The organism is Lachnospira multipara ATCC 19207, assembly GCF_000424105.1.
GTDB classification, from domain to species: Bacteria; Bacillota; Clostridia; order Lachnospirales; family Lachnospiraceae; genus Lachnospira; species Lachnospira multipara.
The window spans coordinates 1-82,690 of record NZ_AUJG01000015.1 but is presented as its reverse complement, the minus strand read 5'-3'; the positions used below and the strand labels follow the sequence as shown (position 1 = coordinate 82,690).

71 protein-coding genes, 3 tRNA genes and 3 pseudogenes are annotated in these 82,690 nt (G+C 36.6%); 66 read left to right on the top strand and 11 right to left on the bottom strand.

Features of this window, described 5'->3' with window-relative positions; all coding sequences use genetic code 11:
• From G600_RS15510 to G600_RS0110940, 7 genes and pseudogenes are all read left to right on the top strand, one after another.
• On the top strand, positions 1-212 hold a 212-nt coding region (locus tag G600_RS15510), incomplete at its 5' end, for a transposase (protein ID WP_081669478.1).
• A 617-nt stretch (positions 213-829) separates the two neighbouring features.
• Positions 830-1,251, top strand: a pseudogene (locus G600_RS16170) (group II intron maturase-specific domain-containing protein); the annotation flags it as partial.
• Positions 1,252-1,502: 251 nt separating this feature from the next.
• Positions 1,503-3,863, top strand: coding sequence for a type I phosphomannose isomerase catalytic subunit (locus G600_RS15215; protein ID WP_027431958.1), 2,361 nt, complete (start codon positions 1,503-1,505; stop codon positions 3,861-3,863).
• Between the two features lie 95 nt (positions 3,864-3,958).
• Positions 3,959-4,339 (top strand): desulfoferrodoxin, encoded by a 381-nt coding sequence (locus G600_RS0110955; RefSeq protein WP_027431957.1) that lies wholly within the window; start codon positions 3,959-3,961, stop codon positions 4,337-4,339.
• Positions 4,340-4,717: 378 nt separating this feature from the next.
• Positions 4,718-6,109 (top strand): ATP-binding protein, encoded by a 1,392-nt coding sequence (locus tag G600_RS0110950; protein WP_027431956.1) that lies wholly within the window; start codon positions 4,718-4,720, stop codon positions 6,107-6,109.
• A gap of 288 nt (positions 6,110-6,397) precedes the next feature.
• On the top strand, positions 6,398-7,543 hold the full coding sequence (locus tag G600_RS0110945; protein WP_027431955.1) for a PDDEXK nuclease domain-containing protein: 1,146 nt from the start codon (positions 6,398-6,400) through the stop codon (positions 7,541-7,543).
• 27 nt (positions 7,544-7,570) lie between these two features.
• Complete coding sequence (locus G600_RS0110940) at positions 7,571-8,569, top strand: type II toxin-antitoxin system antitoxin SocA domain-containing protein (protein ID WP_027431954.1); 999 nt, start codon at positions 7,571-7,573, stop codon at positions 8,567-8,569.
• 124 nt (positions 8,570-8,693) lie between these two features.
• On the opposite strand, the gene rbr is transcribed toward G600_RS0110940, so the two are convergent.
• Both rbr and G600_RS0110930 read right to left on the bottom strand, forming a co-directional pair.
• A complete protein-coding gene (gene rbr / locus G600_RS0110935; protein ID WP_027431953.1) occupies positions 8,694-9,230 on the bottom strand; it encodes a rubrerythrin in 537 nt (178 codons plus the stop codon).
• A 27-nt stretch (positions 9,231-9,257) separates the two neighbouring features.
• Entirely contained in the window at positions 9,258-9,620 is a 363-nt protein-coding gene (locus tag G600_RS0110930) for a Fur family transcriptional regulator (RefSeq protein WP_027431952.1), read from the bottom strand.
• A gap of 286 nt (positions 9,621-9,906) precedes the next feature.
• Between G600_RS0110930 and glf the strand changes: the two genes are divergently transcribed.
• From glf to G600_RS0110915, 3 genes are all read left to right on the top strand, one after another.
• Positions 9,907-11,064, top strand: a complete 1,158-nt coding sequence (gene glf / locus G600_RS0110925; RefSeq protein WP_207637198.1) for a UDP-galactopyranose mutase — start codon at positions 9,907-9,909, stop codon at positions 11,062-11,064.
• 24 nt (positions 11,065-11,088) lie between these two features.
• Positions 11,089-12,051, top strand: a complete 963-nt coding sequence (locus tag G600_RS0110920; RefSeq protein WP_027431950.1) for a glycosyltransferase family 2 protein — start codon at positions 11,089-11,091, stop codon at positions 12,049-12,051.
• A 629-nt stretch (positions 12,052-12,680) separates the two neighbouring features.
• On the top strand, positions 12,681-13,766 hold the full coding sequence (locus G600_RS0110915; protein ID WP_027431949.1) for a mannose-1-phosphate guanylyltransferase: 1,086 nt from the start codon (positions 12,681-12,683) through the stop codon (positions 13,764-13,766).
• Between the two features lie 60 nt (positions 13,767-13,826).
• Here G600_RS0110915 and G600_RS0110910 read toward each other — a convergent pair whose 3' ends face one another.
• Both G600_RS0110910 and G600_RS15500 read right to left on the bottom strand, forming a co-directional pair.
• The gene (locus G600_RS0110910; RefSeq protein WP_027431948.1) at positions 13,827-14,216 is read right to left on the bottom strand and encodes a hypothetical protein; all 390 of its coding nucleotides are present in this window, start codon (positions 14,214-14,216) and stop codon (positions 13,827-13,829) included.
• Between the two features lie 238 nt (positions 14,217-14,454).
• Entirely contained in the window at positions 14,455-15,099 is a 645-nt protein-coding gene (locus tag G600_RS15500) for a ubiquitin-like protein (protein WP_242826381.1), read from the bottom strand.
• Positions 15,100-15,334: 235 nt separating this feature from the next.
• Here G600_RS15500 and G600_RS0110900 point away from each other — a divergent pair, with 235 nt between their 5' ends.
• The 19 genes and pseudogenes from G600_RS0110900 to G600_RS0110815 all read left to right on the top strand — a co-directional run bounded on the left by G600_RS0110900 (position 15,335) and on the right by G600_RS0110815 (position 39,370).
• Positions 15,335-17,026: an MBOAT family O-acyltransferase gene (locus G600_RS0110900; protein WP_027431947.1), complete on the top strand. Its 1,692-nt coding sequence runs from the start codon at positions 15,335-15,337 to the stop codon at positions 17,024-17,026.
• Positions 17,027-17,038: 12 nt separating this feature from the next.
• Positions 17,039-18,445 (top strand): SGNH/GDSL hydrolase family protein, encoded by a 1,407-nt coding sequence (locus tag G600_RS0110895; RefSeq protein ID WP_027431946.1) that lies wholly within the window; start codon positions 17,039-17,041, stop codon positions 18,443-18,445.
• Positions 18,446-18,501: 56 nt separating this feature from the next.
• A complete protein-coding gene (locus tag G600_RS0110890) occupies positions 18,502-20,061 on the top strand; it encodes an amino acid adenylation domain-containing protein (protein WP_027431945.1) in 1,560 nt (519 codons plus the stop codon).
• Positions 20,062-20,170: 109 nt separating this feature from the next.
• The gene (locus tag G600_RS0110885) at positions 20,171-21,391 is read left to right on the top strand and encodes a diaminopimelate decarboxylase family protein (RefSeq protein WP_027431944.1); all 1,221 of its coding nucleotides are present in this window, start codon (positions 20,171-20,173) and stop codon (positions 21,389-21,391) included.
• Between the two features lie 114 nt (positions 21,392-21,505).
• Positions 21,506-21,733, top strand: coding sequence for an acyl carrier protein (locus G600_RS0110880; protein ID WP_027431943.1), 228 nt, complete (start codon positions 21,506-21,508; stop codon positions 21,731-21,733).
• 226 nt (positions 21,734-21,959) lie between these two features.
• Positions 21,960-22,041 (top strand) — tRNA-Tyr (locus G600_RS0110875).
• Between the two features lie 238 nt (positions 22,042-22,279).
• A tRNA-Leu gene (locus G600_RS0110870) sits at positions 22,280-22,366 on the top strand.
• 124 nt (positions 22,367-22,490) lie between these two features.
• The gene (locus G600_RS0110865; RefSeq protein WP_027431942.1) at positions 22,491-23,558 is read left to right on the top strand and encodes a DUF3048 domain-containing protein; all 1,068 of its coding nucleotides are present in this window, start codon (positions 22,491-22,493) and stop codon (positions 23,556-23,558) included.
• Between the two features lie 90 nt (positions 23,559-23,648).
• Positions 23,649-24,398: a glycosyltransferase family 2 protein gene (locus G600_RS0110860; RefSeq protein ID WP_027431941.1), complete on the top strand. Its 750-nt coding sequence runs from the start codon at positions 23,649-23,651 to the stop codon at positions 24,396-24,398.
• Positions 24,399-24,407: 9 nt separating this feature from the next.
• Entirely contained in the window at positions 24,408-26,027 is a 1,620-nt protein-coding gene (locus tag G600_RS0110855; protein ID WP_027431940.1) for a hypothetical protein, read from the top strand.
• Positions 26,028-26,213: 186 nt separating this feature from the next.
• A complete protein-coding gene (locus G600_RS0110850) occupies positions 26,214-27,560 on the top strand; it encodes a sodium:proton antiporter (protein ID WP_034246323.1) in 1,347 nt (448 codons plus the stop codon).
• Positions 27,561-27,570: 10 nt separating this feature from the next.
• Entirely contained in the window at positions 27,571-28,620 is a 1,050-nt protein-coding gene (locus tag G600_RS0110845) for a cytidylate kinase-like family protein (protein WP_034246320.1), read from the top strand.
• 115 nt (positions 28,621-28,735) lie between these two features.
• A complete protein-coding gene (locus G600_RS0110840) occupies positions 28,736-30,646 on the top strand; it encodes an EAL domain-containing protein (protein ID WP_027431937.1) in 1,911 nt (636 codons plus the stop codon).
• A gap of 338 nt (positions 30,647-30,984) precedes the next feature.
• Positions 30,985-32,856: pseudogene (locus G600_RS16255) on the top strand (ABC transporter ATP-binding protein/permease); the annotation flags it as partial.
• Positions 32,857-33,156: 300 nt separating this feature from the next.
• On the top strand, positions 33,157-34,899 hold the full coding sequence (locus tag G600_RS16250) for an amino acid ABC transporter ATP-binding/permease protein (protein WP_081669475.1): 1,743 nt from the start codon (positions 33,157-33,159) through the stop codon (positions 34,897-34,899).
• Between the two features lie 36 nt (positions 34,900-34,935).
• Positions 34,936-35,118 (top strand): DUF6472 family protein, encoded by a 183-nt coding sequence (locus G600_RS0110830; RefSeq protein WP_027431936.1) that lies wholly within the window; start codon positions 34,936-34,938, stop codon positions 35,116-35,118.
• A 210-nt stretch (positions 35,119-35,328) separates the two neighbouring features.
• The gene (locus G600_RS0110825; RefSeq protein WP_027431935.1) at positions 35,329-36,282 is read left to right on the top strand and encodes an NYN domain-containing protein; all 954 of its coding nucleotides are present in this window, start codon (positions 35,329-35,331) and stop codon (positions 36,280-36,282) included.
• Between the two features lie 10 nt (positions 36,283-36,292).
• The gene (locus tag G600_RS0110820) at positions 36,293-36,772 is read left to right on the top strand and encodes an S-ribosylhomocysteine lyase (RefSeq protein WP_027431934.1); all 480 of its coding nucleotides are present in this window, start codon (positions 36,293-36,295) and stop codon (positions 36,770-36,772) included.
• A gap of 486 nt (positions 36,773-37,258) precedes the next feature.
• Positions 37,259-39,370 (top strand): glutamine synthetase III family protein, encoded by a 2,112-nt coding sequence (locus tag G600_RS0110815; RefSeq protein WP_027431933.1) that lies wholly within the window; start codon positions 37,259-37,261, stop codon positions 39,368-39,370.
• Between the two features lie 341 nt (positions 39,371-39,711).
• Here G600_RS0110815 and G600_RS14475 read toward each other — a convergent pair whose 3' ends face one another.
• A complete protein-coding gene (locus G600_RS14475; RefSeq protein WP_081669474.1) occupies positions 39,712-40,662 on the bottom strand; it encodes a class B sortase in 951 nt (316 codons plus the stop codon).
• A 150-nt stretch (positions 40,663-40,812) separates the two neighbouring features.
• Positions 40,813-41,679 (bottom strand): class II fructose-1,6-bisphosphate aldolase, encoded by an 867-nt coding sequence (fba, locus tag G600_RS0110805; protein WP_027431932.1) that lies wholly within the window; start codon positions 41,677-41,679, stop codon positions 40,813-40,815.
• Between the two features lie 470 nt (positions 41,680-42,149).
• On the opposite strand from fba, the gene G600_RS0110800 reads away from it, so the two are divergent.
• The 3 genes from G600_RS0110800 to G600_RS15210 all read left to right on the top strand — a co-directional run bounded on the left by G600_RS0110800 (position 42,150) and on the right by G600_RS15210 (position 44,756).
• Positions 42,150-42,449, top strand: coding sequence for a hypothetical protein (locus G600_RS0110800; protein WP_027431931.1), 300 nt, complete (start codon positions 42,150-42,152; stop codon positions 42,447-42,449).
• 439 nt (positions 42,450-42,888) lie between these two features.
• Positions 42,889-43,965 carry a zinc ribbon domain-containing protein gene (locus tag G600_RS0110795; RefSeq protein ID WP_027431930.1) on the top strand — a complete coding sequence of 359 codons (1,077 nt, stop codon included), beginning with the start codon at positions 42,889-42,891 and terminating at the stop codon, positions 43,963-43,965.
• Complete coding sequence (locus tag G600_RS15210; protein WP_027431929.1) at positions 43,959-44,756, top strand: TPM domain-containing protein; 798 nt, start codon at positions 43,959-43,961, stop codon at positions 44,754-44,756. The genes G600_RS0110795 and G600_RS15210 overlap by 7 nt, the downstream gene beginning before the upstream one ends.
• Positions 44,757-44,894: 138 nt before the next feature.
• Here the strand turns inward: G600_RS15210 and G600_RS0110785 are convergent, their stop codons facing one another.
• Positions 44,895-45,416, bottom strand: a complete 522-nt coding sequence (locus tag G600_RS0110785; protein ID WP_027431928.1) for a peptidylprolyl isomerase — start codon at positions 45,414-45,416, stop codon at positions 44,895-44,897.
• A 96-nt stretch (positions 45,417-45,512) separates the two neighbouring features.
• Here G600_RS0110785 and G600_RS15205 point away from each other — a divergent pair, with 96 nt between their 5' ends.
• Positions 45,513-46,457 carry a GNAT family N-acetyltransferase gene (locus tag G600_RS15205; protein ID WP_051195489.1) on the top strand — a complete coding sequence of 315 codons (945 nt, stop codon included), beginning with the start codon at positions 45,513-45,515 and terminating at the stop codon, positions 46,455-46,457.
• 133 nt (positions 46,458-46,590) lie between these two features.
• Here the strand turns inward: G600_RS15205 and G600_RS0110775 are convergent, their stop codons facing one another.
• A complete protein-coding gene (locus G600_RS0110775; RefSeq protein ID WP_027431927.1) occupies positions 46,591-47,283 on the bottom strand; it encodes a hypothetical protein in 693 nt (230 codons plus the stop codon).
• A 222-nt stretch (positions 47,284-47,505) separates the two neighbouring features.
• Between G600_RS0110775 and G600_RS0110770 the strand changes: the two genes are divergently transcribed.
• The 8 genes from G600_RS0110770 (at position 47,506) to G600_RS0110735 (ending at position 54,709) form a co-directional block, all read left to right on the top strand.
• Complete coding sequence (locus G600_RS0110770) at positions 47,506-48,171, top strand: YesL family protein (protein WP_027431926.1); 666 nt, start codon at positions 47,506-47,508, stop codon at positions 48,169-48,171.
• Between the two features lie 65 nt (positions 48,172-48,236).
• The gene (locus tag G600_RS0110765; protein WP_027431925.1) at positions 48,237-49,712 is read left to right on the top strand and encodes an MBOAT family O-acyltransferase; all 1,476 of its coding nucleotides are present in this window, start codon (positions 48,237-48,239) and stop codon (positions 49,710-49,712) included.
• A 97-nt stretch (positions 49,713-49,809) separates the two neighbouring features.
• Complete coding sequence (locus G600_RS0110760; RefSeq protein WP_027431924.1) at positions 49,810-51,282, top strand: DHHW family protein; 1,473 nt, start codon at positions 49,810-49,812, stop codon at positions 51,280-51,282.
• Positions 51,283-51,539: 257 nt separating this feature from the next.
• Positions 51,540-52,079 carry a hypothetical protein gene (locus G600_RS0110755; protein ID WP_027431923.1) on the top strand — a complete coding sequence of 180 codons (540 nt, stop codon included), beginning with the start codon at positions 51,540-51,542 and terminating at the stop codon, positions 52,077-52,079.
• A gap of 105 nt (positions 52,080-52,184) precedes the next feature.
• Positions 52,185-52,257, top strand: a tRNA-Gln gene (locus tag G600_RS0110750).
• A 147-nt stretch (positions 52,258-52,404) separates the two neighbouring features.
• On the top strand, positions 52,405-53,232 hold the full coding sequence (locus G600_RS0110745) for a CvfB family protein (RefSeq protein ID WP_034246317.1): 828 nt from the start codon (positions 52,405-52,407) through the stop codon (positions 53,230-53,232).
• Between the two features lie 152 nt (positions 53,233-53,384).
• Complete coding sequence (locus G600_RS0110740) at positions 53,385-53,762, top strand: RidA family protein (protein WP_027431921.1); 378 nt, start codon at positions 53,385-53,387, stop codon at positions 53,760-53,762.
• Positions 53,753-54,709 carry a CPBP family glutamic-type intramembrane protease gene (locus tag G600_RS0110735; RefSeq protein WP_027431920.1) on the top strand — a complete coding sequence of 319 codons (957 nt, stop codon included), beginning with the start codon at positions 53,753-53,755 and terminating at the stop codon, positions 54,707-54,709. Before G600_RS0110740 ends, G600_RS0110735 begins: the two co-directional genes overlap by 10 nt.
• 348 nt (positions 54,710-55,057) lie before the next feature.
• Here G600_RS0110735 and G600_RS15490 read toward each other — a convergent pair whose 3' ends face one another.
• Positions 55,058-55,234 carry a YjfB family protein gene (locus tag G600_RS15490; protein ID WP_074520443.1) on the bottom strand — a complete coding sequence of 59 codons (177 nt, stop codon included), beginning with the start codon at positions 55,232-55,234 and terminating at the stop codon, positions 55,058-55,060.
• A gap of 406 nt (positions 55,235-55,640) precedes the next feature.
• Between G600_RS15490 and G600_RS0110725 the strand changes: the two genes are divergently transcribed.
• The 9 genes from G600_RS0110725 (at position 55,641) to G600_RS0110685 (ending at position 68,481) form a co-directional block, all read left to right on the top strand.
• The gene (locus G600_RS0110725) at positions 55,641-56,756 is read left to right on the top strand and encodes an ABC transporter ATP-binding protein (protein ID WP_027431919.1); all 1,116 of its coding nucleotides are present in this window, start codon (positions 55,641-55,643) and stop codon (positions 56,754-56,756) included.
• 377 nt (positions 56,757-57,133) lie between these two features.
• Positions 57,134-58,225 carry a PucR family transcriptional regulator gene (locus G600_RS0110720; RefSeq protein WP_027431918.1) on the top strand — a complete coding sequence of 364 codons (1,092 nt, stop codon included), beginning with the start codon at positions 57,134-57,136 and terminating at the stop codon, positions 58,223-58,225.
• A 32-nt stretch (positions 58,226-58,257) separates the two neighbouring features.
• Positions 58,258-58,944: a cell division ATP-binding protein FtsE gene (ftsE, locus tag G600_RS0110715; RefSeq protein ID WP_027431917.1), complete on the top strand. Its 687-nt coding sequence runs from the start codon at positions 58,258-58,260 to the stop codon at positions 58,942-58,944.
• Positions 58,934-59,839: a permease-like cell division protein FtsX gene (ftsX, locus tag G600_RS0110710; RefSeq protein WP_027431916.1), complete on the top strand. Its 906-nt coding sequence runs from the start codon at positions 58,934-58,936 to the stop codon at positions 59,837-59,839. Before ftsE ends, ftsX begins: the two co-directional genes overlap by 11 nt.
• Before the next feature lie 242 nt (positions 59,840-60,081).
• Positions 60,082-61,314, top strand: coding sequence for a murein hydrolase activator EnvC family protein (locus tag G600_RS0110705; RefSeq protein ID WP_051195488.1), 1,233 nt, complete (start codon positions 60,082-60,084; stop codon positions 61,312-61,314).
• 20 nt (positions 61,315-61,334) lie between these two features.
• Entirely contained in the window at positions 61,335-62,621 is a 1,287-nt protein-coding gene (locus G600_RS0110700; protein WP_027431914.1) for a S41 family peptidase, read from the top strand.
• Positions 62,622-62,869: 248 nt separating this feature from the next.
• Entirely contained in the window at positions 62,870-64,861 is a 1,992-nt protein-coding gene (gene uvrB, locus G600_RS0110695; protein WP_027431913.1) for an excinuclease ABC subunit UvrB, read from the top strand.
• A gap of 15 nt (positions 64,862-64,876) precedes the next feature.
• On the top strand, positions 64,877-67,735 hold the full coding sequence (uvrA, locus tag G600_RS0110690; protein WP_051195487.1) for an excinuclease ABC subunit UvrA: 2,859 nt from the start codon (positions 64,877-64,879) through the stop codon (positions 67,733-67,735).
• 83 nt (positions 67,736-67,818) lie between these two features.
• The gene (locus tag G600_RS0110685) at positions 67,819-68,481 is read left to right on the top strand and encodes an HAD family hydrolase (protein WP_027431911.1); all 663 of its coding nucleotides are present in this window, start codon (positions 67,819-67,821) and stop codon (positions 68,479-68,481) included.
• A gap of 287 nt (positions 68,482-68,768) precedes the next feature.
• Here G600_RS0110685 and G600_RS14460 read toward each other — a convergent pair whose 3' ends face one another.
• Positions 68,769-69,512: a GTP pyrophosphokinase gene (locus G600_RS14460; RefSeq protein ID WP_330361998.1), complete on the bottom strand. Its 744-nt coding sequence runs from the start codon at positions 69,510-69,512 to the stop codon at positions 68,769-68,771.
• Between the two features lie 273 nt (positions 69,513-69,785).
• On the opposite strand from G600_RS14460, the gene guaA reads away from it, so the two are divergent.
• The 11 genes from guaA (at position 69,786) to G600_RS15725 (ending at position 77,786) form a co-directional block, all read left to right on the top strand.
• Entirely contained in the window at positions 69,786-71,327 is a 1,542-nt protein-coding gene (gene guaA / locus G600_RS0110675; RefSeq protein ID WP_027431910.1) for a glutamine-hydrolyzing GMP synthase, read from the top strand.
• 344 nt (positions 71,328-71,671) lie between these two features.
• Complete coding sequence (locus tag G600_RS0110670; RefSeq protein WP_242826380.1) at positions 71,672-71,839, top strand: DNA-binding protein; 168 nt, start codon at positions 71,672-71,674, stop codon at positions 71,837-71,839.
• Complete coding sequence (locus G600_RS0110665) at positions 71,826-72,923, top strand: site-specific integrase (RefSeq protein ID WP_027421676.1); 1,098 nt, start codon at positions 71,826-71,828, stop codon at positions 72,921-72,923. Before G600_RS0110670 ends, G600_RS0110665 begins: the two co-directional genes overlap by 14 nt.
• Positions 72,904-73,299, top strand: a complete 396-nt coding sequence (locus tag G600_RS0110660) for a plasmid mobilization protein (protein WP_027431909.1) — start codon at positions 72,904-72,906, stop codon at positions 73,297-73,299. Before G600_RS0110665 ends, G600_RS0110660 begins: the two co-directional genes overlap by 20 nt.
• A complete protein-coding gene (locus G600_RS0110655; protein WP_027421674.1) occupies positions 73,292-74,077 on the top strand; it encodes a ParA family protein in 786 nt (261 codons plus the stop codon). Before G600_RS0110660 ends, G600_RS0110655 begins: the two co-directional genes overlap by 8 nt.
• Positions 74,067-74,972, top strand: a complete 906-nt coding sequence (locus G600_RS0110650) for a ParB/RepB/Spo0J family partition protein (protein WP_027431908.1) — start codon at positions 74,067-74,069, stop codon at positions 74,970-74,972. The genes G600_RS0110655 and G600_RS0110650 overlap by 11 nt, the downstream gene beginning before the upstream one ends.
• Positions 74,972-75,982, top strand: coding sequence for a DUF6017 domain-containing protein (locus G600_RS0110645; RefSeq protein ID WP_027431907.1), 1,011 nt, complete (start codon positions 74,972-74,974; stop codon positions 75,980-75,982). The genes G600_RS0110650 and G600_RS0110645 overlap by 1 nt, the downstream gene beginning before the upstream one ends.
• A 14-nt stretch (positions 75,983-75,996) precedes the next feature.
• Positions 75,997-76,416: a hypothetical protein gene (locus G600_RS0110640; protein ID WP_027431906.1), complete on the top strand. Its 420-nt coding sequence runs from the start codon at positions 75,997-75,999 to the stop codon at positions 76,414-76,416.
• Between the two features lie 155 nt (positions 76,417-76,571).
• The gene (locus G600_RS0110635; protein WP_027431905.1) at positions 76,572-76,775 is read left to right on the top strand and encodes a transposase; all 204 of its coding nucleotides are present in this window, start codon (positions 76,572-76,574) and stop codon (positions 76,773-76,775) included.
• 24 nt (positions 76,776-76,799) lie between these two features.
• The gene (locus tag G600_RS0110630; RefSeq protein ID WP_027431904.1) at positions 76,800-77,630 is read left to right on the top strand and encodes a GIY-YIG nuclease family protein; all 831 of its coding nucleotides are present in this window, start codon (positions 76,800-76,802) and stop codon (positions 77,628-77,630) included.
• A gap of 12 nt (positions 77,631-77,642) precedes the next feature.
• Positions 77,643-77,786 (top strand): hypothetical protein, encoded by a 144-nt coding sequence (locus G600_RS15725; protein ID WP_155885967.1) that lies wholly within the window; start codon positions 77,643-77,645, stop codon positions 77,784-77,786.
• A 182-nt stretch (positions 77,787-77,968) separates the two neighbouring features.
• Here the strand turns inward: G600_RS15725 and G600_RS0110620 are convergent, their stop codons facing one another.
• Complete coding sequence (locus G600_RS0110620) at positions 77,969-79,699, bottom strand: IS1634 family transposase (protein ID WP_027431903.1); 1,731 nt, start codon at positions 79,697-79,699, stop codon at positions 77,969-77,971.
• 350 nt (positions 79,700-80,049) lie between these two features.
• Here G600_RS0110620 and G600_RS0110610 point away from each other — a divergent pair, with 350 nt between their 5' ends.
• The 5 genes and pseudogenes from G600_RS0110610 to G600_RS0110580 all read left to right on the top strand — a co-directional run.
• Entirely contained in the window at positions 80,050-80,754 is a 705-nt protein-coding gene (locus G600_RS0110610) for an EAL domain-containing protein (RefSeq protein WP_027431902.1), read from the top strand.
• 103 nt (positions 80,755-80,857) lie between these two features.
• On the top strand, positions 80,858-81,073 hold the full coding sequence (locus G600_RS0110605; protein WP_027431901.1) for a hypothetical protein: 216 nt from the start codon (positions 80,858-80,860) through the stop codon (positions 81,071-81,073).
• 403 nt (positions 81,074-81,476) lie between these two features.
• Complete coding sequence (locus tag G600_RS0110600; RefSeq protein ID WP_027431900.1) at positions 81,477-81,683, top strand: helix-turn-helix transcriptional regulator; 207 nt, start codon at positions 81,477-81,479, stop codon at positions 81,681-81,683.
• Positions 81,680-81,994 carry a hypothetical protein gene (locus G600_RS0110595; RefSeq protein ID WP_027431899.1) on the top strand — a complete coding sequence of 105 codons (315 nt, stop codon included), beginning with the start codon at positions 81,680-81,682 and terminating at the stop codon, positions 81,992-81,994. Before G600_RS0110600 ends, G600_RS0110595 begins: the two co-directional genes overlap by 4 nt.
• A 457-nt stretch (positions 81,995-82,451) precedes the next feature.
• Positions 82,452-82,690 (top strand): annotated as a pseudogene (locus G600_RS0110580) (hypothetical protein); the annotation flags it as partial.

The following is an 82,690-nucleotide window of genomic DNA, read 5'->3' as shown; positions in this document are numbered from 1 at the left end:
ATAATCTTGAAAGCATCCAGGGAGCACTCCTTAGAATGAACAGATCCATTCAAGCGGAAGGTACTTTCGGAATCATAAAAAATGATCGTTGGTATAAAAGAATAGTTCGAAAAGGAATAAAATCCGTAAAACTTGAGGTTCTTTTGGTTTCAATAGGTCATAACTTATATAAATATCACAATAAAAAGCTGCGTCTCCAAGAAGCTGCCTAATCAAAAAAGTTTGTAGTTTTTGGGGAAAGGGGCATTATACACTTTTTTTGCCAGAAACAGCATATCTCACAAAAAAATGATATAAAAATGGAGCTGGAAAAAATGATTATCTCATTTTTTCACAGCCCCTTTATTAAGTTTGCGTGCCATGGTCGCGCTCTAATGAGTAAAAATCCCGAACACGCCCAGATAGTGGGAAGTGTATAGCTGAACAGCAAGGCGTCCATCGTGAGGTGGAATCTGAAAGAAGTTGTAAGCAAATCTCTGGTCCGACGGACAGAAATCACATATAAGGCTAGGCTATGAGAGATAAGTTGGCTAAAAGCAACGAAGTCCAATAACTATCACATGTGTAGTAGCAGAGTAAATGTGGTGGATAAATGGAGAAAAAGAGCGTTCACCTTAAGCGTGGAGGTCTCACAGAGGTTTCATTAGCCTAGTAACAACGAACTGTGAGAAGTCAGCCGAACCCATAGTAGTGACGAAGTTTCTGTAATGGAAATGGAGAGAAGGGGTGAACAATCAATAAGTTTGAGTATGTCTCGTGTTGCAGAAATGACAACATCTGCCGTAACCAGTCGGGAAAAGGGTGGTCAAATCAAGCGAGGCGGAAAGTTAAGGCAAAACTACATGCAAAATCAGTAGCAAAGTTTAAGAAAAGAAAGACCTTACTTGCCGTAGTTGAGGCATTAGCAACAGCTACAAAGTTGAGAAACTCAATTAGCTTATTCGAGGTTGGATAAACTACTTCAGGATAGGAAGTATGAAAATATTTTGTAAAGAACTTGATGTAAACATCAGATTCAGACTTCGTATGTGTATTTGGAAGCATTGGAAAACTCCGCAGAATGGAGCTAAGAATTTGATGAAGCTAGACGTACCAAGACGGGCAGCGTATAAAATCGCATACCGTGGAGAACGATATGCAGAACTCGCCCACAAAGGATGGGTACAAAAGGCTATAAGTACAAAGAGGCTAACTTCATTTGGATTGGTCTCAATGTTAGATTACTACACCAAAAGGTGTGTTACTTGTTAAGTTGATTGAACCGCCGTGTACCGAACGGTACGAACGGTGGTGTGAGAAATTCCTCCTACTCGATCCGCCTAGTTCATAAATATGTGTCCAGGATTCTGGGTACAGATCATATTTTAATATGAGATAGAGTGTTTTTTGATTTATTTATCAACTTAACAATTAAACAACAAGATGAAATCTATCTCACATTGTGCTATAATCTATCCATTACAGACTAGATTTGTTATCCAATATGGAGGAATTAATAAGTTATGAAATGTATTATATTAGCTGGTGGTAGTGGAGATGCTTTATGGCCATTATCACGCAGACAATTTCCTAAACAGTTTATGAATGTTAAGGAAGGAAGATCAATATTACAGGAGACAGTAGTTCGTAACATGCCTTTCTGTGATGAGTTTTTAATCATTACTAACGAAAGTTACAAGTATATTGTTAACGGTCAGTTAAAGGCATTCCAAAGTCTAAAGTATCGTGTATTACTAGAAGGTGAGGCACATGGTACAGCAGCAGCTATCATGCTTGGTACTTTGTTCTGCAACCAGACAGAAACTGTTTTAGTAGTTAATTCAGATAACCTAATTGATGGTGATAATTATAAAGACACAATTATTGCAGCCAAGGAGATGTCTAAGAATGGAGATATTATAACAGTAGGTTCAAAGCCACTTTATAGAACATCAACACTTGGTTATATCAAAAGAAAGGGAAATGTAGTCACAGAGTATATTTCTAAGGTAAATTTTGATAATTTACAAAGTAAGGACTTTAGTTACGAAGAAGGTTTTCTTTGGAATACAGGCATTTTAGTATTTAGTGCAGGTGCAATGATTAATCTAGTTAGTAAAGTTAATCCTGAGCTTTTTAAAAAGTGTAAACAAGCTAAGAGAAAAGTGCCAGCAATAAGAAGAACAATTAAGTTTAATGAGAATGTTATGAAAGACATTCCAACAGGCAGTATAGAAACTCTTGTTTTTGAACAGTCAGATAGTATAAGAGTTATAGAAGCAACATTTGATTGGAAGGATGTAGGTTCAGCTAATGATTTACAAGACATTGCAGAAATGCATAATCAAGAATTTGTTATTAAGAAGGACTGTAATAATGTTACAGTTATTAATGAAGCTGAGAGAAAACTTGTGGTTGCCAATGACCTTAAAGACATAGTTGTAGTTAATACAGAAGATGCATTATTAGTTTCATCTAAGAGATCAGCTGATAGTATAAAGGATATCATTAAAGATAATAAGGCAACATATGAGATGTATTTTGACCACAACAGAATCTCATACAAGGAATGGGGTACACATGAACTTTTAAGCTACAATGAAGGTTATAAGGTTCGTAAGGTTACAGTTTATCCAGGTTATCAGATGAACTTACATAAGCATGAACTTAGAACAGAGCACTGGTCAGTAGTTAAAGGTGTAGCAACTATTACAGTTGGGGATGAGACTAAGGATTATAATAGATTTGAAAGTGTTGACGTACCAATCGGCGTAATGCATAAAGTAGCTAATAAGACTGATAAAGACTTGGTAATTATTGAAATCGGAATTGGTGAAAACCTTTTGGATGATGATTTCGTTAAGATTTACCAGACATGTGAAGAAAATAATAATATCGTCGCAGCTGCAGAGCCAATCGTTAAGCTTGATCCAGCCTTTAAGGATAATCTTTGGGGTGGAACTAAGCTTCGTGATGTATACGGCAAGAAATGTGATTATGATATTATTGCAGAAAGCTGGGAGTTATCAGCCCATCCAGATGGACTTAGTAGAATTGCTACTGGTAAATATAAGGGAAGACTATTTAATGATTATTTAAGCATTATTGGTAAGGAATCTCTTGGATGGAAGTGTCAGGCACAGGATAGATTCCCAATTCTTATTAAGTTTATTGACGCCAAGAAGGATTTATCAATTCAGATTCATCCAGATGATGAGTATGCTCTTGAGAATGAGAATGAATATGGTAAAAATGAAATGTGGTATGTAATAGACGCAGAACCAGGTGCGTTCCTTTATTGTGGACTTAAGAGAGATGCTACTAAGGAAGAAATCGAAGAAAGAATTAAGAATAATACAATTACAGAAATTCTTAATCGTATAGATGTTAAACCTGGTGATGTAGTAATGGTTAAGGCAGGAACAATTCATGCTATTGGTGCAGGCATCTTAATTGCAGAGATCCAGCAGAATTCAAACTGTACATACAGAATGTATGACTATGATAGAAGAGATAAGTTTGGTAATTTAAGAGAATTACATGTGGAAAAATCTCTTGATGTAGTTGTACCAGAAAAGTACGTTAAGGATAATAAGAATGAAATTATTCTTGCACGTAATGAGCACTATACAGAGGAACGTCTCGTTCAGTGTAAGTACTTTGAAGTAACAAAGTATGAGGTAAATGACGAGGTTAGAATACCTGTAGATGAATCATCTTTCATGTCAGCATTATTTATTGAGGGAACTGGAAGCATTGCTGTAAAAGATGAGAATGGTGAAACATCTATGAAGTATAAACCAGCAGATAGTTTCTTTGTAAGTGCAGGAAAGAAAGAGATTATTATCAGAGGAAAAGGCACTTGCCTTATTACTCATGTATAAAAGAAGAATTACGATAAATATACTCCTTGTATACCTCCACAATATAAGTTATAATATAAATATCTAATTTTGAGTAATTAAATAAGGAGGTTTTTATGGCAGAATTAATGATTTATCGCTGCAATATTTGCGGCAATATTATCATGAAACTTCATGATGGGGGCGGTCCATTAGTTTGTTGCGGTCAGGACATGACTTTACTTAAGGCTAACACAACAGATGCAGCTACAGAAAAGCATGTACCAGTAGTTGAGTGCAACGGTGATGAAGTTATTGTAAAGATTGGTGAAGTAGAGCATCCAATGCTTGAGGAGCACTTCATTCAGTTTGTCTGTCTTCAGACAGAAGATGGCGTACTTGTAGAGTATCTCAAGCCAGGTCAGCCACCATGCGTTAAGTTTAACCTTGGCGGTAAGAAGGCAGTAGCAGCTTATGAGTACTGCAATCTTCATGGTCTTTGGAAGAAAGATTTATAAGATTTGTAACATTTTCAAAAGAATATGCTACTAATAAACAACCCCACTGGGTCGTGTCAAAAACAGTGATTATGCGCTGTTAATTGATGCGGGCTGGTGGGGTTGTTTGTTGATTGAACGCAGTGTAAGCAATCCCCCGCTTCAAAAGCGTAAGCTTTAGGCGGGGGTATAAAGCTTACTAGTGTCAGAAGGGGTTAAAGCCCCTTCTGACAGGTGGCACAAAGTGCCACTGCGTTCATGAGGAAGTAGCGAAGCGGATTCCGAATGTCCGCTTTACAGGGTTTGTACTATAAGATAAGGTGTTAATAGAATAATTTACATTTTATATAATTTGGATTATAATAATCTAAATTATATAAATTGTGATGGAGGTTTGCTATGGAATTATTTGTTGGAAGAGAAGAAGAATTAGAAACATTAGAAAATGAGTATAATAGCGGCTCACCAGCTTTTGTAGTTGTTTATGGAAGAAGACGAGTTGGTAAAACAACTTTGATTAATCATTTTTGCGAGAATAAGAAATCTATATATTATTTGGCAACAGAAGAAAGTGAATTTGAAAATAGAAATGCATTTAAGGATTTAGTTTCATTTGTACTTGAAGATGAACTTTTAGCTAGTGCTAATCTTGATACTTGGATGCCTATTTTTAAAAGAATAGCAGAGGAATCAAAGAAAGAGAGAATAGTATTAGTAATTGACGAATTTCAATATCTAGGTAAGTCTAATAAGGCATTTCCTTCTATTATGCAAAAGGCTTGGGATGAGATATTATCTAAGGCTAATGTAATGCTTATATTATGCGGTTCTTTGATTAATATGATGACATCACAGGTGCTAAATTATGATTCTCCACTTTATGGAAGAAGAACTGCGCAGATTAAATTAAAGCAAATTGATTTTTCATACTATCATTTATTTGATGAAACTTTAAATTTAGATCAGCAGATTATGCAATATGCGGTAACGGGTGGTGTTCCAAAATACATAGAGTTATTTAGTAAAGACAAGGATATTTATAAAGCGATAAAAAAGAATGTACTTTCTCTTAATTCATTTTTATACGCTGAACCTGAGTTTTTATTACAAAAGGAAGTATCTGAAGTAGGAAGTTATTTTTCAATATTAAAAACTATTGCTGCCGGTAATTATAAATTATCTAAAATAGCTACTAATCTTGAAGTTGCTCAATCAAAGTTAACCTCATATTTAAAGGTCTTAGTGGACCTAGATATAATCGAGAGAGAAGTTCCTATAACTGAGGAGAATCCAAGTAAGAGCAAGATGGGATTGTATAAGATTAAGGATAATTTTATAGCTTTCTGGTTTAAGTTTATATATCCTAATAGGGCATTATTGGAATCTGGAAAAGGACAATATGTAGAGGATAAGATAAAGAAGAATTTTATAGATAATCATGTCTCATATGTATATGAAGACATATGTAGAGAAGATGCATGGAATTTATTGGCAAATGGAATATCTTTTAATAGATTAGGAAGATGGTGGGGAGCTAAAGATGTTGAAATTGATATTCTAGCATATGATTCTAACGGCGAAGATATCGTGTTTGGGGAGTGTAAATACTCTAAAAATGAAAAGGGAATGGAAGTATTGATGTCTCTAAAAGAGAAAGCCAAAAGTGTTAAATGGAAGACACAATCAAGAAATGAGTATTACTGCATTTATTCTAAATCAGGTTTTACTGATGAACTAATAGATTTTGCATCAAAGAATAGCAACGTTATTCTAAAGCAGTTATCTTTATAGCATATGATTTTAATTAAAAAAGCGTTACCCATGTTTGCTGCTCATACTCTTGGATAAGCAAACCTGCGATAACGCTTTCATTTTCATATTTAATCTGTATCCCTTATAACTTAATGATAGAATATTGACAAAATCCTATCATTAATATATCCTATATTATATAGTTGCAATAACAGATAAAGCTTTCATAGGATAGCTATTACCTGAAGAATAATATGAATCAAATAAAACGATTGATTGCTGATGTAAATTATCGTTTACATCAATAAAAGTTAAAGGAGACAAGTTATGAATGAACTAATTGAATACAATATGTCAGATGATTTACAAAAGGATTTATATGGCATTATTGAAAATGCACAGCAAACTGCAATTGTATCTGTCAATAGTGTACTTGTGATTCGTAATTGGCTCATTGGAATGCGTATATCAAGAGAAAAAATGAGTGGAACAAGATCTGAACGTTATGGAGAAGGTATTATATCTGAATTGGCTGATGAGTTAACTCAAAAGTATGGCAAAGGTTTTGATAAACGTTCTCTTTATAGATATGTACAGTTCTATCAGAGTTATCCCGAGATTGTGGGGATAATGACCTCACAATCAGATGATTTAGAGAATTCCGAGATTGTGGGGACAACGACCCCACAATCTGGTGAACATGCAATGATAGTGAAAGGCAGAAGAATACTTACATGGTCTCATTACGAACGCTTGCTCCAAGTTTCAGATACTACTGCAAGAGCATGGTATGAAAAAGAGGCCATAGAACAGTCTTGGTCTGTTAAAACTTTACGAAGAAATATTAGCACACAGTACTACGATCGAATGCTTTTATCAACTGACAAAGACTCAGTTAAACTAGAAATGCAAGAAAAGACAAATCCATATCAGAACAAATATGAGTTTTTAAGAAATCCTATTATTGCTGATTTTCTCGGAATGGAAGAAAACAGAGAGTATCTTGAATCTGAGCTAGAAAAGAATATTATTGCAAATCTTGAAAAGTTCATGATGGAATTGGGAAAAGGATTTGCCTTTGTTGAACGGCAACAGAGAATTCATACAGAGAAAGAAGACTATTACATAGACCTTGTCTTTTATAATTTCATCTTGAAATGCTTTGTGCTAATAGATTTGAAAATTGGGAAAATAACACATCAAGATGTTGGGCAGATGGACATGTATGTTCGGATGTATGATGAGTTAAGAAAACAACCGGAAGATAATCCAACATTGGGAATAGTTCTGTGTTCTGAGACAGATGAGGATATTGCACGATATTCTGTCCTACAGGGAAATGAGCAACTTTTTGCTAGTAAATATCGACTTTGTTTGCCTACTGAAGAACAGTTACGTGCGGAAATAGATGCACAAAAGGAAATATTTTATATGCAGCATCCTGAATTGGATAAGAAGGAAAAAAAGTTGTAATAAAAGCAAATTCAGGAGGAAAACAAAATGTTAAAGGAGAGACTGTACGATTTTTGTACGCATTGCAGGGATGACAGAGCATACACATTGCGAAAAAAGATTGTGAAAAAAGAAATAAGAGATAAAATATATGAGTTTGAAATAACAGTAGCTGAATGCGATGAATGTGGAGAAGAAATGGATATTCCTGGGCTTTTAGATTTAAACATGAAAGCAATTGATGAGCAGTATAGACGAGCTGAGGGATTAGTTAGCATAGAAGATATTAATAAAATAATGGCGATTTATAATATTGGAAAGGCTCCATTGTCAATTGCGTTAGGATTTGGGGAAATTACAATTACTCGGTATCTTGCAGGCCAGATTCCATCAAAAGAATATTCAGATGTGATTAAAAAAGCTTTATCTAGCCCTAATTATATGATTAAGTTATTAAATGATAATGCTGAAAAGATAGGAAAAACCGCCTATAAAAAAGCAATTAAAGCAGCAGAAGAGATTGCGGGAATGTTTTGTATGTCTGATAAAATGATATTAACTATTTCTTATATATTTGAACAGATGCAGGAAGTCACACCTCTGGCGCTACAGAAGATCTTGTATTTTATTCAAGGTATATACATGGTAAAGTATGACAAGCCGCTATATAAAGAAGATTGTATGGCTTGGGTTCATGGACCTGTATATGAAGAAGTATATGATTTGTTTAAAGATTTCAAATTCAATCCAATAGAAGATAATAGGTTTGCAATAATAAAAGAGCGTTTTGAAGAATTAGATGAAAAGGAAAAGAAAGTAATTGATTTAGTTATAAATACATTTGGTAAATACAGTGGAAGAGTTCTAGAGAATATTACACATAAAGAGAAACCATGGAAAGATGCTAGAAATGATTATGAACCATTACAACCATCTAGAGAAATAATCAGTAAGGAAGCAATAAAGAAATACTTTAGTAGTGTAGCTAATTCTTATGGTATTGATACAGAAGATAATCTAAATAATTATATTCAAAGCTATTTCTAAATAATATCAATCTCTTACATAGTGAAATAAAAAAGCGTTACCGCCAAGTAATTCACCCCGTGAAAAACCTGCGATAACGCTTTCATTTTAATATCTAATCTTTATCCCTTAAGATTATCTCTAATTAGAAGTTTTCTTCATGCACTTCAAAGAAGCTCTTTGGATGTGCACATACTGGACATGCTTCAGGTGCCTTAGTACCAACTACGATATGTCCACAGTTACGGCATTCCCAAACCTTAACTTCGCTCTTCTCGAAAACCTTAGCAGTTTCAACATTCTGTAAGAGCTTTCTATAACGCTCCTCATGCATCTTCTCGATTGCTGCAACCATTCTAAACTTAGCAGCTAGGGCTGTAAAGCCTTCTTCTTCTGCAGTCTTAGCAAAACCTTCATACATATCTGTCCATTCGTAGTTCTCGCCTTCAGCAGCAGCCTTTAAGTTAGCTGGAGTATCGCCAAGTTCGCCAAGTTCCTTGAACCAAAGCTTAGCATGTTCCTTCTCATTGTCAGCTGTCTTTAAGAAAAGTGCAGCGATCTGCTCATAGCCTTCCTTCTTAGCTACTGAAGCAAAATATGTATATTTATTACGTGCCTGTGATTCACCGGCAAAAGCGGCCTGTAAGTTCTTCTCTGTCTGTGTTCCTGCGTACTTGTTCATAATTAAAATCCTCCTTAAAATAAAAAATTAATGATTCTTCTTGCAATCATCGCATATATAAGAAATCTTAAGATCATAAGATAAAATCTTAATACCGGATTGCTCTTCGAGAGATTTGGTTAAATCCTCAAATGTGAAATCGGAAATCTTACCACACTTGGCACATATTAAATGATCATGACGGATTGTCTTATCGTATCTATCAGAGCCTCCATCCATTGCAATCTTTCTAACATCGCCATTCTTAACTAAGGTGCCTAGATTATTATAAATTGTTGCAAGGACGACTTTAGAATTCTTAGCCTTGAGCTTTAAATAGACTTCTTCCGCGGTTAAGTGATCGCTTGATGCATTTACAATGTCTAAAATTTCCTTAGCGTATTTCGTCATGGTAATTCTCCTTTCTTCTAGTATGGCTTAAGAAAATGTATCTCATTTCCTTAACTTAGAATTAGAATAATTCTAAAATTATTTTTTGTCAAGAGAATTTGCCAAACAAAAACTAATAAAATATATAATCCACATCTAGAATACATATGTTTATTATAATATATGCCTTGTAAATATACAAGTTCTATTGTCTTGTGGGAGATTTGGCTCTATAATTGTAGCTACGGGAAACTAGAAAAATACTAGAAATTTAACTAGAAAAAACTAGAAAGGTAACTAAGAGATTATGTATGATTATATTGTTGTAGGCTCAGGTCTATATGGTGCAACATTTGCAAGAGAATTAACTAATGCAGGAAAGAAAGTTCTTGTTATTGATAAGAGGGGTAACATCGCAGGTAATGTCTATACTAGAAAGGAAGAGGGCATTAATGTACATGTTTATGGAGCACACATTTTCCATACTAATAACAAGAAAGTCTGGGATTATCTTAATAAGTTTACAACTTTTAACAGATTCACTAATTCACCAGTGGCAAATTATAAGGGAGAGTTATACTCATTACCATTTAACATGTGCACATTTAATAAGATGTGGGGTGTAGTTACACCAGCAGAAGCTAAGGCAAAGATCGAAGAGCAAAGAGCTGAGGGTGAAAAGGCAAGAACAAATCCAGATGGTTCAATTAATCCACCATCAAACCTAGAAGAGCAGGCAATAAGCCTTGTAGGTAAGGATATTTATGAGAAGTTAATTAAGGGATACACTAAAAAGCAGTGGGGACGTGAATGTAAGGATTTACCTGCATTTATCATTAAGAGATTACCTGTTAGATTAACATTTGATAATAACTACTTTAATGCCCTTTATCAAGGAATTCCAATGGGTGGTTATACTCAGATGGTAGCTAATATGCTTGAGGGCATTGACGTTAGACTTAACCTTGATTATCTTGATGAAGCAACAAAAAAGAGCCTTCTTGCTGAATTGAAGGAAGACGGCAAGGTAGTTTACACAGGCCCTATTGATGCTTACTTTAACTATAAGCTTGGTACTCTTGAGTATCGTTCAGTTCGTTTTGAAAATGAAACACTTGATATTCCAAATTTCCAGGGAAACGCAGCTGTTAACTATACAGATAGTGAAACACCTTGGACAAGAATTATTGAACATAAGTGGTTTGAATTTGGTAAAGATGAGAACGGGGATGACATTCCTAAGACAATTATCTCTAAGGAATACAGTTCAGAATGGAAGCCAGGAGACGAACCATACTACCCAGTTAATGATGCTAAGAATAGCAAACTTTACGAAAGCTACAAAGAATTAGCAGATAAAGAATCCAATGTAATCTTTGGCGGACGTCTTGGAGAATACAAGTATTACGACATGGATGCTGTTGTAGCATCAGCCCTTGATAGAGTAGAGAAAGAACTAGCATAGAAGTCACAAAGGGTGGGTAGAAATATGGATAAAATCGCAGTTCTAATTCCTTGTTACAATGAGGAGAAAACGATAGAAAAAGTAGTGAATGACTTTCGCGCAGTCATCGAGAAATATGGGGATGATGGTGACTGCCGCGTATATGTCTATGACAATAACTCAACGGATAAGACCGCTTTTCTTGCAAGGGCAGCAGGAGCTGTTGTTAGGCACGAATACAAGCAGGGTAAAGGAAATGTAGTGCGCCGCATGTTTCGTGAAATTGACGCAAGATGTTATGTCATCGCAGATGGTGATGACACCTATCCGGCAGAATCAGCCAAGGCAATGATTGATGCCGTCCTTGAAAGACAAGCGGACATGGTAGTTGGCGATAGACTTTCTTCTACTTATTTTGGTGAAAATAAAAGACCTTTCCACAACTTTGGAAACGTTCTTGTAAGAAAGAGTATAAATTTTCTCTTTAAAAGTGATATCAAGGATATCATGACAGGTTATAGAGCCTTTAGTTATCAATTTGTAAAGAGCTTCCCGGTTCTTTCTAATGGCTTTGAAATCGAAACAGAGATGAGCATTCACGCTATAGATAAAAATATGAATATAGTAAACACAGTAGTGGATTACAAGGATCGACCAGAGGGCAGTGTGTCAAAGCTTAATACTTATTCAGACGGCTTTAAAGTTTTGTGTACTATATGGAAGTTGTTTAGACATATTAGACCTTTGCGATTCTTTGGAACACTAGCGATAATATTAGGATTAATATCCATAGGCTTTTTCGTGCCAATACTTGTGGAGTTTATTGAGACGGGCTTAGTTCGTCGTTTCCCTACACTTATTATTTGTGGCTTTACAATGATAGCTGCAATTCAATCATTTTTTGCAGGCTTAATATTGGAGAATATAAAGGATAATAATAGGGAATATTTTGAGTTGGAATTAATAAGATTACATGAGCTCTATTCAAGGAATTCTAAGGAAGAGTAAGGTAAGAATTTATTAATAAGAGATTGCATTAAGGGTGATTATCATATATAATTGGAGTCAATTGGGGTATACATTTGCGGATGTATACTTAGGGGAGTCGGAGAAATCTGGCTCCCTTTTTTGTGTGCTTATTTTTTGTTATAAAATGACGAAGTTATTAATATTAAACTGTCAGTTTAAATGTTAGTATGAGTGTCGGTTTAAAAAAATTTTAAAATCATAATCCCACCACTCATTTTAAAGGTTCACCCTATACCCAACTATCTTTCCCCCCTAGGTTTAAAACTCCAACCCAATAGTCCCTTAGACCTAAAAATATTAATAAAAACAGAGAATAGGAGTATTAAAATAATAAATATTCTCTAAATAAACTTATAATTTAAAGGAAAAATGTTGACATTTTCTTAACATAAGTGTTAAAATCAAGCCATAAATTTGAAGGTTTGCTGGCAGTGAAGCGGGGACTTGGGCTGCGCCGAACTTTCAAGTTTACTTATTGCGGAGATTATAATGATTTATAAACTGGAGGCATCAATTCTGATGAATTGATGCCTCTAGTAACTTTATGATATTTTCGCAGTTAGAATATCTATAAGGAAAAGTGTTAGACACTTAATGGAGGATTAAACATGAAAACTACAGCGTTAATTATGGCAGGTGGTAAGGGTGAAAGATTCTGGCCAAGAAGCCGAGTTAATTTACCTAAGCAGTTCTTATCACTTACAGGTGATGGAAAGACAATGATTCAGCTTACAGTTGAAAGAATTAGCCCATTAGTTAAGCTAGAAGATGTTTATATTGCTACTAACAAGAACTATAAGGAATTAGTAAAGAAACAGTTACCAGGTCTCCCAGAGGAGAACATTCTCTGTGAACCTATCGGACGTAATACAGCACCATGTATCGGTCTTGGCGCAGTTCACGTACTTGATAAGGCTCAGAAGAACGGTGAAGACGATGCAGTAATGATCGTTTTACCATCAGATCACTTAATTAAGAATAACGAAGTTTTCGCAGATACATTTAAGGAAGCAGTAGAAATTGCAACTAAGGGCGAGAACTTAGTAACAGTAGGTATTACACCTAACTATCCTGAGACAGGATATGGATATATTCAGTACGATGAAAGCACTACAGACGGCAACGGCCGCAAGGTTGCTAGATTCGTTGAGAAGCCAGATCTTGAAACAGCTAAGTCATACCTTGCTGAAGGTAACTACCTTTGGAATTCAGGTATGTTTGTTTGGAAGGTTTCAACAATCATGGATTGCTTTAAGAGCTTCATGAATAGCACATACGAAGGTCTTTTAAAGATTAAGGATGCTATTGGAACAGAAAAGGAAGATGAAGTATTAAACGCAGAATTCCCTAACCTTGAATCACAGTCAGTTGACTATGGTATCATGGAAAAAGCAAGCTCTATCTTTACATTACCAGGTAACTTTGGCTGGGATGATGTTGGATCATGGCTTGCAGTTGGCCGTATTAAGGACAACGACGAGAAGGGTAACGTAGTTACAGGTAACGTAGTTACAGTTAATACTGAGAACACAGTAATTGAAGGTAAAGACAAGCTTATCGCAACTGTAGGCCTTAGAGACATGGTTGTAGTTGACACAGACGATGCTATTCTTATTTCTACTAAGGAAAATGCAGGCGAAATCAAGCAGGTTCTCGCAAAACTTAGAGAATCTGGAAAGACACAGTATTTATAAGATTTAACTAAGAAATATAAATAAGCCACCAAACTCATATCAAGTTTGGTGGCTTTTGCACTATCTAGGAATTCTAGTTTTAAACTGGGAAGTTATATGGGCTGATTTTGAAATTATAATCCCTACAACCCCTAAAACAATTAGTATCATAGCAATGTTTAGTCCAAGTAAAGAATTATCGGCTGTTGCTGGACTGGCGTTATTAGGAGAAGTTGTTTCTTTATCTTCACTAGCATTAATAGTTGTTGGTTCATTATTTACTGTAGTTTTGTCCAAGTTCTTATAGACAATGGCATATGTTGAGAATCTATCAGTTTTAAAAGTGAGTGTAGAAGTTTCTTTATCATACTTACAATCTAGAAGAGTAGATACGCCATTATGCACTCTCAAAATAGCTAAAGAATTCATATCCCATTTATCGTTAGCATCTAATTTAAAACTGATTTCCACATCCCCATCAGTTTCGCTAATCTTGTCTTCTTCAGAATCTCCAACCTTTTTGAATAGGTTGATATCAAGGAAAGTAGCTACATCATATTCAGGAAATGAATTTTGAATTTCGTTTTTATCAGCAATAATTGTTTCATTTACATTTTCGTCGTTTATTTCATTAACCTCAAGCCAGATATTAACGCCCTTAAGTGCCTCTGAATCAGTTATTGATAGAATCTTTTTAAGGTCATTATTGTTAACAACACTTAACAGCTGTGTATTCGCCAGGTTCAGTAGGAAAGCTATCTAAAAGAACATCACCTTTGTAGTATTCAATCGAGCTATTCAATCCTGTCATAAAATCATCTACTGTTGTATCTTTTATCTTTAGGGAAGCTAGAAAATCTTCATCAATACCTGTTTGCACTAAACTTGCACCAGTTATGTCGCTACCATAAACGCGATTTGTAGGTGCAACAATAGTTAAAGTTGCTGTATCTACAGGATCACTGCATCCACTGGCGGTACAAGTCGCTGTTATAGTGGCTCCATTACTTTCGAATTCATAATTATGAGTATGCTTGAATGTTAAATTAAAATATAAAGTTGATTCTTTTCCAATATTATAATCTGCTAAAGTTCTATTATCTTCTAGGGCTTTATCTGCAAATGTTAATTTCTGCTTATCTGGAGGAAGCCCTTCTTTATCTTGAATCTTAGCTTTAACATTTTCTATTGTATCAGACGGTTCCACATCAAGAGTTATTCTATTGCCTTTTGGGTCTTCAACATAAATATTCATAGCAAAAACATTTGTTAAAGTAAATTGTGTAAATAAAAAAATAGATAGAATTAAAACAAACGAGTGTTTTAAAGCTTTATTTTTCCTGAATCGTTTCATAGATTTATCCCCTCCTATATATTATATAAATAATTATATCACAATAAAGATACATAGACTATTACATTAATTCTCAAGTGGCTTTTTTCTTAGCAGGTTTTAGTGAAAAGATAGTGAACAATTTCTTATTGTTGTTGAAGATTAAAATTTAGAGTGCTATTATCAAATAGTCCTCTAAAAAATTACTTTTAGAGTTGGCATGGGATAAAGAATTAATACACTTTAGGAGTTAAGAATGGAATTATATTCATTAGAATTTGCAATATTCATGGCAGTTTTGCTAGCAGTGTATTACGGAGTAGAGAAGATATTTTATCAATCCAAATATAACGAAGGATATCAATGGATTGTGTTAACTGTTGCCAATATGATTTTTTACGGCTTATGTGGTTTAACTAATCTGATATACATTTTCACAACATCTGTAACTACCTTTGCCGCAGGCCTTTATATGAGCAAAAGGACAGAAAGAAACGCCCTAGATAAGAAAGCACTTAAGAATGACGAAACGAAGTCTAAAGACGAGATTAAAGAAGCTAAGGCAAAACTTAAAGCTAAGTACATGTTTGATAAGCGAGTAGCACTTGTAATTGTTCTACTTATTAACGTTGGAATTCTAGCTTATTTAAAGTACTGGTCAACAATTTACGAATTTTTCAATGGCCTAGGTGCCAAATCAGTGGTAGAGACTATTGAAGAGTCTGTAACTGAAACAGGTAACACAATTTTTTCGGCCTCAAGTGTGGTGATTCCTCTTGGAATTTCCTTCTACACTTTCCAATCTATTAGCTATTTGATCGACATGTATAACGGAAAGTATAAGGCAGAGAATAATTTTTTTAAGTACCTTAATTTCGTATCTTTCTTTCCACAATTACTTCAGGGACCGATTAATAGATATGATCAATTGGGCAATCAGCTAAAAGAAAGACATAAATTTGATTTAGATAACATACACAGAGGTATGCTTCGTATGGCATATGGCTTTTTTAAAAAATATGCCATTGCCGATATGGTATCTCCTATTATCATAGCTGCCTTTAGAAATATAGATTCTAAGACACCTGGTTGTATAATTGTATTTACAATCCTACTTTATTCTATCGAGCAGTACTGCGATTTCTCCGGTGGTATCGATATGGTAATGGGTGCCTCTAAGATGCTTGGAATAGATATGATGGAGAACTTCCGTCAGCCATACTTTAGTAAGTCTTTAGGCGAGTTCTGGAGAAGATGGCATATTTCTCTTGGTGCTTGGATGAGAGATTACATTTTCTATCCAGTAGCCCTAACAAAGCCTATGCAGTCCTTATCAAAGGCTTGTAAAAAGATTAATAATAAAGCACTTGCAACCCACTTAAGTAGGACGCTTCCTGCCTGCCTAGCCAATTTATTGGTATTCTTTATTGTTGGTTTGTGGCATGGTGCTAACGCCCACTTCCTTATATGGGGTATTTATAACGGTCTTGTAATTGCTCTTAGTGACCTTTTTAGCCCTGTATTTGATAAAATGGTAACAATTCTACATATTAATAGAGAGAATAAGTACTACAAGGCTTTTGCCATTGTAAGAACCTTTATAGTTGTAAATATTGGTTGGTATTTTGACGTATTAGTAAATCCTAAGTATAGCTTTTTGTGTCTAAGAAATACATTTATATATTTCAAGCCAGGAAGATTTCTTCGAAGACTTAAGGATTGCGCAGTTTACCAGCAAAATCTATGCCTTAACCTAGCCTTTATTGGCTGCATCGTGGTGCTTATTATCAGCATCCTAAAGGAGCGCGGCATCGACCCAACTGAAAAGCTTATGAAGTCCCCAATTCCTTTTAGAGTTGTACTTTATTCAACACTAATAATTATGATGTTAGTATCCTTTGGACTTAGCAGTGCATCAAGCGGAAGCTTTATGTACGCGAACTATTAATAAGGAGGCCTTATGGAGAATAATGAAAATGTATCGCCACAGGCAAGTCAAAAGCCTAAGCGAAAGAAACGTAAATGGATAGGTGTAATCATTGCTGTAGTTTGTGTAGTTCTTATTAATGAACTGCTTAAATTCTGCCTTGAGCCTTACGGTTCTGCCAGTCAGGTTATGTGGGATGATTACCATAAAGAAGACAGTATAGATCAGATTTTTGTAGGTAGTTCTCTTTGCTATGTAGGTATTAGTCCTTACGTGGTTGATGATATTATGGGTACTAATTCCTATAACATGGGTACACCTTCCCAGTATTTAGCTCAGACTAAGCTAGCAATTAAAACCGCCATTGAAGATCACGGGGTAAAGCGTGTGGTTATGGCTCTTGGCTATTTCTCTCTTACAGGAGAGCGAAGCACTATAGCTGAAGTTTCATTTTTAAGAGCCAAGACAAAGGGCGAGTCCCTTCTAGATAAGCTAACTACCTACGCTAATTATGCCTTTGACGAGGATATTATTGGAACACCAGCTTCCCTAAACTACTTCTTTCCATGGATTTACAATTCTGTGAATTTAAGTGAGGTAGGCTCTAATGTGCAGGCCAAAATAGAAGGAAAGCAAGCCACTGAGCAGGAAATGGTTAATAACGTCTATCGTCATTATGTAGGTAAGGGCTACGGTTATTTATCGGGCTATTTAAATTTTGATGATACAGGAGATGACACTACATATTCCTACTATTCAGAGACTTTTAGTGAGGACTCTCTAAATGAATTAAGAGAAATTGCCTGTCTTTGTGAGGAGAATGATGTAGAGCTTATAGTGCTTGCAACTCCACATCCTGCCTATGATGTATTAAGCTATGGCACTAATGGAGATGAATATTTTGAGAAAATGTTACTACTTCAGGAGCTTTTTGCAGAGTACGGAGCAGAATATTATGACTTTAATTTGGCTAAGGACGAGCTATTTACAACTAGTGATAGCTACTTCTTTGACCATGAGCATATGAATAAGGAAGGCTCGGAGGCCTTCTCTACTTCCCTTGCAAATTTCCTTCTTATGAAGGAGGCGGGAGAGGATGTTTCAAGCCTCTTCTACACGCCAGAGGAGTATTTAGATTCCATAGATTACATATCTACGATTTGGTTTAATACATGTACTAAGAATAATGGAATTAGTGTAACGCCAATAGCCTACACAGGCACTAATGTAGAGGTGGAGTATCAGTACACCGTATATGATGAGAATACAGGAGAATACACTGTGGTTCAGGAATATTCAAGCGCCACAAGTTGTCTTATTCCTTTTGATGCAGATGGCAACGACAACGGCAGCATGAAGATAGTAGTTAACGCAAGACAGGTAGGCTCTGATAGTGCCTATGAGAAACGCTGCATACAAACAATTTGTTACGATAAATAATTTGCAAAAACATTTTTAAGAAACATAGATTTAGTTTAAGAGAAGAGGAAAGTTTAATGAATAATGTATTAGAATGGTTAGAAAAATCCGCAACAAACTATCCGGATAAGATAGCATTTGCAGATGTAGAAAACACTATAACTTACAAAGATTTAGACCTAGAAAGTGATATTATTGCAAGCATCTTAATTAGAGACGAAGATGTTAAAGAAAGACAGGCGATTGCCTTTTACCTTGAAAAATGTGTAGATGCAACGGTAGGTATGTTTGCTACTTTAAAGTCTCGTGCCTTTTATTCTTTTATTGATTTAAGAAGCCCTAAGACTAGACAGACTAAGGTAATTGAAACCTTAATGCCTAAGATTATCTTTACTGATGATGAGAACTATGCCGAGGCTATTAGCATGTTTTCAAGCTATCCTAATACTAAGATCATTAGCCTTGAAACTCTCCTTTCTGATGTACGTAAGGAATTAGAAACTAAGAGTTATGAGGATTTAATTGATAGAGAAAAACTTGTAAAAATAAGACATACAGCTCTTTCAAATGATCCAGTTTATGTAAACTTTACTAGCGGAAGTACAGGCACACCAAAGGGTGTGGTAGTAGGACACGCTTCTATTATTGACTTTATTGAAGTCTTTACTAAGACTTTTGATTTGAATAAAAACGACATTTGGGCAAACCAGGCTCCTTTTGATTTTGACGTATCCGTTAAAGATATATTTGCATCAATATCTGTAGGTGGAACGGTTAACATCATCCCTAGAAGTTATTTTTCAAATCCAACAGCACTTATGGATTACCTAGTTGAGAGAAAGCCAACAGTTTTAGTATGGGCAGTTAGTGCCATGTGCTTTGTATCTATTATGAATGGTTTTGGCTATAAGGTGCCAACTAGCGTTAAGAAGGTTATCTTCTCAGGCGAGGTTATGCCAATTAAGCAGCTAAATGTGTGGAAGAAGTATCTTCCAGAGGCTACTTATGTCAACGTCTATGGCCCAACAGAGATTACATGTAACTGCACATATCATGTGGTAGATAGAGACTATGACCTAAAGGAGGTTATTCCTGCAGGTAGAGCCTTTGAGAATGAGCATGTATTCTTGCTTAATGATAACGACGAGGAAATTACAACTGCCGGAGAAGTGGGAGAAATCTGCGTTGCAGGTGCTTGCTTAGCTCTTGGTTACTATAAGGATAAGGATAAGACATCTAAGGCCTTCATGCCTAACCCAGCTAACCACGAATTCCTTGAGATGATGTATAGAACCGGAGACCTAGGTCGTTACGATGAAGAGGGTCTTCTATACTACGTATCTCGTAAAGATTTCCAGGTTAAGCACATGGGTCAAAGAATTGAGCTTGGAGAAATCGAGGTAGCTGCTAGCTCAAAGGATAAGGTAGAAAGAACATGCTGCCTTTACGATAATAATAAGAAGAAAATCCTTCTCTTTGTCATGGGTGATGCTGACAAGAAGGAGCTCCTTGAAGAGCTTAGAGAAGATTTACCATCTTATATGATACCTAATAAGGTAATTATGATTGATGAAATGCCAATGACAAAGAATGGCAAGATAGATAGAAATGCATTAAAGCAGGTGGCAGGCTTGTAATTGCCACCCGGCGTCGGCGCGCCAATAGTGCCTTGAGGCAACACCTGCGCGCCAGCAGCTTATCGCGGCCAGCGTCTGCGCCAGCTAAATCAAAAGAAAGAGGGACATCATGAACTTAGAAGAACTAAAAGCAGTTGCCGATGAATATGGCAGCCCAACATACGTTTTTGACATAAAAGCATTAAAGGAAAGAATTGAAAAAATCAGACATATTATTGGAGAACAAGTAGGTCTTGTTTATTCAATCAAGGCAAATCCCTTCCTTACAACAGAGCTTGTGGACCTTGTGGATGGTCTTGAGGTCTGCTCTCCGGGAGAGTTAGAACTTTGCGCAAAGTATAAGGTTGATCCAAGTAAGATCATTTACTCAGGTGTCTGTAAGACAGAAAAGGATGTAATCCGCGCCCTTGAATACGGGGTAGGAGTAGATAAAGAGCAAAGAAGCATTGCCACTTTCACAGCGGAATCCCTTCGTCAGGTGGAATATATCCAGAAACACGCAGACCACAAGGTAAATTTAATTCCTAGACTTAACGGCGGCAACCAGTTTGGTATGAGCAAGGAAGACCTTTTCTATCTAATTGATAACCGTGACAAGTTTGACAAAATTGAAATAAAAGGACTTCATTTCTTTACAGGTACCCAGAAAAAGCATGCTAGAAAGCAGTTAAAGGAGCTTGATAAATTAGCAGAAATCCTTGAAATTATAGAAAAAGACCATGGCTTTAAGATGGAAAGGGTTGAGTATGGCCCAGGGGCTAGAGTGCCAATTTTTGCAGAAGATGACAGCACTAACAGCTACGAATCCCTTGAGGAGATTAGCGAAGGCCTAAAGGCTTTGGCAGCTAAGGGTTATGAACTAACTATTGAGATGGGACGTTTTATTGCCACTGAATGCGGTTATTATCTAACTTCTATCGTGGATATGAAGACTAACAAGGACATTAACTATGCCTTTATTGACGGCGGCCTTAATCACGTAAATTACTACGGCCAGATGATGGGTATGAAAGTTCCTGTGGTGGCTAATCTAAACACTAAGGAATTTATAAGCTCTTTAGAGGATGTTCAAGAAAATGCCACAAAAAAGGCTTATTGTTTATATGGTAGCTTATGTACCACAAACGATATTATTGTAAGTCAGCTTCCCCTTGAATTAAATATGGGAGATGTACTTGCATTCTCTAACATGGGAGCGTACTCTATTACAGAAGGTATTTATCTATTCCTTAGTAGAACCCTTCCTCGAGTAGTATTGTGGGATGGAAACGCTAAGTTAGTAAGAGATTATCTAGAAAGCTACGAAATCAATTCTATGAACGCAGTGTAAGCAATCCCCCGCTTCAAAAGCGTAAGCTTAAAGTGGGGGTATAAAGCTTACTAGGTAAATTTTTTACAAAATTAATTATTAGAAAGGATAGACTTTTAAAGTCGAAGGAAAACTATGGAAGAACTTATTGAAATTTTACAGGACGTTAAGGAAGATGTAGATTTTGAAAATTGCACAACACTTATTGATGATCACATTTTAGATTCATTTGATATTTTACAGATCATCTCAGCTCTTACAGATGAGTATGATATTTCAATTCCAGCTAGCGAAATTATCCCAGATAACTTTAATAGCGCTGCAGGTCTTTTAGCAATGGTTGAAAGATTGCAGGAAGATTAATCTTAAAATGTGTATGGTTTTGCAATGCAATTCCATACACATTTTTGTATATAAACCACAAACTGTATTGTCAAGTCTGTGTCAACTTTGTGAAAAAAGTGAAAGATTTATGAAAGCCTTTGAAAATGTATTGCATACTATATTTTGTTATGGTAAACTTGCAAACGTTTGAGGCAGTAAAGCTTATTGCCTTGAATTAACTTAATAATTGCTTATTTGAGTACATGGGTGGATTCCCGAGTGGCCAAAGGGGACAGACTGTAAATCTGCTGGCACTGCCTTCGAAGGTTCGAATCCTTCTCCGCCCATTTGCATGTATTCTGCAGGTAGTAAAGCATTCTTAGTTGTCTTGTTGATCGTAAGATCTTTTTCCCAAGAGCGAGACATTGATGCATCGCTAGGATAACTTAGGCTACGCCAGTTTAACATGTATAAAAATATCGCAAGATTTCCTAATTTTAGGTTGACGAAGCTTCAATCTCGTGATAATATAACTAAGGTCTTGAGGGTACTCAAGAACAAGTTGATTGCTCAGTGAGCAGTTATGCCGGTGTGGCGGAACTGGCAGACGCACAGGACTTAAAATCCTGCGGGACTTATACTCCCATACGGGTTCGATTCCCGTTGCCGGCATTACATTTTTGTAATAATAAGACAAAAGGACTACAAATTAGTTTGTAGTCCTTTTTTTTCTCCCACTTTACAGAAAATATTATTAATAGTAAAATTAAAATATGAATAGAGGGGGAGGGCTTTTATGAAAGTTAAGAGATTGTTATCTTTACTCCTAGTATGTCTTTTTTCTTCAATGATGATTTTAAATCTTGGAGCTTGCGGTAAGAAAAAAGCACAAGAAGCGGAAACAGAGACAGAGACAGAGACAGAGGAGACAACACAGGAGCAGACAGAAGCGCCTGAAGTAGTGGATGTAGTAGACGTTAATTCAAAGACAAGACCATTTGCCATTTCTATTAACAACGTCTATCCTGCAACTACAGTACAGCGTGGCCTAAACAAGGCCTTTTTAATTTACGAGATTCCAGTAGAAGGTGGTCAGACAAGACTTCTTGCCTTCTTTAAGGATGTAGAGGAAGACTTACAGGTAGGAACTGTAAGAAGTGCGAGACACAACATGTTAGATTACTGTTTTGAGTCAGATGCCATATTTGTTCATTTTGGTGGAAGTGACTGGGCTATTTCTCAGATTTCTTCAACAGGCATTGACGACATTAATGGTATGTATGATTCTCCTTTCTGGAGAGAGAATCCAAAGAACCTGGCAACAGAGCATACAGCTTATACATCAACTCTTAAGCTACTTGAGTATGCAAGAGACACTAAGGGATTTAATATGGAAGCAGATTCTGCTGAGGACACTTTAGTATTTAACTACAATGTTTCAGATGTGGAGCTAAGTGGAGTGGAAGGCGCCCTTCCAGCAACTAACGTCAAGGTAACTATTGGCGGCGCCCAGACGACTACATTTTCATATGACCAAACAACTAAGGAATACACAAGAGCTAATAATGGCACAACAGCCTCTGACTATGGCACAGGCGAGAACTTCACAGCAAAGAACATCATCGTTCAGAACATAAGCTATGGCTACATGTCAGATAACTACTGCTTAGACATTTACACAACTGGCTCAGGAACTGGCTATTATATTACAAATGGTAGCGCAATTCCAATCAACTGGTCTAAGGCTGATAGGTATGCTCAGACTGTTTATACTAATGCTGCAACAGGTGAAGAAATTGAGCTTTCCGATGGTAGAACTTATGTTGAGCTTCATCCAACTAGCGAAGGCCTGACTATTGAATAGTTTCAAAAACTGTAGCAAGATAAATTAAGAATTGATATAATGAGTACTGTACGATATGCAGTACTCATTTTTTTAAGAAGGACATTTAATATGGTAGATTTAGGCGCGAAGTTATCAGTTGTAATGCCGGCCTATAATGAGGAAAAACTAATCTATGAGAGCTTGATGAAGACTATTAGTATTGTGTCATCTTTTGTAGAGGATTTTGAAATTGTAGTGGTAAATGATGGTAGCAAAGATAATACATTAAAGGAGATAAAGAGGGCAGCAAAGGAAGACTCTCGCATTAGACCTGTCTCTTACGGTAAGAATAGAGGCAAGGGTAATGCAATCATGGCGGGGGTTATGCAGTCCGATGGAGAATATATCGCATTTCTTGATGCGGATTTGGAGCTAAATCCAATGCAGCTTGAGGGCTACTTAGAGAAGATGCTAAGAGACAACAAGGACGTAGTCATTGGCTGTAAATTTCATAAAGATTCTAAACTAAAATATCCTTTCAAGCGAAAGGTCATAAGCATGGGTTACTACCTTATGCTGCTTGTGCTTTTCCACCTAAATGTGAAGGATACACAGACAGGAATCAAGGTCTTTAAGGCTTCAGCAATCAAGCCCGTAGGCCATTTAATTAGAACCGCAGGTTTTGCTTATGATATCGAGCTTTTAGTGGCGGTTCACAGAAGAGGGGCAAAGATTGCACAGATGCCAGTAGAGGTTGTGTTTGTTAGAGAGAAGAACGCCAACCGAATCGGTTTAAAGGACGCTTGGCATGTATTTTTAGATACTTGGAAGATTTTTTACAGGGTTTATTTTTTACATTATTATGATGAGAAAAGGTAGGGGACGCCTATGTATATAGTTACTAGTATTTTGTTTTGGGGAATTCTATTAGGACTTTTTGCAATCTTTAACAAGAGGTCGTTTTTATTCAAAGAAAATGTTAGCCTTAATTCCACTTTTAAAAAGGGAATTGAGCTTTCCATAATGCTAGTAACTATATTAGTTCTCCAGCTCCCAATGGGGCTTAGCAACAGCTGGAATGGGGTTAATAATAATCACCACGACCAGTATGAGCTTTTGGCTGATAGCTTCCTTGAGGGCCACTTATATCTAGATTACGACGTGGACCCAAAGCTAGAAGCCCTATCTAATCCTTACGACTATCAGGTGCGTAAGCTAAACGACATATCCGTTCACTGGGATAGCGCTTATTTTGAGGGCCACTACTATGTCTACTTTGGAGTAGTGCCAGTGATTCTTCTATTCCTACCTTTTAAGTTAATTACAGGTATGAGCCTGCCAACAATCATAGTAACTAGGATTTTTGTAATCTTTATCGTTCTAGGAATCTTCTTCCTTTTGAAAATGTTACAAAGGCTTTTCTTTAAAAAGCTTCCCGCAAGCCTAGTTTCTCTATTATCTGTTACTGTATCAGTCCTTAGCGTCTGGTATATTCTTGATGCGCCAGAGCTTTACTGCACAGCTATTTCTTGTGGTTTGGCTTTTCAGATTTGGAGTTTTTATTTCTTTATTCATGGCGTTTTTTTACAAAAAAAGAATTGGAAAGTTATAAAGGATGCAATCCTTGGCTCTCTTTGTGGCGCCTTAGTTTGGGGCTCAAGACCAACAATAGGACTAGCAAGCCTTGCGGTGATTCCTTTTATAATTATATATGTGAAGAAGTTTAGGGCAGGAGATTATGAAGTCGGCGGCCGAGTGGAGGTTTGCGGCGAAGCTGCCTGCGAGAATGGCGACTTAGTTTCACCCGCAGCAAGCAAGGCAGCAGGCCGCGGCCCGGTTACAATCTTACGTAACCTCTGCATTGCAGCCCTACCATACCTCCTTGTAGCCCTAGCTCTTATGCTTTACAACTACCTACGTTTCCATAATCCTTTTGAATTTGGACAGTCTTATCAAATGACAGTGACAGACCAATCGGCCTACGGTAACATTTTCAAACGCTTCAATCTAATTGATGTGCTAAACGGACTTGTTTATAACTTCATTAGTTTTAAGACTATAAAGGAGAGCTTTCCTTTTGTAGGCTTTTCGGGGGTATTGTTTGAATTTCCGATACTAATTGCAGTTTTTGCTGCATTTTCAAAAAGAGCTTCATATAAATTAAAGAAGGAGGGGCTTTACGGCTTTAGCCTTTGGCTCTTTGCCTTGCCTATTGTGATTACAGTGCTTTCTGTGTGCTGGACCCCTTACCTGCTTGAAAGATACAAGCTAGATTTCCTATTACTTATGGGAATCAATGCCTTTATCTGCCTTGCAAGTCTTGAGGCCACGGCTAGTAAGAAACATAAGAATGATATAAGGCAATTTATAGCGTATCTTTGCATTATTACAATACTTGGGGCTATAGCGCTTTTTATCACTCCTTACGATGCAAATTTCACTAAGAATAGTCCAGAAATATTGGAAAAGATTTGCAAATGTATATTTTTTGGAAAGAAATATTTGTAAATTGATACTTACACGAAAAAGTTTTACAATATATAATAATCAACTGTGGGTTAATGTGAAAAATATATATGGGGAAATTATTATCAGTAAACTTGTTGACTTTATCTTTATATAAGAGGATAATACAACAATTGTAAGCTAGAGAAAGTAGATTACGCTTAGTAATCGATCTTTAGGAGGATTTTTATGGTTAATTCAATCGTATTGTGCTTACCATTCGTAGGGTTATTGCTATGTATAGCACTTTTTCCTATCTTTAATGCAGAATGGTGGGAAAAGTACAAGGCCATCGCTGTCGCATTCTGGATTATTGTATTTGCAATTCTTTTTACAATCAGTAACAGTATTGTGGGGACAGCTGAGTCTGTATTGGAGAGTTTCTTCGGAGACTATCTTACTTTTATCGTCCTTTTATTTGGACTTTATTGTGTAGCAGGTAATATTTCTTTTGACGGTGACCTAGCCGGTTCGCCAGGAGTTAATGTTATATTACTTATAATTGGAACATTTCTTTCAAGTATCATCGGTACCACAGGTTCATCAATGCTTATGGTTAGACCTATAATCAAGATGAATTCTTGGAGACGTCATAAGGGACACATCATGATTTTCTTCATTTTCATGATCAGTAACCTTGGAGGCGCCCTAACACCTATGGGTGATCCACCACTTTTAATGGGCTTTATGCGTGGTGTACCATTCTTTTGGAGCTTGAATCTATTCCCAGTTTTCATATTTAATTTAGCAGTTCTTTCTGTTATCTTCTATTTTATTGATAGAAAGAGATATAAGAGAGATTTAGCAAGAGGTCGTAGACCTGACCTTTCAAAGGCCGGAACAGAGATTAAGTTCTCAGGACTTCACAATTTAATTTTCTTAGTAATGATCGTTGTAGCGGTTATCTTAAGTGGTGTTTTACCTACACTTCCTGCATTCCAGGATGCAGAGGGAGCTGTACTTGGTATTCACATTTTAGGCGAAGTTACATTTACATTCCCAGCTATGATTGAGTGTGTAATTATCTTAGTTGCTGCCTTCCTTTCATTTAAGACTACTAATAAGGAAATCAGAGAGAGAAACCATTTCACATGGGGCGCTATCGAAGAAGTAGCAATTCTTTTCATTGGTATCTTTATTACTATGGCACCAGCTCTTACATTACTTAAGTCAGTAGGTCCAGACCTTGGCCTTACAAAGCCTATGCAAATGTTCTGGACAACCGGTGCACTTTCAAGTTTCCTTGATAACACACCAACTTACCTTGTATTCTTAACTGCCGCAGGTACACTTGGTTACACATCAGGTATTGCAACAACAGTTGGTATAATTCCAGCTCATATGTTACTTGCAATCTCATGTGGTGCCGTATTTATGGGAGCTAACACATACATCGGTAATGCACCTAACTTTATGATCAAATCAATATCAGACGAAAATGGTATCAGAATGCCAAGCTTCTTTGGTTATATGAAATGGTCTATTGGTATTCTAGTGCCAGTGTTCATTCTTGATACTTTAGTCTTCTTCTTATAGGAGGTGGAATATGAGTGATAATATGACACAGAAAGAAATTACTAAGTCTGATCTTGCAAAGTTAGCTGAGCAGATTTATGACTTAGATAAAAAAGTTTACGAAGCAACAGGTTCTAAACTTGGTCGCTTATTTAGTGATGATAGAACAACATCAGTTGAAGAGATTATGGAGACTATGACAGAGGGTAATAAATCTCATGCCCTAAGAAGTATGGTAGCCTTAATTGGTAACATGGCTCGTACAATCAAGCAGAGAGACCACCAGGCTTGGAAAGAGATTATGAAGGAATACGATAGCATTTTAAAAGAAATCTCAACTATGTCTCCAGGCTTTGGTCAGGTAGAAATTCTTGATTATGAAGCAGCTAAATTATGTGACGTAAGTAATGCGGTTGATGCAGGTGTTAAGCATCATCGTATCATTTGCATAAACAGAACTTATGGTAGCGCAGGTACTGAAATCGGTTTTGCGCTTGCTGATAAGTTAAAATGTAACTTCTACGATGCAGAAATCTTCCAGGAAGTTATTAGTAACCTTGAGGAAGGAAGAAACGTTAACGAAATTCAGAATTCCAAGGATAAGGGTTACAAGTATGATAGAAAGAAGCATAGTGTCTTCTATGAGAAGAACTCAGATCAGTTAAGATATCTTTTAAAGAATCTCAACAGATATCATGGTCTTCCATTAAAGGATGCAGTTTTCTTTAAAATCAGTGAAATTCTTTGCGATATTTCAAAGAGTGAGGACTTCGTTGTTATGGGTAGATGCGCGGATGCCATTCTTACTAATAACCACATCCCTCACGTTAGTATCTACATTACAGCGCCAGAAGATGAGCGTATTAAGAGAATGATGGAAATTAACGGAACTGACTATAAGACTGCTAGAAAGCACTTAAGAAAGGTCGATAAGTTTAGAAACAGATATTACAAGTATTATACAAGTAAGGACTGGGACGAAGCTAATAATTATGATTTCTGCTTAAATAGTTCTAGATACGGAATTGCAGGATCTGTGGATTTAATTGCAGATATGCTTACAAGAACAGAAAACTGTTAAAAATTTGATAAAGAATTATAGAATCTATACAATTAATTTGTTATAATATTAGTGATAAGGTGATGCTTTTTATTAGCATCACCTTTTGATTTATGGGCGTTCTTAGAGGTAGTATATGTATAATTTTGATTTTGATATATGTGCAATTATTATAAGTTTAATTGTAATGGGCTGCATGTTTGTCATTAAAGACAGAGATAGAGATGAGAATAAGATGTTTTTCTGGATCGTTATTAACGGTCTTATTTGTGCGGCTTTAGATATCATTTTCTCGGTTGCAGTAAATAATAAGGGTTGCATACCACTCCCTCTTTTATATACCTGCAACAATTTATATTTGCTAATTCATAATTTCGTGCCATATCAGTATTACATTTACGCCAATATGATTTCTGGCGCTTTTTATAAGACTAATAAGAAGAAGTACAATCTACTTCTCATTCCTTATTTTGTAAATTTTGTACTTCTTATAACTAACAGATTCCACAATCTAGTATTCTCTTTTGATAGTAATTACGGCTATCACAGAGAAATACTTATGATTTGCATATACGGTGTGACATTATTTTATTTAATATTCTTTTTGGTACACATGATTATCTACTTTAAGTCTATTAGGCTTAAGATGGTGATTATGTTGTCTCTCTTTATCTGGAGTGGAATAGTTTCCGTTATTGTGCAGTATTTTTACCCACATCTTTTAATCGAGTTATTCGTGCAGGCAGTGGTTTATATGTCTGTTATGATTAGTCTTGATGATGAGGCAAGCCACAAGGTATCAGAGTATGACGTATATAGCCGCAACACCTTTAAGCGAGATGTGAAGCTTTTAATTGATAGTGACAACAAGTTTAGCGTTATAATGCTTAAGCTTACTAATATAGAAGGTTACATGTCTGTTCTTGGTATTGATCAGATTAACGAGAGTTTATTTAATATCGCTACTTGGCTAAAGACTGTGGATAGGCAGGCTAGGGTTTATTCTTTAAATGTAGGCGTATTCGCAATTGTCCTTACAGGTCAGGAGAATAACAAAGCCGAATATGTTTCCTACGTATTAAACACTAGATTTAGAGAGGCTTGGAAGGTTAATGACATTGATATAGAATATAATGCTATAGTCTATGAGGTTCATGTGCCAGATAACCTAAACCGCGTGGAGGAGCTTTTACTTCTTGGCTATTCTGAGACTGGCAATGGTTCAAGAGTAACCTTTGTCTCAGGAAAGGGACTTGAGGAGTTAAAGCGTAGATTAAAGATTGAGCAGGCCGTTAGACGAGCTTTGATTTCTAATAATTTCAAGGTTTACTATCAGCCAATTTGGGATAGAGCGCACAACAAGATTAAGTCGGCAGAGGCCTTACTTAGACTTTACGACCCAGAGATTGGGGCTATTAATCCTGAGGAGTTTATTAGAACTGCTGAGAAGAATGGAGCCATCATTGGCATCGGCGAATTTGTCTTTGAGGATGTGTGCCGCTTCTTAAGCGAAAGAGACCTAAAGAGTCTTGGAATTGACTATATCGAGGTTAATTTATCTCCTGTGCAGTGTATGCAGCGAGACTTAACCGATAAGTTCATTGATATTATGAGAAAATATAACATCGACGTGAACATGCTAAACCTTGAAATTACAGAGACAGCAGCCGTCGAGAATACAGAGGTTATGAAACGGACAATTAGCAAGCTTCGTGAAATTGGCTTTGCAACTTCTATTGATGATTTTGGTACTGGCTTTGCTAGTATGAGTAGCGTCTTTAATATTGATTTTAAGCTATTAAAGATTGATAGAGAGATTCTTTGGAGAGCAGAGGAGAACGAAGAGGCCATGATTATGCTTAAGAATACCATTGAGATGGGTAAGCGTATGGGCAGAAAGATTGTTCAAGAGGGCGTAGAAACAAAGGCACAGAAGGAGCTTATGGAGTCCCTAGAGTGCGATTATTGTCAGGGCTTTTACTTCTCAAGACCTATTCCTGAGGATGAGTTCGTGGAATATGTGAAGAAGTATAATGGAATAAACTAGTGTGTTGTGGCCCTATGATACATTTTTAACTCAGTCGGAGTACAAGCTCCGACTGAGTTAAACGTTCCGCGAGGATGCGCACGGATTCGGACAGGAATTTGTCTGCTGAAGCAGACCCGAATCCGGCGCGCAAGACTCGCGAGCGAGACTTGAAAATTAAAAAACTTAAAGGAATACCACCTTAATATGGAGAAAATAATAATTGTTAATATCCTATTAAAGGTGGTATTATAATGTGGATATTTATGAAAGGTTGATTATTGTTATGGGATTATATTGAACGAAGCATCGTTAAGAAATTTAGAAAAATTACTTATATAGAAAGACAGGAAAATAAAATGATTAAGACAAGATTAGTAAAGCTACTCTCTAACTCTAAAAAGTATATTTATCTTAATATTATAGTTCAGTGGGTTTCACTAGTAGCACAGATACTAGCTATATTTTTAATAACTAGTTTTATAGCAGATGTTTTTGATAATAACGGATTTTTATTTTTTACTAATGATAGTGTAACTCAAGCATTGTTTGTTAATACCAATAAAATAACTTACAAGTTAACAGCCCTAGGAATTGTTCTTTTTACACTATGTTTACTTATAGCTATAAGAATGATTGCTGCTAAGTTACTAAAAAGAATAAACTTTCTTGCAAGTGTCAATGTAAAAAAGCTTTTAAGAGATAGAATATATGACAAGCTTTTAAGACTTGGACCATCTTATAAAGAGCAGATATCAACAGCAGAGCTTGTGCAACTAGAAACAGAGGGAGTTGAGCAATTAGAGACTTATTTTGCTAAGTATTTACCACAGCTTTTTTATAGCTTAATTGCTCCAATAACTCTTTTTTTAGTGCTTTGTCATATAAGTCTAAAGGCAAGTTTGCTTTTATTAATATTTGTTCCTTTAATACCGATCTCAATTGTAATTGTTCAAAAAATTGCCAAGAGATTACTTAGTAAATATTGGGATGCCTATGCTAAACTAGGAGATTCCTTCCTTGATAATCTCAACGCTCTAACAAGTTTAAAACTATATATGTTAGATGAGATTAAGCAAAAGGAAATGGATGAAGAGGCTAGTAATTTTAGAAAAATTACAATGAAAGTTCTTACAATGCAGCTAAATTCTACATCAGTCATGGACATTGTTGCATATGGTGGGGCAGCAGTTGGAATGGTAGTAACAATTAAGGAATACTTTAATGGCAATATTGGATTAGCAGGTGCACTCTCAATTATTCTTCTTGCATCTGAATTCTTTATTCCTTTAAGATTACTTGGTTCGTATTTCCATATAGCTATGAATGGCATGGCAGCATCAGATAAGATCTTTAATTTACTTGATATGCCAGAGCCAAAGCAAGGCAATAAAGAATTAGCTAAATCAGATAAGGCAAGCCTTTCATTTATGAAACATGCTAAGGCAGAATCAATTTTTGTTAATATAGAGAATCTTAAATTCTCTTATGATAATAATCGACAGATTTTAGATGGTTTAGATTTAACTCTTCCTGCAGGTTCTTTTATTTCTTTAGTTGGAGAATCTGGTTCAGGAAAGAGTACAGTGGCAAGTTTAATTACAGCTAAACATAAAAACTTTACAGGTAGTATTAAAATTAACGGTTTGAATATTTCAGACATCAAGCCTGAGAGTTTAGCTTCTAATATTACATTAGTAGGAACTAATAGCTACATTTTTACAGGTACAATTAGAGACAATCTTCTTATGGCTAAGTCAGATGCTAGTGATGAAGAGCTTTTAGATGCCCTTGAGAAGGTTAATCTTAAAAATCTAGTTATGCTTCGAGATGGACTTGATACTAAGATTAATGAAAGAGCAACTAATTTATCAGGGGGACAGGCACAAAGACTATGTGTAGCAAGAGCCTTTTTAGCTGATACTCCTATGTATATCTTCGATGAGGCAACATCTAATATTGATGCTGAAAGTGAAGAAATCATAATGAGAGTTATTAAGGAAATTGCTAAGACTAAGACAGTGCTTTTAATTTCTCATAGATTAAAAAATGTTGTAGATTCTGATTGCATCTATATGCTTGATAAAGGTAGAATTGTGGAGGCTGGTAAACATCAGGAATTAATTCTTAATGTAGATGATAATAAGACTAAGGATGAGAATTATGGTGCCTATGCTAGACTTTTTGATGCCCAGGCTAAATTAGAGAATTTTAAGAAAAAATCAGACTCTGAAATTAAAGTGATTGACGCTAGAGCTGGAGTTTGTCTATATGATGATTTAAATAAAGACAGAGCTAAAGAAATAGCTAATGCTAAAAAATTAGAAGAAGAAAGAAGACAAAAAGAGGAAATTGAATTAGCGCTAAAAGAAAAGCAGTTAAGGGCAGAAGCGCTAAATAGAGTTCATAATAAGCTCTATGAAACTAAGAGCTATGTTAAAAAAGATTACTTTGATAATATTGAATATCACAGAAATCTAAGCTATAGAAAGAATTCTCTAGAAGACGAACTAGATAATCCTAATCATAATATGATTAATAGCGAAATTAAAAAGCCTAAGGAAATTAGTAACTTAGCACTAATTTCTAAATTAGCTAGTCTTACAAAACCACTTATGGGAATTATGGGACTTGCAATCCTTCTAGGAAGCGTAGGTTATTTAGCAGCTATTTCCCTTTCTATAATTGCTAGTGGTTTAATTGTTGAAAATTGGGGTAGCTCTTATGCAGTAACTGGCCTATATGGAAGCATAACTTGTGGCCTTACAAGTAAGGAGAGAAATGTAGTTTGTATAATTCTTATTATTATAGCTGTATTAAGAGGTTTCCTTCACTATGCAGAGCAGTATTGTAATCACTATATTGCCTTTAAATTATTGGCAATTATTAGACATAAAGTTTTTGAAAATTTAAGACGTCTTGCACCAGCTAAGTTAGATAATAAAGAGAGAGGTAATCTTATTTCTATTATTACATCAGATATTGAGCTATTAGAAGTCTTTTATGCTCACACAATTAGCCCTGTTGCAATTGCCTTTATTGTAAGTTTAATATCTGTGATATTCCTTGCTCATTATTCTATGATTCTTGGAGTTATTGCAGCTGTTGCTTATATAATTGTAGCTGTAATTATTCCTTTAGTTAATGGTAAATTATCTTCAAATGCTGGAGAAAAGGTAAGAGATATATTTGGCCAATTAAATAGTCTAAATCTTGACTCTATTAGGGGAATTGATGAGACAATTCAGTATGGAGATGGTTTAAATAGACGTTTAAAACTAGCTAAGGAATCTAAGAGATTATCTTTTTATCAGGAAGATTTAGCTAATTATGCAGCTAGTTCAAGTATGATGACAGAGATGGTAATTCTTGTGGCTTCCTATTTAGTGTTTGTAGTGGCTCTAAATTTAGCTGGCAGCCGTGATATTACATTTGCCAACGCCATAGTAGCTACAGTAACTATGATGTCATCATTTGGTCCATGTGTTGCTCTTTCATCACTATCAAATAATTTAAACCAGACTTTTGCTAGTGCTAAAAGAGTTATTTCTATTATTGAGGAAGAGCCGGAAACTAAGGATGTTTTAGATGGAAAAGACCTTGAAATATTAGATGAAGATTCTAATAAAAAGTTTAAGAATAAAAATGAGATTCTTGTAAGTCAGCTTTCATTCGCGTATAATGATAAAGAAATACTACGTGATTACAATGCAGTTTTTGAGGCTGGCAAGATTACTGGAATACATGGAGAAAGTGGCTGCGGTAAATCAACATTACTAAAGCTAATTATGCGATATTTTAAGCCTAATAAAGGTGAAATAACTATTGCAGGAACTAATTTAGACCAGATTAATACAGCTTCTCTTAGAACTAATATAGCATTCGTAAGTCAGGAAACTGAACTTATTAATGATACAATTGCAGCTAATATAGCATTTGGAAAATATAATGCTAGTAGAGAAGAAATCATTGAAGCCGCTAAAAGGGCATCTATTCATGAATTTATTCAGGGTTTAGATAATTCATATGATACAGTTATAGGTGAATTAGGAGAGAGATTGTCATCTGGCGAAAAGCAAAGAATAGGTCTTGCAAGAGCATTCCTATCAGATGCACCTATAATATTATTAGATGAACCAACATCTAATCTTGATTCCTTAAATGAGGGAATTATCTTAGAATCACTTTCTAAGATGGCTAAGGGAAAGACTATTATTATAGTTTCCCATAGAGAGTCCACTATGAATGCAGTGGATACTAAAATTATTATGTAATTATTTACTAGAGATATTAGTAAAAAGGAGGATAATATGGCTTCACAGTATAGTTGTGATTATTGCAATAATCTCGTCTTTGACGATGAATTAGAAGAATATGTCTGTGATGTTAATATGGACGAAGATGACTATGCTAGATTATTAAATTCAAAGTATAAACAATGCCCATATTATCAAAGCAATGATGAATACAAGGTGGTTCGCCACCAGATGTAGCAAGCCCTTTATGGGTTGCTACTTAGCGTCAAGCTGATTGCCGAAGGCAATTCTAATGCTTGATGTTCCTGTAAATGTAGTACTTGCTTTAGCAAGTGCTACCTAGCGTCAGCCTCATCTTGCGAAGCAAGATTTTTATGGCTGATGTTCCATCAAATGTAGCAAGCCCTTTAGGGGTTGCTACTTAAGTTTAAATGTAGAGGTAAGGATATGGACGATAAAAGATTTGCAGTTTTAATTGATTCAGACAATATTTCGTCTAAATATATTGGTAGCATTTTAGATGAAATGACAAAATATGGAGTTATAACTTATAAGAGAATTTACGGTGATTGGACTAGTACACAAGCTGGCAAGTGGAAGAAGGAGCTTATGGAAAATTCAATCACTCCAATTCAGCAGTTTAGAAATACAGTGGGTAAGAACGCTACGGATTCCACACTGATTATCGACGCTATGGACATTTTATATACCCACAGCGTGGATGGTTTCTGCATTGTAAGTAGCGACGGCGATTTCACTAGACTTGCTAGCCGACTTCGCGAGTCCGGCATGGAGGTCATTGGAATGGGGGAGAATAAGACTCCACGTTCTTTTAGAGCTGCTTGCTCCGTATTTACAGATCTAGAATTGTTGCTAGATCAAAACGACGATGACGTTACTGAGATTGATAAGAAGAAGGCCAAGAAGCCAGAGATAGTGCTTACCCAGAACAAGGTTGAGAACGCTATTATTGAGATTATTACTGAAAATGATAACAAGGGCCGCCAGACAGGTCTCGGTGAGATTGGTAGTCGTCTTCAGAAGAAGCATTCAGATTTCGATGTAAGAAATTATGGATATAGTTCGCTTTCTAAGTTCCTCGAGGAAATAGAAGCATTTGATGTTAAAAATGTTAATAACACAGTAGTAGTAAGCCTTCGCGAGGATGACTCAGCCCTTAAGCAGGTCATCGATTTTGCAGTTGATAGCGTAGGACAGACAGGAAAGACAGGCATGGAGCTTGGCGCTCTAGGCCAGAGAATACATAGCAAATTCCCTAACTTTAAGGTTAAAGAGTATGGTTACTCAACCCTTTCAAAGTTTATAAACGGAATTAAGGTGCTAAAGATTGCAAGCGTAGACGGAAGAAAACTGGTATTTATTACTGGACAGAAAGGATAATTTTTTAAAAATGGAAAAGATAGCAAGTTTTAAGGTTAACCACTTAGATTTACTTACAGGAGTTTATGTTTCAAGAAAGGATCATGTAGGAGCAGAGACAATTACTACATTTGACTTAAGATTTACAAGACCAAATGTAGAGCCACCTATGGATAATCCTGGTTTACATACAATCGAACATCTTTGGGCAACTTTCTTTAGAAACCACGAAGAATGGGGACCTAAGACAATCTACTTCGGACCAATGGGTTGTAGAACAGGTTTCTATGTAATTTTTGCAGGCGACTTAAAGTCTGAGGACATTATTCCTGTTTTAAGAGAAGCAGCAGATTTCGCATTGGCTTTCAATGATGAGATTCCAGGAGCTACTCCAAGAGATTGCGGAAACTATTTAGATAACAACTTAAACCTAGCTAAAATCTACATCAGAAAGTTTAAGTCTGAGGTTTTAGATAGACCAACTCTCGATAGATTAAGCTATCCACAGTAGTTTGCTTAACATTATTAAGTTAGGCCTAATAAGATAAGCTATGGGTCATTGACTGACTATATTTTCTTAAGTACATTTTCAAAAACTGATTAAGAATCAAAAGGTTTTTAAGAGAATGTATTAATATTCTAAGCTTTTTAGAAAATAACTTGCAATGATTTCTGATTTAGGTTATTTTATTACATGTAGTCAACAAGTACTACAAGAAGGAATTTAAGATTCTAATATATTGAATATAAGAACAATGGCGTTCACTTTTCGAAAAGTTTTTTAAATTTTCGTTTAGTGGCGCCTTTTTATTTTCTGATATGAGGTTAAGAAAATAAAGTACACAATATGTAGGAAATAATGCAAAAAAACCTATAGCATTCTTCCTAAAAATTGTAAAATTTCATAGTTGATTAATTTTCTAAAGTTTTGTAGACTATGTAAGGACAAAGGTTCTTATTTTTAATTAAGAATATTAGCAAGAAAGGTGAAGAAGTTATGAGTGAGAGATTCAATGTAGCCGATATCTTTGGCGAGAACGTATTTAACGACACAGTTATGAAGGAGCGTTTACCTAAGAACGTATATAAGAATTTACGTTTAACAATGGATGGTAAGCAAGAATTAAGTAAGGAAGATGCCGATGTAGTTGCTAACGCAATGAAGGATTGGGCTATCGAGAAGGGTGCAACACACTATACTCATTGGTTCCAGCCACTTACAGGTGCTACAGCTGAAAAGCATGATTCATTTATTTCTGCACCAAAGTCTAATGGTAAGGTTTTAATGGAATTCTCTGGTAAGGAATTAATCAAGGGTGAGCCGGATGCTTCATCATTCCCATCAGGTGGCTTAAGAGCTACATTTGAAGCAAGAGGTTATACAGCTTGGGATTGTACATCACCAGCTTTCGTTAGAGAAGATGCTGCAGGTGCAACATTAATTATCCCTACAGCTTTCTGTTCTTACACAGGAGAAGCTCTTGATCAGAAAACTCCACTTCTTCGTTCAATGGATGCCATTAATAAAGAGGCATTACGTTTAGTTAGATTATTTGGAAATACAGAAGCTACTAAGGTTACACCATCAGTTGGTGCTGAGCAGGAGTATTTCATTGTAGATAGAGAAAAGTATTTACAGAGAAAGGATTTAGTATTCTCTGGAAGAACTTTATTTGGTGGTATGCCACCTAAGGGTCAGGAATTAGATGACCATTACTTCGGTGCTATTCGTGAAAGAATTGCAGCATACATGAAGGATGTTAACAAGGAATTATGGAAGCTTGGCGTTTCAGCCAAGACTCAGCATAACGAAGTTGCACCAGCACAGCACGAGCTTGCTCCAATCTATGCAGAGTGTAACATTGCAACAGATAACAACCAGTTAACAATGGAAGTTATGAAGAAGGTTGCATATAGACATGGTTTAGTTTGCCTCTTACATGAGAAGCCATTTGCAGGCGTTAATGGTTCAGGTAAGCATAATAACTGGTCTATGACTACAGATAATGGCGTTAACTTACTTGATCCAGGTAAGACACCACATGAGAACATTCAGTTCTTATTAGTATTAGGCTGTATCATGAAGGCTGTTGATACACATGCAGATCTTTTAAGAGAGTCTGCATCTAACGTTGGTAACGACCACAGATTAGGCGCTAACGAAGCACCTCCAGCAATTATCTCTATGTTCCTTGGCGAGCAGTTAGAAGATGTTGTTATGCAGCTTATTGATAAGGGTGATGCTACAAGCTCAATCCAGAAGGGTAAGTTAAAGACTGGTGTTAAGTCTTTACCAGACCTTGCTAAGGATGCAACAGATAGAAACAGAACATCACCATTTGCCTTCACAGGTAACAAGTTCGAATTTAGAATGGTTGGCTCAGCAGATTCAATTGCTCCAGCTAACGTAGTATTAAATACAATCGTAGCAGAAAGCTTCAAGGAAGTTTGCGACGAATTAGAGAAGGCTGAAAACCTTGATATGGCTATTCATGACAAGATTAAGGAACTCTTCACAAAGTATCATAGAATCGTATTTAACGGTAACGGATACTCAGATGAATGGGTAGCAGAAGCTGAGAAGCGTGGTCTTCCAAACATCAGAAATATGGTAGATGCTGTTTCAGCTCTTACAACAGATAAGGCTGTTAAGTTATTCGAGGAATTCGGTGTATTTACTAAGACAGAGCTTGAATCAAGATCTGAAATTAAGTACGAAGCTTACTCAAAGGCAATCAACATCGAAGCTAAGACAATGCTTGATATGGCTGCTAAGCAGATTGTACCAGCTGTTGTATCTTACTCAACAGAAGTTGCTAACTCAGCTCTTGCAGTAGCAGAAGTTGGTTGCGATAACTCAGTTCAGAAGGAATTATTAGCAGATATTACAACAGAGCTTAAGGCTGTTAAGGAAGCTCAGGCTAAGTTATCAGAAGCTGTTTGCAAGGCTGCTAAGGTTACAGGTGCTAAGGAACAGGCTGTATTCTACAGAGATGTTGTTAAGACAGCAATGGATGAACTTAGAAAGCCAGCTGATAAGCTTGAAATGCTTGTTGATGAAGAATACTGGCCATTCCCTCAGTATGAGGATTTAATCTTTGAAGTTTAATCATTGATTATGAATATAATAGTAATTAATAAATTACATTTGAACGCAGTGTAAGCAATCCCCCGCTTCAAAAGCGTAAGCTTTAAGCGGGGGTATAAAGCTTACTAGTGTCAGAAGGGGTTAAAGCCCCTTCTGACAGGTGGCACAAAGTGCCACTGCGTTCATGAGGAAGTAGCGAAGCGGATTCCGAATGTCCGCTTTACTATGGTATAGCTAGTTAGATTTAACCATTATAAAGAATAAGACCTGCAAGATAACTTGCAGGTCTTATTCTTTATGTATATTATATAATGATTTATAAATTAGCTTATTTATATAGCATTAAGAGATACATTTTCATATTAATTATCAATCGTAGCAGATCCTGTTAAAGTAGCGTGTACGATAAATCTCTGCTTACCGTCGTTAGTACATGTAGAAAGTGTAATAACCTGTTGAGAATTGCTAATATCAACTTCTGTGTCATAAATGGACTGTGACTGCATACTACCTGCCCAGCTTCTCATACCTTCAAGAGTAGAGAAGTTATAAGTGTAAGTATCGCTTATTGGCTCGCTTACGTAACATGAGAAGATTGTATATTCTCTTAATTCATTACCTGTGTAAATGTAAATCTTATCGTTATTTCCTGATTTATAGTAGCTTTCGCTGTTGTAATATTTTAATAAACCAAACATGCTACCATTCTTCATGTTATGACCATAAATAATAACATGACTTGCATCTATTCCACCTTCGATTCGGCTATCCTCGAAAAGACATCCGCTTGAATTGTAAGTTCCATCGATTAGGTGATGTAGATAATAATCATTATCTGTGTATTGCACCATTGGTAATCTTATGTCTATTGAAGGGATGTAGATATAACCAATAGCGTAGGAATTTATTGCCTTTAGAGCTTCTTCATCGTAAACAAATGGAATGTCTACGGAACTTTGCTGACCATTTTCATCAGTAATCACAATAGTTTGCTCTTCGCTTTGAATTACATCATCCTCTACCTTCTTGTAGGTATCTGTACCCTTTTTATACTCTAGTAAAATGCTAATCAAGTTATAGGCTGCAAATACAAACACACAAGCTGCAACTACTAGAATTACTCTGTTAATAATTCTATTGCGCTTCTTCTTAGCTTCTTTCTTTTCAAATTCCAATTCTGCCGCTTCTTCTTCCTCGCTCTTAACCTTAGTATAGGAAGTAGAAGTATCTTCCTCGTCTACATAAATGTCGTCATCCTTGAAGTTGTCGTCATCCTTGTAGGGGTCCTTGTCGTTTAAATTGTTGTCTCCCATAAATATCTCCTCCAGGAATATAGTTGTAAAGATAATTGTAAAGTATTACTATCCCTACATTTTTGTAAAAAACTCGGACCAACTCTTGTTGGACCGAGTTAATTATATCATAGATAACTAATCAATTGTACAAAATTAATTCTCAATAAATTAGCAAGCCTTACCGTCTGAACCGAAAAGCTTAATCTTCTCAGCAACGATATCTCTAATTGCCTGAGCACCAGGAGCAAGAAGCTTTCTTGGGTCATAACCCTTACCTTCTAAGTCCTTACCTGCTTCAACATACTTTCTTGTAGCATCTGCAAATACTAACTGGCACTCTGTGTTAACGTTGATCTTAGCAACTCCAAGTGAGATAGCCTTCTTAATCATGTCTTCAGGGATACCTGTACCACCGTGAAGAACTAATGGCATATCACCGATTTCAGCCTTGATTGACTCTAATACGTCAAATCTAAGACCTGGCCATCCTTCTGGATACTTACCATGGATATTACCAATACCAGCTGCTAACATATCTACACCAAGGTCTGCGATAGCCTTGCATTCCTTAGGATCAGCGCACTCACCCTGAGAAACAACACCATCTTCTTCACCACCGATACCACCAACTTCAGCTTCGATTGAGATACCCTTTTCGTGGCAAACCTTAACTAATTCCTTAGTCTTTTCTACATTCTCTTCGATTGGATAGTGTGAACCATCAAACATGATTGAAGAGAAACCAGCTTCGATACACTTATATGAACCTTCATATGTACCATGATCAAGGTGAAGAGCAACAGGAACTGTAATTCCTAAAGATTCATCCATAGCCTTTACCATAGCTGCAACAGTCTTAAATCCAGTCATATACTTACCAGCACCTTCAGAAACACCTAAGATAACTGGAGCCTTTAATTCTTCAGCTGTAAGAAGAATTGACTTTGTCCATTCAAGATTGTTAATGTTAAACTGACCAACTGCATAGTGACCAGCTACTGCTTTGTCTAGCATTTCTTTTGCTGAAACTAACATAATATATTACCTCCATAATTTTAGTTAACTGTTAGGCAATCACCCCAAGAAAATAGATTATATATTAAATTATTGGCACCGCCATAAACTAAGCTAATTATAAACTAAAAAATTAGAAATGAAAAGTAAAATGTGGTAATTTACCTAAGTTTTTAATTGTCAATTTTTTAACAAGATAATGTTAGCATAGTGAAAGACTTTTGTAAATATTTTCGCTGCCATTTTGTGTTTATTTTATGTATTAATTTGCTCGAATTTAATTATTATTTAGAAATTAGTTTATCTTTAGTTAATTGAAATACAACTATTGATTTGCTAGAATAAAGATGTGCTAAGGAGATAGCTTCTAAAAAGAACTTAGCTAACGCGTTAGGAATATAAACAGATACGTTAAGATACTAGAAGGATAACAGGTTAGTTGAGATGTATACGTGTTTCTTAACAGCTTGATATTAGAAAGAGGAGTATATATGGAGATACTAGGATATTTGAAAAATGTTCTGTTAGATGTAGATTTTTATAATAGTCAAGAATATGCAGGAGATTCATTCCTTCCTTTTATAGGATTTATGTGTTTCTTAATAGGATTTGTAGGAATTTTCCTTGGAGCAACTAAGGTAATAGCTGCTAAGAGAGATTTTCACATTTTCTTTGATAAGAGAAACGAGGTAGAGATTTCAAAACTAAAGAATAAGAAGAATATTAATATAGGAATAGCTCTTATTGTGGTAGGAGCGATATTAACAATAGCGTCTTTTTTCCTATTGTAAAGTGTGTGTAAAAAATAGAAAGGTTGCCAAGGGCAACCTTTCTATTTTTTTAGGAATCTTTCTGTTTTGAAAGTCGTCATATATATTTTAATTCAATCCGGCGCAAAAAACATCGTCTGTCGTGGGACAGACGATGAAAAGAGGGAGGAGAGCTGCATTCTCATGCAACTCGATTTATGAAAAAACAAAAAGTGTTTTTCATGTCGTTTGTATTGTATAAATCTTCTACTCTTGTAGTATACGGAAGAAAAATTAATAAGCTATGAGTTCGCTGTAAAGATTTATTTAATTCAATATGAATAAACTATGAACTGTGCTAAATATGATAAACAGTGGCTTTTAACGTGCAGTTAGCAATATTGACGTTTCCTTTAAAGTTAAGTAGAATTCTTTTTATAGGAAAAATATTACATTTTCCTAAAGAAATGGGAGAAAATTTATGGCAGTAACAACATATAAATGCCCCAACTGCGGGGCGGCCATGTCCTTTGATTCAAAGACACAAAAGCTAGCTTGTCATAGCTGTGGCGCGAATCTATCAGTGACAGACTATGATAACTATATAAAAGAGTTAGATAAGGAATTTGGAAAGGCAGATGAGGCTGATTTCAAAGAGGAAGAAAGAGATGAAACAGCTTCAGAATCTAACATGAAAATTTTCCACTGTCAGAGCTGCGGCGCCGAACTTGTTACAGATAAGTACACATCAGCTACTTTCTGTTCTTATTGCGGCAATCCAACTCTAGTGGAGGAAAGACTAGAAGGGGAGTTTAGCCCAGAGTACGTCATTCCTTTTAAGATAGACAGGGAAAGAGCAGTTTCTATCTATAAGGATTGGCTAAAGAAGGGACCCCTTACACCAAAGACTCTATCTAAAAAGAGCATGATTGAGAAAATCAGCGGTGTTTACGTTCCTTTCTGGCTTTACGACTTTGATGCCAATGCTCAGGTAAATGCCGCAGCTACTCGCGTTCGTACAATTAGACGTGGGGATACGGAATACATTTACACAGATCATTTCCAGGTTTACCGCGACGTAACTGCAGAGTTTGACAAGTTGCCAGCGGATGCTTCAAAGAAGATGCCGGATGAGCAGATGGATATGCTTGAACCCTACAATTATGCTGACCTTGTGGACTTTAAGGGCGGCTACCTTCAGGGCTATTTATCTGAAAGATATAACTACAATAGCGATGAGCTAAAGGATAGAGCCAAGGTGCGTGCAAGTAAGTATATTTCTGACATTGCAAGGGATACAATTCAGGGCTACACAACTGTTAACGTACTTGGAAAAAGAGAAAATATTAGAAATCTAGGTCACGACTACGTCCTCCTTCCAGTATGGATGTTAAATTACAGCTTCAACGGCAAGGACTACAGCTTCTTCCTAAACGGACAGACAGGTAAAATCGTAGCCGACAGACCAATCAGCACAAAGAGAACCGTATTTTTTAGCCTTCTTATATTTATACTGGCCTTTGTAATTATTAACATAGGAGGCTTATTATTATGGTAAAAAAGATTAAGGTAAGTTTAATTCTACTAGCGTTGTTAGTTTCTATATTTAGTTGCATTTTTACTTCTGAAAATGTATACGCAGACACTACAAAAGATTATGTCATAGATGATGCCAATCTCCTTTCAGATAGTGAGGAGGCTAAGCTTGAGAAATTGTGTGCCAAGGCTTCTAAAGAAGCTCAGTGTGACATTGTGATTATTACCATGAGTAAGGGCTATGATGGAAGCAACATGGATAGCTACATCCGTGATATCTTAGAGAGTGACTATGGTTATAATGAAGATTCTACAACAGTGGATGCTTGTGCCTACGCTGTAGATATGAGTTCAAGAGCAGATAGAATTATAACTTCAGGCATTGCAAAAACTAGTTTTAGTCAGTCAGATTTAGATGAAATCAGAGAGATTTCTGAGGAGTATTTATCAGACAGTGACTACTACACTGCATTTTCAAAATACGTAAATAACATAAAGAGGGCAATTATTAACGGAGAATATAGCCCAACTTTACTAGAGAAAATCCTTGATGGAATTCTTATAAAGCTCTTTGTATCAGTGGTAATTACTGCTATTGCCATCTTTGTTATGGTGGGCAATAATAAGGCAAAGGCCACAACTAATGAGATGACTTATGCAAAGAACCACAATTTTAAGGTGAATGATAGAAGAGATCTTTTTATAAATACAACGGTGGTAAAAAGAAAAATCGAGACAAACCACGGTGGTGGCGGCCACGGCGGCGGAGGTCACGGTGGCGGAAATTCTGGAAGTTCCGGCGGCCACTTCTAAGGGCTACAGATGACTTTAAATTGAAAAAAGGAGACATGCTATAAATTAGGATAAAATCCTTTCTATAGCATGTCTCTTTTAGCATGTCTTTTTTGTTATAAAAATTATTTCTCTATTGAGAAAACATTTTCAAAATAGTTAAAGAGTCTCTGGCTCTGGATAGTCAACACCGAAAGTCTCAACTGTAACAGTCTTCATAACCTGTGGTGTAAGTGGTCTATCGTTCCAGTCAACGTCTGTTGTAGCGATTGCCTCTAATACGTCCTCACCTTCTGTTAACTTACCAAAGGCAGCATATTCGCCATCAAGATGTGGTGAATTCTTGTGCATGATAAAGAACTGTGAACCTGCTGAATCAGGGATCATTGTTCTAGCCATTGAAAGTACGCCAGGTGTGTGCTTTAAGTCGTTCTTAAAGCCATTGTTTGAAAATTCACCCTTGATGCTGTATCCTGGGCCACCCATGCCTGTACCATCTGGGTCGCCACCCTGAATCATGAAACCAGCGATAACTCTGTGGAAGATAACGCCGTCATAAAAGCCCTTCTTAACAAGGCTAATAAAGTTATTTACTGTATTAGGTGCAATTTCTGGATAAAGCTCAGCCTTCATAACAGAGCCATTCTCCATAGTGATTGTAACTATTGGATTCTGTGCCATCGAATATTCCTCCATGTATTTATTATTTGTTTAATAAATGATAAAATATATGTATAAACATATTAATTCTAAATAACAAGATAGGAAAAGTCAATTATGATTGAAAACTTAGAAAACATCTATATTTATATAGAAGATAATTTTAATATTCAATTTGAACCAGACTTTAGGGAAATGTCTAACTGGGCGAATAACGTTAACATTTGCATAAACGCTGACAAAGAATTGACTTGTTACAAGATTAGCGGGGCTAAGCTTCTTTGTGAAAATGTGACTAATCACAAACTCGCGGGGATAATTGGCAAAATTATGGACAGAGATGTGGAAAAGTCTTGTTTTATTAGCGATTATGACTTAGAGGATATTATTAGAAAGCATGATTTAGACCTTGAATTAGAAGACTTTAAGCAGGGGAATGTTTTGAAAAAAACGGACATCGGCCTTGGAATGTCTTATTACGGAACTGCTAGATATGTGCTTTTTGATGTTAACGATTTGAATGAGGAATATATCCAAAGCGTATTTTTTAGAAGCATTGGAAAGCCTCTTGAAATCTTTACTACAGATAGATTGATTGTTAGGGAGATGTGCCTAGAGGACATGCCAGAATACTATAAGCTCTACGAGTCTTTAAACGAATGCGACTTCGTAGAGGAGCTCTATCCTTACGAGGAGGAGTGCGAGTTTGTAAAGAATTACATCCAGAATATGTACACCTTCTTTGGCTACGGACTTTGGCTGGTTTTCCTAAAGGAAACTGGGGAGCTAATTGGCCGCGTGGGTATTGAGAATCGTGAAATAGATAACACCACAAAGCAGGAGATTGGCTACCTTATTGGTAAGGACTATCAGGAGCAGGGCTATGCTTATGAGGCCTGCGAGGCAACTATTGAGTACGCTAGAACTATGCTTAATCTCGATGAGCTCTTTGCCTGCATCCACAGAGACAACTTTAAATCCATTGCCTTGGTGGAAAAGCTAGGCTTTAGGATTTATGCCAGAGACATTGGAGATATGAACCTTTATAGACTAGAAATTTAGACAGATTAGAAATGTAGATTAATTAGAAAGTTAGATAGATTAGAAATTTAGATTTAAAAAGCCCCAGACATGAAGTCTAGGGCTTTGCTTATGCTTTAAAGTCTTATTTAATTTTGTAAAAAATTTACCGTTTTTACATATCAAATACAAATCTAATAAAATCTGCTGCGTTCTCATAGTTAGGCGATGTGTTTACAATGCCGTAACATGGGTGCTCTACTGATAGGTCAGTAGCTGTTATTTCAGGTGCTTCGCTAATGTCCACGGCTACGGGAACATTTTCACCATTAGCATCAGTATAGTAGATGATGTAGTCTGAAAGGTAGTCAAGTTCTTCATCTGTAAGGACTTCCCTTAGATCTAGGAAAAATGTGTCGGCATCGGTGCAGAAGTAGAGAATATTCTCGTAATTCGCCATGAAGCCGTCCATGTCGCCGGTGTTAGCTAGTATATAAATCTTGTTGATACTTACTGTAACTGCGCCGTCTAGGTCGTCGCCCTGCATGTTGTAGGAATAGTCGATGTCAATCTGAGTCTTCTTGCCATCAATTCCAAGATAGTTAGTAAAACCTGTTGTTAGGGCGTCTTCGTCAGTACGGTGGCCTGTGATATAACCATCGCAGGAAACGATAGTACAGACTGTATCGTAATTGTTTCTTATGTATGCAAATACAAATGATGCTACCACAAGGATTGTACATATTACCGCGAAAATAGGTAATCTATAGTATTCCCAGATATAACCTATCTTCTTTGTAAAAGATAAACTTTTAAACTTTGCGCGTTGCTCTTTAACTTCATCGCGCACTCCATTTCCTTTTGCCATATAATCTTCCTCTTTTTTGAAAATGTATTTTTTGATTTACTTTTGAAGTTTAGCATAATTATTTCTAATTAAAAACTGCTTTTATAAACATTTTAGAAACTACACTAAAAATTCTTTGCATTTAAATATTACATTAAGTATAATCATAACTGTTAAGCTGTGTGCTGGCTTAGGAGAAGTATTTAAGCCAAAGGCTTAGGAGTTTTACATTTGGAGGAAGTTATGAATTCGTTTATAGATGGTCGAATTTTTAGAGCCCTTGTTAAGATGGGTGATTTTATTATTTTGGCTGCATTAACAGTTCTTTGTTGCATCCCTGTTGTGACAGTTGGAGCGTCACTTACAGCGGCTTTCTATGCAGGAAGAAAGTTAGTGCTAGATGAGGAAAGTTATGTTTATAAGGACTTTTTTAAGTCTTTTAAGCAGAATATTATACAGGGAATTGGTCTTGAATTTATTTTTGTAATAATCGGACTTATTTTATTTGCTGATTTTAAGGCTGCTGAGAGCTGGGGCAATAACGGCGGCGGAACAGTTGCAATTGGATTTATTTACTTAGTCATAGGTATAGCTTTAATATATGTTGCTGTGATTTTGTATTCTTTTGCATTGCTTTCAAGATACAATAATACTATAATGGGAACTATAAAGAATGCATTGATAATTTGCGTACATCATTTGCCACAGACAATTGTTATGCTATTTATCACTGTTGCGTTATTATATTTCACATATTTATATTTTATTGTAATGATTTTGACTATACCAATTATTCTATATGCGGATTCGTATATCTTTGCAAGAATCTTTAAGGCTTTAGAGGAACCCCCTAAAGAGGAAAGTGATGAAGGTGAGGAAGAAGACAGTCAGCTAGATGATGAGAACTAATTAAGACGGTCGATCAGAAAGTAAGAGAAAACTAGATAAGAGTAGAGAGGGAGTTATAGGGGATTATGGTTTTTTCAAGCCTTTTATTTGTGTACATTTTTTTGCCAATTAATTTATTATGTTATGCGGTTATTTCAGACATTAAGAAGAAGAACATATGTATTTTATTCTTTTCATTGATTTTCTATGCGTGGTCATCACCAGCATATTTGCTGATTATGATGGTCTCAGCATTCGTAAGTTACATAGGAGCTGTTGCAATTGATAAATTTACAAAGGATGAGGAGAATCCTAAGCATCTTAGGAATAGAAATCTCGCCCTTGGATTTACAGTTGCAGCAAACCTATTAATTCTTGGTGTATTTAAATACACTGGATTCCTTTGTGAGATTTTTAATTACTTTACAGGTTTGCCAAAGGTCATTCCTGAAATAATTTTACCGGTAGGTATTTCATTTTACACCTTCCAGTTAGTATCTTATGTTGTAGATGTTTACAGGGGTGAGATTGAGGCAGAGCATAATTATGGAAGAGTTTTACTTTACGCATCTCTTTTCCATCAGTGTATTGCAGGTCCAATCGTTAGATATAAGGATATTGCAGATGATTTAAAGGAGAGAAAGACTAACATCACAAGTATGAATGATGGTATTTCTCGTTTCTGCGTAGGCCTTGCAAAGAAGACTATTTTAGCTAATACTTGCGCCAGCATTATAAAGGACATCTTGCCAGATGAGGCGACAGCTAGCCTTGCAAGTCAGGTCACAGTGCTTGGTGCTTGGATTACTTGTATCTTATATATGATTTATATTTACCTTGATTTCTCGGCTTATTCAGATATGGCCATTGGTCTTGGTAAAATGACAGGTTTCCAGTACAAGGAAAACTTTAATTATCCATACATCTCTAAGTCAGTTACTGAATTTTGGAGAAGATGGCACATTTCCTTAAGTACTTTCTTTAGAGATTATCTCTACATTCCACTTGGAGGAAACAGACGTGGAATCAAGAGACAGATCTTTAATATGTTCGTAGTTTGGGCCCTTACAGGTCTTTGGCATGGAGCTTCATTTAACTTTATTCTATGGGGATTGTATTTTTTTGTATTTTTATGTATAGAGAAGTTGTTTCTTTTGAAGCTTTTTGATAAAATTGGAAATATAGCAAAAGCAGTAATCGGTAGAATATATACTTTAATTGTGGTTTTCTTTGGATGGATTTTATTTAGATTCGAAGATTTCGCAGTTATTAAGGAGCTTGTTAAGAGCTTGTTTGGTCTTAATGGAAATGCATTCACAAACCTTGAGACTAACACAATCATTCTTAACAACTTCATCTTCTTTATTGTAGTGATTATTGCAGTGACACCAGCAGTTAAGATGTTGGCTAACAAGATAAGAAGTTTTGGAGTTAATAAGGAGGTCGCATTTGTATATTTCTATAATGTGCTAAATGTGGTTATTCCTGTGGTTCTTTTATTCTTATCAACTGTATGTTTGATTGGTAATAGTTACAATCCGTTTATTTACTTTAGATTCTAAGGCAAGTGGGGACTTGCTTATCTAGGGAGAGAAGCTGGGGCTTTTTAGGGAAATGGATTGAATAAATCGGACATAAATTTTTGAGTAGGGCTAGGTAATGAAATTGTTAGGAAAAAATGAAGTGGAGGGCAGGATCGATAAGACCACTGCGAAGTACCGAGAGTACGTTATTAAGAAAGCCGCAATCGTGAAAATCGTCGTCTTTTTAAGCATGATTGTCATTGGGGCAGCAGTATCTTTAATGATACCATTAAGACCGACAGAGTCTATAACTGAGAGAAGAACTTTAAGTAAATTTCCGACATTTACTTTTGAGAGTTTCTGGAGTGGCGAATATTTTACAGCCATCGACACTTGGTTCTCAGACACATTTCCAGGAAGAGATAATCTTATTGTGTGCAGTGAGGCATTGGAGAATATGTACGGAATTCAGACAAATTCCATTCACGGCGAGGTTATAGTAGGTGATGATATTCCTGATGTTGATTTGACAGAATATGATTTAACAATTAATGCAGGTGCTGTAGAGGATTTAGAGGATTCTGAGACAGAAACTGCAAGAGAAATACTATCAGATCAGACTTATATCTCTGATTATTCTTATGATAGCGCAAGCATATCGGCAAGCGATGTTGGTATGGAAGTTGAGGACACTGATGGAACTACAGCGGCTAAGGCCGGTGAGTCTCTAGGTTCAATCTTTGTGGTTGAAGATAGTGCCTACAACTACTATACATTTTTACAATCAGAATCAGATAGGTATGCAAACATAGTAAATAACTTGGCTAATACTTTGGACGGCAAGGCTAAGGTTTACGACATGATTGTGCCTACAAGTATAGATATCACTCTTGATGATGCCACAAGAAACAGCATCTCAAGTAGTAATCAAAAGAAAGCTATTCTCTACATGTTTAGCAAGATGAATAACAAAGTGGGAAAATGTTACATTTACGATTTACTTAGAGAACACCGTAATGAATACATTTACTTTAGAACGGATCACCATTGGACAAGCCTTGGTGCTTACTATGCCTATGGTGCTTTCATGACACAGATTGGCAAGAGCCCTGCAAGCCTTGATAGCTTTACAAGACTTGACTGCGGCAATTTTGTTGGTAGCTTTTATACTCAGACAAGGGCCACATCCCTTTATGGTTCGCCAGACAACTTCGTGGCTTACGTGCCACCATCAACTAATAAGATGCAGTTTGTTAATAGCGACAATGTGCTTACTAACTACAATATCGTAACAGACGTAACAGGCTGGAATATCACAAGTAAATACAGTGCATTTATTGGAGGAGATAATTCTTATTCTACAATCACAAATCCTAATATTAATGATGGTTCTTCCATCCTTGTGATTAAGGAATCCTTTGGTAATGCTCTTGTTCCTTACCTTACAGAGAATTTCCAGAATGTCTACGTAATCGACTACAGATATTATCAGGGTACAGTATCAGAGCTTGTAGACCAGTACAACATAGGTACAGTGCTATTTATTAACAATGTTACAGCGACATCAACATCTGCAAGAATTAATGATCTTGCAAATGTTTGCCAATAATTTTTTCCAAATGTTTTTTTCATAATTTTTTCCACGTTTAATGCCCATCAAGTTTTTGGTGGGCATTAAATATTTATAAAAATAATTAATAGTTATCATTTGCAATTGACCGTAATTACTTATTCTATTACAATATTCTTTGTGAAAATGTAGGCGCAAAAGCTACGTTTTCTAGTAGCATGACGGATTATCTTAGGTGGGATTTAAATCCTTTAGTAGACCTGTAGAATCCGTTTAAAAAGGAAAGTGGGAATAATATGAACAAGAAGAGTTTGAATTTAATTTTAATAGGTGTATTCCTAATTTTAGTGAGATTCTTAATTACTATTGGTGATATAAGAATTGATGTAACTAATGATACCCTAGGTTTTGCACTTATAATATTGGGCTCTAAGGATTTTAAGAAGCTTAATTCACTAGCTAAGAAATCTTTTGTGGTGGCAATTTTAGGATTTGTTGGAGCTATTGCCTCACAGCTAATTAACTGCTTAGCTTGGGATTCTACAATTGAGGATACAATGCATTCAATTGCAATTGGTATTTCTGTAATATTTGCTATTTATTACACTTATTATTTTATAGAGGCACTTATGATGGAAGCTAAGGTACAGGGTAGACAGGCTGCTACAAGAAATTATCAGGTAATCTGGTTTGTAGTAGCAGCACTTGTATTTGCACACTACTTTATCTTCATGTCTACAATTTCATTACAGTCTACTGTAACAGAGGCTTTAATTGTTATTGTTGCTATGTATTCTTGCTTAACAATTAAGAATACAGCCAAGCAGTTGTGCTAATTTTGTCAAATAACAAGTATTTTTGAAAAAATCAAAAAATAAATGAAAAAAGTACTTGCATTAATATTGTTAGCGTGATATAATTCTTTTCGTCGCTAACGATAATGGGCTTTCGCCAAGTGGTAAGGCACTGGATTCTGATTCCAGCATTTCGGGGGTTCGAATCCCTCAAGCCCAGCTAGAACCTCCGCAGCTTTGCGGAGGTTTTTTTATGGCTTTTTTTAACTAAAGCCAGGTAAACTATGATTAATGCCCTATAAGAAATCTATGCTACTTTTAGGGTTTGTGTAAGGCGGTTCATGAGGCAGAACCAAAGGAGGTTAAGATGATTGAGTTAGGTAAGGTACAGTGTCTTAATGTTGTGAATAGGACGGATTTCGGTGTCTATTTAGGCACTAAGGATGAGAAAGTATTACTTCCAAAGAAGGAAGTGCCAGAAGATTTAGAGGAAGGCGATGCATTAACAGTTTTCGTTTATCTAGATTCTTCAGATAGATTAATTGCTACAACAAGAACACCAAAGATTAAGCTTGGTGAGCTTGCAAGACTTAAGGTATCAGAGGTAAGTAACATTGGTGCTTTCCTTGATTGGGGTCTTGAGAAGGATTTACTTATGCCTTTTAAGGAGCAGCCCGTTAAGGCAGAGAAGGGCAAGGAATATTTAGTTAGCTTATATATAGATAGGAGTAACAGACTTGCTGCTTCTATGAAGGTTAATAAGTACTTAACAACAGATAGCAATTACGTTAAGGATTCAGCAGTTTCAGGAACTGTAGTAGGTATTGCACCAGATTACAGAGTTTATGTGGCTGTAGATAATAAGTATCAGGCCTTTATTCCTATGAATGAAGTCTTTGAAGAGATTCATGTAGGGGATGAAGTATTTGGTCGTGTTACAAGAGTTAGAGAAGATGGTAAGCTTGTTCTTAGCTTAAAGCAGAAGGCTTATATCCAGATGGATGAGGATTCAACTTTTATCTACAATAAGATGAAGAAGCTTGGCGGTAGCATTCCATTTACAGATAAGGCAGATCCTGAAATTATTAAGAAACATTTTAATATGAGTAAGAATGCCTTTAAGAGAGCTATTGGCCGTCTCTTAAAAGAAGGTAAGGTTAAGATTAACGAATCTACAATTGATATAATAAAGTAATGCGTTAACAAATTAATAAGATAAAAGATAAGCGGATTGTAAACTTGTACAATCCGCTTAATTGTTATAAAATTTATACAATGCTTTATAAGCACAGACCCATGAACCTAGGGTCAAGAAAAATGAGCCCCGTGGGGCAAAAGGAGGCAATTATGCAGAAAGTTATAAGCACAGATAAGGCTCCAAGCGCAATCGGACCTTATTCTCAGGCAATCGAAGTAAACGGTATGGTTTATACTTCAGGTGTAATCCCAGTTGATCCACCAACTGGTCAGATAGTTGAGGGAGGAGTAGAAGCTCAGGCTAATCAGGCATTCAAGAACTTAATTAACTTAGTTGAGGCTTCAGGCTCAAAGGCAGAGAATATTGTAAAGACTACAGTCTTTATCAAGGAAATGAACGATTTTGGAAAGATAAATGAAATATATAAAAACTACTTTAAGGAACCATTCCCAGCACGTTCTTGTGTTGAGGTTGCAAGACTTCCAAAGGATGTCTTACTAGAGGTTGAGGCTATTGCATGGAAATAAAAAAGGTTAATCTTTTCTTTCCGATTTTCATCTTTGGCTATATTTTCTTGAATGTCGCAATCGCATTAATTGAGCGCGCTCTTATTAGCATGGGCGTTATTGGGAAAATGACAAGCGCTGTCCTTTTTATACAAAATGAATTAGTTATTGTAATTATGCTTCTTGGCTTTTGCTTAATTACAAAGACAGGAATTAAGGACCTAAGATTTAAAATGCTAGGAATCAAGGAGATTATTCTTTCAATAATCATTGGTTACCTAATCATTCCTATGTCTTTATTCCTTACAAATATTACTAGTTTATTTGTGGAAAATGCTGCACAGCAGACAGTTTCAGAGGTTTCAACATATCCCTTAATAATTCAGATTATTTTAATCGCAGTTATGCCGGCTATTGTTGAGGAATTTACATTTAGAGGTCTTTATTATGGAACTTACAGAAAGATTAAGAGATACTTTCAGGCTATGCTTTTAAGTGCCATCTTATTCGGCTTTTTCCATATGAATTTCGACCAGTTTGTATATGCAACTTTCATGGGTGTAGTATTTGCAAAGCTCACAGAGGCTACGGGCTCAATCCTTTCCTCTATGTGCGCGCATTTCGCATTTAATACATTTTCTGTAACAGTAAGTTACTTCTCTAGTGCAAATGCATCAGCCCTTCAGGAGGCTAGCCAGCAGACAAGCACAGATTCTAGTGTAGGAGGAGTTACTTTACTTGGTTTAGCTCTTTTATTAGTTCTTGGTATGCTTTTCTTAGGCCTTGTTTTACTTATAATAGAGTATCTTGAAAAGAGTAGAATTAAGAGAGAGACAGGAGAGCAGATTGCCTCAAACTGTGAAAATGTATCTCAGGACGAGAAGAAAGAAAGACTAATTACCTTACCTCTTGTTTTGGGAATGATAGTTTGCTTTGTTTACATGGTATTTGTAGCAGTTGCGGCTTAAATATATTGTAAAGCGGACATTCGGAATCCGCTTTGCTACTTCCTCATGAACGCAGTGGCACTTTGTGCCACCTGTCAGAAGGGGCTTTAACCCCTTCTGACACTAGTAAGCTTTATACCCCCGCTTAAAGCTTACGCTTTTGAAGCGGGGGATTGCTTACACTGCGTTCAAAATAATAATAAAAATGTGCCCCGACTATTAGGTGACGTTCTAATAGTCGGGGCTTTTTACTTCTGTAACTTTCCCTAGGCATGAGACATGTCCAGATGCCGGAAGGTTACTTCTAATCATATCAAATTCTATACCGGTCTAGAATTTGATTATTATTCTTTTATTAAGTTGTTACTTTTATACCGAGTAATCAATGTTTGAACCTACTTCCGGGTTGACGGATTGCTCCATCATTTTTGTAAGATCAACGCCTCCTTGCTCTACGGTATCAAGCTGTTTACGTAACATAAGCACGGATACATCGCTTTGGACGTTTGTGGTACTTATGTTAGTGGAGATTCCTCCAATAACCATTTATAACGCCTCCGTTTCTTACTTTAGAACATTCCATTGTTCTTGCTAAAAAGACCTTTGTAAGTCCGAATATTAAGTTATCGCCTTTTTGTATTTAAATAATATCATTAGAATAAGAAAAATGCAAGAAAATCGGATATTTGTTAATGGATATTTTATGCCTTTTCTTGCTAAAAGTTGGTCTAAATAACAGAAAAAATTTGCGCTATTTGTGAATGTTAACATATAGAGACTTGATTGTTTTGTTAAAAATGAACAGTAAAACTGACCGACTGACATATTTGTCAAATTAAAACTTTAATCTTTGGCTAAATCTGATATAGCTTTTGAAAATGCAGTTGTTGTATATTATTAACCATGAGGGCACGGGTAGCCCACATTTATGATATTTCGGGAGGAAACAATAATGGCAAGTTTATCTTTAAAGAACGTTTGTAAAGTATATTCTAACGGCTTCGTAGCTGTTAAGGATTTTAACCTTGAAATCGCTGACAAGGAATTCATCATCTTCGTTGGTCCTTCAGGTTGCGGTAAGTCAACAACACTCCGTATGATCGCTGGTCTTGAGGAAATCAGTTCTGGTGAATTATGGATTGATGACAAGTTAGTAAATGATGTAGAGCCTAAGGATAGAGATATCGCTATGGTATTCCAGAACTACGCTTTATATCCACATATGACAGTATATGATAACATGGCTTTTGCTCTTAAGTTAAGAAAGACACCTAAGGCAGAAATCGATGAAGCAGTTCGTAAGGCAGCTAAGATTCTTGATCTTGAGCACTTACTTGACAGAAAGCCAAAGGCTTTATCAGGTGGTCAGAGACAGAGAGTTGCTATGGGTCGTGCTATCGTTCGTTCACCTAAGGTATTCCTTATGGATGAGCCTTTATCAAACCTTGATGCTAAGTTAAGAGTACAGATGAGAGTAGAAATCTCAAAGCTTCACCAGAGCCTTGAAACAACAATCATCTACGTAACTCATGACCAGACAGAAGCTATGACACTTGGTACAAGAATCGTAGTTTTAAAGGATGGTGTAATTCAGCAGGTTGATACTCCACAGAACCTTTACAACTTACCAGAGAACTTATTCGTTGCTGGTTTCATTGGTTCACCTCAGATGAACTTAATCGATGCAGAAGTTGTTGCTAACGGTTCAGAAGCTTCACTTAAGTTAGCTGAAGACGTTGTTATTAAGCTTCCAGCTGACAAGGCTAAGAAGTTAATCGATGGCGGTTATGCTGGTAAGACAGTTGTAGCTGGTATCCGTCCAGAGGATATTAAGGATGACGAAGAATTTATCGAAGCTCATGCAGATGGTAAGTTCCAGACTGTAGTTAAGGTTTACGAATTACTTGGTGCTGAAGTTAACCTTCACTACGATATCAATGGTCAGACATGTACAGCTAAGGTAAATCCTAGAACAACTGCAAGAGTTAAGGATACAATCACATTAGCTATGGCTGTTGAAAGAATCCACGTATTCGATAAGGAAACAGAGCAGATCATTACTCACTAATTATTGTTATATTTAGGGAGATTAATATATTAGAAGTTGTAACGATTACTGAGGTGTGTAACTTATGTTACACACCTTTTTTATTTGTCTAAATATCCAAACTTATATAAAATCCTTCTTGCTTTCTTTACTAAAAAATATACTTTATCAATAAAAATAATTGAAAAAATTGTAAAAATTACTTGTTTTTACTTTTATTTTTAGTTAATTTGCTATACAATATTAGGTGTGTATTTAGGATAGGGATAAAAGGCTGATTTAGAGCTACTTCCTAAATGTTGGTAATTGATATATGATGATTACATTTTTTATATATTGTTTGCCGAGATAGAGAGGGCATAGAGTTTATAAACCAAATCAAGATTACGAGGTGAAGAATGGTATCAAATCAAATTTTACAGACAACAGTAGATGGACTTAAAGCAATTTCAAGAGTTGATCTATGCGTCATTGATGCTGATGGTAAGGTTGCAGCTAAAACTTTTGATGATGTATCGGATTGTATAGCAGATGCTATAAGCTTTATTGATTCACCAGCTGAGAGTCAAGTGGTTAATGGTTATCAGTTCTTTAAGGTTATGGATGATATTACTTTAGAGTATATCGTGCTTGCTAAGGGAACAAGTGATGACATCTATATGATAGGTAAGATGGCTGCTTTTCAGGTTCAGAACCTAACAGTAGCTTACAAAGAGCGCTTTGATAAGGATAACTTTATCAAGAATCTTTTATTAGATAATTTACTTAGAGTTGATATGTATACTAGAGCTGAGAAGCTTCACATTGAAACTGACGTTAAGAGAGTTGTATATATTATTGAAACTAAGCATGAGAAAGACACTAACGCACTTGAGATAGTAAGAAGCTTATACGCATCAAAGGCTAAGGATTTTATTACAGCAGTTGATGAGAAGAGTATTATTTTAGTTAAGGAAGTTAAGGGTAATGAAAGCTATGAAGAATTAGACAAGATAGCTGAAGTTATTATCGACATGCTTAACACAGAAGCTATGAGCATGGCTCATGTTGCTTACGGAACAATCGTTAATGATATTAGAGAAGTATCGCGTTCTTACAAGGAAGCTAAGATGGCCCTTGATGTAGGAAAGATTTTCTACGAAGATAAGAATGTTGTTGCATATAACAGATTAGGAATTGGACGTCTTATTTATCAGTTACCAATTCCACTATGTCAGATGTTTATTAAGGAAATCTTTGAAGCAAAGTCTCCAGATGACTTTGACGAAGAGACATTGTCTACAATTAATAAGTTCTTTGATAACAGCTTGAATGTTTCAGAGACATCTAGACAGCTCTATATCCATAGAAACACATTGGTATATAGACTTGATAAACTCCAGAAGACAACAGGCCTTGATTTAAGAGTATTTGACGATGCAATTACATTTAAGATTGCATTAATGGTTGTAAAGTATATGAAATATATGGAGAGTAAAGACCAATACTAGAATGGTAGAGGATTAATGGAGGAAGTTTAACAATGATAATAATGGAAAATGTCACAAAGACATATACCACTGGCGTTCCTGCGCTTAATGGTATCGACCTTCACATTCAGAAGGGTGAGTTTGTCTTTATCGTAGGTAAGAGTGGTTCAGGTAAATCTACTCTTATTAAACTATTGCTTAAGGAATTAGATCCTACATCAGGTAAGATTTACATTAATAAGAAGTTTCTTAATAAGATTACTAGAAAGAAGCTTCCATATTTAAGAAGAGATATTGGAGTTGTATTCCAGGATTTCAGACTTTTACCTGATAGAAACATTGCAGATAACATTGCATTTGCTCAGAAAGTAGTTGAGGCACCTAGCCGTAAGATTAAGGGTAGAGTCCTTGCCATGCTTTCAATGGTTGGCTTACTTGATAAGTATAAGTCCTTCCCTAACGAGCTATCTGGTGGTGAGCAGCAGAGAGTTGCTATTGCAAGAGCCCTTGTAAATAATCCAGAAATCTTATTATGTGACGAGCCTACTGGTAACCTTGATCCAGCGAACTCTAATGAAATCATGAGAATTCTTGACCAGGTTAACAAGCAGGGAACAACAGTATTAGTTGTTACTCACAACATGGAAATTGTTCAACAGATGCGTAAGAGAACAATTACTATGAGTGAAGGTAAGATTATAAGTGATATGGAAAAGGGTGGTTATTTCTATGAAGATTAGATCGTTATGGTATCATATAGTTGATGGATTCAAGAATATCCATCGTAATAGATTGTTCTCATTAGCATCTATGGCAACAATCGCAGCATGTATTTTCCTTTTTGGAGTTTTTTACTCATTAATAGCAAACTTCCAATATATGATTGAAAGTGCTGAAAGTGAGATTTGTGTAACAGTATTCTTTGATGAAGACTTAGATGAAACAGGAATTTTAAAGCTTGGTGATACAATTAGTCAGCGATCAGAAGTTAGTAGAATTCACTATACATCAGCTGAAGAGGCTTGGGAGAACTTCAAGTCAGAATATTTTGCTGATTATCCAGAACTTGCAGAAGGTTTCTCAGATAACCCACTTGCAAAGTCAGCTTCTTATGAAGTTTACTTAAATAATGCAGATGATCAGTCAACATTAGTTGAGTACCTTGAGAATCTAGAAGGCGTAAGACAGGTTAATAAGTCAGAAGCTACAGCAACAGGACTTGCATCAGCTGCAAGACTTGTAAGTTATATTGCTATTGCAATTGTAGCAATCTTACTTGCAGTATCTATCTTCCTTATTACTAATACAATCGTTATTGGTATTACAGTTCGTAAGGACGAGATTTCAATTATGAAGTATATCGGTGCAACGGATGCCTTCGTTAATGCGCCATTCTTCGTAGAAGGTATTGTAATTGGTTTAGTTGGTGCTTTAATTCCAACTATCATTCTTAGATACATTTACGCAGGATTAGTTAATTATGTATTAAGTAAGTTCTCAGTACTTAAGAACATCCTTAACTTCCTTGATGCTAATGCAGTATTTAACGTACTTGTTCCAGTGTCAGTATTCCTTGGAATTATCATTGGTATCATCGGTACATTCTTCGCTGTTAGAAAGCATGCTGACGTATAATTTTTAAATAGTAATTTTAAGAATATTTTGGACGCGTTTATTAATTTAGACGCGTCCTTTTTTTACAAAATCAATGAAATATAAATTGTAAAAATAAAAATTAAAGTTTATGAAAAAAACAATAATAAATCATAATATTTATGTTATAATTAGTTAGTGAGATAGACGGATGGGACAATAATAAATAAAGGGGATAGTTAGAGTGTTTTAGACATGAGACCTTTAGGAGAGGAGGTAACATGATGGCAGGCATGAAGTTTTTATCGGGGAAGAGATCCATTTTCAAAGTGATGGGTCTTATATGTAAAAAATGTGCACTGGCTATAATGGTTTTGGCGTTAATTGCACCTTTTATAGCAACAACGCAGATAATTTTGGGCGATAGTAAGTCAGATTTGGAAGATGCCAAAAAGCAGCAGGAGGATGTTCAATCTAAATTGGAGGAAACCAAGAAATATATTGAAGACCTTCAGGGACAAGTAAGTGATATTCAGAGCTATATCTCATCACTAGATAGTCAGATGGAGACTATTAGCAGTTCTTTATATGAGCTTGACCTTCAGGTACAGGATTTGGAAGCTACTATCAAGACAACAGAAGAGGAATTAGCAAAGGCGGAGGAAGATGCTAAGGTTCAGTATGAACAGATGAAACTTAGAATTAAGTTCATGTATGAACACAATGATGAGACATATCTTGGAATGCTACTTAACGCTGAGGATATGGCGGATTTGTTAAGTAAGGCTGAGTATATTAATCAGTTATCAAAGTACGATAGAGAGATGCTTGAAAAGTATAAGGCTACAATAGACTATATCGCACAGACAAAGGCTGACCTAGAGGCAGATAAGGAAGAGCTTGTTAACATGCAGACAAATTTGCAGGATCAGATGAGTGCTCTTAGTCTTCTTCAGTCAACTAAGATGACACAGCTTACTAACTTGAATAATACAGTAGCAGCAGAGGAGAGTTATTATTCTCGTCTTGAGGCTGAAAATGAGGCCTTAGAGGCAACTACAAGACAGTTGGAAGCAAGGATTAAAGCAGAGGAGGCAGCAAAGTCTTCTGTTACAAGTTATGATGGCGGTAAATTTAAGTGGCCAACAACTTCCACAAGAATCACTTCAGATTATGGTGATACAGATGGAAGATCAGCTCCTCATAAGGGAATTGATATTGGTGCTGTTAAAGTAGGTGTTGCTGGTGATCCAATTTACGCAGCCTATGATGGCAAGGTAGTTATCTCAACTTATAGCGCATCCGCTGGTAATTACATTATGATTTACCACGGCGATGGCCTATATACTAGATATCTTCACTGCTCATCCCTCTTAGTATCCGTAGGTGATTACGTTACTAAGGGACAAAAGATTGGACTTATGGGAACAACAGGTAACTCCACAGGTGTGCATTTACATTTTGATGTACGTTTAAATGGTAGTTATGTAAGTCCATGGAATTATTTAAGCAAATAAATTAGTTAGGAAGTTAAAAAATGGAAGAGAATTTTAATGAAGAGTCAAAGTCAGAGCTTAAGCCTAAGGTAAAAGTAGTTAATGAAGGCGCCATGGCTCGTGGCGTGCTCCTTGGAGTTTTATCAACTATACTTGTTATGGTTGTAGTTTTATGTGTAACTGTAGTGGTACTTTTAAAGAATGGATATTTACATATTTCTACAGATGGTTCGGTTTACGTGCAGTCCGATGCAACTACTGATGATTCAGGCATTGGCTCAGAAGTAGAAGCTAAGTTAAACGCTATTGAATCCGTTCTTGATAGCAAGTTTTATTTTGAAAATGTAGACTCAGAGGAAGCTGCAGAAGCTATCTATAAGGCTTATCTCTCTTCATATGGTGATAAGTATACAGTTTATTATACTGCTGAAGAATATCAGTCCTTACTTGAATCTACAACAGGTACCTTCTATGGAATCGGCGCTACATGCCAGAAGAATGAAGATGGTACAATTCAGATTGTAGCTATTATTGAGGATTCCCCAGCAGAGGCTGCAGGCATATTAGCAGGAGATAAGATTACAGCCGTAGATGGACAAAGCGTTTTAGAGCTTGACCTTTCCTCTGCCGTTTCTCTTATAAAGGGCGAGAAGGGAACAGACGTAGTTTTATCTATTATTAGAGATGGTAATAATCTTGAAATAACAGCTACTCGTGATGAGATTAATGTAAAGACTGTAGAATATGAAATGATGGAAGACAATATAGGTTACATTGCTATTAGTCAGTTTGACGAGGTTACAACAGACCAGTTTATTGCTGCCATTGAAAATCTTCAAAGTCAGGGAATGGTTGGTTTAGTAATTGATATTAGAGATAATCCAGGTGGCGTATTATCAACAGTTGTAGATATGCTTGAATACATTTTACCAGACGGATTAATTGTTTATACAGAAGACGTTGACGGTAATAGAACTAACTATTCAGGAGATGATAATAACGAGCTTACAATTCCAGTAGCAGTTTTAGTAAATGGCAATAGTGCCAGTGCTTCAGAGATTTTTGCTGGAGCTGTTCAGGATTACGAGCTTGGTGCAATTATAGGAACGCAGACCTTTGGTAAGGGAATTGTTCAGACAATTCAGCCACTTACAGATGGAAGTGCAATTAAGTACACAATCGCTAAGTATTTCACACCAAAGGGACAGGATATTCATGGCGTTGGTGTTACACCAGATATTACTGTAGAACTAGATTCTAGCGGTGATACTGATAATCAGCTAGAAGAAGGTATTAATTACGTAAAAGAGCAGTTAGCTAATCAGTAGTTTAACAGCAGATTCGAATCCGGCGCTAGACTTACGAGCGAGTCTTGACCGCTTTATAAAAGTTTAAGAAATTAATTTAGACTCATTTTAGGGGCTAGAAGTTGAGGTTTTATCTAACATTTTAGAAAAACAAAACTTTTGTTCCCCTAAAATGAGTTTTTTTATTCTTTTTGTGATATAGTATTAATTGCATTAGAGTTGTATAATAGTTAGATGCATTGTGCACAATCAAAATACAGGAGGTCTTTATGGATAAATTCGTTTTACATTCAGAATACGAACCTACAGGGGATCAGCCCCGTGCCATAGAAGAATTGGCAAAGGGTTTTGAAATGGGTAATCAGTTTGAGACTTTAGTAGGTGTTACAGGTTCTGGTAAGACATTTACAATGGCCAATATTATAGAGAAAGTTCAAAAGCCAACTCTTATTATTTCTCATAATAAGACTTTGGCAGCTCAGTTATATAGTGAAATGAAGGAATTCTTTCCAGAGAATGCTGTGGAATACTTCGTTTCTTACTACGATTATTATCAGCCGGAAGCTTATGTGCCACAAAGTGATACATATATTGCTAAGGACTCGGCTATTAATGATGAAATAGATAAATTACGTCACTCAGCAACAGCAGCCCTTTCAGAAAGAAAGGATGTTATTATTGTAGCTTCAGTATCTTGTATATATGGACTGGGTGCTCCAGTAGACTATCAGAACATGGTAGTTTCTCTTCGTCCAGGAATGGAGAAGGATAGAGATGACATGCTTCGTAGACTTATTGATATGCAGTATATGAGAAGTGACCAGGACTTTAAGCGTGGTACCTTTAGAGTTCGTGGTGATGTGGTGGAGATTTATCCATCAGCTTCATCAGGGGATGCCATTCGTGTGGAATTCTTTGGTGATGAGGTAGATAGAATCTCTGAGATTGATTCATTAACCGGCGAAGTTAAGGCAATTAGAGATCATGTAGCCATTTTCCCAAATTCTCACTATGTTGTAGAGAAAGAGAAGATGATGGCGGCTATTGAGAACATTAAGATAGAGCTAGCAGAAAGAATCAAGTACTTTAAGTCAGAGGATAGACTTCTTGAGGCACAGCGAATTGAGGAGAGAACTAACTTTGATATTGAGATGATGCAAGAAACTGGCTTTTGCTCAGGAATTGAAAACTACTCAAGACATTTAGCAGGACTACCTGCTGGCTGTCCACCTTATACTTTGATGGATTATTTCCCAGAGGATTTTCTAATAATTGTGGATGAGAGCCACATTACAATTCCACAGGTTCGTGGTATGTATGCTGGTGATCAGTCAAGAAAATCAACACTTGTGGATTATGGTTTTAGACTTCCATCGGCTAAGGACAATAGACCTCTTAATTTTTCAGAATTTGAGTCAAAGATTAGTCAGATGTTGTTCGTGTCAGCAACACCAAGTAAGTATGAGGAAGAACATGAACTTTTAAGAACAGAACAGGTTATAAGACCAACAGGTCTACTTGATCCTGAGATAAGTGTACGACCAATTGAGGGTCAGATTGATGACTTGATTTCAGAGATTAATAAAGAAACAGCGAAGAAGAATAAGGTCCTTGTTACAACTCTTACTAAGAAAATGGCAGAGGATTTAACAGAGTATCTTAAGGAAGTAGGAATTAGAGTTGAATACCTACATGCGGATATTGATACAATGGAACGTCAAAGAATTATTCGTGATATGCGTCTTGATGCTTTTGATGTATTAGTAGGTATTAACTTATTAAGAGAAGGTCTTGATATTCCAGAGATTAGCTTAGTTGCTATTCTTGATGCAGATAAGGAAGGTTTCCTTCGTACAGAAACTTCACTTATTCAGACTATTGGCCGTGCGGCTAGAAATGCAGAAGGTCATGTAATTATGTATGCAGATACAATTACTGAATCCATGGATAAGGCTATTAAAGAGACAGAACGTCGTCGAGAGATTCAGGCAGCTTATAATAAGGAGCATGGAATTACACCTCAGACCATTAAGAAGGCGGTACGTGACCTTATTACAATTACTAGGGCAGCAGATCCAGATGCAGGTTCTGATAAGCTTAAGGTTGATTTTGAATCTATGTCTATTAAGGAACTTGAGAAGGTTAAGAAAGAAATTGAGAAAAATATGCGTAAGGCAGCAGCAGAGCTTAACTTTGAACTGGCAGCAGAATTGCGTGATAAGATGATTGAAGTTAATAAATATATTTATGAAAATAAGTAAGATAGGAAGGAATAAATGAGTAATTTGAGTAATAAAGATATTCATCGCGGCAATTTCAAGGAATACATTAAAATTCGCGGTGCAAGTGAACATAACTTAAAGGGAATAGATGTAGATATTCCTAGAAATAAACTAGTTGTACTTACAGGACTTTCAGGCTCTGGTAAGTCAAGTTTAGCATTTGATACTATTTATGCTGAAGGTCAGAGAAGATATATGGAGTCTCTATCTTCATATGCTAGACAGTTCTTAGGACAGATGGAAAAACCACAGGTGGAATTAATTGAAGGATTATCACCTGCAATTTCAATTGATCAGAAGAGTACTAATAGAAACCCTCGATCTACAGTGGGAACTGTTACAGAAATTTATGATTATTTCAGACTACTATATGCAAGAATTGGTATTCCTCATTGTCCAAAATGTGGTAAGGAAATTAATAAGCAGACAGTAGATCAGATGGTAGACCAGATTCTAGATTTACCTGAAAGAACTAAGATTCAGATTCTTGCTCCAGTAGTTAGAGGCCGTAAGGGTGAACACACTAAGCTTTTTGAACAGGCCAAAAAACAGGGTTATGTTCGTGTAAATGTAGATGGTAACACTTACGAATTATCTGAGGAAATCAAACTTGATAAGAATAAAAAGCACAATATTGAAATTGTTGTAGATAGATTAGTTGTTAAAGAGGGCATTAATAAGCGTCTTACTGATTCTGTGGAAACAGCTCTTAAGCTTGCTGAGGGCGTAATGATGGTAGATGTTATTGGTGGAGAGCCTATTAATTTCTCTCAGAGCTTTGCCTGCCCTGATTGTGGTATTTCAATTGATGAGATTCAGCCAAGAAGCTTCTCATTTAATAACCCTTTTGGTGCGTGTCCAGATTGTTTAGGTATTGGATATACAATGAATTTTGATATAGAGCTTCTTATTCCAGATGAAAGTCTTTCAATTAACGGAGGGGCTATTGCAAGCCCGGGATGGCAGTCAGTATCAGATGCTAAGAGCTGGACTGGTGCAATTATGAATGCAGTAGCCAAGGAATATGGCTTTTCTCTAGATACACCTTTTAAGGATTATTCTGATGACATTAAGGATATCATTATTAATGGAACAAGGGGTAAGTCTATTAAGGTTAAGTATAAGGGTCAGCGTGGTGAAGGCGTATATGATATTGTATTTGACGGACTTATTAGCAACATGGAGAGAAGATATAAGGAAGCAGGTTCTGATAATGCTAAGCAGCAGTATGAAGAATTTATGAGAATAAGACCTTGTAAGACTTGTAAGGGTAAGAGACTTAAGGAGAGTTCCCTCGCAGTTACTATTGCAGATAAGAACATTTACGAAATTACTAATATGGCAATCTGTGATTTATCTGATTTCCTTGAAAATATGAATCTAACTGAGCGTCAGCTCTATATCGGTGCTGAACTTCTAAAGGAAATTAAGGCAAGAGTTAAGTTCCTTATTGATGTAGGTCTTGACTATCTTTCTCTTTCAAGAGCTACAGGAACCTTGTCTGGTGGTGAGGCACAGCGTATTCGTCTTGCAACTCAGATAGGTTCTGGTCTTGTAGGTGTTGCTTATATATTAGATGAACCAAGTATTGGCCTACATCAGAGGGATAATGATAAGCTACTGGGTACTTTGACACATTTGCGAGATCTTGGAAATTCAGTTATCGTGGTTGAACATGATGAGGATACTATGAGGGCAGCAGACTTTATTGTGGATATCGGTCCTGGAGCTGGTAAAAATGGTGGAGAAGTTGTTGCTACGGGTACAGCTAAGCAGATTATGGAATGCAAGAACTCTATTACAGGAGCTTATCTTAGTGGACGTATTAAGATTCCTGTACCTAAGACTCGTCGTAAGCCAACAGGTTGGATTAAGGTTAAGGGTGCTAGAGAGAACAATCTAAAGAATATTGATGTGGACTTTCCACTTGGTGTAATTACTTGTGTTACTGGTGTTTCTGGTTCAGGTAAGAGTTCTTTGGTAAATGAAATTTTACATAAACATTTGGCAAAATCCCTAAATAGAGCAAGAATTATTGCTGGTGACCATGATGGAATTGAGGGAATCGAGCAGCTTGATAAGATTATTGATATTGACCAGAGCCCAATCGGTAGAACTCCTCGTTCAAATCCTGCTACTTATACTGGTGTATTCGATCAGATTCGTGACCTCTTTGCAGGCACTGTGGATGCTAAGGAGAGAGGCTATAATAAGGGTCGCTTTAGTTTTAATGTTAAGGGCGGTCGTTGTGAGGCTTGTTCAGGAGACGGTATCATTAAGATTGAAATGCATTTCCTCCCTGATGTTTACGTGCCTTGTGAGGTTTGTGACGGCAAGCGTTATAACAGAGAAACTCTCGAGGTAAAGTATAAGGGCAAGTCTATCTATGATGTCCTTGATATGACTGTCGAGGAAGCGGTGGATTTCTTTGAAAATGTACCATCAATTAAGCGTAAAATCGAAACTTTAAATGACGTAGGTCTTTCATATATTAAACTTGGTCAGCCATCTACAGAGCTTTCAGGTGGTGAGGCTCAAAGAATTAAGCTTGCAACTGAGCTTTCAAAGAGAAGTACAGGTAAGACAATTTATATCTTAGATGAGCCTACAACAGGTCTACATTTTGCTGACGTTCATAAGCTAGTGGAAATTTTACAAAAGCTTGCGGAAGGTGGTAATACAGTAGTTGTAATTGAGCATAATCTTGATGTTATTAAGACAGCAGATTATATTATTGACATGGGACCTGAAGGTGGTGCTAGAGGCGGTACGGTTATTGCTAAGGGCACACCAGAAGAGGTTTGCAAGGTTAAGAAATCTTACACAGGTAAGTATCTTAAACAATATTTGTAAAAGCTGACATTATTTCTTGACTTGGCGGGAATAGTTAAGTTCTTAAGATTTGTAAAAAAGAGACATGAATTGGAGTTAGTTTAATGATAAAAGCAGTAATTTTTGATATGGACGGAGTTATGATTGATACAGAACGTCAATCAAATCTGGGCTGGCAGTGGGGTGCTAAGCAAAAAGGCATCGAGCTTCCTAACTGGCTTATGGATGAATTTAAGGGGGCTTCTCCTAGTGATAGCGCTGTTAAATTTAAGGAATACTTTGGTGATAAGGCAGATTTCTGGGAAGTAAGAGAATTAAGAACTCAGTTTGTTTATAAGCTAAGAGAGACAGAAGGAGTTCCTGTAAAAAAAGGACTTTTTGAACTTCTAGATTTCATTAAGGAAGCCAGACTTAAGTGTGCAGTGGCTACTTCAACAAGAAGAGAGTCGGCTTTTAAGAATTTAACAAGCATTGGAGCTTTCGATTATCTTGATGGTATTGCTTATGGTGATGAGATTGAGCATAGTAAACCGGCACCAGATATTTTCTTAAAGGCAGCAGGCATTGTTGATGTTAAGCCTGAGGAATGCATAGTAATTGAAGATAGTATTAATGGGATTAAGGCAGGTCATGCTGCTAATATGAAGGTGGTTCATGTACCAGATACTATTAAGATTAAAGAAGATATAAGAGAACTTTGTTATTGTGTAAAGGATGACTTAAGTCAGGTTATTGATGTTATTAAGGAATTAAACCAGAAGGCCTAATTATTCATGTGATAAATTTAAATGTGATAAATTTAAGATAAAAATCTAATAGAAAATAAAAGCTATGGAAATTGGATTCGCCCCTATCAATTGGATAGGAGAATATCTAAATCTCCATAGCTTTTTGATATTTTGATAATATGAAATTATTATATTGCTTTTAACTCAGTCGGAGTATAAGCTCCGACTGAGTTAAACGTTCCGCGAGGATGCGCACGGATTCGGACAGGAATTTGTCTGCAGTAGCAGACCCGAATCCGGCGCTAGACTTACGAGCGAGTCTTGACTTATTTTTTTTCTTTACTACCTTCAATCATATCTCTTACAGCTTGCATTCTTCTGTCTAAGTCAGCACTTAGAGAAGCACATTGGTAAAGCTCGTTAGATGTAAGAGTTAACATAACAGGATCCATATCTTTTTTGTAGCGCATCTTGTGATCTAGGTTTGCCCAGAATTCCATGGCAATGGTACGGAGTTGAACCTCAACCTTCATGTAGCGCTTTTCATTTTCAAGGAAAATAGGTGTCTCTATAATTAAGTGAAGACTTCTATATCCGTTACTCTTTGGTTCTTTGATATAATCTTTTCTTTGAATTAAACGGACATCGTCTTGTTGTAATAAACAGTCTGCAAGAAAATACACGTCATCTACGAAGGAGCAAACAACTCTTACACCGGCTACATCATACATGTTCTTTTCGATAGAATTTAATCCTAGCGGTATGTTTTTGCGACGTAGTTTTTCAGCGATACTTTGAGGTGATTTAAGTCTTGTAGAAATTGATGAAATAGGATTTCTTTCATGGTCTAGAGAAAATTGCTCATTTAAGACCTTGAATTTAGTTTCAACTTCTAGCATGGCACATTTATAATTTGCGAGCATCTGTTGAGTTTGCTTAAATACTCGTTCTAATTCTGATAGCGGAATCTCTCCATCGCTAACCATTCTAGCAATTTGCTTGGCATTGTACTCATCACTGACTTTGCTATAAGCGGAATTGCTATATAAATTATTCGCATTAATATCCATATTTCTAAAGTAAAACCTCCAATTAAAACTCTTCTCTAAATTATAACATTAAATAGATATGAGTAGTATAAATAAAGTTTTAATTTTAATAAATTATAGAGGAATATTTTTATAAATCATAAGGAGATGTAAAATATCTTTATTTGCGATATAATACTAGTTGATTAATCTCTTAGTGAAATGTATAATTAAAAGACGTCATTTTGATGATAATTAGAAAATGTAGAGATACATTTGCTAATTCATATAGATTAAGAATAGGAGGACAATTAATTGAACAGCGAGTTAGTATTAGTACTTGATTTCGGTGGACAGTATAATCAGCTTATAGCAAGACGTGTACGTGAATGTAATGTATACGCAGAAGTTATCCCTTATACTACTAAGTTAGAGGATATTATCGCAAGAAAGCCAAAGGGTATCATTTTTACAGGTGGTCCTAATAGTGTTTATGAGGAAGAATCACCAAGTTATGATAAGGCTATCATGGAAGCAGGTATACCTATTCTTGGTATCTGTTATGGTTCACAGCTTATGGCTCATAAGCTTGGTGGTCAGGTTTTAACTGCACCAGTTAGTGAATATGGTAAGACAGAGGTAGAAGTAGAAGTTAATTCTAAGTTATTTGAAGGCGTTAGCCCTAAGACAATAACTTGGATGAGTCATACAGATTATATTGCTAAGGCTCCAGAGGGCTTTAAGGTAATCGGTCATACTCCAAACTGCCCAATTGCAGCTATGGAAGATGAAGCTAAGAAGTTATATGCAGTTCAGTTCCATCCAGAGGTTATGCACTCTGTAGAGGGACAGAAGATGATTAGAAACTTCTTATATAATGTTTGTGAATGTAGTGGTGATTGGAAGATGGATTCTTTCGTTGAAACTACTATCGCTCAGATTCGTGAAAAGGTAGGCGACGGCAAGGTTTTACTTGCCCTATCAGGTGGTGTTGATTCATCTGTTGCTGCAGCTTTACTTGCTCGTGCTATTGGTAAGCAGCTTACATGTGTATTCGTAGATCACGGTCTTTTAAGAAAGAACGAAGGCGATGAGGTTGAGGCTGTATTTGGTCCTAATGGTAATTTTGACCTTAACTTTATTCGTGTTAACGCTCAGGAGCGTTATTATAGCAAGCTTGCTGGTGTTACAGAACCAGAGGCTAAGCGTAAGATTATTGGTGAAGAATTCATCAGAGTTTTCGAAGAAGAGGCTAAGAAGATTGGTGCTGTTGATTTCCTTGCACAGGGAACTATTTATCCAGATGTTATTGAATCAGGTCTTGGTAAGTCAGCAGTAATTAAGTCTCACCACAACGTAGGTGGTCTTCCAGATTTCGTTGATTTCAAGGAAATCATTGAGCCACTTCGTATGTTATTTAAGGATGAGGTTCGTAAGGCTGGTCTTGAACTTGGCCTTCCAGATAATCTCGTATTCCGTCAGCCATTCCCAGGACCAGGTCTTGGAATTAGAATTATCGGTGAAGTAACAGCTGAGAAGGTACGTATCGTTCAGGATGCTGATTACATTTATAGAGAAGAACTTGCTAAGGCTGGCGTTGACAAGAATCTTGGTCAGTACTTCGCAGCACTTACTAACATGCGTTCAGTGGGTGTTATGGGTGATGGCAGAACTTATGATTATGCTATCGCACTTCGTGCCGTTATGACATCAGATTTCATGACAGCTGACTGTGCTCAGATACCTTGGGATGTATTAACTAAGGTAGCTAACAGAATTGTTAACGAAGTTAAGGGTGTAAACCGTGTAATGTATGATTGCACAAGTAAACCACCAGCTACTATAGAATTTGAGTAGACCTGAAGTGGTTTAGAGGTTGGTATAACAAATCAAGTATTTTCAAGGCTTGAAATCATGTTAAAAAAACATGATTTCAGGCCTTTTTTGTGTCGTGATACGATTATGATACTGTTTTTCTCAGAAAAAACTGTATCGGAATAATTCCAGAATAAAGTCCAAATCTGTTTTTCATCTTTTATTTTCCACAAATTATAAAATTTCAAACTTTTTTTGTTCTCGTTTAGTAATGGGGATTTTTTCAACCCAAATGTATTACGTAACAAGAAATAGTACGTAAGCGGAGGGCAAAAGATATGTTTGAATGCAGAACGTTTATATCAGTAAAAGAGATCTGTCAGGTATTGAGTGTTTCCGAATCAAAGTCATATGCAATCGTTCGTGACTTAAATAAGGAACTTTCTGATAAAGGCTACATGGTAATCCCGGGTAGAGTAAGCAGAAAGTATTTCGAAGAAAGATTCTACGGAGTTGATTCATTTGAAAAGGAGGACGAAGATGGCAGTTTATAAAGATAAGAAGAGAGGCACTTGGTATGTGTCGTTGTATTACACCGACTGGACAGGTAAGCAGCAGAGAAAATTAAAGCGTGGCTTCTCAACCAAAAAGGAAGCACAGGACTGGGAACGACATTTTTCATTGGAAAAGGCCAGTAGCCTTGATATGACCTTTGGGGATTTTTACAAACGCTATACCGATGATGTAAAGCCAAAGCTTAGAGAGAATACGTGGAAGTCCAAAGAATATGTAATCGAGTTAAAGATACTACCGTATTTTAAAGATTTGGTAATGCGTGAGATTACACCGAGAGATGTTATTGCTTGGCAAAACGAGATGCGTAAGTGTGAGTCGCAGGATGGTGAAAAATACAAAGGAACCTATCTTAGGAAGATGCAGGCGGAACTTTCAGCCATATTCAATCATGCGGTGAAGTATTACGAACTGCCAAAGAATCCGGCTGTAATTGCTGGTCCACTTGGACAACACCATGCAGATGAAATGCTTTTTTGGACAAAGGAAGAGTATATGCGCTTCATTCCCGAGGTCGCGAATAAAACCTATTCCTATATGGCATTTGAGCTTTTGTATTGGTGTGGGATCCGAATTGGTGAACTGATGGCTTTAACTCCTGCGGATTTTGATTTCGATAAGAATAAGCTATCTATCACAAAGTCATATCAAAGGATAAGTGGAAGGGATGTTATTACAAAACCTAAAACTCCAAAGAGTGTGCGTATGATATCTATGCCGGAGAATGTGGCATTAGAAATGAAAGATTTCCTTGATAGCATTTATGGCATTGAACCGAGCGATAGGATCTTTGTGATTTCAAAGTCTTATTTGCACCATGAGATGGATAGGGGTGTAAAGGCAAGTGGGGTAAAGCGTATTCGTCTTCATGATTTAAGACACAGCCATGTATCGCTTCTTATAGATATGGGATTTTCGGCAGTGGCTATCGGTAACCGTGTAGGCCATGAAAGTTCGGATATTACTTATCGTTATGCACATATGATGCCGTCTATTCAGGATGATATGGCAGAGGCTCTTGATGAAGAATGGAAGGAGGGATTTGATGTCAGCGAAGAATCTTGATCCAAAAGGAAGATTGCGAAGTGAGACTATTGCTTACCGTTGTTCTCCTGCTGAGAGAAAGGAATTGGATAAGCGATGGAAACTGCTTGGGTATGCGACAAAGCAGGACTACGTTCTTGATTCGGTATTGCATAACAAGGTTACGGCGAAGGGAAATCCTATGATGCTGGTTAATTTCCGTAAGGAGCTGTACGGGATTCTCGAAGAACTGGAGCGGTTAGAAGCAGCTTCCGAGATAGATGAGGAGCTTTTTACACCGATTCGCACTATGTTGGAAATCTTAGAAGCGTTTAAGGAGAACGAGGATAAGAATAAGAAAAATAAAATCAGAAGGAAAGATAAGTTTTTGGAAAGGAGAGCATATCGAGATGTGTAAAGTAATTATCTGTGCAAATCAAAAAGGGGGAGTTGCCAAGAGTACGTCTGTGGTAAATCTTGGCATCGGTCTGGCAAATAAGGGAAAGAGAGTCCTTGTAATCGACAATGATCCCCAGGGATCTCTCACGGAAGCATTAGGATATCCGCAGCCTGATAAGCTGGAGATCACACTTGCCAATGTAATGGAATGGGTGTTAAACGAGGACGATTATGATCTGAAAGCCGGTATCCTGCATCATGAGGAAGGTATCGACCTTATGCCGGCAAATATCGAATTGTCCGGTGTGGAAACATCCCTTGTTGGAATCATGAGTTCGGAGACAACGCTTCGGGAGTATATCGAATCTGTAAGAGACGATTATGACTATATTCTTGTGGACTGTTCTCCGAATCTTGGACAGCTTACCTTAAATGCCCTTGTAGCGGCGGATGAAGTAATCATTCCGGTACAGGCTGCATATCTGCCTATAAAGGGTTTGGAACAGCTTTTAAAGACCATCAGCCGTGTGAAACGCAAGATGAACCCGAAGCTTCATATTATGGGAATTCTGATTACGATGGTGGATTACAGAACCATTTATGCTAAGGAAATCACGGAAGTGCTGTATGAGCACTATGGAAGCAGCATCCATATTTTCGATGATGTGATTCCGCTTTCCGTTAGAGCTGCGGAGGCATCTGCTGAAGGAGTCAGCATCTATAAATATGATGGCAAGGGTAAAGTAGCAGCGGCGTATGAAAAGATTGTAGAGGAGGTTTTAGCCAATGAGCAGTAAGGGATTATCAAATAGAATCAAGCTTTCCAGCTATGATGATATGTTTTCGGCGGAGAATGATGGTAATGCTACAGCAGAAGCAAAACTTGTTGAGGGACAGATAGTAGAGATCCCTTTATCGGAACTGCATACCTTTGAGAACCATCCTTTTCGTGTCGTAGACGATGAAAATATGGAAGAAATGGTGGAAAGCGTCAAGGAATATGGCGTGTTGGTTCCGGCTATCGCAAGACCGAGAGCAGAAGGTGGATATGAACTTATATCCGGTCACAGAAGAAAACATGCATCCGAACTGGCAGGTAAAGATACCATGCCGGTTATTGTTCGTGACTGTGATAATGATGAAGCTGTAGTAATCATGGTGGATGCCAATATCCAGCGTGAGGATATTCTTGTCAGTGAGCGAGCAAAGGCTTATCAGATGAAATATGAAGCCATGAAGCATCAGGGCAAGGCTCAGGGTATTTCCCTTAAAACCATGAGTGAGCAGGCGGGGGAGAGCATGAAGACCATTCAGCGTTTAATCTGTATCGCCAGCTTGGATGAGAAATTGCTTGCTATGGTGGATGAAAAGAAGCTGGGCCTTCGACAGGGAGTGGATCTTTCTTTTATTCCGCAGGAGCAACAGAAAATCGTATATGAAGTTATTTCGGAGATGGGAGTGTCACTTAGCCAGGAGCAGAGTGCAAGGATAAAGGAATCGTCCCGCAAGGGGTATCTGAACGCAGATTTCTTAAAGGATTATCTGTCGGAGAAGAAACCAAAACCGCGTAAGGTAGTATTTAACCAGAAGAAGCTGGACAACTATTTTACCCCGGATATGAGCAATGAGGATATCGAGGAACTTATCGTAAAGCTCCTTGATGAATGGAAGGAGAAAGGGGAACCGCGTTAATGGAGAGGCTGAAGCTGGAGTTTTATTATGGGCAGGAGGCAGAGCAGTTTACGTTCTACCGCCTGCCGAAGGCTTTGATAACAGACAACAGGTTTAAGGATATATCGAATAATTCCAAGCTTTTGTATGGACTGATGCTTGATCGTATGTCACTTTCCGTCAGAAGCGGATGGTTTGATGATCAGAACAGGGTTTATATCAAGTATTCGATAAAAAGCATCATGGAAGATCTTAACTGTAGCAAGATGACAGCAGTAGGTCTTTTGAAGGAATTGCAGGCTATTGGCTTAGTGGATATTGAGCAGAGAAATGGGCTTGCAAATATTATCTATGTTAAGAACTTCGTATCCGGAGGGGAAGAAGAGTCATTAGACCGGTCAGAAAATTGTACAGGTAAGGAAAATGAACCGGTGGCGAAGCACCAGTCTAATAATTCTACCGGTACAGATATTAGACCGGTAAATATGGAAGACCAGTCAGATGTTAATACCGGTACCTGTCAGGATTCTATACCGGGGGTAGTACAGAAATCAGACCCGAATAATAATGATTTTAACAATATTGAATTTAGTGATACTGATCATATCATTCAATCCGGCGAGCGTATGGATACGCCTATCCGCGTTACGGGGATGGATCAGATGGATGAAACTACCGCATATATGGAGCTTATTCGTGAAAACATTGATTATGACATCATGATGAGCAACAAGAAATGGTCTGACAGAGAAATGTATGACGAGCTTTATCAGCTAATATGCGATGTGGTCTGTGTTCCAAGAAAGACCATTCGTATTGCAGGGGAAGACTATCCGTATAACTTGGTGAAGAGCAAGTTCCTGAAGCTCAATTCAACGCATTTGGAATATGTCATCGGCTGCATGAAGAATAACACAACCAAGGTGTCAAATATCAAAGCATACCTGACAACAGCACTCTATAACGCACCAAACACGATAAATCATTACTATACCGCTGAGGTAAATCACGACATGTATGGTACAATGTAATCGGAGGAATGATTATGGCAAAGTATATTGTTGAAGAAACAAACAGAAGTAAATATGAAAAGAATTATAAGTTTCCGATGATAAATCTGATTCCTGCAATCATTTGGTGTATCCCAGTTCATCAGAAGTTGACTCCGTTGGTAGGAACAATGGGAGCATATATAGCGGTGGCTGCTTTCTTTGTGTTGTATATTCTATTATCATATGTTCCAATTGTAGCATTAGCTCCGGGAATTGGAGGTATTATAATTCTGACGGCTTTGTTTTGGGCTCCGGCAGATCACATCGGAAATAACGTAGCAAGGATAATCGTAAAGGCAGTAATCCTTATTATAGCGATAATGATAGAGTTATGTATCGTGATTAATGCAACGTTACCTTGGTTAGAAAGAAAGACTGCGACACCGCCAAGGGTAAGAAAGATTGAGGATTAAGATGGTGAATATGGCATATAAAGAGAGAATCCGGGACAAGTGGACTGGATTCTTTTTTTATGCCTTACACTGTTCCCAAGAATATGTTTGATTTTGTTCGCATTTGAGAATATAATTAGAACAACTATTAATTGCAACATATAGGTGGAGAATGCATGGAATATAAATCAATTCGAGAAATGGCGGATGAATGGGGAATATCCAAAAGGCGTATACAGGTGCTATGTTCGGAAAACAGAATCGAAGGCGCAGTAAGAATAGGTTATTCGTGGACAATTCCAGCAGATGCCAATAAGCCTGAAGATGCGAGAATAAAGAGTGGAAAATACAGAAAAAACAGGAATGATGACAAATCATAATTGGTTTATAGGAGGGATTACAAGATGTATGGAAAAGCTATTGAACTCTTTCTTGTAAATGGCTCAGCAGATAGTTTGACAACAGCGGAATTATCAAATTGGAATGGAAAAGCCATTAAGATACCAAGAACAGAGATTACAGGTTGTGACCGGGACGACATCAAAGGTGTCGGGGTTTACTTCCTTATGTGCCAGGAAGATGACGGTACAGATTCTGTATATATCGGAGAGGCAGAAAATGTATTAGATAGACTCACTCAGCATCTTAGAGATTATCAGTCCGGCAAAGAAAAGTATTATTGGAATACGGCGGTTATCTTTGTTGGAAGAGATCTGAATAAAGCATTGATTCGATATTTAGAAAATCGCTTTGTTGAGATTGCTAAGGACTGCGGCAGGTATTCGATTCTGACGAAGAATACGTATAAGAACACTGTGCTGAAGGAAGCCCAGATTGCTACTATGGAAGAGTTTATTGATAACGTGAAGATCCTTATCAATACACTTGGATATAAAGTGCTTGTTCCTGTACCAAAGGCTACGGATGACACAGTTTACTTATATTGCAAGGGGACTGAGGCTAGTGCAAAAGGATTTGTTAGCACCGGTGGTTTTACAGTTCTGTCCGGATCGAAAATATCCGATCATACAGTGCCGTCTTTAGAGACACAGGGAAAAGGATATTTTAATCTGAGAAATACTCTTATCAAAGAAGAAGTGATAAAGGATGGGGTATTCAAAAAGGATTATGAGTTTAGTGCTCCATCCGCTGCATCGGCTGTAATACTTGGACATACATCCAATGGTAATGTTGATTGGAAAACCGAGAACGGAACGAAATTAAAAGATTTGTAGGAGATGTTTAGATTGAAGTATATCGTAAAGAAAATCATGGAACCGGATTACGGTTGTGAGGAGCGTCCGGATGATTATGTGGCTATGGACAAAGTCTTGTTAAGAGATGAAAACGGATCTGAAATTGATATAGAGATTGCTGATAAAGATTTATAGACTAAGAAAAAAGCTTTTGATACAATGTAAGAGTAGTACTTTGCGTTATTTTCATACGCAATTTTATCTAGGGAATTAGTAATATGATATATTCCCTAGTTTGACACCTAAAACGGCGCAATCCCAGTATTAGCAATGGGTTGCGCCGTTTTATTTATTACGCGAAAAGCGTATATGATGTTTTATAGTCCCTTTGTTCGTCTGATGGTTCCAGCCATCATTTTGGGTGTTGATAATTCGTAGTCTGTTCTTATGCCTGCACTCGTATGTAGATCATCGGTTAATGCAGTTCTAGTATAGCAAGGTATATATCCTTGATCTGCTACCTTTCTTACGTCCATTTTTCTTAATGTTTCTATGATCTCTGAACAAGGATATTTTTCATCCAGTGTTTTTTCGAGTATTCTGTAAATCATAAGAGCAATGAAGCAGGTGAGAAAGTGTGCTGTAATCCGTTCATCCCGTTGAAGATATACTGGCCTTGCTTCAAACTCACTTTTCATAATCCGGAATGATTCTTCTATTTCCCAGCGATCATGATTTATTTTTGCAATATCAGCGGGAGAATCATCGAGATTGGTGCATACAGCATAAAAACCATCGTACATGGATTCCTTTTGAATGATGCTTTCATCAATCTCATAGATTGCGTTTGGCGCTATTTCGCCATCAGCAGTTACAGCTGTTTTCTTTATAAAGCGCTTTGCGTCTGTTTGAGAACGTCTGTCTGCTTGTGCTGGATGTTCCAGATATTTCTTGGCTCGTGCTATCTGGTGTTCTCTTAATGTTTGATGATATAGCTTATATTTCAAGGAAAACGTGACGATTAATGTTTGATTAAATGGGATGTCGCGTTCTTTATCATAACCTTCAATAAGCGTCTGTTTATAGAAAATTTTATTTCTATTTTCAGGAGTATCTTCTAAGTTTGAAATGTTGTATTTCTTACGACTTCCTTCAACCTCCCAACCGGTTGGGTCGAGGCACCATTCTTTTAGATCTTTTTTCAGCCCTTTTATAGATTGTGTTGTTATAAAACTGCGCTCGCCGAAGTTGTTGAACCTACGATTGGCATCTGATGATAAACCGGCATCTGTACATACAACGAACTTTGAGAGTTCAAAATCTCTCATGATTTGTTGCTCAAGTGGTTTCAGAGATTGCTGTTCGTTCTGATTTCCAGGGTTGATGCAAAACGCTAACGGGATGCCGGATTTATCCATAAATAACCCCATTTGAACAATGGGAGTTGGGCGATGTTCTTTGCTTGGCCCGTATTGTTTTAAACCGCATTCTTTTTCAATTTCAAAGAAATAGTTTGTGCAATCATAGAAGAGAACACCGGTTGAACGCTTGACGACTTTCTTTGAATGTTTATATAACTCGGATTGGATATAATCCGAATGTTCCGCTAGTACAGAAAGTGCTCGATATATTTGATGTAAGTCAAAAGAAGGCTGCTCAAGAAGCTTCTTGGATTGCTCGTAGCAGGAGAGCTTAGAAGATGGATAAAGAATCCGTCCATAAACTAATCGGGAGAGAATAGAATCCAAATCATAACTAAATGCGCTTTGCTTTTTTATTTTGTTACAGATAGAAGGCAAACCGAGCTTATAGTATATGTTCTGTAGAAACAGATAGCCGGCATTATAAACAAGCTGTTCATCTGTGTTGATTAAAGCATCTTTATTAAACTTGATTAATACATCATGTTTGCTTTCTTTTACTTCTGCGCGCTTTTTTGCAATGTATTCGTTGGCCCAAGCATCCGCATCAGTAACGTGATACTTCTCACATATCTCAGAAGCACTTCCTAGATTCTCGATTATTTCAGTGCTTCGCTTTCCGTTCTTCTTAACATCTTGTATTACATGATATGTAGGATTCGTTGAACGACCTTTCATTATGCGCATTTGGTACATCCTCCATAAAACAATAATTACTATAATTATTATACTACAATATACGCATATACGCAATACACAAAAATGGAATTTGCGCAAAAAATAAAGCCTATCAAGGCTTGCGGCGATTTGGGGTGTCAAACTTCCGAGAAAATCATGGAACCGGATTACGGTTGTGAGGAGCGTCCGGATGATTATGTGGCTATGGACAAAGTCTTGTTAAGAGATGAAAACGGATCTGAAATTGATATAGAGATTGCTGATAAAGATTTATAGACTAAGAAAAAAGCTTTTGATACAATGTAAGAGTAGTACTTTGCGTTATTTTCATACGCAATTTTATCTAGGGAATTAGTAATATGATATATTTTGACGATTTGCCATTATCAGAAGACATTTTGGCAGCATTATCAGAATTGAAAATTGAATATGTATTCCAGCCAATATTTTATCCAGATGGAAAGACAATATATGCGAGAGAAGCATTGATGCGTCCACACGATAAGGATGTTATGGAGCTGATTACCGAGTATCAGGAACAGGATAAGCTTCATATACTTGAGGTGGCAACTTTATTTGGAGCAACTCAGGCATATTTTATGAGAGGCTATAAGGAAATTCTTTCGGTAAATACATTTCCGTGTGAGATATTTACAGAGGAAGAAGTAAATGCATATATTGAATACTTTGGTGATGATAAGAATGCAATGATTTTGGAAACGTTAGAGTATCCATATTTGTCGATTGATATTGCTGAAGCAAAAAGAAAAATAGCAGATATTAATGATAACCAGATTGCTATTGATGATTTTGGAACTGGACTTAATACTTTGGATGTAGTTAAAGCTGCTAATCCAGATATTGTAAAGATTGATAGAACATTACTTACTGATATCGATAAGGATAAGTTCAGACAGATTCGTATTAAAGAAATGATTGATACATTCCATGCGAAGAAAATGAATGTAGTAGCAGAAGGAATAGAAACTGAGGCTGAGTTTAACACTATGAAAGAGCTTGGTGCAGATTTCTTCCAGGGTTATTACTTAGGAATGCCGGAATAGGGAGTCTCTAGTAGTGCTAGAGGCTCTTTTTTGGTTAAAGTACATATTATGTGACATATAAGGGGATAGAATCATAAGTAAAAGGAAGATCGGAAAAGGGGATATGGAAGAAAAGAAACTAAAATGTAGACTATGTGAAAAGTATTATAACGATGAGGATATGAGTGAAGAACACTATCCGGCACACAGTGTAGGTAATGATGATATTATTGCTCTTGATTTCACAAAACTAATGGATACCCTCATGGGAGATAATCAAGAGTTTAAAAAGATAATGAATGACGCTATTGATAGTGGCTATAATTTAATGGAATTATAGTTTTATACCGAGTTTATACCTTATGGGAAAAGTGGTTATGTAGACCGTACCGTTTATGAAATGCAATTATGAAGACCGTCTCAGTCGGTACAAAAATGAAAAGTGCATGAAACGCACTTAGCCTTAAGTGCCTTGGCTAACAGAAAACGAACCCGTCCGGGAATGTCAATGACAGAAGAAATAGTCCTGTCCTTTGACATTCTTGGGCGGGTTTGTTAAAAAATAAATGTGTGTCGCATTTTGACATCCTATGACATCCTCGGGTCGTGCTGGCAGAGTTTGATGCGTTTTAATAGGAAAAAGATATAGAAACATATTTTTTAAGAAAATAGTTCTTGACAAAATGTAATTAAGGTGTTACATTACAAAATGTAACGAACGTATTACATTTTAGGAGGAGACATTGATAAAGAATAGATTAAAGGTATTACGAGCGGAAAGAGATTGGACGCAGGCTGATCTTTCAGAGAAAGTTGGTATTTCAAGGCAAGCGGTGATATCTATTGAAAAATATAAGTATACTCCTTCGTTAGAGCTTGCTTTCAAGATAGCTAAAGCGTTTGACGTTCCAATTTCTGATGTTTTTGATTATGTGGAGGACGAAAAATGAATGATCAAAAGATGTTCTTGATACTGCTAATATTCTATCTTGTAATCTCATTGGGATTATGGATTTATAAAGCGGTAAAACAGGTGAAGTACAAAAATGATGAGAGATGGGCGTCTATACAATTAAAGGCAAACAATGCTGCAAATTTGATAAATTGGATATTGGTGGTAGTTATTCTAATTATACAGGTATTTATGGATACGACTTTAACAATAACAGTATCAAGGATGGTTACTTATTTTTTGATTTTTTTAGGTGCACGTAATGCTTTAGAACTTGGGGCAACACTAATATATGATAGGATCATGTAAATTGTAAGTACAGAAGCAAAGGACAATCAATTGGACTTAAAGGAGACCAACTATGACATTAAAAGATATCAGCAATGGACCGAGTTGGATTATGTGGGTAGCAGGAATACTTCTAGCGATATTGAGCATAGTTCTTATATCGGGGCATGGAGCAATTTCTTAATGATGCCGGAATTACAAAATGATTCTTTACGGTAAAGACGGGAGAACATAAGCAGGAATACTATTATTCACATGGGAACGCAGGGGTTGCAGTTCGAAAATTTGAATACGATGCTACATATGATATGTTTGCAAAGAGGGGAACGGCTCTGTTTAATAAATATGAGGTTGGTTCTATTTTTAAGGTTGGAGGTAAAGAATACGCATTAAATGAGCAACGAAAATTAGACATCCCTTATGGAGAAGACATTTTTGATATAGAGTTTCCGAAGCAAATGCAGGAGGAATAGCGTGCTTGTTATTAACTGTGGATCGTTACGGGAAGGATAATGATTACGGAATGTTGAAACATCAATTTGGAATAATGATGACGGATCCGGCGCCGGAACAGATATTTGAAGAGTATGAGCCGGAAAAGTATGACTGCATCGCAGTTGACGATGAGTATGTTCAGGAAGTGGCTGAGATGCTGGCAGGAGTCAGTGTTTATTGGCACGGCTTGGACAGACCTGAGTCGGGGCTGGCGTATCATGG

Coding starts and splice junctions, on each gene's coding strand:
- G600_RS15215 (WP_027431958.1), top strand. CDS start 1,503: ATGAAATGTATTATATTAGCTGGTGGTAGTGGAGATGCTTTATGGCCA.
- G600_RS0110955 (WP_027431957.1), top strand. CDS start 3,959: ATGGCAGAATTAATGATTTATCGCTGCAATATTTGCGGCAATATTATC.
- G600_RS0110950 (WP_027431956.1), top strand. CDS start 4,718: ATGGAATTATTTGTTGGAAGAGAAGAAGAATTAGAAACATTAGAAAAT.
- G600_RS0110945 (WP_027431955.1), top strand. CDS start 6,398: ATGAATGAACTAATTGAATACAATATGTCAGATGATTTACAAAAGGAT.
- G600_RS0110940 (WP_027431954.1), top strand. CDS start 7,571: ATGTTAAAGGAGAGACTGTACGATTTTTGTACGCATTGCAGGGATGAC.
- rbr (WP_027431953.1), bottom strand. CDS start 9,230: ATGAACAAGTACGCAGGAACACAGACAGAGAAGAACTTACAGGCCGCT.
- G600_RS0110930 (WP_027431952.1), bottom strand. CDS start 9,620: ATGACGAAATACGCTAAGGAAATTTTAGACATTGTAAATGCATCAAGC.
- glf (WP_207637198.1), top strand. CDS start 9,907: ATGTATGATTATATTGTTGTAGGCTCAGGTCTATATGGTGCAACATTT.
- G600_RS0110920 (WP_027431950.1), top strand. CDS start 11,089: ATGGATAAAATCGCAGTTCTAATTCCTTGTTACAATGAGGAGAAAACG.
- G600_RS0110915 (WP_027431949.1), top strand. CDS start 12,681: ATGAAAACTACAGCGTTAATTATGGCAGGTGGTAAGGGTGAAAGATTC.
- G600_RS15500 (WP_242826381.1), bottom strand. CDS start 15,099: ATGAAACGATTCAGGAAAAATAAAGCTTTAAAACACTCGTTTGTTTTA.
- G600_RS0110900 (WP_027431947.1), top strand. CDS start 15,335: ATGGAATTATATTCATTAGAATTTGCAATATTCATGGCAGTTTTGCTA.
- G600_RS0110895 (WP_027431946.1), top strand. CDS start 17,039: ATGGAGAATAATGAAAATGTATCGCCACAGGCAAGTCAAAAGCCTAAG.
- G600_RS0110890 (WP_027431945.1), top strand. CDS start 18,502: ATGAATAATGTATTAGAATGGTTAGAAAAATCCGCAACAAACTATCCG.
- G600_RS0110885 (WP_027431944.1), top strand. CDS start 20,171: ATGAACTTAGAAGAACTAAAAGCAGTTGCCGATGAATATGGCAGCCCA.
- G600_RS0110880 (WP_027431943.1), top strand. CDS start 21,506: ATGGAAGAACTTATTGAAATTTTACAGGACGTTAAGGAAGATGTAGAT.
- G600_RS0110865 (WP_027431942.1), top strand. CDS start 22,491: ATGAAAGTTAAGAGATTGTTATCTTTACTCCTAGTATGTCTTTTTTCT.
- G600_RS0110860 (WP_027431941.1), top strand. CDS start 23,649: ATGGTAGATTTAGGCGCGAAGTTATCAGTTGTAATGCCGGCCTATAAT.
- G600_RS0110855 (WP_027431940.1), top strand. CDS start 24,408: ATGTATATAGTTACTAGTATTTTGTTTTGGGGAATTCTATTAGGACTT.
- G600_RS0110850 (WP_034246323.1), top strand. CDS start 26,214: ATGGTTAATTCAATCGTATTGTGCTTACCATTCGTAGGGTTATTGCTA.
- G600_RS0110845 (WP_034246320.1), top strand. CDS start 27,571: ATGAGTGATAATATGACACAGAAAGAAATTACTAAGTCTGATCTTGCA.
- G600_RS0110840 (WP_027431937.1), top strand. CDS start 28,736: ATGTATAATTTTGATTTTGATATATGTGCAATTATTATAAGTTTAATT.
- G600_RS16250 (WP_081669475.1), top strand. CDS start 33,157: ATGATTAATAGCGAAATTAAAAAGCCTAAGGAAATTAGTAACTTAGCA.
- G600_RS0110830 (WP_027431936.1), top strand. CDS start 34,936: ATGGCTTCACAGTATAGTTGTGATTATTGCAATAATCTCGTCTTTGAC.
- G600_RS0110825 (WP_027431935.1), top strand. CDS start 35,329: ATGGACGATAAAAGATTTGCAGTTTTAATTGATTCAGACAATATTTCG.
- G600_RS0110820 (WP_027431934.1), top strand. CDS start 36,293: ATGGAAAAGATAGCAAGTTTTAAGGTTAACCACTTAGATTTACTTACA.
- G600_RS0110815 (WP_027431933.1), top strand. CDS start 37,259: ATGAGTGAGAGATTCAATGTAGCCGATATCTTTGGCGAGAACGTATTT.
- G600_RS14475 (WP_081669474.1), bottom strand. CDS start 40,662: ATGGGAGACAACAATTTAAACGACAAGGACCCCTACAAGGATGACGAC.
- fba (WP_027431932.1), bottom strand. CDS start 41,679: ATGTTAGTTTCAGCAAAAGAAATGCTAGACAAAGCAGTAGCTGGTCAC.
- G600_RS0110800 (WP_027431931.1), top strand. CDS start 42,150: ATGGAGATACTAGGATATTTGAAAAATGTTCTGTTAGATGTAGATTTT.
- G600_RS0110795 (WP_027431930.1), top strand. CDS start 42,889: ATGGCAGTAACAACATATAAATGCCCCAACTGCGGGGCGGCCATGTCC.
- G600_RS15210 (WP_027431929.1), top strand. CDS start 43,959: ATGGTAAAAAAGATTAAGGTAAGTTTAATTCTACTAGCGTTGTTAGTT.
- G600_RS0110785 (WP_027431928.1), bottom strand. CDS start 45,416: ATGGCACAGAATCCAATAGTTACAATCACTATGGAGAATGGCTCTGTT.
- G600_RS15205 (WP_051195489.1), top strand. CDS start 45,513: ATGATTGAAAACTTAGAAAACATCTATATTTATATAGAAGATAATTTT.
- G600_RS0110775 (WP_027431927.1), bottom strand. CDS start 47,283: ATGGCAAAAGGAAATGGAGTGCGCGATGAAGTTAAAGAGCAACGCGCA.
- G600_RS0110770 (WP_027431926.1), top strand. CDS start 47,506: ATGAATTCGTTTATAGATGGTCGAATTTTTAGAGCCCTTGTTAAGATG.
- G600_RS0110765 (WP_027431925.1), top strand. CDS start 48,237: ATGGTTTTTTCAAGCCTTTTATTTGTGTACATTTTTTTGCCAATTAAT.
- G600_RS0110760 (WP_027431924.1), top strand. CDS start 49,810: ATGAAATTGTTAGGAAAAAATGAAGTGGAGGGCAGGATCGATAAGACC.
- G600_RS0110755 (WP_027431923.1), top strand. CDS start 51,540: ATGAACAAGAAGAGTTTGAATTTAATTTTAATAGGTGTATTCCTAATT.
- G600_RS0110745 (WP_034246317.1), top strand. CDS start 52,405: ATGATTGAGTTAGGTAAGGTACAGTGTCTTAATGTTGTGAATAGGACG.
- G600_RS0110740 (WP_027431921.1), top strand. CDS start 53,385: ATGCAGAAAGTTATAAGCACAGATAAGGCTCCAAGCGCAATCGGACCT.
- G600_RS0110735 (WP_027431920.1), top strand. CDS start 53,753: ATGGAAATAAAAAAGGTTAATCTTTTCTTTCCGATTTTCATCTTTGGC.
- G600_RS15490 (WP_074520443.1), bottom strand. CDS start 55,234: ATGGTTATTGGAGGAATCTCCACTAACATAAGTACCACAAACGTCCAA.
- G600_RS0110725 (WP_027431919.1), top strand. CDS start 55,641: ATGGCAAGTTTATCTTTAAAGAACGTTTGTAAAGTATATTCTAACGGC.
- G600_RS0110720 (WP_027431918.1), top strand. CDS start 57,134: ATGGTATCAAATCAAATTTTACAGACAACAGTAGATGGACTTAAAGCA.
- ftsE (WP_027431917.1), top strand. CDS start 58,258: ATGATAATAATGGAAAATGTCACAAAGACATATACCACTGGCGTTCCT.
- ftsX (WP_027431916.1), top strand. CDS start 58,934: ATGAAGATTAGATCGTTATGGTATCATATAGTTGATGGATTCAAGAAT.
- G600_RS0110705 (WP_051195488.1), top strand. CDS start 60,082: ATGGCAGGCATGAAGTTTTTATCGGGGAAGAGATCCATTTTCAAAGTG.
- G600_RS0110700 (WP_027431914.1), top strand. CDS start 61,335: ATGGAAGAGAATTTTAATGAAGAGTCAAAGTCAGAGCTTAAGCCTAAG.
- uvrB (WP_027431913.1), top strand. CDS start 62,870: ATGGATAAATTCGTTTTACATTCAGAATACGAACCTACAGGGGATCAG.
- uvrA (WP_051195487.1), top strand. CDS start 64,877: ATGAGTAATTTGAGTAATAAAGATATTCATCGCGGCAATTTCAAGGAA.
- G600_RS0110685 (WP_027431911.1), top strand. CDS start 67,819: ATGATAAAAGCAGTAATTTTTGATATGGACGGAGTTATGATTGATACA.
- G600_RS14460 (WP_330361998.1), bottom strand. CDS start 69,512: ATGGATATTAATGCGAATAATTTATATAGCAATTCCGCTTATAGCAAA.
- G600_RS0110665 (WP_027421676.1), top strand. CDS start 71,826: ATGGCAGTTTATAAAGATAAGAAGAGAGGCACTTGGTATGTGTCGTTG.
- G600_RS0110660 (WP_027431909.1), top strand. CDS start 72,904: ATGTCAGCGAAGAATCTTGATCCAAAAGGAAGATTGCGAAGTGAGACT.
- G600_RS0110655 (WP_027421674.1), top strand. CDS start 73,292: ATGTGTAAAGTAATTATCTGTGCAAATCAAAAAGGGGGAGTTGCCAAG.
- G600_RS0110650 (WP_027431908.1), top strand. CDS start 74,067: ATGAGCAGTAAGGGATTATCAAATAGAATCAAGCTTTCCAGCTATGAT.
- G600_RS0110645 (WP_027431907.1), top strand. CDS start 74,972: ATGGAGAGGCTGAAGCTGGAGTTTTATTATGGGCAGGAGGCAGAGCAG.
- G600_RS0110640 (WP_027431906.1), top strand. CDS start 75,997: ATGGCAAAGTATATTGTTGAAGAAACAAACAGAAGTAAATATGAAAAG.
- G600_RS0110635 (WP_027431905.1), top strand. CDS start 76,572: ATGGAATATAAATCAATTCGAGAAATGGCGGATGAATGGGGAATATCC.
- G600_RS0110630 (WP_027431904.1), top strand. CDS start 76,800: ATGTATGGAAAAGCTATTGAACTCTTTCTTGTAAATGGCTCAGCAGAT.
- G600_RS0110620 (WP_027431903.1), bottom strand. CDS start 79,699: ATGCGCATAATGAAAGGTCGTTCAACGAATCCTACATATCATGTAATA.
- G600_RS0110610 (WP_027431902.1), top strand. CDS start 80,050: ATGATATATTTTGACGATTTGCCATTATCAGAAGACATTTTGGCAGCA.
- G600_RS0110605 (WP_027431901.1), top strand. CDS start 80,858: ATGGAAGAAAAGAAACTAAAATGTAGACTATGTGAAAAGTATTATAAC.
- G600_RS0110595 (WP_027431899.1), top strand. CDS start 81,680: ATGAATGATCAAAAGATGTTCTTGATACTGCTAATATTCTATCTTGTA.